We start from the raw sequence: 115,343 nt of genomic DNA, 5'->3' as shown, positions 1-115,343 counted from the left end.
ATCCCCTTGGGGACGCCAATCCGATAATGTGTGAAAGACATTATCACCGGTTCTGCGAAACCGAAAATATCTTAAAGATGACTTTCACAAGTCGTGTTTAAGCTATTGCTCTTTAACAATCTGGAACAAGCTGAAAATTGAAACCATACAGCTGAACATTATCTCACCGTAGAAGTATCGGGATAATCAGTAACCTGTATGAGAGTCTCTCAATAATCACAGCATGAAGGTCTTTATCTTCAGGATAAAACATCTTTGGGTTGTGAGGTTAAGCGACTAAGCGTACACGGTGGATGCCTAGGCAGTCAGAGGCGATGAAGGGCGTGCTAATCTGCGAAAAGCGTCGGTAAGCTGATATGAAGCGTAATAACCGACGATACCCGAATGGGGAAACCCAGTGCAATTCGTTGCACTATCGTTAGATGAATACATAGTCTAACGAGGCGAACCGGGGGAACTGAAACATCTAAGTACCCCGAGGAAAAGAAATCAACCGAGATTCCCCCAGTAGCGGCGAGCGAACGGGGAGGAGCCCAGAGTCTGAATCAAGTGGTGTGTTAGTGGAAGCGTCTGGAAAGTCGCACGGTACAGGGTGATAGTCCCGTACACCAAAACACACTGCTTGTGAACTCGATGAGTAGGGCGGGACACGTGACATCCTGTCTGAATATGGGGGGACCATCCTCCAAGGCTAAATACTCCTGACTGACCGATAGTGAACCAGTACCGTGAGGGAAAGGCGAAAAGAACCCCGGCGAGGGGAGTGAAATAGAACCTGAAACCGTGTACGTACAAGCAGTGGGAGCACCTTCGTGGTGTGACTGCGTACCTTTTGTATAATGGGTCAGCGACTTATATTTTGTAGCAAGGTTAACCGAATAGGGGAGCCGTAGGGAAACCGAGTCTTAACTGGGCGTCTAGTTGCAAGGTATAGACCCGAAACCCGGTGATCTAGCCATGGGCAGGTTGAAGGTTGGGTAACACTAACTGGAGGACCGAACCGACTAATGTTGAAAAATTAGCGGATGACTTGTGGCTGGGGGTGAAAGGCCAATCAAACCGGGAGATAGCTGGTTCTCCCCGAAAGCTATTTAGGTAGCGCCTCGTGAACTCATCTTCGGGGGTAGAGCACTGTTTCGGCTAGGGGGCCATCCCGGCTTACCAAACCGATGCAAACTCCGAATACCGAAGAATGTTATCACGGGAGACACACGGCGGGTGCTAACGTCCGTCGTGAAGAGGGAAACAACCCAGACCGCCAGCTAAGGTCCCAAAGTCATGGTTAAGTGGGAAACGATGTGGGAAGGCATAGACAGCCAGGATGTTGGCTTAGAAGCAGCCATCATTTAAAGAAAGCGTAATAGCTCACTGGTCGAGTCGGCCTGCGCGGAAGATGTAACGGGGCTAAACCATGCACCGAAGCTGCGGCAGCGACGCTTAGGCGTTGTTGGGTAGGGGAGCGTTCTGTAAGCCGTTGAAGGTGGTCTGTGAGGACTGCTGGAGGTATCAGAAGTGCGAATGCTGACATAAGTAACGATAATGCGGGTGAAAAACCCGCACGCCGGAAGACCAAGGGTTCCTGTCCAACGTTAATCGGGGCAGGGTGAGTCGACCCCTAAGGCGAGGCTGAAAAGCGTAGTCGATGGGAAACAGGTTAATATTCCTGTACTTGGTGTTACTGCGAAGGGGGGACGGAGAAGGCTAGGCTAGCCGGGCGACGGTTGTCCCGGTTTAAGCATGTAGGCGGAGTGACTTGGTAAATCCGGTTGCTTATCAACGCTGAGGTGTGATGACGATGCACTACGGTGCAGAAGTAGTTGATGCCATGCTTCCAGGAAAAGCCTCTAAGCATCAGGTAACATGAAATCGTACCCCAAACCGACACAGGTGGTCAGGTAGAGAATACTCAGGCGCTTGAGAGAACTCGGGTGAAGGAACTAGGCAAAATGGTGCCGTAACTTCGGGAGAAGGCACGCTGGCGCTAGGTGAAGAGACTTGCTCTCGGAGCTGAAGCCAGTCGCAGATACCAGCTGGCTGCAACTGTTTAATAAAAACACAGCACTGTGCAAACACGAAAGTGGACGTATACGGTGTGACGCCTGCCCGGTGCTGGAAGGTTAATTGATGGGGTCAGCCGCAAGGCGAAGCTCTTGATCGAAGCCCCAGTAAACGGCGGCCGTAACTATAACGGTCCTAAGGTAGCGAAATTCCTTGTCGGGTAAGTTCCGACCTGCACGAATGGCGTAATGATGGCCAGGCTGTCTCCACCCGAGACTCAGTGAAATTGAACTCGCTGTGAAGATGCAGTGTACCCGCGGCAAGACGGAAAGACCCCGTGAACCTTTACTATAGCTTGACACTGAACATTGAGCCTTGATGTGTAGGATAGGTGGGAGGCATCGAAGTGTGGACGCCAGTCTGCATGGAGCCAACCTTGAAATACCACCCTTTAATGTTTGATGTTCTAACTCGGCCCCATTATCTGGGGTGAGGACAGTGTCTGGTGGGTAGTTTGACTGGGGCGGTCTCCTCCCAAAGAGTAACGGAGGAGCACGAAGGTTAGCTAATCACGGTCGGACATCGTGAGGTTAGTGCAAAGGCATAAGCTAGCTTGACTGCGAGAGTGACGGCTCGAGCAGGTACGAAAGTAGGTCTTAGTGATCCGGTGGTTCTGAATGGAAGGGCCATCGCTCAACGGATAAAAGGTACTCCGGGGATAACAGGCTGATACCGCCCAAGAGTTCATATCGACGGCGGTGTTTGGCACCTCGATGTCGGCTCATCACATCCTGGGGCTGAAGTAGGTCCCAAGGGTATGGCTGTTCGCCATTTAAAGTGGTACGCGAGCTGGGTTTAGAACGTCGTGAGACAGTTCGGTCCCTATCTGCCGTGGGCGTTGGAAGATTGAGAGGGGCTGCTCCTAGTACGAGAGGACCGGAGTGGACGAATCACTGGTGTTCGGGTTGTCATGCCAATGGCATTGCCCGGTAGCTAAATTCGGAAGAGATAACCGCTGAAAGCATCTAAGCGGGAAACTTGCCTCGAGATGAGTCTTCCCTGGGGCTTTAAGCCCCCTGAAGGAACGTTAAAGACGATGACGTTGATAGGCTGGGTGTGTAAGTGCAGCGATGCATTGAGCTAACCAGTACTAATGATCCGTGAGGCTTAACCTTACAACACCAAAGGTGTTTTGGTGGTATTGAGAGATTTTCAGCGAAGTTCCGAGGTTGGGTTGACTGGCTGCGCGGAGAGAGCGTGTAGCGGGTTGATTGAAACAGAATTTGCCTGGCGGCCATAGCGCGGTGGTCCCACCTGATCCCATGCCGAACTCAGAAGTGAAACGCCGTAGCGCCGATGGTAGTGTGGGGTCTCCCCATGCGAGAGTAGGACACTGCCAGGCATCAAACACGAGTTATCAGAGTGACATCTGGTAACTGACAAAATCGTCAGAGACGGTTTTGCACAGCGAGGAGCGCTGGCCCTGTAAAGGGTAAGTATCAGGAAGATACACGTAACAGAATCGGTGGAGCGGTAGTTCAGTTGGTTAGAATACCTGCCTGTCACGCAGGGGGTCGCGGGTTCGAGCCCCGTCCGTTCCGCCACTTATTGCAAAACCCCTGAATCGCAGATTCAGGGGTTTTTTGCATTATAAAAAACTAAAAAATTGATTTATTGTTATGACAATTGAATCGATTAAAATCGAGACTCACCACTCACCACTCACCACTCACCACTCACCATTTACCATTTACCATTTACCATTTACCATTTACCATTTACCATTTACCATTTACCATTTACCATTTACCATTTACCATTTACCATTTACCATTTACCATTTACCATTTACCATTTACCATTTACCATTTACCATTTACCATTTACCTATTGTTAATCTCGTATTTTGGATATCAGAACTGGTGCCTTTAAGTACAGGGCAAAAGTTAGTTGGGACTGATTAGGGGCAATACTCAATAATGACTGGCTGTATATGCTCAGAAGTGAAGCTAGAGGACGTAATGGCGTACGGTTCCCAAAAAAATACCCTGTTAGCTCAAGGCTCACAGGGTATTGGGATCATTTTATCAATTTAGGTATGACCGGTTTTATTTAGGTTTATAGTATGCGGCTAATTAAGCGATCGATACGAATTCTGCGTAAGCGACGGATCAGTTTACGAACCTTGACGGGGTACTGTTGAATATTCTCAAGTTCAAGGTAGTGCGAGACGACTTTGGTATGAGTGCGGATACACTCTAACTCTTTAGCTCGCTGTTCATGCATCTCATGCTTAGGATCATGAATCAAAATGGCATTCTCAAGATCCAAACGCCATGCACGTGGATTCAGATTGTTACCGGTGATCAATTGCCAGTTATTATCTACCCACATCCCTTTCAGATGGTAGGTATTGTCACCATCCTTCCACAAACGAACGATAAGTTGTCCGTTATCCACAAAGCGTTGTAAGCGGCTGAGGAAACGACGCAAGTTGATTTCGTATAAGTAAGGTAATGCGCCAATAATTTTAAACGGCTGATCTTCCGGAATATAAAAATCATTTGCTGTTTTGTCGCCGACAATAATCTCGACTTGTTTACCTTCTCGCAGTAAATAAATAATGTTGCGAACTAATAACGCAGGCAAATTAAAGTAGGGAGTGCAAATCGTCAGGCGCTCATCAGCGGAAGACATGAGGTGATGAATCGTTTTGTTCAGCGGGCTTTTTTTGCCTAAGCCAACTAAGGGTGTGATAGCTAATTCATCATTGCTTGCTTGCGTAGAGAATTGATATCCGATGTCACGCAGCGAGGAGCGAAACTGCCGAGTTTCGTTTTTGATTTCAGGATTCGTGGGTCGATCCGTACGATCAAGGCGCTGAACAGCACCGGCACTCAAGACTCGCTGTTTCACGTAATCAACCATAATACCGGCCAATGATGGATTCGTGATTAACTGGTAACGATCATAACGATACTTATCGTTTTGATGCAGATAGACGTCATTGATGCTGGCACCACTGTAGATCACGGTGTCATCAATGATAAAACCTTTGAGATGCAGGACACCAAGGGCTTCTCGGGTATTAACCGGAACACCATAAACTGGAACGCAAACATCAGGATGTTGTGCTGCCATCTCGCAATACCAATCAGCATTAGTATTGACTGCTGCTGCTCCGATACGGCCACGCTGGGCACGGTGCCAGTCTACTAGCACGCAAATTTCCAGTTCAGGCTGTCGCTGTTTGGCCTGATAGAGGGCGTTCATCACGTCGCGACCTGCATCATCCTGCTCAAGATAAAGCGCCACCAGATAAATACGGTTGGTCGCCTGACCTATTAATTCCAATAGTGTAGAGCGGAAAACCTTGGGGCAATACAGCGTTTGGACATCATCAACTGGCTGGGGGAGTTTGGGCAGTTGTGCAAGGTGTTGTTGATGTTTACTACGTTTAAATTTTGACAACATCACAGTGCGCTTCTTCTCTTGTTATTTAATGGCAAAGCCGCCATATCCAAAAAAACACTAATCCATAGAGTCGGGCGATAATACCACTACTTTTCCGGATTGTGCGCAAGTTTTGCCGGTTAATGACCGAATCGTTTGGGGTTGTGGCGTATATCACGGCGATTTATGCAACTGAAATCACAGCGCCAGTTCCAGGTTAACGATCCCATCCTCAATTTGTACATCAATACTAAAGCCCAGTTTTTTAGCTAAACCAATCATGCCGCGATTGTTCGGCATGGTGATCGCGGTTAACCGCGTTAACCCATGGCTGCGCGTATAGTGAATCATCTTTTCGAGCAGTTCTCGACCTAAGCCTAGCCCTTTTAAGTCTGAACGTACTAATACGGCGAACTCAGCATCAATATTATCGGGATCAGATAACGCCCGCGTCACACCGATGATTTCCGGTCCTGTCGCATTTTGGCGTACCGCGACAAATGCCATTTCCCGATCATAGTCAATCTGCGTCATATTCGCCAAATCATCATGGCTGAATTCATTGATTTCACTGAAGTAGCGATAATAGAGATCTTCTTTAGTGACTTGATCAATAAACAATTTTAGCAGCGGTTCATCTTCCGGCAAGATAGGGCGGAATAGGCACTCGGAGCCATCTTTTAACACCACCTTTTGCTCTAACTCATGTGGGTAGGGGCGTATGGCTAATCGAGCCTGTGGATCGCCACTCACTGGGGCGAGTTGCATGGAAACATCCAGCAGCGTGAACTCATTACCAGAAGCAAGAACGGGGTGGATATCTAACCGACTGATTTCGGGGCAATCGAGAATCAAGTTAGAGACTTGTACCAGCAACCGACTTAATCCTGGGATATCTAAAGGCTGCAGCGATCCACGGCTGCGAATTTTCCCGCCTTTGACCGCTTGAATAATCAGATAGCGGGCCAGCGCCATATTGAGTGGTGGTAGTGCGACGGCGGCCTGTGTTTCATGATGCCATTCGATTCCCCCTTCACCCAACATAATCAGTGGGCCGAAAATCGCATCTTGTTCAACGGCAATGCGTAATTCTTGCGCGCCAGCACGGTTAGCCATACTTTGCACCAACAGGCCATGGATGCGGGCTTGTGGGAAGGTACGCTTGACGCGGTCAAGAATATCGTCAGCGGCGCGTTGTACCTCGATGGCCGTACGCAGGTACAACATGACACCCTGAACTTCAGATTTGTGCGGGATATCGGGGGAACGCAGTTTGATCGCAACGGGATACCCCAAACGCTCGGCGATATGCACCGCTTCTACGCTATCACTGGCAATCCAGGTTGGCAGCATATTCAGGCCATAAGCTTCTAAGATCGGCTGTACTTCATGGGTATCGAGCTGAGTCGTCCCTTCAGCCAATGCTTGGCGGATCAATTGGTGGACATGAGCGGTATTCGCCGTCAGCCCCACAGGCAGTGCTGGCGTCTCTTTCAGTTGTTTTTGGTTACGGCGATATTCCACCATATGCATAAAGGCAGTAATCGCGCCCTCTGGTGTGCGGTAGGTCGGTATTCCTGCTTCGGTGAATAGCCGCCGTGCGTCCTGCGATGAATATTCTCCGCACCAGTTAGTCAGCACAGTAAGGCGTTTTCCACGTGGGTGCTGGCGGATAGCTGAAATTAATAGCTCGGCGGTCTTGCTACCCGGTGCTGCGGCACTGGGGGAATGAATCAGTAGTAACGCGTCATAATCGGTGCTGTCCAATAACGGCTTAACCGCAGCTAAATAGCGCTCAGCACTGGCATCATCCCGTAGGTCTATTGGGTTACGTAAGGAAACAAAAGACGGTAGTGCCTCGCTCAGAGCCGATTGTGTGGTATCTGACAATGTCGCCAGTTTGCCATTACGGCTAATGAGTTCATCCAATGCCATGGCGGCGGGTGCAGCACCGTTACTGACAATGAGTAAGCGCTCACCTCGTAGGGGGTGCATATGACTGAGTGTCTCGACAGCAGAGAACAACTCATGCGTATCTTGCACTCGCAGTAACCCCGCGCGCTGAATCGCGGCATCATAAGCGGCATCCAACCCTTGCTGGCCATTCAGTAATTGTTGTGCCCGCTGGCTGCGACCACTTTTGACCACCAGAATGGGCTTATTACGCGAAGCACTGCGTGAAGCAGATAAAAAGCGCCGAGCATCGCTGATATGTTCGATATACAACATAATGGCGCTGGTTTTACCGTCTCTGGCGAGGAAATCGAGCAGGTCGTCGACATCAATATCGAGACTATCACCCAGCGCGATAAAGTAAGAAAAGCCAACTTCCCGCTGTTGCGCCCAATCCAAAATGGTATTTGCGACTGCAGCCGACTGGGAGATAAACGCCAATCGCCCTTTTTTGATGGGCACGGGCGAGAAACTGGCATTCAACCCTTGCCACGGTGCCAGTAAGCCTAAACTGTTTGGCCCAAGCAAGCGCATATGATGACGATGAGCGCAGGCTTTCAACTCAGGGAATTGCTCTGTCGCAGCAGAGAGAACAATCACCGCTTTACAGCCACGGACACCCAAGTCTTCGAGCAATGTCAGATTGCGGTGGTCATGTGTACAAAGGATAGCCAAGTCGGGCGTGATGGGGAGGCTGGCGATATTGGCATAAGCCAGCACACCGCAAACCGCTTTATGCGTCGGGGTAACCGGCAGAATAGGGCCATTGAAGCCGCCATCCAACAAATTACGCATCATCAGGAAACCGGCACGTTCAGGCTTTTCTGACGCACCAATGACCGCAATCGATTTCGGGCGTAATAGCGCTTCTAATCCGCGTTGACTCATGGTTTATCCCCGTCATTTCTCAAGTTGCACGCATATGGCTGCGCTCATGACTCGACCATCCGTGGACTTCAGCTCAATGAGACTGCTGTTTGCCACCGTTCTGCCCCTGATATCTATCGGGCCTCAGATAAAGGTCGCGTGTTTGATTTTATGCGATTTCTTCGGCGTTTGCTGTGACTCGAGCCACTGGATGATGAGGTTTTCCTGCTAAATATTGCTGGCGAAAATAATGAAAATGGGCCGTCAGTCCTTCTGCGGCCTGAAGATCGCCCGCTTGTTGGAGCAACGCCGCCGCCACCTCGACCGTGCAGTGCTGTTCTGGGCGTTGTGCTTCGCGCAAAAGGTAATCGGAGGTATTCGTGACATTCAGCGACAGCATAGGGAAGCCTGCGAGATAAGGGCTTTTGCGAAACATCTTTTTAGCCTCAGTCCAAGTACCATCCAGCAGAATAAATAATGGTGGTTTATCGCTGATAGGTAATTGATTGAACACCTGTCTTGGCGGCTCGGCATATTTTTCTGGAAAGACCACATACGGCTGGCGTGTTGGGTCTTGAATGGCCGCAATTAGCGCGGGATCCACTTCTGTTCGCGCCCAAAGAAAGGCTTGAGTATCGGGCAGAATATCGGCGATCAGTCGGCCGGTATTACTGGGTTTTAATGGCTCAGTATCAAACATCACGAGGCAAAAGCGGCTGCTCGCCCGTTGTGGTTTGATGGTATCGCATAAGCAAAGCCGCTCAGCCAGTAAGCAACCTTGGCAGCGAATGGCGCGGCAGCCACGAGCACGATAAGCACGAGTAGACGCCGCTAAGCGTATTTGGCGTAAGCGCAATACTGCATTTCCCGTCGTTTCGACCATTGGCGAAATACTTTCTGCCAACAATGCATGGCCTTGGATAGAGGATTCAGTCACGACGGACTCCTAAGAAATAGCGTTATTCTAATCAACCCGCCCCATGAGTTATACAATAAAACCACGCCCCGGCAGAAAACTGTCAGGGCGTGGTTTTTATCGTCGTATCGAACTGATCAGCCTGAGAGCCGATAAATGGGTTAAACTAGCTTAACGGGCGACCGGCTCTGCGGCTAATTGCTCATTTAACCACTGATCAAACGGGGCTTTAGGTACCGCACCGTTCAGCATATCGACCATTTTACCGTTCCGATACAGCATGATAGTAGGAATGCTACGGATGCGGAAACGGGTACTGAGTGCTGGCTCTGCTTCAGTATTGACTTTAACGAAGCGGATTTTTTCGGCGCGCTCTGCGGCAACGGCTTCAAAAACCGGCGCGAAACTACGGCAAGGCCCGCACCAAGGCGCCCAAAAGTCGATAACGACGGGCAGATCGTCTTGCAGCAGTTTATCCAGTGTTTCGGCGGTGGCATTAATCACTTCGCCATCAAATAAAGAGTGGCCACAGCGCCCACATTTAGCGCCGTCATCAATACGTTCTTCCGGCAGGCGATTAGTCGCCATACAAGCTGTACATACCGTATTCATACATTCGCCTTTATTTTGTTTCTGAGTAGGTAAGAGAAACCAAACAGTAAAAGTGCACTGAATTGTTTCGTTGATGTTATCTATTATGGGTATAAATGAGGCCAGTGCCAAAAAGGTTTATTCAATGAATACGATAGTTGGTAGCTTTTAGCGCTTGCTTATGGCTAACCGGGCGGACATCAGGTAATCTTCGCGCCCTGCGCGTTGGTGGAGAAGACAATGAACGATTCATTTAGTGGCAAGAACGGAAAAGTTAAAGTGATGTACGTCCGCGGTGACGAAAGTAGCGACGACCGTAACAACAATAACCGCAATAAAAACCCGCGTCCGGCAGGTAAAGGGCGTCCGGGTGATAATGCCGGTCGAGGCAATTCACCGCGTAATAATGACTCACGCCGTAATGATTCTGGCCGTAATGAACGCGATCGTCCTAGCCGTCCGGCACGTTCTGAAAGCAGCGGTCCTTACGATTCACCGTGGAAAACCGTTTCTCGAGCGCCATCGGAAGAACCTGAATTTGATCATGGTGGCATCAGCGGTAAAAGCCAAGTTGACCCTGCTCAGTTGCGCCGTCAGCGGGCTGAAGAAACACGTGTCTATGGAGAGAACGCCTGTAAGGCGCTGTTTGAAAGCCGCCCTGATGCGATTGTGCGTGCTTGGTTTGTACAATCAGTCACCCCACGTTTTCGTGAAGCGCTGAAATGGATGGCGGCGAACCGCAAGGCTTACCATGTGGTTGAAGAGGATGAGCTGGCGAAAGCATCTGGCACTGAACATCACGGTGGCGTGTGCTTCCTGATCAAGAAACGTCAGGGGTTGGATGCCGAAACTTATCTGCAACAGCAGACGCAAGCAAAAGACTGTGTACTGGCGTTGGAAGATGTGGGTAACCCACATAATCTGGGCGGCATTATGCGGACTTGCGCGCATTTCGGTATTAATGGTGTGTTGTTGCAAGACCCAGCAATGCTGGAGTCGGGTGCCGCGGTGCGTACAGCAGAAGGCGGTGCAGAGCATATCAAAGCAATCAATGCTGATGATTTCCTCTCGGTGCTGGATACCTTCCGCAAGGCGGGTTACACCATCGTGACCACCTCAAGCCATAAAGGTGTCAGTCTGTCGAAAGCTGAATTGCCAGCTAAAATGGTGCTGGTATTAGGCCAAGAGAGTGATGGTCTAACAGACAGTGCATGGCAGCAGGGCGATATGAGTGTCTCTATCGGCGGGACTGGGCGCGTTGAAAGTCTCAATGTGTCGGTTGCGACGGGCATCTTGCTGGCCGAGTGGTGGCGTCAGAATAGCGCGCAGTAAACCTCTTCGCCCTTATCGTTAAGGGCTGTTCGCTAAGACGTTATCAGTCAAAAAGGGCGCTGAAGTTAATCTTCAGCGCCCTTTTTATTGGGTTTGGCCCGTCCTAAATCGCGTTGATGCAACTAGTGCGCGCCACCCCCTCCGCCTCCGGAAGTGAAGGGCGGCTTAGCAAACCAAACCAGTGCGAGCAGGAGCAAGAATACGGTCGCTGAAAGCCAAAAGATCTCATTTGCTGAGATAATCAGCCCCTGATTAGTAATCTCCCGCGCAATATAGGCTGAGGCTTGCTGCTGGCTCATACCCAGCTTTTCCAACTCCTGATAAGTCTGCGTCGCATTCGGGTTGAGCGGGTTAACAAATTCGGTCAGTTGCGAGTGATGCAGCGACTCTCTCTGCGTCCACAACGTCGTCGTGATCGACGTACCAATTGACCCCGCCAATGTTCGTAGGAAGTTAGATAAGCTGGATGCTGCCGCCATACGCTCAGGTGGTAAGCCTGAGAGGGTAATGGCCGTCAGTGGCATAAAGAAGCAGGCAATGGCGAAACCTTGTATAAACTGTGGCCATGCCGATGCACCAAAATCCATCCCCGGTTCGAATGTATATGCTCGCCAGTAGAAACAAACCGCGTACATAATGAAGCTGAATGTGACTAGCTGCCGCATATCAATACGGTGAGAGAAGCGCCCAATAATCGGTGATAGCAATACTGGCAATATCCCGACAGGGGCAGAAGCCAAACCGGCCCAAGTTGCCGTGTAGCCATAGACCTCTTGAAGGAGCTGCGGCAGCAAGACAATGGCACCGAAGTACAACATATAGGCCAGACTGATACACAAACACCCAATGGTAAAGTTTCTCGATTTGAATAACGATAAATCGATGACGGGGTGGTCGTCGGTCAACTCCCAAACAATCAAGAAGGTAATGGCAATCACGGCAATGACCGTCAGGACGATAATCTCGGTCGAGTTAAACCAATCCAGCTCCTTACCTTGGTCGAGCATGATTTGTAAGGCACCAATACCGACCACCAATAACACCAGCCCCACGGTATCGATAGGCTTGATTTCAGTTTTGGTTTCTCGCCCTTTCAGGGTACTGCCAGCCATTAGAATGACCACCAGCCCGATCGGGATGTTGATGAAGAAAATCCAGCCCCAGTGGTAGTTATCGCTGATGTAACCGCCTAGAATCGGCCCGAAGATAGGGGCCACGACAATGGTCATCGACCACAATGCCAAGGCCATACTTCGCTTCGCGGGGGGATAGTTATTCAGTAGTAAGCTTTGAGATAACGGAATCAGTGGCCCAGCCACCAACCCCTGAATCACCCGGAAGAAAATGAGCATCCCTAAGCTGTTTGAAATGCCGCACAACCACGATGCCAGTACAAATAGTCCTGTTGCCCACAGGAACAGCCGCACTTCACCGATGCGCTTTGCTAACCAACCGGTGATGGGGATAGAAATCGCATTCGCCACGCCAAAAGAGGTAATCACCCACGTGCCTTGCGAGTTGGATGAACCCAAGTCGCCCGCTATCGTTGGGATCGCCACGTTAGCAATGGTAGAGTCCAGCACTTGCATGAAGGTCGCTAATGATAGTGCGACCGTCATCCAAGCAAGTTGGGCACCTTCAAGCGGTTTTTGTGCCACGATGGCCTCCGCACTTAATCTGCGTTTGCATGCACATTAACCGGCATTTGCATGAATAATATCGCTAATCACTTGATTCACAGGCGCTAAATCCAGTGACAAGGCATCAGTGATAAAGGCGGGGTCTTTACGCACGTCTTTGGCTAGCACTTGCCCGTCAGCGTTGGCAGTGTCGACTCTGACGGTAGTTGATAAGCCAATACGTAGCGGATGCTCAGCCAGTTGTGTGGCATCCAGCGCAATACGAACCGGCAAACGTTGCACGACTTTTATCCAGTTACCTGTCGCATTCTGTGCTGGCAACAGTGAAAAGGCGCTACCTGTTCCCATATCCAAACCGACAACTTTGCCCTGATAAACCACGTCATCGCCATAAAAATCAGTCACGACAGTGGCAGGTTGGCCAATGCGCATATTCGCTAATTGAGTTTCTTTAAAGTTAGCGTCAATCCATAGCTGCTCAGAGGCCACTACCGCCATCAATGGCGTACCGCTGGTAATTTCAGCACCCACTTGCACACTGCGGCGCGAAACATAGCCGGTGACCGGGCTGACAATTTTCGTGCGCTGCAACGCTAACCAAGCATCGCGCAGCTTAGCGGCGGCTTGTTCAACGGCAGGTTGTTTTTCTAATGGCGTATTTAACACCAGTGCTTGGTTAGCGTTGAACTGCTGTATTGCCACATCAAGGGATGCTTGGGCGGCATCAACCGCATCGCGGGCGTGTTGTAATTCTTCTCGCCCAATCGCAGCCGCTGCACCCAGTACGACTCGACGCTGTAAGTCATTTTGCGCTTGGCTTAATTGTGTCTTTTTCAGCGCAATGTTGGCTTGATACTCTTTGCCATTAATGAGGAGCTGGTGGGTTTGGCGCACACTGCTGGCGAGGGTAGTTTTCGCTTGCTCAAATGCCTGCTCGGCATCAGTGGGATCAAGGGTCACCAAAATATCGCCACTTTTGACAAAATCGGTATTTTCAGAATTGACGCTAATCACGCTGCCTGAAACCTGCGACATAATCAGGACTTGGTTACCAGAAACATACGCATTATCCGTCTCTTGATGATGACGTAACACCAAGAACCAATACACTAGGTAAGCGACACCGATAATAATAAAAATGGCCGTCAGCAACAGCATCACGCGTTTGCGCTGTGTTTTTTTATTATTCTGCGGCTGTTGCGGGGTCTGATTTTCCGCGCTCGTACTCATGGTGTTCTCCACGCCTGTTAGTATTTTATTCTGTGAGCCATCAATGACAGGGGCTGAGGAGCCGCTACCGAATGAACGGATCAAACCAAAAAGGCCAGCAAAAATGGCTGCTGGCGGTAAGTTCTACTGACTGCTATCGATATTGTGACTGGCTGATCAATGGTTCATCGCCAATACCCCTGTCTTCTTACGGGCGTGACTCTCCGACTATGTGCGAGTGTCATAGCTATTTACTGGAGTAAAACATTGCCGGAATAAAACATTACCGGAGTAAAAATGATGGAATGACTACTCTGGTATTTCCATTTCATCCAAACGAGTCAGTAACTTACGCGTTAGCGTTTCAAGCTGTTGCTGTTCGTTAGCGTCGAGTGTCGACCAAAGAAAATGCAGACATTTATGCTGCGGAGGGAGCAACTGGTTTAAAAACTCAAGGCCCGCCTCGGTCAAATGCAAGTACAGACAGCGGCGGTCATTTTGGCTTTCGCGGCGCTCAATCCAACCCTTTTTTTCCAATTCATCAGCAATGCGGGTGGCGTTAGTACGCGAAGACCCCAGTGCAGCACTTAATTCTGATGGCTGAATACTGTGGCTTTCTTGTGCTTCCAGCGTAATGAGTGCCATAAACAGGGTTTCGTTAATCCCTTGTGCTTTTAACATTTTGTTGCGGTTTTCCAGCAACTTGCTGTGCATATGCATACACAAACGTGTCAACAGAATTTCCTGATAGGGGAAATCCTTTTGGCGTTTCGCACGAGAGTTAAGCATCTGTTCTATGGGACTAAACGAACTTTCCATTATAAGGAGCCTCATTAATTTCAAATGGTACAGTAACGATAGTTATTAATAATGTAAACGGTATAATTCGATAAATATTTAGCAATTAGTGTTATTCAGTCACTGTTAGCGAGTAATTGGTATCATTAATTGTAGGGATATTATGTTTCAACTCACAATTCAGGCAAATTGTTATGACAGAACCATAAGTAGCTTGAATGTTAGACCGTAACTGAGTGCGCCGAGTAATGTGGCGAAAATAATACTGTTGGTTTTATAAAAGCAGCCACAAATCACCAAAAAACCAATCAGTGTAGGAATGAGCTTCTGCGGGTTATGGACGATCTCTGGTGTACTGGATACCACCAGTAAGGCGCAGATTGAGGCGATACCAATGCTGTCGAGTAGCAGGGATATTTTCCCCCGCTGCAAACCTGCTTGCTTACGTGCTGGCCCTAAGCGCAAGGGTAAATAGCGGAACAAATAATTGACGGTTCCCACGACTAAACCGATGATCAAAACATCCGTATTCATGGTGCTGACTCCTGTTGACGCGCCTTATCCTGTTCGGTACTCACTTCAGGTGTGGGTTGAAGCAGGGCCGCTAAGCATCCGCCCCCAATACCCGCTAAAATCGCGACGGGGATAGAGAACAAGAGTGCACCCAGTAATGCCCCTGTCAGCGAAGCAATAACCGTCAGACTGTATTGGCGCTTAAATGACGCCAGCAGGAAACTCAGGAACAGTGCCGGTAACATAAAAGAGAGTGAGGCTTCAATGGCGGGGAAGTTCTCCAGTGGGCCATTGCCAAACATCGCCCCGATAGCCGTACCTGCCACCCAAGAAAGCCAAGAGGTAACCGCAATGCCGAGCATCCAATTTTCGCTCCAGCGCCGTTGGTCTTTCATGAGTTTTGTCGTTGCGGCGGCGAAGACTTCATCGGTCAAACCGAAGGCCCACAAAGCTGTTTTTTTACCAGAGAGTTTTGCCAAAATTCGGTGTTTGAGGGCTGGTCCATACAAAATATGGCGTATGTCCATTGCCATCACGGTCAAGGCTGAAACCCACAAAGACATGCCGGCGCTCAATAGCGCAGTGATGACAAATTGGCTGGCACCCGCATAAATGATGCAAGAAAAGAAGATAGCTTCCCACGGACTAAAACCAAGTTTTACCGAACTGAGACCAAAAGCAAAAGCCACCGGCAGGTAGCCAATAACGATGGGTAAGCTGTCGGTAATCCCCTCGATAAAGGTGGCCGTTGGCTGAGCCGCCGGAGGGGCATCGGTAATTTGGCTTTGCATAAAAATGGATTCATAGGGTAATAAAATACATGGTGTAACATTAACAGAGTGCGAATTGTCTTAATACCCTATAACCCAAATTTATATCTGCCTCGATTATTAGCTAGCTAACTAATTGAGTTATTCGACAGGGTGATCGGCTGCGGGATCGAATCTTTTACCCGCTAACCAAGTGGCGATATTCAATACACACAGTACCAAGCCTGCGGTGGCAACCCCATACCAGCCAGCGTGTTGGTAAGCCGCCGCCGAAATTAACGAACCTAATGCCCCACCAATAAAGTAAGTGGTCATATAGCCCGCGGTTAACCGGTTTCTGGCTTCCGGCATCATGCGATATATCACGCTCTGGTTGGTCACATGTACTCCCTGTACCGCCAGATCGAGTACGACAATGCCGATAATCAGCGCGATGATTGAATGTTGCCCTAAAGCGATAGGTATCCATGACAGCAACAGTAATCCCAGCCCAACGCTGGTGGTGATGCGGGCTTTTCCCTTATCAGCCAGTTGACCGGCTTTTGTTGCCATCAATGCCCCCGCCGCGCCGACGAGGCCAAATAGCCCAATAGTTGCCTCGGAATAACCGAATGGTGGTGAGGCCAGTAAGAAGGCCATTGAGGTCCATAGGACACTAAAGTTGGCAAAAGAGAATGCGCCGAGTAGCGCACGGGTACGCAGCACTGGGGTACGGATGAACAAAGCGAAAATGGAGCCAAGCAATTGGCCGTAATTCAGGCCAGAATGCTGTTTATAGCGAGGTAAGTAACGCCACAACACCAATGCCATGATAAACATCAGCGCACTCGCGACCCAATAAATTGTGCGCCAGCCGCCGATGGAGGCTAAAGCGCCCGCGACGGTCCGTGCCAGTAAAATCCCCAGCAGCAAGCCACTCATGATAATACCAACCACTTTGCCGCGTTTTTCTGGTGCTGCTAATGTGGCTGCTAAAGGCACTAATAGCTGGGCCACGACGGAGAACAACCCGGTAAGCGCGGTACCGACAATCATCATGGTGAGGTTTTGTGACATCGCGGTGATCAGCATGCCACCGGCTGCCAATAGCGTCATACCCACGATCAGCCCACGGCGTTCAAACATATCCCCCAGTGGCACCAAAAACATCAACCCGACGGCATAACCGAGCTGGGCGGCCGTCACGATAAATCCGGCCTGATTGACTGAGAGATTAAAGGCTTGCGCGATGGTTTCCAGTAGCGGCTGAGCATAATAGTTACTGGCTACCGCTAGTCCGGTCGCGACCGACATCAAGACGATCAAGGTAGGGCTTAAACCGGCATTTTGGATTTTTTGTTTCATGATGCAGTATTCTGAATGAAGAAGTCGGACAGTATTAGATAATTAATAATGATAAACCAAGTGATAATTTAACTTTGACGAATTCATTTCGAACCGGATGCATTTCTAATTCCCTCCCAGTGGGATAGGGTGATGGATTATTGAGTGGAATGATTTGAGGTCTGTTTTTATGTCAGAAGCAAATGCGCGTTTGGAGATGCAAGGAAAATTGTTCAGCCAAATCAATCCACCGGCACGTTTACTGATGGGGCCGGGGCCCATCAATGCTGACCCTCGCGTGTTACGTGCAATGTCCAGCCAACTCATCGGGCAATACGATCCGGCCATGACCGATTACATGAATCAAGTGATGGCACTGTATCGCGGTGTTTTTCGTACTGAAAACCCGTGGACAATGCTCATTGATGGCACTTCCCGCGCCGGTATCGAGGCGGTGTTGTTATCCATTATCCGCCCCGGCGATAAAGTGCTGGTACCGGTCTTTGGCCGTTTCGGCCATTTATTGTGTGAGATAGCCCGCCGTTGCCGCGCCGAGGTTCATGCCATTGAAGTGCCATGGGGTGAAGTGTTTAGCCCAGACCGTATTGAAGATGCTATCAAGCAAGTGCGCCCGCGCTTGTTGTTGACGGTACAAGGGGATACTTCAACCACTCTGTTGCAGCCATTGGCTGAGCTAGGTGAAATTTGCCGTCGCCATCAGGTGTTGTTCTATACCGATGCGACCGCTTCTTTGGGCGGAAATCCATTGGAAACCGATGCTTGGGGGCTAGATGCGGTGTCGGCTGGATTGCAAAAGTGTCTCGGAGGGCCATCTGGCAGCGCGCCGATCACACTTAGTCCACAATTTACCGAACAAATACGTCGTCGCAAATGTATTGAGCAAGGGATTCGCACGCAAGAACACACTGACGGCGATGAGGAGATGATTTACTCCAATTACTTTGATCTGGGCATGATCATGGATTATTGGGGGCCAGAGCGGCTCAATCATCACACTGAAGCGACCAGTATGCTGTTTGCCGCAAGAGAATGCGCTCGCATCATTTTAGAGGAAGGGCTAGATGTCGGGATTGCTCGCCATGCTTTGCACGGCGCTGCGTTACTGGCTGGCGTCCAAGGGATGGGACTGGCGGTATTTGGTGATCTGCAACACCGCATGAATAATGTGCTTGGGGTCATCATTCCAGATGGGATCCACGGTGAACAAGTACGGCAATTGATGCTAAATGATTTTGGTATCGAAATTGGCACTTCATTCGGGCCGCTGAAAGGCAAAATTTGGCGAATTGGCACGATGGGGTATAACGCTCGTAAAGATTGCGTGATGTTGACACTGGTTGCGCTCGAAGCGGTATTGAACCGCCTCGGCTTTTCCACGGTTCAGGGAGCGGGATTGCAGGCTGCGTGGGGCGTCTATCAGGCCGAGAATGGCGTGACGCCTCCCTAATGCAGTAAAATTTAGATGCCGACAATCATGATCCGTTGTCGGCAATTTTCAGTTTTCGGCGACGATCAATCTCAGCCACTATCAATTTCAACAACTATCCGTTTTTGACCGCCATTACACGATTAAAAACTTGTCGGCATCGCACCAAGCAGGGAAGATCTCACGGTAAGCTTTTAGTGCTTCCAGCGACAATTCTGCTTCCAATACGGCGGCCTGTTCGGGTTCAGCTTGGGCTAGAATCTCACCCTGCATATCCAAAATCAGGCTATCGCCCTGATAGTGATGGCCGTTATCGTCGTGGCCCACTCGATTACACCCTGCAACGTATGCTTGGTTTTCCATTGCACGAGCCGCCAGTAAGGTTTGCCAAACTTTCGCACGCGCACTCGGCCAATTCGCCACATACAACGCTAAATCATAGTCTTGCTGATTGCGAGACCACACCGGAAAACGCAGGTCATAGCAGATTAGCGGCAAAATCCGCCAACCGCGCCATTCAACCAGGGTGCGCACTGTTCCCGCCGCATAAGATTGGTGCTCACCGGCCATGCGGAATAAGTGGCGTTTATCGTAGTGATGAACTTTGCCGCTAGGTTCGACCAGCAGGAAACGGTTGACGGCACCGCTGGGCGTTTTCACCGCCACACTCCCGCCGATCAGCGCATCTGTTTGGCGAGACCAGTAGCGTAACCAAGTGACAATATCCGCTTCAGGCAAGGTATTTTCTGCCGCATTCATGGCAAAACCGGTGGTAAACATCTCGGGCAGGACGATCACATCGTATTGGCGCAATGGCTCTAGCAGCATGTCAAAGTGGCGCAAATTTGCCTGCGCATCTAACCAAACCAACGGCTGTTGCAGCAGAGCCAGCTTTAAAGTTGACATAATCGCTCCGCAGCGGTATCCAGCGTGGCATCCTGTTTGGCGAAGCACAATCGGATCAGTTTATGGGGGAAGGGGCCTTCACAGAATACCGATAACGGAATGGCGGCCACACCCACCTGTTCAGTCAACCATTTGCAGAATTCAACATCATCAAGATCTGAAATCGCGCTGTAATCCGCTAACAAGAAGTAGGTTCCTTCGCTTGGCAAGATTTTCAGGCGGCTGGTGGACAGCGCATGAACGAAGCGATCGCGGCGTGCACGATAAAATTCGGGCAATTGTTGCCAATGTTCAGGCTCGGCATTGAGCATATCGGCCAGTGCCAATTGCACTGGTGTGCAAACTGAGAATGTCAGGTATTGATGAATTTTGCGGACTTCAGCAGTGATAGCCGCGGGTGCGACGCAATAACCCACCTTCCAACCGGTCATATGAAAGGTTTTACCGAACGAGGAAACCGCGATGGCCCGTTGGCGTAATTGCGCATGCGCCAGTACGCTGGCATGGCCTGCGGCGCTAAAGCAGATGTGCTCGTACACTTCATCGCTAAGCACATAAATATTGCGCTCGGCAATCACTTGCCACAGTTGCTCAAAATCTGCCGCACGCCATACGGTCGCTGACGGATTATGGGGGGTATTCACGATAACCAATCGCGTACGCTCTGACACCAGATCGGCAAACTCAGCCCAATCGGTGTTAAACGCTGGGGGCTTAAGTGCAATACGCTTGAGAATACCACCCGCCAATTTAACCACTGGCGCATAGCTGTCGTAGCTTGGGTCAAAGCAAATGACTTCATCGCCGGGGCGCACTAATGCGGTAATCGCCGCAAATAACGCTTCGCTCGCCCCAGTCGTAACCGTAATTTCGTTATCAGCATCCGGTTGCCAGCCGTAGACTTTGGCGGTTTTCTCGGCGATGGCATTTCGCAGCGGTGCGACGCCTGCCATCGGGGCATATTGGTTAGCGCCTTGGCTGACATGATAAGCCAAACGTTGTTTTAAATAGTCAGGACCATCAAAATCTGGGAACCCCTGCGACAAGTTAATTGCTTGGTGTTTCTGCGCCAAGGCACTCATTTGTGTAAAGATTGTTGTGCCTTGTGTGGGCAATTTGCTGTCTGGAATAAATGATAAAGTGCTCATGGCAGGGGGCAACTCCTGATGCTGTATATTGCCGCCAATATAACACGATGTTAATATTTGGCAATCAAGACGCTTAGATGTATAAACGGCTAAATGACGTATTTCTGCTAAGCATAGATAATAATGTGCTAAGCATCGTCGTCAGGCTGATTGTCGTGGCAACCTGTCATGGCACACCAACACCACTACGGGATATGCAATGACAGAAAATGCACAACTTGGCGCGCTGTTAGCCGCCTGCCACTGGATCGGCGAAAAGGGCTGGTGCCCGGCGACTGGCGGTAATATGTCCCTGCGGATAGATTCAGAGCAATGTTGGGTCACCGAGTCAGGCAAAGATAAAGGCAGCCTGACTGCCGATGATTTTTTGTTGGTGGAAACCGCCAATAACCATGTCCCTAGCGGTCGTATCCCCTCGGCAGAGACGGGTCTGCATACCTTGCTTTATCGCCTGGATCCTCAAATCAATGCGGTATTACACACTCATTCGGTGAATGCTACGGTGCTATCACGGGTCGAACGCAGTAATGCACTCGTGCTGCAAGGCTATGAAATGCAAAAATCGCTATCAGGGCAGCGCAGCCACTTAGACAGCGTTGTGATCCCGATTTTTGATAACGATCAGGATATTCCTGCCTTGGCGCAGCGCGTTGTGGCTTTAGCGGATAACCGGCCATTGCAATACGGTTTTTTGGTGCGCGGTCATGGCCTATATTGCTGGGGAGCGAGTGTGGCTGAGGCTCGTCGCCATTTAGAAGGGCTGGAGTTTTTGTTCCAGTGTGAACTGCAACGGCGGTTGCTTGAAGCTACCCCCTCAAATCTGGAGGCTAAATGATTCAGGCCATTGTGACTGATATTGAAGGCACCACCACGGACATCCGTTTCGTTCATCAAGTTTTATTCCCTTATGCACGCGAACGGCTGACTTCCTTCCTGCTTGAGCATCAGCAAGAAGACGAGATTGTTGCATTGCTGGCGGATTTACGCCGTGAACTGGCGCAGCCAGACGCAGATCTTGATACGCTGATCGCGGCCTTACACCAATTTATGGATGAAGATCGTAAATCCACCGCGCTAAAAGCCCTTCAGGGCATCATCTGGCGCACAGGCTATCTGCAAGGGGATTTTCGCGGTCATTTGTACCCCGAGGTTGCTCAACAATTGGCTGATTGGCAACAACAAGGAGTGGGGCTTTATGTTTATTCATCTGGCTCGGTTGCCGCGCAGAAATTACTGTTTGGTTACAGTGATGCAGGGGATTTACGCCCCTTATTCAGCGGCTACTTTGATACCCATGTTGGGGCTAAGCGAGAAGTGAGTGCTTACGAAAATATCGCCAACCAGCTAGGCATTGCGCCTCAATCATTGCTGTTTTTATCTGATATCCGCCAAGAACTGGATGCGGCACAGCTCGCAGGCTGGCATACCTGTCAGCTAATTCGTGATCTCCCCGATAGTGAGAGCCGTCACCGCCAAGTAAACCGTTTCGATCAGATCGATTTAGCCATTTAACGCGCGAAAAAGGACAAAATAACATGAGCGGATTAACGATTTACAGTGACCAGCAGCCCGAAGAGCTGCTGTGGCAGAGCGTCGATGCTGGTGAAATCCAGCAACAACTGACCGAGATTGGGGTGCGTTTTGAGCGTTGGCAAGCCGATCGTGAGTTGGGAGAGAATCCACAACCAGAGACGGTGATCGCGGCTTATCAGCATGAAATTGACCGGCTAGTGGCTGAGAAGGGCTATCAGAGTTGGGATGTGATCAGCATGCGGCCTGACAATGCGCAGCGCGAAGTATTGCGTGAGAAATTTTTGTCTGAGCATACGCACGGTGAGGATGAGGTACGATTCTTCGTCGAGGGCTTTGGGCTATTCTGTTTGCATCTGAACGGAAAAATATACCAAATCTTATGTGAAAAGAATGACCTACTGTCCGTACCCGCCAATACACGCCATTGGTTCGACATGGGGTCAGAGCCGAATTTTACCGCCATTCGGGTGTTTGATAATCCTGAAGGGTGGGTGGCGAATTTTACCGGGGATGGGATAGCGAGTCATTATCCTCGTTTGAAGTAATCCTCTTCGTCCTTGGCGCTGCAGGGTTGTTAGCTTCGCTCACTTACCCGAATCACTGACGAGTGTCAGTTCATCGGGATGCGTTTGCTTGCTGCCTACCTGCAACGCCAATGACTTTGAGGATTTCGGTGGTGTGCTTGGCGCTGCAGGGTTGTTAGCTTCGCTCACTTACCCGAATCACTGACGAGTGTCAGCTCATCGGGATGCGTTTGCTTGCTGCCTACCTGCAACGCCAATGACTTTGAGGATTTGTTTGTCAGTTTGACGTTGAGGATTTATCTGTCAGCTTGATGCGGCTGGAAGTATCCGGCGGCGACTTGCTCTGGAGTGATAACACCGCTATCCAACACCCAGCCGCTGATCAATGCCGCTGGCGTGACATCAAACGCTGGGTTATACACGGCGGCATCCTGCGGTGCCCACTGGCAATGACCAAAACTCCCCGAGACACCCATCACTTCACTGGCTGCACGCTGTTCGATGGGGATTGCCGCGCCGTTAGGGCAGGCGGGGTCATGAGTGGTATGCGGGGCGGCAACGTAGAAAGGAATACGGTGATAATGTGCGAGCACCGCAAGACTGTAAGTGCCAATTTTATTCGCGACATCACCATTGGCGGCAATACGATCCGCCCCGACCCAAACGGCATCCACTTGACCCTGTGCCATCAAGCTGGCCGCCATCGAATCACAAATCAACTGATATGGAATACCCAACTCACCCAATTCCCACGCGGTTAGCCGCCCGCCTTGCAATAAGGGACGAGTTTCATCGACCCAGATCTGACGGACATTGCCTTGTTGATGCGCACGCAGTAACACGCCGATAGCGGTACCGATACCCGCAGTGGCTAAACCTCCGGTATTACAGTGGGTGAGTAGGTTACTGCCCGGTTTCACTAATGCTGCGCCATGCTGAGCAATGCGCTCACACAATTCGCGGTCTTCATCAACGAGACGTAGTGCTTCATGAGCCATCGCCGTCACCCAATCGGTTTGCAGCAGAGCTTGTTGCATCCGTGCCAGATTGTTCATCAAATTAACGGCAGTAGGACGAGATTCTCGCAAGTCAATTAAAGCTTGTTCAAGTTGAGCTTGCGGCAAACCACGAGCGGCTAACAACGCGAGTAAGAGGCTAGCAGATAACCCAATCAACGGCGCTCCACGGACTCGCAAAGTTTGAATATGCTCAATCAGCAATGCCACTGTATCGGCTAGCAGCCATACCTGACGTTGTGGCAGTGCCTGCTGATCAAGTATCCAGAGCTGACCATCAACAATTCTTAAGCTGGTCGTCTGTAAATGGGTGGTCTGTAAATCGATTATCTGTAAATCGCTGGTCTGTGAGTCGTGCCTGTTAAAGTTCTGCATTGTCAGTTAAATCCATGTTGCGTTATTGCATCTGGTTTCTAATTCTGCCAACATGCATTTCAGATGTATAGACGTCCATACGCTTTTACGCCTAAATAAGAAATATTTTTACTTTAACGCATAATGATTTCACGGCTAAGTAAATAGTTGGCGGTGAGTAGAACAGAATCAGAATAGAATAAAGAGGTTGAGAATGTCGCGCTACTATACCTTTACTGCTGCAGATGCCGTTGAATACGCTCGCCAATTTGGTCAAGTGGCTGATCCACAGACCTTGATTGCAGCAGATGAAATTGGGGACGGTAACCTCAATCTCGTGTTTAAAATTCGTGATGCCGCAGGTGTTAGTCAGGTCATTGTTAAACAGGCGCTGCCCTATGTGCGCTGTGTGGGGGAATCTTGGCCATTAACGTTGGATCGCGCCAGAATTGAGGCCGAGACTTTGCTGACACATAGTCAATTCTGCCCAGAGCATACGGTGAATGTCCTGCATCACGATGCGGAACTGGCTGTTATGGTGCAGGAAGATCTATCCGACCATCAAATATGGCGCAGTGAACTGATTCAAGGGAAATATTACCCGCAAGCAGCATCACAACTTGGCGAATATCTGGCGCAAACCCTGTTCCATACATCTGACTTTTATCAGTCAGCACAAGCCAAAAAAGCCGCCGTGAGCCGCTATACCAACCCTGAATTGTGCCAAATCACCGAAGACCTGTTCTTTACTGACCCGTATATCGATCATGAGCGTAATAATTTTGACCCAGTACTCTTACCGGAGGTGTTGGCACTACGGCAGGATAGCGCACTGAAATTGGCGGTGGCTTCACTTAAACATCGCTTCCTCACTAAGGCAGAAGCACTGCTGCACGGGGATATTCACAGTGGGTCAATTTTTGTTGCCGAGGGGCGTCTTAAAGCCATCGATGCTGAATTTGGTTTCTATGGCCCAATCGGATTTGATATTGGCACTGCATTAGGGAATTTACTGCTTAATTATTGTGGATTACCGGGTTTGTCTGGCCCACGAGATGCGGCAGCAGGCCGTGAGCAACGACTTGCGGATATTCACCTTATTTGGGATACATTTGCCCACCGCTTTTTAGCATTAAGTCAGGAAAAAACGCAAGATTCGGTATTGGCGACACCAGGTTATGCGCAGCAATTTCTGCAACAGGTTTGGGTCGATACGATTGGTTATTGCGGAAGTGAATTAATTCGTCGCACCATTGGTCTGGCTCATGTGGCTGATTTAGACAACATTGCTGATGAGGAGATGCGTCGCGCTTGCCAACGCCAAGCACTGAGATTGGGGGCGACACTAATATTAGCTGCACCACATATTGATGGAATTAATGACTTAGTGTCTCGCATTCGCCAAAATGGATAGCTAAGCCGCTGTTATCAACGCGAGAATAAGTGTATTTGCCATCCATGAAACCTGCTAATTAACGCAGGTTTTTATTTTTATATATTATAAATAAGGAGTTGACATGTACTTTGTACCGTATGTTAGTCTTGTTTTTTTATTTTGATATTCTTTTATAACCTTTCGTTATATTAATTTTATTCTGTTTTTTATAATTGAATGTGGTTTTTATTTTTACTCCATAGTATTCATTATCTTATGCTGTTATCCCGCAATTAATATCATGTGATATTTTTTTGAAATTATATTTTATAATAACTTACTATTATTTAATGTTATTGATTTATTTTTTATCTTAAATAACTATTTGTGATAAATATCTCCGCTACATTAGGCTGATACCCCAAAGGGTAAATTAAATTCACGAAAGTGATACCTATTACTGGGTTTTTTATAGCCAATATAATTGCCAATTGGATGCGGTTAATTTATCGGGCCAACAATAAATAATAATAACGGTTATTGTTTTGGTTGGTATTATTCCTAAAATATATGAGCGTATTGGTATGCGACATTTTCTTTGTCCCGAAAATTTATTTCCTCATCAATTATTGAAGATTAGCATAATACTTATTATTGTTTTTTTTTGCTCATCACTCATTTCTGCGCCGCCAACAAGACAGGTGCCTAATGCGGGCGCGATTGGCAATGAAATACGGCAAACGACGATAGAGCCATTACTTGCGCCTCATTCGGCAGAAATTGTACTTCCGCGATCAATTCCCTTTTCGATCGTTGATAGCCCTAATGTGTCAAGTAAAGTCACTTTACGCGAGGTACGAATAGAGGGCGATACATTCTTATTGTCTGCCAAGCAGTCATATTCCGCAGGGCGTGATCAAAAACTACAAGCCGTTATTGCTCCTTGGCTAGGCCGTTCATTAACATTTTCGGATTTACAAAGGATGGTCTTGGCAATAACGCGTTTTTATCGCCAACAAGGATGGATCGCGGCTCAGGCAATATTACCCCCGCAAAGGGTTCGTGATGGTATTGTTGTCGTACATGTGATTGCAGGAAGATTAGATAAACCTGACGTGAATAATCAGAGTCGTCTAAATTCGCTATTTGCCACCACGGTAATCGAAAGTAATAGCTGCATTAAACAAGTAGGTTTTTTCGGTGAGAAAGATTGTTCGGCTTCACCCGCAGAATTATCACATCTCGAGCGTACGGCACTCATACTCAATGAAATGCCCGGTATCGCAGCTTCTTTGGCCTTGAAACCCGGTACAGAACCAGGCACGACACGAATCTATGCCGACATTACGCCAGACAAAATCGCCATGGGTTACCTCGGGCTGGATAATCAAGGGAATGATTATTCTGGGCATAACCGGTTATTAATGGGAGGGGCCGTCAATAACCTGACGGGTTGGAGCGACCAACTGCGTGCAGATCTTATTGTATCCAGTTCCACAGACGTTTTTAATGGGCGATTAGATTATAACTTTCCAATTAATAGTTATGGCACTCGCGCGGTACTTGATTATAGCCATCTCAATTATACCTTGACTGGACCATTCGAACCTTTAAATGCACATGGTCATGCCAATACATGGGGGGCTAATTTACGCCATCCATGGATACGTCATTCCGCAGCGAGGATTGATGCGGGTATCGGGTACTATTACAGCCAAATGCGTGATTCGCTCATTATTATTCCCGAACAAAAGCGAAATCTTAACGCAGGTGAAATAGGGGTGGGTGGTAGCTTTTCTGCATTATATCGTGGAATCAGCCATTTTAATTTACTGGGGACGGTTGGGCATCTTTCATTGGATGACGAATATAGCCAAATCATCAATAGCGTTTCCAATATTAGTGGTGACTTTGCACGTTTGAATTATCGTGTTGCTCATGACCAAGGACTTGGACCTTATTTCTTTTTCTTCAACCAATTGAGTGGGCAAATGGCCAGTAAAAATCTGGATAGCTCACAAAAGTTATTATTGGGCGGGCCATTAGCGGTGCGAGCCTATGGTATTGGTGAAGGCTCCGTGGATAAAGGCGTGTTGTTCACGACAGAGCTACGGGCTCGATGGCAACCTAAGTTGCCCGTATGGGTGGGGGAGGGAAATCACATTACCTTTGCCGCATTCTTTGATCAGGGCTGGGGGGCTTATTATCGCCAACCTATCGCGAACCTGTCCGAAAATAATATTAATTTATCAGGGTTTGGTTCCTATCTTACTTTCGCACGTCCAGCCGATTATTCCTTGAATTTGATTTGGGCGCATCGAACCGGTCAGGCTGTGGCACGCAATCCGGATAACGATCAGTTTTGGCTCAGCGCTTACAAAATGTTTTAGCGCTTACCGGCATATCTGTCGATTTATTGGATGTGAATCATGAACTGTAAATTGTACAAACTTATTTTCTGCCACCGATTGGGATGTTTAGTCGCTGTGGGGGAGTTCATACGCGCCTGTGGCAAATCGTTTTCATCGGCAAGCAGGGCATTGATTAAAGATAAAAATCCTAAGTCAGGAATATTAAGTCGCTTAGCCATGCTAGTGGGATTTGTTTTAGGTACGTTGCCTTGGCGACTATTAGCTCATCCCCCCTTACCCGTTAACGGCAATATTGTTGTTGGGCTAGGTGAAATGAATATTGATAACCGTGCTCTTACGGTGACACAGCAAACCGACAAATTAGCCATTAATTGGGGCAGCTACGACATTGCTAAAGGGCATAGTGTGACTTATCACCAGCCGAGTAGCCAGAGTATTGTCTTGAACCGCGTATTGGGTAACAACGGGTCACAAATACACGGCAAGCTTAATGCGAATGGGCAGGTTTTTCTCCTCAATCCGAATGGTGTTCTCTTCGCGAAAGGCGCGGAAGTGAATGTGAGGGGGCTAGTTGCTAGCACTAAGTCAATGTCAAATCAGGATTTTATTGGTGAAAATTACAAGCTGACAAGTAGCAGACTCGAGGGGCGCGTCGTCAACCAAGCCAATTTAAGTGCTACCACAGGGGGGTATATCGCGCTGGTTGGGTTGCAGGTGGATAACCAACACTCAGGCTTTATTGATACCCCCCAGGGGAAAACGCTCTTTACGGCTGGGCAAAACGTCACTCTTAATCTGGATGAGGGCAATTTAATCGGTGTACAAATTCAGGGTAGGCAAGTGGCGACGTTGCTACAGAATGGAGGGTTAGTGAGGGCCGATGGCGGTGTTATTCAACTGACGGCAAATGGTAAAGAGGCATTAATGGATACCGTGATTGATAACACCGGTATTTTACAGGCACGCGGATTAATCGAAAAAATGGGCGTTATTCATCTCGATGGTGGGGATGACGGGGTCATAAGCCAGCGAGGGGCGATCGATGTGAGTAACCCACAGGGACGTGGGGGGCGGGCGGTTCTTGAGGGGCAACGCATTCGTTTGGTCACCGGCAGCAAAATTGATGCTACTGGATCTGCTGGGGAAGGCACCGTTTTGGTCGGTGGGGATTGGCAGGGCAAAAAAAGTCAGATAGGGAATGCTCATTCTGTCGTCATGGAAAAAGGCGCGCATATTGATGCTTCTGCCTCCCGTCTCGGGTCGGGCGGAACCGTGGTGTTGTGGTCTGAACGGTACACCCATTTTGAGGGGAATATCGCGGCTAGAGGCAGAGGCCAATCAGGGCAGGGTGGGCAGGTGGAAACCTCCAGCGCGCAGATTTTAACCGCTTTGGGTCAGGTTGATGTGGCTTCCCCCAACGGCCGCAAGGGGCGTTGGTTGCTTGATCCGGCTGAAGTGACCATTGTTGGCAATGGTAATGAGAGTGGAACATCTATTCAAACTGGTGAGATTCCAGCAGGGTATGTATCAAATGCACAGGTTTTCACCCCGACGGCAAACGTTTCTCAAATATTAAATAGCAGTATTAATGCTCAGCTTGATGCAGGATCAAATGTCACTATTACAACCAGTAATCGAGATTTGGTTGATAATTGTCGCTGGTGCAATATCACACTCAGTGCAGATATCAATAAAACAGCGGGTACAGAGGCAACGCTAACATTACTGGCTGATGGCAATATTGAGATTGATAATAATATTACTTCTAGTATGGGAAAATTAAATCTTAATTTATTGTCAGGTAATTCGACAGTCGATTCCACCATTACTTTAAATCATAGTCGTGTGATATTGAATGAAGGTGATCTCCTCGCTAAGCATGCCAAAGAAAATAACACGGCCGGTATTATCCTCATGGGCGGGCAATATGCTGTCGGTAACCTGACGCTAGAAGGGAATTCTGGTGTAGCCTCACAAATTGGGGTGAATATCAGTCAGTCAGCGAATATTACTGTGGTGGGTGAAGCAAAAATATTGGGCGAGAGCAGCAATAGTAATGGGCAAGGGTGGCGGGGTATCGAGATATCCGATAATTCCACACTCGCCAGTGCCGGTAATATGACCTTCGTTTTAGCCTCAAATTCTAAAGTGACATGGGTCAGTTCATTTTCAAATGCGACAATTAGCAGCGAGAAAAATATCTCATTTCAGGCCAATGGTAGTGCATGGGGAGGTCTAGCTTTTGATGATTCGACTATTACGGCTAAGTCTGGCGATGTGGATATCCGTTTTAATGGCACTATTCTGACGTCTACTAACCAAGCAGTATTGCTCAATGGTACAACCGTGAGTGGTCAACATGTCAGTCTGGCAAGTAACGTTTCTGGCGCTGATGGTATTTTATTGAATAATAGTCAGGTGACGGCAACGCTAGGGGATATTCATGCGAATGTAACTTCGACGAATAAAGGGATTTGGCTAAATTCAAATACAACATTAGGGGCTACTGGCAATATCTCTTTTGTTGGCATATCAAGTGGAAGCGACACAGGGATCACTATTCAAGGTGCTTCAGATACTTTACTTAATAATATTTCTGCTCAAGGGAATATCACCCTGATAGGTGAAAGCAGCAATAGCAGCCATCAAAGCACTTCTATTGCTATCTCAAATACCAGTTTGACCTCTGTTGGGAATAATATTGAGATTAACGGATCATCTGCGGGCGCTGGCTATGTGCATTTAGTTAATTTTGATTTGAATGCCACAGTGGGGAATGTCTCTGTGAATGCAGAAACATTATCGGCATTACCTGATGCGCAAAGTGCGGCATTAAGCTTGGAGGGAAATAACACCATCAATGCTAAGAACGGGACAGTTATTGGTCAAGCACTGAATACGGCTCAGGGCGCGGGAATAGGATTTAGAACCAACACCACGTTATTTACTCGGGGGAATATCGCCTTCCAAGGGGAGACTGAAGGCGCGGGTAGTAATGGCATCATTCATTCTGATTCGACCCCATTAACCGTGAATAATGATGGTGTATTGATGATGGATGGGCGTTCAGTCAGTGGCACAGGCCTTGATTTTTCAACCAATAATAACACCCTGATATTAAACGGTGAGGGTGACACTTTAATCAAAGGGAGTAGCGATACTGGCTCGGGCATCGCGCTTTCTGGCATCGAGAATAATAGTAACGGCTCGGTGAAAATAGATGGGAAAAGTATCCAAGGAATCGGCGCGTATATTTTCAATTCAGAGCATCAAATTAATCGCATTAATATCACCGGTAATTCAACTGAGGGCGAAGGTCTGAGAGTGAGTGGTAATGCCACGATATTAAATAGCACATTAGCGGGTGTTTCGATGAATGGCAGCGGGGTGAAAATTGATTCAGCGCTTAACACCAACAGTATTACGCTCACCGTCTTAGATAATTCAACACTCGATGGCAGCACGACGAATGGCAAAGGCGTTGAGATAACCAGTGACATCAAAGGGGTACACCAAAGCCGTATCAATGGCACCACCGATGGCACCGGTGTTGGTATTGATATCGCGCAAAATTTACATGTGACTGGCACCAGTCAGGCTGATCTTCTGACGCTGCAGGGTGCGGCGATAGCAGAGGCGGGAACGGGGATAAAACTCCAGGGTAATAATGATTTAAGCAACACTAGCCTCAGTGGTAACACGGTGAATGGTACCGCCTTGGCGATCATCGGCCCAGTGACTAACAAAGGGAAAGGCAAGGTAACCTTTAGTGGTACTTCATCTGAATCCGGTACCGGGGTAGAGGTCAGTGGCATGCTGGCCGACATTGTGGTGAGTGGTGACTCGGCAAACGGCACTGGGGTGAGAGTGAGTGGTGAAACGACACTGGCGAACACCACCCTGACGGGGAACAGTGCTAATGGCGCGGGCGTGAATATTAGTGGCAATCTGACGGGCAGTGAAAACAGCGCGGTGCTTGGCGATACGGTGAATGGCACCGGCGTGAATGTTGGTCATGATGTGGATCTTACTGGTAGAGCTACCACAGATTTGCTTGAGATAACCGGCACCACCAGTGGTGAGAGCGGCACCGGCGTGAAGCTTAACGGTAACAATACGCTGGATAATGTGTCGCTGGCGGGTGATGCCACGAATGGCACCGGCATGAATATCAGTGGGCCAATAGTTAATCATGGTAATACGACTGTTGATGGTAAATCGACGGAGGGCGACGGAGTGCAGCTCAATGGCGCAGTCACTGGCGGGACAGTCAACGGCAGTTCAACCAATGGCAGCGGCGTGAAAGTGGTGGGTGAGACCGTGTTGGATAACGCCACCCTCAACGGCAGCAGCGTAGAGGGCGCTGGGTTGGATATCCTCGCTAATATTACCGGCAGTAATGGCAGTGGCGTTCAGGGTAATACGGCCAACGGCACAGGTGTGGCAGTAGGTAATGAGGTTGAGCTGACGGGGGCAGAGACGACAGATCTGCTGAGCGTGACCGGCAATGCCAGCGGTGATAGCGGCACTGGCGTGAAGCTTAATGGCAACAATACGTTAGATAATGTGTCGCTGGCGGGTGAAGCCACGAATGGCACTGGCATGAATATCAGTGGGCCAATCATCAATAATGGCAATACGGCGGTGAACGGTAAATCGACGGAGGGTGACGGAGTACGACTCAATGGTGCTATCACTGGCGGCACGGTTAATGGCAGTTCAGCCAATGGTAGTGGCGTGAAAGTGGTGGGTGACTCAGTGTTGGATAACGCCACTCTCAACGGCAGCAGCACAGAGGGGGCTGGGTTGGATATCCATGCCAATATTACCGGCAGTAATGGCAGTGGCGTTCAGGGCAACACGGCCAACGGTACCGGTGTGGCGGTGGGTAATGAGGTTGAGCTGACGGGGGCAGAGACGACAGATCTGCTGAGCGTGACCGGCAATGCCAGCGGTGATCGCGGTACCGGCGTGAAGCTTAGCGGCAACAATACGCTGGATAATGTGTCGCTCGCGGGGAAGGCGAGCGATGGGCATGGCGTGGATATTCCTAACGGTGCAGTAACCAATAAAGGCAATACCACAATTGAGGGGAACGCGACTGATCGGGGGCATGGCGTACATGTGAATGCCGTCTTGACGGGGGGAGGGATGAATGGCAGTTCCGCCAATAATGCGGGTATCTTCCTCAATAATAATGCCTTTATCAACGAAATCGCGATTCTCGGCAATACGACTACCCACCCAACTGCTGTTCATATCGCGGCACCCGCATTTATCGGCAACAATGTCGTGATTAATGGTCAGATTATCGAAAGAAGCGATCCTCGCAGCAATATTAATTCTGCCCAAAATTCGGGCCAACCGTCGCCTACCTCGCGAGAAATCACCGCCCAGGCTAATGAGCAAGCGTGGGTGATTCCTTTTTCATTGCTGAGAAAACGCGATCAGATCCTCAGCACTCTTGACGGCCATCACTCTCCTCTTTCTTCTCAACTGACGGCGTATCAACTTTCATCTGGGCAAGAAAGTGTTGGCAATATCAGCTTCAACATTTGTGTCCCAGAAGGGACAACCACTGAAACAACAGGTTGCGATGAGCATGTGCTCGGGAAATGGATACCACTGTCATCAACATGTCGCCAAGAATAGGGCGCCGTCAGGGGGAAAGGGTGGAAGAACCAATGGAAGTTGCGCCCGTCATTGAGCGCCCAGCAGAATTTTCATTATCTTATTTTGAGTTCTTAGTCTGTACTCGCCGCTATGAAGCGGCGGGGAGAATGCTGATCTTTTTGCTAGAAGAGTTGGATGCTCATTATGGGCGTTGGGATGTATTTTCCCTCAATCAACAGCCACAACAGCAGCAGGAACACTATTGTAATCGCTTGGCCGCGGCCATTGGAAACTTGTTCTCTGATCCGGGATTCATTATTTCAGATACGGGCTTTTTACAATTGATCAATTTCCATCGTTGGATCGCCTTAATATTCGCTGCTTCCCCGTTTGGACATGCCGATCATGTGATTACTAATCTCAATCAGGAGGGGGAAGGGTCTGCGCATCCTCTTCGATTTGAGCGCAATAATTTCCTGAAGTTTTGCTTGATGTATCTGCCAGAATCGAGCGTGCCACTTCAGCCGGATATATTGTGGCAATTTAATCCGCAGGCGGCCGCTGCACTGTGTTTGGCACTCTTATCGCCAAGAATGTTACCCAGTGCGGCAGGGCATGCAAAGCGTGAGTTTTTACTCGGTTGGTTACCGGAAAAACTGTTAACATTAGTGGGCCTCGGGCAGCTACCAGAACGTATCTTGCATGATGTTTATATGCATTGTAGCTATGCTGATAGGGCAGAAAAGCACCGGATAAAACGTAGTATCAATCTTCATTTGCGTCAGACGCTACTTCAAAATGGGCTATCTGATAGCCACATCCCCCCGCCATCTCGCAGTAAACCATTAATGCTCGTGATCTTAGAGTGGTTTAACAGTGGTCATTCTATCTATCGAACACATTCCAGTACCCTACGAGCCGCTCGCGCGCAGTTTTCTACTCATGGTGTCACCCTCGCTGAGGCCACTGATGATATCACTCAGACGGTTTTTGATGAGTTCACGGAAGTGAATCGAGTGGGTGCGGTCGAGGCGATTGTGGCATTAGCGAAAAAATTACAGCCAGATGTGATCTATTTCCCCAGTGTTGGGATGTTTCCGTTGACGGTTGCCTTAACCAATCTTCGACTCGCGCCGTTACAGGTGATGGCTCTTGGTCACCCTGCAACGACACACTCTGACTATATAGATGCGGTGTTAGTGGAAGAGGATTATCTTGGGGATATCGAGTGTTTCTCCGAAAAAGTGGTTCCGTTGCCTAAAGACTGCCTACCCTATGTGCCGCCAGCGAATATCAACCAGCCTAACCCCATTGAGCATTTTGCTGAGCGCCCCGCAGTGCATATTGCTGTTTGTGCCTCTGCCATGAAGATAAATCCACGTTTTTTGGCCACTTGCGCTGCCATCGCCCAACGAACGGCTATACCTGTTGTGTTTCATTTTCTGGTGGGATTTTGCTGGGGTATTAGCCATCGCGTGATGGAAAAAGCGGTCACTAACATTGTTCCACAGGCCATCGTCTATGAGCATCTGGAATATTTGGATTACTTACAGGTGATCAATCAGTGCGACCTTTTTATTAACCCGTTCCCCTTCGGTAACACTAATGGCATCGTGGATACTGTGCGTCAGGGGCTTCCCGGTGTTTGTCTTAGCGGAGCTGAAGTGCATGAGCATATTGATGAAGGGCTTTTTCGCCGTTTGGGTTTGGCTGAAACCCTGATTACTCATAGCTTGGCAGACTATATTGCCGTTGCGGTGCGCCTGATAACGGATATCGAGTGGCGTCATGGTTTGCGCCGCCAACTGTTACAGATTCAGCCTGATAATGTGTTGTTTACCGGTAGGCCTGAGCAGTTTGGGGGGATCGTCCGTGGTTTGCTGGATGAGTTGCAGGGGGAATGAAACAATAAAAAAGCTCGAGATAGCTGAAAAAGTGCCGATTGCGGAGAGGACAAGCAGATCATAAAGACGCCGTAAAATCATCCCTGATGGCGCGGACGCTTTACTTTTCTGCCTGTCCTCACCGTTTCAGATCGAGTTAGTGTTTATCAGTAGTCTGAAACCCCCAGTGATTGGGGGCTTGAATAGACACAAATATAAATGATTAGGCGGCTTCAGTTTGCCGTGGTTTCGCTGACTGCTTTACCTTTGGTTTAACGGCCAATTCATCTGCTTCAAATTCATCGACATTAATTGAACGCAGACGGCTATCTTCGGCTTTAGTCAGGACTGCCGCTTCTTCTGCGCTGATTTTCCCTTCAGCCAGCGCGCGTTTTGCCAGCATATCAAGGCGAGTAAATGGCAGGCTCTTACCGGCTTCTTTACTCAGGCGCTTATGAATCGGTTCTGCTGCAATGACATCCTGCAATGCGGCTTCCAGTAAACCGACAGGGTTAAACTCGCTCGGTGTCAGGTATTGACCACGACCAATACGGCTGCGGGTTGCTGATGGCACTTGCAACAATTGCGCTATCTGATGATCCAACTTATCTGATGGTGCCTGATGTGAGCGGCCAAATGGGAAGACGACGAAGCGCATCAATCCGGCGATCAAACCATTCGGGAAGTTACGCAGTAAGTCATCTAGCGCTTGCTCCGCTTGGTACAGCGCATCTTGAACGCCCCAGTGGACCAGCGGTAAATCTTCTTTCTGGCGGCCTTCATCTTCATAGCGTTTCAGTGTCGCTGATGCCAAATACAATTGGCTGAGAATATCGCCAAGACGAGCGGAAATACGTTCACGACGCTTCAGGCTACCGCCGAGTACACCCATTGAGACATCTGACAACAAGGCCAGATTGGCGCTCAAGCGGTTCATCTGCTGGTAATAGCGGCGAGTGCTGTCTTTCACCGGTGTAGCGCTAGTACGGCCATCAGTCAGACCCAACCAGAAGCTGCGGATCTTGGCACTGCCAACATGGCCCAGATGCCCAAACAAGGCTTTATCAAACGCCGCGACATCGTTAGATTGTGCCGCTGCCATTTCATCAAGGACAAATGGATGGCAACGAATAGCACCTTGACCGAAGATAATCATGCTACGAGTCAGGATATTCGCACCTTCAACGGTGATACCAATTGGCGCACCCTGATAGCTACGGGCAATAAAGTTAGTTGGGCCCAGACAGATACCTTTACCCCCCGCAATATCCATCGCGTCCATCACGGCGCGCTGGCCTCGGTGGGTACAGTGATATTTAACAATGGCCGATAATACCGCCGGTTTCTCACCCAACATAATGCCGCTGGTGACCAAGGTGGCAGCAGCATCCATCACATAGGCGTTACCCGCGATACGTGCCAATGGTTCTTCAATCCCCTCCATTTTACCGATGGAGATTTTGAACTGGCGGCGGATATAGGCATAAGCACCGATCCCCATCGCCACACTTTTCAGGCTACCTGTGGCATTCGAAGGCAGCGTGATACCGCGGCCCACCGACAGGCATTCCACCAGCATACGCCAGCCCTGACCGGCCATTTTTGGCCCACCGATAATGTAATCAATGGGGACAAAGATATCGTTGCCGCGTGTCGGACCATTTTGGAAAGGCACGTTCAGCGGGAAGTGACGGTGACCGATTTCTACCCCTGGGGTGTTAGTCGGGATCAATGCACAAGTAATCCCTAAATCAACGGTTTCACCCAACAGATGCTCAGGATCCGATAATTTGAAGGCTAAGCCGAGTACAGTGGCGATAGGTGCAAGGGTGATATAGCGTTTGTTCCATGTCAGGCGCATGCCCAGCACTTGTTTACCTTGCCATTCCCCCATGCAAACGGTGCCAGTGTCGGGAATTGCGCCAGCATCAGAACCGGCCTCTGGGCTGGTCAGGGCGAAGCATGGAATCTCATCGCCACGGGCCAAGCCTGGCAGATAATGATTCTTTTGTTCTTCAGTCCCGTAATGCTGTAGAAGTTCGCCGGGGCCAAGGGAGTTAGGTACGCCCACGGTGATAGCTAAGATACCTGATACGCCCGACAGTTTTTGCAGTACCCGAGCCTGCGCATAGGCCGAGAACTCAAGACCGCCGTACTCTTTCTTAATGATCATCGCAAAGAAGCGTTTTTCTTTCAGATACGCCCACAGTTCTGGCGGCAAGTCGGCCAATTCATGGGTAATCTGGAAGTCATTTGCCAGACGGCAGGCTTCTTCAACAGGCCCATCGATAAACGCTTGCTCTTCTGCGGTTAACTGTGGTTTTGGGTAGTTGTGCAATTTCTTCCAGTCAGGTTGACCTTGGAACAAATCGCCTTCCCACCAAGTAGTGCCGGCATCAATGGCTTCTTTTTCAGTCCGTGACATCGCAGGCATAACTTTACGGAACATGCGCAATGCCGGCGCAGAAAACAGTGATTGGCGCACCGGTGTGAGCAACAAAGGCAGTAAAACAATCATCAGTGGCAATAGTACCCAGTATGACCATAACTGCGACGCACCTAGTGCTACGGTGTAGACCACAAGAATCAAACTACTGAGATAGAGGTTCACCCGGTGATAGAACAACACACCAATAAGAACCAGCAAGGCAACAATGCTAAGAACCATCATAATAATGCTCCTGAGATGTAGGAGGTCTGACCTGTTGAGTGATACATTTGTTTTAGTCCATCTCATTATTTTTATCAATACCATTACATGCTATTTACAACTCATCTCACAATTTGTTCTCAATCCTCGTGAAAACTCTTTCCTGTAACGCATCACAGCGCTTCTCGCTTTTTATGCTATCCGGTACACTGACACAGGAAAATATTGATGCCATAGGACTATAAAAGAGGCTCCCATGTACCACGATTTAATCCGCAGTGAATTGAACGAAGCAGCAGACACGCTGGCAAACTTTCTGAAAGATGATGCAAACATCGATGCTATTCAACGCGCAGCCGTCCTGTTGGCTGATTCTTTTAAAGCGGGTGGCAAAGTCTTGTCATGCGGGAATGGCGGTTCCCATTGTGACGCCATGCATTTTGCTGAAGAATTGACTGGCCGTTATCGTGAGAATCGCCCTGGTTATCCAGCGATTGCGATCTCAGATGTTAGCCATCTCTCTTGTGTCAGTAATGACTTTGGTTATGACTATGTTTTCTCGCGTTATGTTGAAGCTGTTGGCCGTGAGGGGGATGTCCTGCTGGGCATTTCTACATCAGGGAATTCAGGCAACATCATTAAAGCGATTGAAGCTGCTCGCGCTAAGGGCATGAAAGTCATCACCCTGACAGGTAAAGATGGCGGTAAAATGGCGGGCTCAGCGGATATCGAAATCCGAGTGCCGCATTTCGGTTATGCCGATCGCATTCAGGAAATTCATATCAAGGCGATTCATATCTTGATTCAGTTGATTGAAAAAGAGATGGTAAAAGCCTGATGTGCTGAGGTGATCAACGCTGAAACGAGTGGTGTTGATCACCTTGAATCACCCTCAACGAAACCGTGTCTGGTAAAAACAGTGTCTGGTAAGTGAAAAACGCAGCTAACACCGCTGCAACAACAAGAATTAAAGGTCTAAGCGGGAGGTTAGTTATGTGCGAATTGCTCGGGATGAGCGCAAATGTTCCCACGGATATTTGCTTTAGTTTTACCGGTCTAGTGCAACGAGGTGGGGGAACAGGCCCGCATAAAGATGGCTGGGGCATTACTTTCTATGAAGGTAATGGTTGCCGCACGTTTAAAGATCCCAAACCAAGTTTTAACTCGCCAATTGCCCGCTTGGTACAAGATTATCCGATAAAATCCTGTGCGGTGGTTTCGCATATCCGTCAGGCCAACCGAGGGGAAGTGGCGTTAGAAAATACTCACCCGTTTACCCGCGAAATGTGGGGCAGAAACTGGACTTACGCTCACAACGGGCAGCTAAAGGGCTATCGTCAATTAGATACTGGGACTTTCCGGCCTATTGGCCAGACTGATAGCGAATATGCTTTCTGCTGGCTGCTAAATCAATTAGCCAAGCGTTACCCGCGAACCCCCAGTAATTGGCCAGCCGTATTTCGCTATATCGCAACGCTATGCGAGCAGCTGCGCAAAAAAGGCGTGTTTAATATGTTGCTCTCGGACGGGCGTTTTGTGATGGCGTTCTGTTCGACCAATTTATATTGGATAACCCGCCGTGCGCCTTTCGGCAAAGCGACGTTGCTGGATCAAGATGTTGAAATCGATTTTCAGCGCCAAACCACACCCAATGATGTGGTCACGGTGATCGCCACGCAGCCTCTGACAGTCAATGAAACCTGGCACAAAATTGCACCAGGTGAATTTTCATTATTCTGTTTTGGTGAGCAAATTTGATTTGGTCAAAGCGTACTGGGATGCCGGTTCGCTGGAAAGCGGCGGGCGGCTCAGTACATACTGCCCGTTAACGACTGAAACCGCTGGTGGCATCCGGTTTTTGGCAAAATAGGTATATCCCGGCTGTAATTGACGCCAGAAATTGTAATCTGAAGAGTTTCGGTGGCGCTGCATGTTTTGCTCTGTCATTCGGAAAGGATAAATACTGATATCGACTTTTTCCTGACCGAAGATAAATGCCGTTTGCACGTAGTTAAATATCTCGTCCATATAGGCATCTGTCATTGCATAACAGCCAATTGATTTGCAAGCGCCATGGATCATCAGATATTTCCCTGAATAACCCTGAGACTTATCATATTCATTTGGGAAGCCAATATTGATTGCCCGATAAAACTTACTATCGGGTTTTAAATGGCGCATATCAATAGTGTAAAAACCTTCCGGACTTTTGAAATCACCTTCACGGCGTTTCGGGCCAAGGCCACCTGAGAATTCACAGATGCGATAGCTTTGTACCAGGCGATACTCACCCTGTAATCTGGCATATAATTCCAGAGTACGTTCTTCTTTGAAGATCTGAATATAGACCGATGACCCTAGTAATTGCTGTTTAAGCTCTTTGGACACCGCCACTGGCTCACTGGCTGAGCTGGTGAAGGATACCGCAGGCAAACAAATTATCATCGCAAACAACAACGCGACTTTGCCCATTTATTATTCCTACTTATATTTATTAGATGCCACTAACTTTTCTGATTTATAGGCGCAGATTATCAGTCAGAAAATTTTTAGCAATATATGTTTTGTATAAAATAAATACCAACTCGGTAAAGGTGACTTAATAATGCGCTTTTACCGAATATATACAGAAGTTAGTGGGAAATGATTTGCATTTGCTTGACTCAAATCACGGCATTTTTCAGACACTGTAAGGTCTAGATGCTAGAATCGTGCGCTGTTGTTGGCTCGTTCATTGAATGGCTTTGGTGGTCATTTTACGTAAGAGACGATTAACACCTAATTTCTACGATTCTTTCAGTCAGTATTCATGGTTGCCCTATAGAATCGGCACTTTGCTGCCGCTTATATGAAGCGTGAAAGTATCTTCTTTTGTGTGGCTGTACGCGTTGGGTTTCAGTACAGCATTTGATATCACTGATAAAGTTGTCCAACCTTATGATTAAGATAAAGAAAGGACTCGACCTTCCCATCGCTGGGTCACCCTCGCAGGTGATAGAAAATGGTCCAACTATTCGTCATGTCGCGCTGCTGGGTGAAGAATATGTGGGCATGCGTCCCTCCATGTTGGTACAAGAAGGTGACTGGGTTAAGAAAGGTCAGGCTCTGTTTGAAGATAAAAAAAATCCGGGAGTGATGTATACCGCACCGGCTAGCGGCAAAGTCTGTGCCATTCATCGTGGTGAGCGTCGAGTGCTGCAATCGGTGGTGATTGAAATTGAAGGCGATGAGCAAATTGCTTTCGAACGTCATGATGAGTTGTCCCTCAATCAACTGAGTGATGAACAAGTACAAAACCAATTGCTGGCCTCAGGTTTATGGACTGCATTGCGAACTCGCCCTTTCAGTAAAACTCCTGTACCGGGTAGCCGCCCTCGGGCTATTTTTGTCAGTGCAATGGATACCCAACCACTAGCTGCTGATCCGCTGGTGATCATTTCCACTGAATCCGATGCCTTTAAGCATGGTTTAACCCTCCTGACTCGCTTAACGGAAGGGAAAGTACATGTTTGCCATGCATCAGGGCAGGCGGTCAGTAGCCATCCGAACGCGCAAGTAACCTACAATGAGTTCTCTGGCCCTCATCCGGCGGGGTTGGTGGGCACACACATTCATTTCCTTGAACCGGTGAGTGCACGCAAGACCGTTTGGCATCTGGGGTATCAGGATGTGATTGCGATTGGCAAACTTTTCACCCTTGGTGAATTGTGGACTGACCGCATTGTCGCGGTGGCAGGCCCGCAAGTGAATGAACCGATATTACTGCGCACTCGCCTTGGCGCGAGTTTGTCTGAATTGACGACGGGTAGATTGAAAGACGGTGAAAACCGGATTATTTCTGGCTCCGTTCTCAGTGGTACGGCTTTCTCGGCCACTCATGGCTATCTTGGGCGTTTCCATCAGCAAGTGTCTGTTATTCGTGAGGGGCGAGAGAAGGAACTCTTTGGCTGGGTAATGCCTGGTCGCGATAAATACTCCATTACTCGCACCACACTCGGCCATTTCTTCAAACGTAAATTGTTTGCTTTTTCGACCAATATGAACGGTGGTGAGCGTGCAATGGTGCCTATTGGTAACTATGAACGTGTCATGCCGTTGGATATTTTGGCGACACATTTACTGCGTGACTTGCTTTCGGGGGATACCGAAAGTGCGCAGGCACTGGGTTGTCTAGAGTTGGATGAAGAAGATCTGGCATTGTGCACATTTGTCTGCCCCGGTAAGTACGAATACGGCCCGGTACTGCGCGACATACTGACCAAGATTGAGCAGGAAGGATAACTCATGGGCCTGAAACATTTTCTCGAGAAAATAGAGCACCACTTTGAAGCGGGTGGGAAATTAGAAAAGTACTATCCGCTGTATGAGGCTGCGGCCACCATTTTCTATACCCAAGGTAAAGTGACGCCGGGTGCGTCTCATGTGCGAGATGCCATCGACCTAAAACGGATGATGATTCTGGTCTGGTTGGCGGTCTTTCCAGCTATGTTCTGGGGGATGTACAACGTCGGCGCTCAGGCGATCCCAGCATTAAACCAACTCTACAGTGGTGCCGAGCTGCAACAGATTATTGCCAGTGATTGGCATTATCAACTGGCCAAAATGTTGGGTGTCTCCTTTGCTCCAGACGCGGGCTGGATCAGCAAGATGGTACTGGGGGCGGCCTATTTCCTGCCCATTTATGCCGTGGTGTTTTTGGTTGGCGGTTTTTGGGAAGTGGTTTTTTCTATCATCCGCAAACATGAAATCAACGAAGGTTTCTTCGTCACGTCCATTTTATTTTCGTTGATTGTACCGCCCACATTGCCTTTGTGGCAGGCGGCACTGGGGATCTCTTTCGGCGTCGTTATCGGTAAAGAGGTCTTTGGTGGTACGGGGCGTAATTTCCTTAACCCAGCTCTGGCAGGACGTGCTTTCCTGTTCTTTGCTTACCCCGCGCAGATATCCGGTGATTTGGTGTGGACCGCAGCAGATGGTTTTTCTGGCGCCACTCCATTGTCACAATGGACGGTTAACGGTAGCCACAGTCTAGTGAACACCGTGACCCAGCAACCTATCACTTGGATGGACGCTTTTCTGGGTAACATCCCAGGATCGATTGGTGAAGTCTCTACGCTGATGATCTTGATCGGGGGGGCCATTATTCTGTTTGCCCGCGTGGCTTCTTGGCAGATTGTGGCGGGTGTGATGATCGGCATGATTGCCACCGCGTACTTGTTTAATTGGATAGGCTCTGACACCAATCCGCTATTCGCGATGCCTTGGTATTGGCATTTGGTCCTCGGGGGTTTTGCGTTTGGCATGGTCTTTATGGCAACCGATCCGGTGTCGGCCTCATTTACCAATGCCGGTAAATGGTGGTATGGCGGTTTGATTGGCGCGATGTGCGTATTAATCCGAGTGGCTAATCCGGCTTATCCAGAGGGCATGATGCTCGCTATCCTGTTCGCTAACCTGTTTGCACCATTGTTCGACTACGTGGTTGTTCAGGCCAATATCAAGCGGAGGAAAGCCCGTGGCGAGTGATAAACCAAGAAATAATGACAGCATCAGCAAAACATTGCTGGTGGTGATCGTGTTGTGCTTAGTGTGTTCTGTCGTGGTGTCAGGTGCGGCTGTCGGGCTAAAAGCGAAGCAACAAGAGCAACGCTTGTTAGATAAACAGCGGAATATTTTGGCGGTCACCGGTTTACTGCAACCGAGAATGCCTGCTGAAGAAGTGCAACGCGAATTTGCTGAACGCATTGAACCTCGCCTACTGGATTTACAAAGTGGTCAGTTTATCAAACAAGACCCCGCGACTTTTGACCGAGCTCAGGCGCTACGCGATAACCAAATGAGCATCGCGCTGACCTCAGCGCAAGATATCGCTGGGATTCGGCGTCGGGCCAACATCGTTGAAATCTATTTGGTGCGTGGTGAAGACGGGCAGATCAATCAAATTGTTTTACCCGTCTATGGCTCGGGTCTGTGGTCGATGATGTATGCCTTCGTGGCTATCGACAGCGACGGTAAAACTGTGCGCGGTATTACCTACTACGATCATGGTGAGACTCCGGGGCTGGGCGGGGAGATAGAGAACCCCAATTGGCGTAACCAATGGGTGGGTAAACGGTTATTTGACGATCAGGGGCAACCGGCTATCCGTATTGTTAAAGGGCGTGCACCTGCTAACGATCCTCATGCGATAGACGGATTATCTGGAGCAACATTGACCTCAAACGGGGTGCAAAACAGCTTCGATTTTTGGCTCGGTGAAAACGGCTTTGGCCCGTTCCTGCAACGAGTGCGCGAAGGAGCGTTAAAAAATGGCTGATACCAAAGAGATTAAGCGGGTCTTATTTGGGCCTTTATTTGATAACAACCCCATTGCATTACAGATCTTGGGTGTTTGTTCTGCGCTAGCGGTTACCACCAAACTGGAAACTGCCTTAGTCATGACGCTGGCCGTAACCTTGGTTACCGCCTTCTCCAGTTTTTTCATCTCATTGATCAGAAACCATATTCCAAATAGTGTGCGCATCATTGTTCAGATGGTCATCATTGCTTCGCTGGTGATTGTCGTGGATCAGATACTGCGTGCTTATGCCTTTGAGATCTCCAAGCAACTGTCAGTGTTTGTCGGCTTGATTATCACTAACTGTATAGTGATGGGGCGCGCCGAAGCCTACGCGATGAAATCTCCACCGATTGAAAGTTTTATGGATGGTATCGGTAACGGCCTAGGCTACGGTGTCATTCTAGTGCTGGTGGGTTTTGTTCGCGAGCTGATTGGCTCAGGCAAATTATTTGGTGTGACGGTACTTGAGTCCGTGCAAAACGGCGGGTGGTATCAGCCAAATGGATTGTTCCTGTTAGCGCCTAGTGCATTCTTTATCATTGGTATGCTGATTTGGGGCCTACGGACCCTGAAGCCTGCGCAGATTGAGAAGGAGTAATTGACGATGGAACATTACGTCAGTCTGTTTGTTCGCGCAGTGTTTGTGGAAAATATGGCTCTCGCGTTCTTCTTGGGAATGTGTACTTTTCTGGCTGTTTCCAAGAAAGTGGCGACGGCCTTTGGCCTGGGTATTGCGGTCACGGTCGTTTTGGGCATTTCAGTACCGGCCAATAATCTGGTTTATAACCTAGTGCTGCGTGATGGTGCCTTGGTCGAAGGGGTGGATCTCAGCTTCCTGAATTTCATTACCTTTATTGGCGTTATCGCGGCTATTGTGCAGGTATTGGAGATGATCCTCGATCGTTATTTCCCCGCCTTGTACAACGCATTGGGTATTTTCTTGCCTTTGATTACCGTGAACTGCGCCATCTTCGGCGGCGTGTCCTTTATGGCGCAACGTGATTACAACTTCCCTGAATCGATTGTGTATGGCTTTGGTTCCGGCATCGGGTGGATGTTGGCCATTGTGGCACTTGCCGGTATTCGCGAAAAAATGAAATATGCCAATGTGCCTGCGGGTTTACAGGGGTTAGGGATCACCTTCATCACGACCGGATTGATGGCATTAGGATTTATGTCTTTCGCCGGTGTGAGCCTATAAGAGCAGGAATAATTCATGGAAATAATTCTGGGCGTAGTGATGTTCACCCTCATCGTGCTGGCGTTGACACTGATGATCTTATTTGCCAAGTCGAAGTTGGTGAATACGGGGGATATTAGTGTTGATATCAACGATGATGCGGAAAAATCTTTTGTTGCTCCAGCAGGGGATAAGTTGCTTAACCTGCTTTCTAGCCATGGCATTTTCGTTTCCTCAGCGTGTGGCGGCGGTGGTTCGTGCGGCCAGTGCCGAGTCAAGATTAAAGAAGGTGGCGGGGACATTCTGCCCACCGAGCTTTCTCATATCTCAAAGCGTGAAGCCAAAGAAGGTTGTCGCTTGGCGTGTCAGGTCAGCGTGAAGCAAAATCTGAAAATTGAATTACCCGAAGAAATCTTTGGTGTAAAAAAGTGGACGTGCGAAGTTATCTCTAATGATAATAAAGCCACATTTATCAAAGAATTAAAGCTGAAAATACCGGACGGTGAGGTGGTGCCGTTCCGCGCTGGGGGCTTTATTCAAATTGAAGCTGAACCGCATACCGTCAAATACGCTGATTTTGATGTGCCAGTGGAATATCGTGGCGACTGGGATAAATTTAATTTATTCCGATATGAGTCGGTTGTCTCGGAGCAAACTGTGCGTGCTTACTCGATGGCAAACTACCCAGAAGAACGTGGCATCATCATGCTGAATGTGCGTATTGCGACGCCGCCACCTTCACAGCCTGATGCGCCGCCGGGAATAATGTCATCCTATATTTGGTCCCTGAAACCGAGCGATAAAGTAGTTATTTCTGGGCCATTTGGTGAGTTCTTCGCTAAAGATACCGATGCTGAAATGATCTTTATTGGTGGTGGTGCAGGTATGGCACCGATGCGTTCGCACATCTTTGATCAACTCAAGCGGCTGCATTCGAAACGTAAAATCAGTTTTTGGTATGGCGCTCGTTCACTGCGTGAAATGTTTTACGAAGAAGATTTTAACCAGCTACAAGCTGAGAATGATAATTTCCAATGGCATGTGGCGTTGTCTGATCCCCAGCCAGAAGATAATTGGACGGGATATACCGGATTCATTCATAACGTCTTATTCGAAAATTATCTTAAAAATCACCCAGCACCTGAAGATTGTGAATTCTATATGTGTGGCCCGCCGATGATGAATGCGGCCGTGATCAAAATGCTGAAAGATCTCGGCGTGGAAGACGACAATATTATGCTTGATGATTTCGGCGGTTAAATTTCTATTCACTGGCTTCAATTTTCACCGGCTTCAAATGTGTAGGGAATACAACGATTGGGGATATCGTGCAAAAGCAAAAACAGGTAATACATTGGTTAATGGCTGTGGTCGGGGTTGTCATGCTGGCGGGCTGTGGCCCTGAGCAGATCAATCTGGAAGGGAAAACCATGGGCACTTCATACTCCATTAAGTATGTGGGGGGATCATCCGTGCCCAGTCCTGAGAGACTACAGCAGGAGATCGATCGTGAGTTAGAAGTCGTGAATGATCAGATGTCGACTTATCGCCCCAATTCAGAATTGAGTCGCTTTAACAAAAGCCGAGAAGTAAACAAGCCGTTTGCGGTTTCAGTGGCGACGGCAAAGGTGGTACGTGAGGCAATCCGTATCAACCGGCTGACTGATGGTGCACTGGATGTTACGGTTGGGCCATTGGTCAATTTGTGGGGATTTGGCCCTGAAGGGCGGCCAGATGTGGTACCGACCGAAGCTGAAATTTCCAAACGCCGCGCTTGGGTCGGTATTGAGAATTTAGCTGTAGAAAATGGGGCGCTGATAAAGCGTATTCCCGAGTTGTATGTTGATCTCTCTTCTATTGCTAAAGGCTATGGTGTTGATGTAGTCGCTGAATATTTGGAAGCCAACAACATCACCAACTATATGGTCGATATCGGCGGTGAAGTCCGAACCCGTGGTAATAATGGGGAAAATAAACCTTGGCGCATTGCGATTGAAAAACCGGTTTCTGGCATGTCACAAAGTGCTCAAGAGATTATCGAACCAGGGCGCATGGCAATCGCAACTTCCGGGGATTATCGCAACTATTTTGAAAAAGATGGTGTCCGTTATTCTCACACAATTGATCCCGAAACAGGGCGGCCCATTAATCACCGGCTGGTGTCTATCACTGTTTTAGACCCAAGCTGTATGACTGCGGATGGATTATCGACTGGGTTAGATGTGCTGGGGCCAGAGCGGGGAATGGCATTGGCGAATTTACTCGGTATTCCGGTACTGATGATAGTCAAAACTGATGAGGGCTTTGAAGAGCGCTATTCTGATGCCTTCCAGCCTTATCGGCAGAAACGGCCTTAATCGGAGGGGATATGTTGACTGTTTTTATCGCGTCCTTTGTCTTTTTCCTGTTAGCTATCGCCGGGATGTCATTAGGCTATATTGTCAAGCGTAAAACCTTACAGGGCAGTTGTGGCGGCATCGGAGCATTGGGGATGGAGAAAGTCTGTGATTGTCCTGAGCCTTGTGATTCGCGAAAGAAACGTTTGGCGAAAGAGGCCGCACGTCGAAAGGCGCTGGATCAGTACCGTATTTTATAGTGGATGAGCAGATCGCGATAAAATAAAGTTAATATGATATATCTCCCCGCCAACAACCTCTTGTTGGCGAGGAGAATATTTAGATAGAGATAGCCGATTCTCTAACGAATAGTGGGTAATAAAAGTATATATCCTGAATATCATCGTTTAGATGATCACGTTATTTTTGCTACTTACTATTCTTCGCCACTCACAATTTTTCGAAATAGCGCGGGTGAATCGACCATAACACCATCTGCACCTAATTCTTTTGCTTTCTTATAGTCTTCGGGCGTATTTATCCCAAAGAAAATAATGTGCGCGTTAGTGTTTTTGCGAAAACAATCAACAGCTTCTTTATCCCAACTCAGTACCGCATTGGAGCGGCCCTCTCCCAATGTATATTTCTCCACCACTTCAACTTTGCGATGCAATTCTAAGCCATACCAACGCTCGAGGTTCTCCGTAGGTAAATCACATTTATGAGCCATAGTAATGTTGGCGAGCTGAGTGCGCGTAAGGTCGCGGCTTTCAAAACGCTTTATCTGATGTGATGGGTCAGCTACCTTATTTACGGTATCCAATGCATTCAAATATGCATCGTCGGTTGAGTAGACTCGAGCGCGGGATAGGCGGTTTTTCTCGCCTTTATGGCTAACATCGAGTGTTTTTTGCAGCGCCTTGGCGAAGGTCAACGGATTGGCATCGGGTGATTTGATGTCAAGATAGAATGTGGTGGTCGGGAATTGTTTCAATACTTCATCAAGAGTAGGTATGCCGCTGTTAGCACCTGATTTAAGCGTAATATTGTGTTTTTTATCATAAGCAACACTCGCGTCCATTTGTGCGAGTTGTTTAGCGGTATAAGCAGAAACTTTACCGGATTTATTCGTTAATTCCTTAAGATCAGAAGGGCGATACAATACGGGAATATTATCCTTGGACAGTTGTAGCGTGATCCAAATTGCATCGGCGCCATTATCGAGCGCCTTTTTGATGGCGGGCAATGTGTTTTCTGGTGCATCACCTGTCCCTCCTCGATGGGCAATAATTTGTGGTATTTCAGGGGAGGTAACTGATTGGGGATTTGCGGCAAAACCAGAAGAAACAAAGCAGGAGGATAATAGTAGGGTAGCCATAATATAATTTCGCATAATATTGAGTCCTATTCATTAATTAACAATGAATTATCGTTGAGGTTGATGTTAATCATATAAGTAATATTTTTAGGCCTTTTCGAATTTAATGGTTTTTTATAAAAAATAAATAGCAAAATACTTAAAGAACTTAATAACAGAATTCAATTCTGTTATAGGCGTTATTGATTACTGTTTTGATTAGGATAATTATGAAATGTGACAGTTAATCGATAGGCTTAGAGGGACGAGAGTTAGGATAATCTTGAATTAAGATTACTTTACTGTATACTTATACAGTAAATGTGTGGTGGGTGGATAAGATGCGAAAAATTATTCATGTGGATATGGATTGCTTCTTTGCGGCAGTTGAAATGCGTGATGATCCTAGCCTACGCGATATCCCTATCGCGATTGGCGGTAGTCGCGACAGGCGTGGTGTCATCAGTACCGCCAATTATCCTGCTAGGCATTATGGTGTCCGCAGTGCGATGCCAACGGCCATGGCCCTGAAACTATGCCCACAACTGAAAGTTATCCCCGGCCGTATGGCAGCCTATAAAGAAGCGTCACTGCATATTCGTGAAATTTTCGCTCGTTACACGCCATTGATTGAGCCGCTCTCCTTAGATGAGGCCTATTTAGATGTGTCTGATTGCCTGGCGTGCAGCGGTTCAGCCACATTAATTGCCCAAGAGATTCGCCAATCAATCGCTGATGAACTGAACCTGACAGCTTCGGCTGGCATCGCTCCTATCAAGTTTTTGGCAAAAATAGCGTCCGATTTGAACAAGCCCAATGGGCAATATGTGATAACGCCCGATCAGGTTTTACCCTTCTTACATGATTTGCCCTTGAGCAAAATTCCAGGCGTTGGGAAAGTGACCGCTAAACGTTTACAGGATGTCGGGTTAGCCACCTGTAGTGACGTACAAAACTACTCGCAGGCTGAATTATTGAAACGCTTTGGTAAATTTGGTCATGTGTTGTGGGAGCGCAGCCACGGTATTGATGAACGTGAGGTCTCCCCCGAACGTTTGCGTAAATCGGTGGGTGTTGAAAGGACTTTGGCAGAGGATATCCATGACTGGGATAGCTGTGAATCATTGATTGAGCAGCTATATATTGAGCTGGAAACGCGGTTAAGTAAGGTCAGGCCAGACCTACATATTGCTCGGCAAGGGGTGAAGCTGAAATTTCATGATTTTCAGCAAACGACGCAAGAACATGTTTGGCCGCAGCTGAATAAAACAGACTTACTGCAAGTAGCGAAAACGGCGTGGAATGAGCGCCGCGCTGGGCGGGGAGTGCGCTTGGTGGGCCTGCATGTCACATTGCTGGATCCACAACTTGAGCGGCAATTACTGCTGAGCTGGGAATAGGGCGGCATAAAAAACGGCGGACCCATTTGAGCCGCCGTTTCGTGTCAGAATGTTAACTCAATCTTTTTATGCGCGTTCTGGAATTGCTTTGAGCAATGCGGTCAGCAACTGCCAATATTGGCCTACGCTCTCGATGTGAACTTGTTCATCCGGCGAATGCGGCCCCGTCATGGTTGGCCCAATCGAAACCATATCCATATCTGGGTAAGGTTTTTTGAACAAACCACATTCAAGGCCCGCATGAATAACCATGATGTTTGGCGTTTTGTTGAATAACTTTTGGTACGTTTCTCGCACAAGGGCCATTACCGGTGAGCTAGGATCTGGCTGCCAGCCAGGATAGCCACCTTTTGGTGAGGTCTTCGCACCCGCTAACTGACCAATTGCTGTCAGCATGCTTACCACGTAATCTTTTCCGCTGTCGATCAGGGAACGAATCAGGCAAATGATTTCGGCTTCGTCTTCATTCATGGTCACCACACCCACGTTCAGTGAGGTTTCTACCACGCCTTTAACTGCATCGCTCATGCGAATGACACCATTAGGTGTCGCGTTTAATAATGCCACCAAACGTTGCTGAGTCTCTTTCGTCAGGGCTTTCGCCTCGGAGCTAACAGGCTCAAGTAGTATCGTCAGATTTTTTTCTACTGCAGCCAATTCGTTTTTCAGTGTGGCCAGATAATCTTGGCTCAAACTTTTCAGTTGCTCGACTTTATCTGCGGCAATGGCCAACGTCACAGAGCCTTCACGCGGGATAGCGTTACGTAACGTACCGCCATTCAAATCCAATACACGCAGGTCTAACTCTTTAGCCTGTTCAAACAGGAAACGCGCAAGCAGCTTATTAGCATTGCCTAGACCGAGGTGAATGTCTGCGCCTGAGTGACCACCTTTCAGACCTTTTAGGGTCAGCTTCAGCGTTTGGTAACCCGCTGGCACAGCTTCACGCTGAAGCGCAAACGTGGTGATGAAATCAATACCACCGGCGCAGCCCATATAGATTTCACCTTCCTGCTCGGAATCGGTGTTAATCAGAATATCGGCTTTCAACCAGTTAGGTTGCAGGCCGAATGCACCATCCATGCCGGCTTCTTCGGTCATGGTCAGTAACACTTCCAGTGGGCCGTGCTCAACGCTGTCATCAGATAACACAGCCAGTGCGGAAGCCATACCAATCCCATTATCGGCCCCTAATGTCGTGCCGCGGGCTTTGACCCATTCGCCATCGATGTAAGGTTGGATGGGATCTTTGGTGAAGTCATGTACCGTGTCATTATTCTTCTGCGGAACCATATCCAAATGGGCTTGCAGTGCCACGGGCTTACGGTTCTCCATCCCTTTGGTCGCAGGCTTGCGCAGCAGGATATTACCGACTTGATCACGCTCCGCGTGCAGGCCTTTTTCTTTGGCCCACGCCATAATATGCTGTGCCAGCGCTTCTTCATGGTAAGACGGGTGAGGGATAGAGCAAATTTTTGCGAAAATATCCCACAACGGCTGTGGCGAAAGTTGAGACAGTTCAGACACTGTAAGTCTCCTGTAATAGCATTCCCATTCGGCAGTCTCACAACGGAGATTTCAGAGATGCTATTGGGTTGATGACTAAAGATTTTAGGGGTTGCGATAAACCGCCATCGTAATGGCGAGATAGTTTGAGAATATCACTTTCATTGGCATTACGCGCGTATCGCACCACAATTACTGTCTCAGATTCGATTAATTAGCCAGATAATCGCTGGTTTTTATTCGGTTGGCTCACTATAATCTCGCGCAACCTTTTTTCCCCTTCTGATACATGGCACGCCACTTCTATACTGGCTGGGATTACATTTTATGAGCGAAAAATACGTCGTTACCTGGGATATGTTGCAAATTCACGCCCGCAAATTGGCACAGCGTTTACTGCCAGCGGATCAATGGAAAGGTATCATCGCGGTCAGCCGTGGTGGGTTAGTACCTGCTGGCATTCTGGCGCGTGAGCTGGGTATTCGTTATGTAGACACCGTTTGCATTTCTAGCTACGACCATGACAATCAACGTGATCTTAAGGTCTTAAAGCGCGCTGAAGGCGATGGTGAAGGCTTTATCGTGATTGATGATTTGGTCGATACTGGCGGCACGGCAAAAGCCATTCGCGATATGTACCCGAAAGCTCATTTTGTGACCGTGTTCGCTAAACCTGCGGGTCGCCCATTAGTTGATGACTATGTGGTTGATATTCCTCAGGACACATGGATTGAACAGCCTTGGGATATGGCGGTAACCTTTGTTGCCCCTCTAAATAGCAAGTAATTTACCCAACTTTAAACGCTCGGTGTTGACCGGGCGTTTCATTTTTCCCGCAGTATGAGTAAACTTGGCTCCATCTGAGCAGCCCTTATCGGGCCTGCATCACGGCTTATGGAGGCTATTGTTACTATGGCACAAGCCAACCTTTCTGAAATTTTGTTCAAACCTAAATTTAAGCACCCTGAAACGTCGACCTTAGTGCGGCATGCCCATTGCAACCATCCAATGAGCGTTCATTCTGCTTTGGATGGGGATACCACTTGCCATTGGTATCGAATGATCAACCGCCTCATCTGGACTTGGCGTGGTGTCGATCCCCTTGAGATAGAAGAAGTCTTGTCGCGTATTGCCTGTTCAAAAGCTGAGCACAGCGATAACGAGCTGCTGGACACCGTCGTCGGTTATCGTAACGGTAACTGGATTTATGAATGGGCACAGCAGGCGATGAAGTGGCAGCAAAAAGCGATGGAAGAGACCGATCCTGAGAGCGCGGGCCAATATTGGTTAAACGCATCCAACCTCTACAGCATCGCCAGTTATCCACATCTGAAAGGTGATGAACTCGCTGAACAAGTCGAGGTTTTATCTAACCGCGCTTATGAAGCTGCCGCTGAACATTTACCTTATACCCTGAAAGAATTAGAGTTTTCTATTGCTGATGGGGGCACACTTTGCGGATTCTTGCATATGCCGACCGTGGGCAGTGCGCCATTCCCAACGGTGCTGATCTGTGGTGGGTTGGACACCTTGCAAGGTGACTATCATCGCTTATTCCGTGACTATCTTGCGCCGAAAGGGATAGCCATGTTGACCATCGACATGCCTTCAGTAGGGGCCTCATCTCGTTGGAAGTTAACGCAAGATACCAGTTATCTGCATCAACAGGTATTGCATGCCTTGCCCAATATCCCTTGGGTTGACCATCAGCGCGTCAGTGTTTTCGGTTTCCGTTTTGGTGCCAATGTCGCGGTTCGTTTAGGTTATCTGGAACCTCAACGAGTGCGTGCCGTGGCATGCTTTGGGCCGATTGTTCATCACCTTTTGTGCAACAGCGATAGCCAGCGCAAAGTACCGGATATGTACATGGATGTGATGGCCAGTCGTTTAGGTATGGCTGATGCTTCAGATGAAACACTGAAAACAGAAATGAACAGTTATTCATTGAAAATACAAGGTTTACTGGGGCGACGTTGCCAAACGCCAATGCTGGCAGGATTCTGGGAAAACGATCCTTTCAGCCCGAAAGAAGAATCTAAGCTCATATGCTCTTCTTCCGCTGACGGCAAATTATTGGCTATATCATCTACGCCGCTCTATGACAATTTCCATCGTGCATTATTGCAAACCAGCCAATGGTTAGAAGATAAAATGCGTTAATGAGTTGCTAATTTTTAACAGTTTGCTAAAAAGGTGCGTCTACATAAGGAGATTTAAGAATGACGTCAACCAGTGCTCATCCTAAAAGTAAGCTTATGAAACGTTTCGCCGCTTTGGGGCCATACCTACGTGAAGGGCAGTGCCAGAATGACCGTTTTTTCTTTGACTGTTTAGCTGTTTGCGTCAATGTAAAGCTTGCTCCCGAAAAGCGTGAGTTCTGGGGTTGGTGGATAGAATTGGAGCCTGCGCAAGACCATTTTACTTATGTTTACCAGTTTGGCCTGTTCAATAAAGAAGGCACTTGGAAAGCGGAAAACATTAAAGATCCTGAAGTACAAGAGAAGCTGGAGACCACTCTGCGGAGTTTCCATCAGCGTTTAGCTGAAATGCTCACCTCTATTGAAATGAAATTGGTCCCTGCACAAGATTTTAGCGAGCAACCCGTTAAGTTGTCCGCGTAAGACGTTAAGTTGTTCGCGTAAGAATAGTGCCGTTCTACCCAAAAACTTGTTATACCCAAAAGTCGTTCTACCCAAATCAATAAATTCCCCTTTTAGCACAATAAAAAGGGGAATTTATTATCATGCCTGTTGGCATAATGCGTTGCGCCTGCTACAAAGACCTACACCTTTCGTATTTGAAGTCACAAGGCTGTTAATCAACGATGTTCGCTCTTAGGTTCATCCATGAGGTCCGCTTCAGTGAGACAGACGTCTAGCTGCAACGCCAGTGACTTTAGGTATATATTGTTTCTTTTATTTATCCCAACGGCAGAAAAATTATGAGTGGCAGCCAGACATTGGTTGTGAAATTGGGGACGAGTGTGCTGACAGGCGGTTCCCGCCGTCTTAACCGTGCCCATATTGTTGAATTGGTGCGTCAATGTGCCCAGCAACACGCAAAAGGTCATCGTATCGTTATTGTCACCTCAGGGGCGATTGCTGCTGGGCGTGAACACTTGGGTTACCCAGAGTTGCCCGCCACCATCGCGTCAAAGCAACTATTAGCCGCCGTCGGGCAGAGCCGGTTGATTCAGCTCTGGGAACAACTATTTTCCATCTATGGCATCCATGTGGGCCAGATGCTGCTGACCCGTGCTGATTTAGAAGATCGTGAGCGTTTTTTGAACGCACGCGACACCATGAATGCTTTATTGGATAACCGCATCGTACCGGTAATCAATGAGAACGATGCGGTCGCGACCGCTGAAATAAAAGTGGGCGATAACGATAATCTCTCTGCGCTGGCGGCGATCCTCGCGGGTGCAGATAAGCTGTTGTTACTGACGGACCAAGCCGGTTTATACACTGCAGACCCCCGTAATAATCCAGAAGCTGAACTCATTCGCGAAATACATGGGATTGATGATGCACTGCGTGAAATTGCGGGCGACAGTGTCTCGGGTCTTGGCACTGGCGGTATGGCGACCAAACTGCAAGCCGCTGATGTCGCATGCCGTGCGGGCATCGATGTGGTGATTGCAGCGGGTAGCCAAGCTGGTGTCATTGCTGATGTGATAGATGGCACCCCCGTCGGGACACGTTTTCATGCGTTGGAAACACCGCTGGAAAATCGTAAGCGCTGGATTTTTGGTGCGCCACCTGCGGGTGAAATCACCGTTGATGATGGTGCTGTCGCGGCGATTATGGAGCGGGGGAGTTCACTGCTGCCAAAAGGGATCCGTAGCGTCAAAGGGGATTTCTCTCGCGGCGAAGTCATTCGTATCCTCAATCTTAGTGGGCGAGATTTAGCTCACGGTGTCTCGCGTTATAACAGTGACGCCTTGCGCATGTTAGCGGGCCACCACTCACAACAAATTAGCGATATTCTCGGATATGAATACGGCCCAGTGGCTGTTCACCGTGACGATATGATTGTCAGTTAAGGAGCAAGCATGAGCATGCTGGAACAGATGGGGAAAGCCGCCAAACAGGCTTCTTGGCAATTAGCGATGCTGAGCACAGCAGAGAAGAATCAGGCGCTTGCGGTGATGGCTAACCTGCTAGAATCTGAAAGCCAAACCATTTTGCAGGCCAATGAACAAGACATGATCGCCGCCCGCAACAGTGGTATGAGTGAGGCATTGTTAGACCGGCTGTTATTATCCCCCGCCCGTTTAGTGGCTATTGCAAATGATGTGCGTCAGGTATGCCGCCTCAATGACCCCGTGGGCCGAGTGATTGACGGGAGTTTGCTCGACAGCGGTTTGAAATTAGAACGCCGCCGTGTCCCGCTAGGTGTGATTGGCGTGATTTATGAAGCCCGCCCTAATGTCACCATTGATGTGGCGAGTTTATGCCTGAAGACGGGTAATGCGGTCATTCTGCGTGGTGGCAAAGAGACACATCACACCAATCAGGCAACGGTAAAAGTGATTCAACAAGCCTTGGAACAATGCGGTCTACCTGCCGCCGCTGTACAGGCGATTGAAAGTCCAGATCGTGAATTGGTCAATGAATTGCTGCGGATGGATCGCTATGTCGATATGTTGATTCCACGCGGGGGGGCTGGGTTACATAAGCTGTGCCGTGAACAATCCACCATTCCAGTGATTACTGGCGGTATTGGTGTCTGTCATACTTTTGTCGATGAAAGTGCCGATTTTGAGAAAGCATTATTAGTCATTGAAAACGCAAAAGTTCAGCGTCCAAGCGCCTGTAACTCGTTGGAGACACTGCTGGTTCATCAGGCTATCGCCAAAGAATTTCTGCCCGTATTGAGTGACAGAATGCATGCTTTTGGTGTCACACTCCATGCCAGCCCACAAGCCATGCCCTATCTCGCAGAAGGTAAGGCTAATCTTGTCGCTGTAGAGGCCGTTGATTACGATGATGAATGGCTATCACTGGATCTGAATGTGGATATCGTGACTGATATTGATAGCGCTATTGCACACATTCGTGAGCATGGCACCAGTCACTCAGATGCGATTTTAACTCGCTCACTCAGTAGCGCCGAACATTTTGTCCGTGCAGTGGATTCATCTGCCGTGTACGTCAACGCTAGCACACGATTCACCGATGGGGGGCAGTTTGGTTTAGGCGCTGAGGTGGCGGTCAGCACCCAAAAACTCCATGCACGTGGCCCGATGGGGCTAGATGCATTAACCACCTACAAGTGGATTGGTTACGGTGATGATTTAGTCCGTAGCTGATTACCGCAAATTGCGGTATGTCGAACATAAAAGCGATATTCGGCCTGCGCCAATGTCGCTTTATTTTTACCTCATCCTCCTCCCCGCAAAGAAATCAACAAATCATCATTAAAGTTAATCTATTTTCTGCCGATAACCCTTCTGATACTTGTAGGCTTCAAATTATCTGGTGAGCCAGAGCGAAACATTAAAGATGGGGAATGGCAGGTGAGCGAAACGTCTAAAGAAAACTTTGTCAAAACGAATAAATTAGCGATCTGTGCAATTCTTCGAGATCTACAGAAGAATGATACCGCCGTCATGGTGACGCATGCTCGCGGGCAGTTTATTAGCCGCATTTTAGATGTTATGCCCGAGACGAATCAGTTTATTTTTGATTTTGGCAGCGTAGAACATGAGAACACTCTCGCGCTTGCCGCGAACCAAATCACTATCATCGCGGAACCTACGGGTGCCAAAATTGAATTCGCCTGTCATAAATTGCAAGAAATACACTATTTGTCATTGCCTGCTTATAGCTCGCCCCTACCTGAACAACTTTACTTTATCCAACGACGTGAATATTTTCGCATTAATATCCCTCAATGGCCTGCCTACTATTGCACTGGGAAATTCTCTGATGGCAGTAAATTCTCCTATACACTCGCGGATATTTCTTTGGGAGGAATGGGATTATACGCTCTGAAAGGCAGTGAATTCCCCCTGCAAGGATGTGGTGTTTTGCGGGATGTTTCGGTTGATTTATGTGGTTTTGGCCTTTTTAAATTGGACCTGCAATTTATTCGCTCCATTGATAAGCAAGTCGTCAATAACAAAGGTGAAACGCTGACCATGCAGCGCCTCAGTTTTAAATTCCCTCGCTTAAGCCCTATTCAAGAAAAAGGGCTGCAACGCGCTATTTTTGAGTTAGAAAAACAGCAAACCGCCAAGGCGCGAAAATTTCAGGAGGGGATTTAGTTTTTGAGTTTACGGCGAAATGGCCTGCGGTCTACGTATAGGCTGCAGGTAGTTAATTTCCCTTCGCTTGGTTTGTTAACGAATTGATTTTTTTACACCTTTCATTCTCTACTCCAATATTTCCTGATTGAACTACAGTTAATACTGTTCGGTTTTTTTGCTGTAGTACGCTTATCGCGTGTTTTCAGCCTTTACTTGCCTCTTTTTGTGACTGAGCGCTTCGGCGTATCAGACTTTTGCTTGCCACCTTCACTCAGCATCTTTGACAGCATTCTGCCTGTCACGGCGTTTCCTGCTCAATGTCTCGCGTCTAGTACAGCTCAAGGCGCTTACCTGATCAGAAAGGTATCTATGAAACAATTCTTAAAGGCTATTTTTGCACGACGTACCGCCATCACACCTTGGCGTGACACGGCACCGGTAAGAGAAGAATTATTCAGTGTAGAGCGACTGGAGCAACATGCTGAAAGCCTTGCCAAAGCTCAATCGATAACCTCTCAGCCCCCCAAGGTATCCACGCTGCGTGCTCGCCTAAACGATAATGCTAACACCTTGTTGGAAGCATATCGTGCCAACGCGGCAGAACTGGAAAAGGGCCGCACTGTTGTACCCGCCGCTGAGTGGTTGCTAGACAATTATCACTTGGTTGAAGAGCAAATCCGTGAAATCCGTGATGACTTACCGCCGGGCTATTATCGTCAGTTGCCCAAACTGGCTGAGGGGCCATTTGCGGGCTATCCACGGGTTTTTGGCATAACTTGGGCATTTGTTGCGCACACTGATAGCCATCTTGACCCAGAGGTTTTGTGCCGCTTTATCATGGCATATCAGCGTGTGCAGCCATTAACTATCGGTGAACTCTGGGCGGTTGCGATTACATTGCGTATCGTGCTGATAGAAAACTTACGCCGTTTGGCCGATCAAATAACACAAGGGCGTCAAGCCCGTGCAGAGGCTGAAGCATTTGCGAATCGATTATTGGCTGAAGGGGGAAGTCGATTCGCGCTGGAATCCGATATTGCCGCACGCTCCAGCGAGCCGCTGTCCGAACAGTTCGCCTCTCAGCTAGCGAAACGATTACGGGATCAAGATCCGCGTACCACGCCAGCGTTGGGATGGCTAGAAGAACGATTGAAATTACAAGGGTTATCGGTAAGTGAAGTCGTACAGCATACGCAATTACGGCAGGGGACATCTAACGTCTCAGTGCGTAATGTGATCACCAGTATGCGGTTGATCTCGGATATCGATTGGGCGGATCTGTTTGAACGCGTTAGCTTGGTGGATGCGTGCTTGCGGCAAGGGAGTCACTTTGCCAGCATGGATTTTCAAACCCGTAATCTGTACCGCAGTGCCATCGAGCAGTTATGCAGAGGGTCTAGTTTCACCGAACTGGAGATTGCGAATCTCGCCTTGCAAGCCGCACAGGATGCCGCTGAAGCCACAGATCGAGAGGATGATATCGAGCGCCGCAGTGATCCTGGTTACCATTTAATCGGTGCCGGACGGCATGCATTGGAGAATCACCTCAGATTTAGTCCCTCAATGCGTCTATGGTTCAGCCGCTTAAGTATCCGCCTCGGTGTCGACGGTTACGTAGGGGCCATCTTACTGACTACAACCGTATTATTGACATTGGCACTTTGGGCGCTTTCCTTCCCCAGTCTGGCAACGGGCGGATTGGTGCTTTTTGCTTTAATCGCTTTTATTCCTTTGACGGAAGTGGCGACAGCGCTCGTCAATCGGGTCATCACATGGACCTTTGGGGCCACGATTTTACCGGGACTCTCACTGAGCAAAGGCGTCCCTGATGCGCTGAGTACTTTGGTGGTGGTGCCGACGTTACTCACTGGCCAAGAAGATCTTCTAGCGCAAATAGAGCAACTCGAAGTCCATTATCTCTCTGGTACAAACGGTTCACTGACCTTTGCTCTATTGTTGGATGGTGTCGATGCTGATCAACAAGTTTTGCCCAGTGATGGCCCGCTACTGGCCTTAGCGAATGAGGCGATTACGCGGCTGAATCAGCAATATGGCCCAGCCCCTTCTGGTCCTCGCTTCCTACTGTTGTATCGCCAACGACTGTTTAATGACAGTGAAGGCTGTTGGATGGGGTGGGAACGTAAACGAGGCAAATTGCATGAACTCAATCGTCTGTTACGGGGGGCAACGGATACTTCATTCATCGCGACTGCAGCCGGTGAGCCGCAGGTGCCAGCGAATGTTCGCTATGTGATTACATTGGATGCCGATACCCGTCTCCCACGAGATGCAGTGCTACGGTTGATCGGCAAAATGGCACATCCCTTAAATCAGCCCCGCTTCAGTGCCGATCAGCAGCGCGTCATTGATGGTTACGGTATTCTTCAGCCGCGAGTGACATTGGCATTGCCGACGGGAAAAGGGGGCTCTTTGTATCAGCGGATATTTTCTGGGCCGGGGGGGATCGACCCCTATGCCGCGGCGGTATCCGATGTTTATCAAGATATATTTGGGGAGGGCTCTTATACCGGAAAAGGTATTTATGATGTGGATGCATTTGAGGCGGCAATGGCGGGCAGAGTGCCTGAAAATACCTTACTCAGCCATGATTTGTTTGAAGGTATTTTTGCCCGTGCGGGATTAGCCTCAGACATTGAAGTGGTAGAGGACTCACCGGCACGTTACGACGTGGCGACCAAGAGACAACATCGTTGGACGCGAGGCGACTGGCAATTACTGCCTTGGTTACTCAAGAGTCGTCAAGACAGTAAAGGCCTACCACTCTTGGGCCGTTGGAAAATGCTCGATAATTTGCGGCGCTCATTGGTCGCGCCTTTTGCGTTGCTACTGTTGGGCGTCAGTTGGATACTGCCCATGCCAGCATCATGGATCGGTTTACTGCTGGTTATCCTGCTCACCGCATTACCTATTTTCTTACCGATTTTATTCTCTTTATGGCCTGCGCAGAATGTTCGGCTCAGTAACCATTTCCGCTCGTTATTCAATGACATTAAGCGGGCCAGTAGCCAGACGTTACTAGTACTGGTCTTTTTAGCCAATAGCGCGTGGCAGATGGTCGATGCCATTGGCCGTACATTGATTCGGTTACTTCGTACTCGTCGCCATTTATTGGAATGGACCACCGCAGCCCAATCGGCAGGCAAACCCAGCCCCGATCTACTGGGTTTTTATCGCCATATGATGGAGGGAACGCTATTGGGTTTGCTGATGGCGATCACTGCTCTGACTGTGTCCCCGTCTGCTTGGCCGCTAATCTATCCTTTTGCGCTTATCTGGCTATTTGCCCCTGCCATTGCTCTGTGGGTGAGCCGGTCTCATCAGGTCGCGCTGTATCATCCAATGACAGCTGAGGATATTCCCGCATTGCGCCTGACGGCGCGACGCACTTGGCGATTCTTCGAAACTTTTGTCACGTCAGACGAGAATATGTTGCCGCCTGACAATTTTCAGGAAGACCCTAAGCCCGTCGTCGCTCATCGAACTTCACCGACCAATTTAGGCCTCTATCTACTCTCGACCGCTGTTGCCCGTGATTTTGGCTGGGCCGGAACTTATCGCACATTAGTCCGGCTGGAAACCACCTTTGAGAGCATGAATAAGTTGGCGCGTTTCAAAGGGCACTTCTTCAACTGGTATGGGACGCAGGATCTACGAACGCTGGAGCCGGCCTATGTCTCTTCGGTTGATAGCGGCAATTTGGCGGGGCACTTGATTGCGCTCGCCAATACCTGTGAAGAGTGGGCGAAAGAGCCGTTGGCAACCAATGGGGCTAAAGGGTTAATGGATAGCTTGTTGTTGGCTGAGGCCGCTTTTAGGCAGCTACCACCAGGGGATAAGGACTTTAAGCGCCAACTCTGGGCCGTGTTGGGCCAAATCAGGATGGATCTTAAAAGTGTGGGCGAAACGGAGATGCTACCATCAACGTTGAAGCCGCTTCTTACGAAAGCCTCGGCGATGGTGCACGGCGTTGCACGTCCAATTGATGATAACGCTTTTATTGATTTGAGTTATTGGATTGAAGCTCTCATTTTGGCAGCTGCGGAACATGAGTACGACCAGCAATTGACGCAAGAACGGCAGGATGAAGTCTATGCTCGATTGCTGAAATTGGCCGATGAGGCCCGCAGCATGGCGTTGGCAATGGACTTTGCCTTCTTACTCGACCCCGAACGTAAATTACTCTCAATCGGTTATTCGCTGGTGGATAACAGCTTGGATCCGAGTTGCTATGATTTGTTAGCATCAGAAGCCCGCCTGACCAGTTTGTTCGCAATCGCCAAAGGTGATATCCCGACCCGCCATTGGTTCCGTCTTGGGCGAGCAGCTACCCCTATTGGCAAAGGAGCGGCGCTGATTTCTTGGTCCGGTTCAATGTTTGAATACCTGATGCCCTCTCTGGTTATGCGTGCGCCTGCGGGGAGTTTACTGGAACAAACCAATCAACTCGTGGTTGAGCGCCAACAAGCTTATGGGCGTAGTTTGGGTATTCCATGGGGAATATCGGAGTCGGCATACAGTGCACGAGACATCGAGTTTACCTATCAATACTCTAATTTCGGCGTGCCAGGATTAGGGTTAAAACGAGGCTTATCAGAAAATACCGTTATCGCGCCTTATGCGACGGGTTTAGCCACCATGGTCGATCCCCATGGCGCGATGCAAAATTATGAACGCTTAGCGGATATGGGGGCGTTGGGGCGTTATGGCTTTTATGAGGCGCTAGACTTCACTCGCTCTCGGTTACCTGAAAACCAACAAGTGGTGATTGTTCGAAACTACATGGCGCACCATCAGGGCATGAGCATTGTGGCTATCGCCAATACCCTACAGCAGGGGGTGATGCGTAACCGCTTCCATCATGAACCGATGATCCAAGCCTGCGAATTGCTGCTACAGGAACGGATGCCTCGCAATGTGGCCATTGCGTATCCGCGTACCGAAGAAGTGCGGCTTTCTGCGACCGCAGATTATGCTTTGCCACCGACACGTCGCTTCACGTCACCGGTGATTGGTTCAGCCATCACCCACCTATTATCCAATGGCCGCTATGCGGTTATGCTAACGACCGCGGGTGCGGGTTACAGCCGTTGGCTAGATGTAGCCGTCACCCGCTGGCGGGAAGATGCCACTTGTGATAGTGACGGCGCATTTATTTTCCTACGCGATTTACGCAGTGGTCGCACTTGGTCGGCTGGATCGCAATTAGCCGCCAGCGATAAAGCCCAGCGTGAAGTGATTTTCGCCGAGGACCATGCGGAGTTTATCTGCCGTGACGGCACGTTGACCAGCACGATGAATGTGCTGATTTCCAGTGAAGACGATGGCGAGGTGCGGCGAGTCTCATTGCTCAATACTGGCCGCCGTTCACGAGAGATTGAGCTGACATCCTATGCCGAAGTGGTACTCACTGGCGCCGCCGCAGATAATGCTCATCCCGCCTTCGCCAAGATGTTTGTGGTGACTGAATTTCTCCCCGCATTGGGGGCATTAATTGCCACACGTCGGCCTCGAACGGCGCAAGAACCTCAAGTCTGGGCCGCGCATTTCTCGGTCGCGGATGGTTTGCCGGTACGTGAACTGCAATATGAGTCTGATCGCGCCAAATTTATTGGTCGTGGTCATCGTGTTGCCACTTCTGCGGCATTGCAAATGGATGTGCCGTTATCAAATACCGTCGGAACCGTGCTTGACCCGATATTTTCATTACGCCATAGCCTACTGGTTCCTGCGGGTAAAACCGTGACGGTTTCATTTTGGACGTTGATTGCCTCCTCAAGAGAAGATCTGCTGGATATGGTGGATAAGCATCGCGACCGCAGTGCTTATGACCGCGCTAAAACACTGGCTTGGACACAGGCGCAGGTACAGTTACGCCATCTCGATATTAAAGCGGAAGAGGCGACTGATTTTCAGCAACTTGCGGCACCTATTTTGTATGCAGACGCCCGCTTCCGTTCACCTTCAGCCACGATTATGCAAGGTGCAGGGATGCAGTCAGCGTTATGGGCGCAGTCGATATCGGGCGATCTGCCCATCGTTTTATTGCGCATTGATGATAGTGAAGACATTGCACAGGTACGGCAATTACTGCGCGCCCATGAATACTGGCGCATAAAACGTCTGGCAGTTGATCTGGTTATCATCAACGAGCGGGCGTCTTCTTATGTGCAAGATTTGCAAATTGCTATCGAAACAGCGGTGCGCAGCAGCCAGTCGCGGCCTCGCTTAGGTGATGAACTTCGGCAAGGCTCGGTATATGCCTTACGCGCCGATCTCATGAGCGCTGAAACCCGTGCGTTACTGCGTTCGATTGCCCGAGTAGTGCTCTCTGCTCGAGCCGGAACGCTGGGTAATCAGCTTAATCATCTGTTATTTGCATCAGATAAAATTGGCGCGCCAGCGGGTAAAAAACGATTAAAACTGGAGATGAAAACCGAGTTTTCTCATGCTAAAACGACAGACTTAGTGACGGCAACGCGATTACCACCACCGGCTAATCTAGAGTTTTTCAATGGGCTAGGCGGGTTTGGCCAACAGGGGCGGGAATATATTACCTGCCTAAATGACGGGGAAAATACGCCCGCGCCTTGGATAAATGTGATTGCCAATCAGACTTTTGGATTTCAGGTTTCGGCCACCGGCAGCGGCTATACGTGGGCTGAAAATAGCCGAGAAAACCAAATAACACCGTGGCTGAACGACCCGGTCATTGATCCTTCGGGCGAATGTTTTTATCTGCGTGATGAGGATTCGGGACAACTCTTCAGTCCGACAGCGCAGCCAATTCGTGACGGCGGCACTTATATTGCCCGCCACGGCCATGGTTACAGTCGGTTTGAACATCAGGTTAACGCCATTGGCATGACGTTGCTGCAATATGTCCCACTGGCTGATCCCATCAAAATATCTCGACTGACGTTGCACAATAAGTCAGATAAACCACGCCGTATTTCGGTGACCGCCTATGCGGAATGGGTGCTAGCTACCTCCCGCGGCGCTACTGGGCCATTTATTATCACTGAAATGGATGAGTTAACCGGTGCTATGCTGGCTCGCAATCCGTGGAGTATGGCATTTCCTGGCAGAATCTCTTTTGCTGACCTCAATGGCCGACAACAGTGTTGGACTGCCAATCGTAGCGAGTTTCTTGGCTATTATGGCAACTCATCCGAGCCAACCGCACTGGTGGCGGGTATTCCGCTGTCAGGCTCGACCGGTGCGGGCGTGGATCCCTGTAGTGCGCTACAGCAGACGATTGAGCTAGCCGCTGGCGAGCAGATTGAAGTGGTTTGGTTTATCGGCCAATGTGCGAGCGTCAGTAAAGCTCAGGCGCTAATCACACGTTACCGCGCGGCAGATTTGGATGCTGTACTCAGTGAAGTCATTGATTACTGGCGAACCTTGCTTGAGACCGTTCAGGTGAAAACGCCAGATAGACAAATGGACATCATGCTCAACGGTTGGCTGCTTTATCAGACGCTGGCATGTCGCGTATGGGCGCGTTCGGCTTTCTATCAAGCCAGTGGCGCTTATGGTTTCCGTGATCAATTGCAAGATGGCATGGCGCTCACCTTTGCCATGCCCGATACCACCCGTCACCACCTATTACGCGCAGCCGGACGACAATTTATTGAAGGCGACGTGCAGCACTGGTGGTTGCCTCACTCAGGGCAGGGGGTACGTACTCGCATCTCTGATGATCGGGTTTGGCTCTCATTCGCGACTGCGACCTATATCCTCACCAGTGGTGATGCCAGTGTGCTGGATGAAATCGTGCCTTTCCTCGAAGGGCCAACCTTGCACCCTGGCGAGCACGATGCATTCTTCCAGCCAATAGTTGCGCAGGAAACGGCCTCACTCTTTGAACACTGCGCCAAAGGATTGGATCAGTGCATCGAATTGACCGGTGAGCTGGGCTTGCCGCTAATGGGAACTGGCGACTGGAATGATGGGATGAACCGAGTGGGGGAAGGGGGGAAAGGAGAGAGTGTTTGGCTGGGATGGCTGCTGGCGGCGACGCTGAAAATGTTTATTCCGTTGGCGAAAGTCCGTGATCCCAAACGGGCCGAACGGTGGCAGAGTCACCTCACGGGGTTAATTGCTGCAATAGAGCAGGAAGCATGGGATGGCGATTGGTATCGGCGGGCAACCTTTGACAACGGCAGTTGGCTGGGGTCTAAAACGAGCCAAGAGTGCCGCATTGACTCTATTGCGCAGTCATGGGCTGTGCTGTCAAAAGCCGCTGATCCGAGTCGAGCAAAACAGGCCATGGTTTCATTGGAGCAACATCTCATTCGCCGCGATGATGGCATGGCATTACTGTTCACTCCACCCTTTGACCATACCGCCGATGATCCCGGCTACATTAAAGGTTATCCACCGGGCTTACGAGAAAATGGCGGACAATATAGTCACGCCGCGATGTGGGTGATTTTGGCCTTTGCTGAATTAGGTGAGGGTGATAAAGCCCATGATCTGTTTGCCTTACTGAATCCCATTAATCATGGTAATAGTCCTAAGGCGATTGCGCGTTACAAAGTTGAACCTTATGTGGTGGCTGCCGATGTTTATTCAGTCGAACCCCATGTAGGGCGTGGCGGCTGGACTTGGTATACCGGTTCGGCGGGGTGGATGTATCGCGCGGGTATTGAAGGCCTTCTCGGCATTCGGCGTCAAGGGGAGGAATTAGTCATTAATCCTTGTATTCCAGCCAGCTGGCAGGGATTTGAAGCGACGATTAATTTAGCGGATACGCGTTATATCATCCGTGTCGAAAGTCCAAGCCAGCGTTGTCAGGGAATTCACTCTGCGACACTGAATGGTGTCGTGGTATCCAGCTATTCTGATGGATTACATGTGGCATTAGATGGTGGCGAATATGAACTAATTATTATTTTGTCATGATTATTAACTCAGTCGAGATAGTCAATCGGCGCTATCTCGACTTTATCAAATAAAATCTCAGAAATGTGTTGAATTATCATGCTACTGGCCCAATATTATAAGCTGGTCAACAAGGAGGAATAAGCATGGGGATTAGCGAAGAAGAGAGTATCCGCCGTTTGACTGATGAGAAAAGTTCGATTGGTCATTCGGCTAAATGGGTCGCCATCATTTCAGCGGTCTATTTTGTTATTATGCTGTTTTATCAGCACGAATTGGGTGTGTTAACGCTGGCTGGCGGTATTTTTATTGTGTCATTCTCAACTTGGATGAAGAAACGCCAAAAAGTAAAATCGTATAGAAATCAGTTACAACAGTTGGGTGAAGATAAAACAGTATAGAGAAAACCGACCTTTTACTGATTGATCAGAAGAACAGCAGGTATTTATGCCTGATGCACTGTTCATCCGATTATCAGTGTGAGCTTTTCGTTTGCAGCCCTGCAAGCGCGCCTAAGTTATTGCCTCCATTTTTGTTATTGTCTCCAATGTTGTTATAGCCTATCTTTTTATTTCAGCGATTTAGACATATTAAACCCAGTGACGACAAACGCCATTTGCTCATACAATCTTTTTGCGTGCGGATTATCAGCGGCGACCCGCAGTTTTATCTCGAATACCCCCTGGTCGATCAACCGTTTTTCGAGCGCCTCCAAACTGGCAGAGCCATAACCCTTACGCTGGTATTGTGGCAGCACATAAAAATCCTTAATAAAGGCAGCGCTATCCTCTTTCCCCAATCCATACCATAAATAACCGACCAACTGATTTTCATCGCCAAGATTGCCGTTATTTTCGATACAAAAAAGGTGATCGTTTGGACTATTAACGCCGTTCGGTAAGTAGCTATCAAAGCTATGTGTCGCATAAGCTAATGCTTGCTCAGCGCTATAATCGCTATTAGATGATAAATCTTGCGCATACTCGGTAATAAATAAATTCCTATAGCCGCAAAGTTCCTCATTACGCATTGCTCTTAGCGTGACCATAATATTTCCCCATCCTATTGTGACGTTTCAATCCTGCCACTATAGTGGATTTGGTGTGAAAAAAGCAGATTAGCGCGTGGCAGGAAAGAAGATAGATAAAATAAATCAGCAGGTTAAATCATGAGTGGGGATGTAATGACAAAACAAAATAGCCATACAGATACCGTTGAACGGCAGTTTGGTGATCAGGCTAATGCCTATCTGACGAGTGCGGTTCATGCTCAGGGTAAAGATTTACAGCGCTTGGCTATGTTACTGCAACCCCATGGTGATGCTCACTTGCTCGATCTTGGCTGTGGGGCGGGACATGCCAGTTTTGCCGCTGCTGCTGTCGTTAAATCAGTTGTTTCCTATGACCTCTCTGCGCAGATGTTACAGGTGGTCAGTCAGGCGGCAGCAGATAAAAATTTAACGAATATTGTCGTACAACAAGGGCTAGCGGAATCATTACCCTTTGATGACCACAGTTTCGATATCGTCATCAGCCGTTACTCTGCCCATCACTGGCACGATGTCGGCCAAGCGTTGCGTGAAGTTAAGCGGGTACTGCGCCCCGGTGGTCGGGTGATCTTTATGGATGTGGTTTCACCGGGTCATCCAGTACTGGATATTTATCTGCAAACCGTGGAAGTGCTACGTGATACCTCACATGTCCGAAATTACTCACCAGGCGAATGGTTGGCACTGTTTACCGATGCTGGGTTACTGATTAGTGAAGTGACATCCGATCGATTGTATTTGGAATTCAGTAGCTGGATAGCCAGAATGCGCACGCCTGAACATTTCGCAACAGCCATCCGTGAGCTACAAAAATCAGCATCCGATAGCGTTATTAATCATTATCAGATTCAATCTGATGGTTCGTTTTGTAGTGATATTATGATGGTTGTTGCCCAATCCTAATACCCGTCATCTTTCAAGCTGCAGGTGTGTTGGCTGCGCGCGGTAACCCGAATCACTGACGAGTGTCAGCTCATCGGGATTTCCTTACTTGCCGCCTTCCTGCCGCTTGAAATCTATAGGGTATTTGTGAGGGATCTTTCAAGTTGCAGGTGTGTTGGCTGCGCGCGGTAACCCGAGTCACTGACGAGTGTCAGCTCATCGGGATTCCCTTACTTGCCGCCTTCCTGCCGCTTGAAATCTATTGGGTATAAATATGAGGAAGATTTAAAGATTAAATTCTTTTCACTTATATTGACGTTCATTTCCGCCAGAGACACAAATAAAGTTATTTCCTCCTTATTCCCCTCACAATGATTGATGTTCTTTACACTCTATTACGTCTCCTTGCAGTGGAGCGCTCATAATTAATCTTACAAAGACGTTATCCATTACCTGCTTGTTGGAGAAGTTTATGAAACTATTACCTGTTATCGTCGCTGCATTCATCGCCACCACTTCATTTGCTACAATGGCAGCACAAGAAGTCAGTCAGGAACAAGCGACAAAATTACAAAGTATCGGGGTGATTTCACTTTCAAACGTCAGTGGATCGCCAATGGATGTTGAGTCAGCCTTAAATGCAAAAGCAACCGCTGATGGTGCTAGCCACTATCGCATCATCGGTATGAGCAATCCGGGGGATTCAAGCAATTACAGTGCTACAGCAGAGATTTACCGCTAATACATCGCAATAAATCCTAATGAAGGAACGAGTAATAGATTCTGTCAGTACGGTAATAATATTTTCGTTTGCCGGTCAGCCCAAGGTAACAATGAATGACTATTGTTACCTTGGGCTGACTTATTTTTATTCATCATATTCTCTCTGATGGTCTTTATAGTCACAGACTCAAAATAATTAATTATTAGAGTAATCTTAATGATAGCGTAAGAAATATAAGGTGTTATTGTGGTATATCTTGGGCTCTGAGGAGAGGCTATGTTAAACACTGTTCGGCGTAATTTTAAAAGCCAATTTTCCTATTTACAGCGTTTTATTGCCTCACCACGCACCATTGGCACGTTAGCCCCTTCGTCGCCTTGGTTATGTCAGGCGATGTTGAATCAGGTGGATTGGCAACAACATCTGAATATTGCAGAGTTAGGTGCGGCAGATGGCGTGCTAACAAAGCGAATTTTGTCACATATGTCTGTCAACTCTCGCTTACAAGCTTACGAAATCCAACCCCATTTTGTGCATGCCTTGCACCAGATAAATGACCCACGTCTGCAAGTTGCCGATCGTTCGGCTGAACTGTTGGATCAGAACTACGATGTGGTATTTTGTTGCTTGCCCTTGCTCTCGATACCCACAAAAATAAGTATCAAAATCTTGCAGCAAACTCAACAACGTTTACGGGCAAATAATGGGGTACTCGTTCTGTTTCAATACAGCCACCTGTCTGAACCCTTGTTATCCCGCTACTTTATGTGGAAAAAAATACGCGTCGTCCGTAATTTCCCCCCTGCATTAGTTTATATCTGTCAGCCTCGTTAGCGTTCTATCATTAACTTTCCCCATTCATTGCGACGTTGTCTCTATTCTCTAGTGAGACTATCAAGTGAATGGGGTCATTCACTGAGCAAATTTAGCGTGAAAATGATAGCTGTTTAGGTGTGATACATTGGAATTGTTGCACAATATCAAATTATCACATTGGATTATCTGTATCATTAAATTTACGATACTGTAAAGTTTGCACTACTCTCAATTATCGGTATGATTTGCATCTACAGCAAATGGCTGAGTGTTAATCAAATTAAGCTGATTAACACTGAGTCAGTTAAGAGTAATGGCCCGTTTTTGATACCGAGAATTTATTCTCAGAAGTTGATACGAAAGGACTTTCAAGTAATGACACAAACTATCTTCATGGTTGGTGCGCGTGGCGCAGGTAAAACCACGGTGGGGAAGGCGTTGGCAGAGGCGTTAGGGTATCGATTTGTTGATACAGATCTGTTTATGCAGCAGACTTTACAGCTGACTGTTGCCGATGTCGTGGCCCGTGAAGGGTGGGATGGTTTTCGTTTGCGTGAAAGCATGGCATTAGAGACTGTCACTGCGCCAAAAACGGTCGTTGCTACTGGTGGCGGGGCGGTTTTAACTCCGAGCAATCGTACATTTATGCGTCATCACGGTGTGGTGATTTACTTGCGCGCATCGGCCAATGTACTGGCAGAAAGGCTAACTGAAGACCCAGAAGATGCTCAGCGGCCAAGTCTAACCGGTAAACCTATCGTTGAGGAAATGCTGGACGTTCTCGCTAGCCGTGAAGCACTCTATCAATCGGTCGCTCATCATGTGCTTGACGCCACTCAATCACCAGACGAGGTAGTTGAACGTATTTTGCAGATTTTGGCTGATGAAACAGTAAAATAGCGGCGAAATTGAGCCTGATCGGTGAGATGAAAAGATTTGTACTATAAAGGTATTTGTAAGGCGTATGTTTTTATTACGTCGATAGCAAGCCATCTGATTGCCTGATAATTATACGAAGAGTACAATCATCACCTACGTAATCATTTCAACGTAAACCATTTGCGTTGCTTAATGCCACCTAGGTAAGGCCAATCAAGGCGGGCCGATGAAAACCCTCAAACTGTATATCCATCAACATACCAATTTTATGCCTGCATTTTGGTCAATATTGATTGTGATCTTCGAAACCTCATTGGCGTTGTACATTCTACGAAACCTCTGATATGACACTCTCTTTCTGATAAGCGCTATTCACTTTTGCTGCAAAACCCAATGCAGTGGTTTTGTTATTCGCTAAATAGCCGCGATTCTTTGAGCATACTGAAGAAATTCAGCGCCAATTCGTGTGTTTTATCCGCAACCAGATGAGTGAAACCGGTAATGATCCCATTTCGCCATAATATTCAGTGACAGAGCGTTTAGAGAGACTCTAATATGAAAGCTCAATTCTGATTAAGATGCGGGTGCAAAACTATGCTGAAATTTAATGAGTATTTTACCGGGAAAGTGAAATCTATTGGTTTTGACAGTGACAGTATTGGGCCAGCGAGTGTTGGGGTGATGGAAAAGGGTGAATACACCTTCAGTACGGCTAAACCTGAAGAAATGACCGTGATTACGGGCAGCTTAAAAGTGCTGATCCCTGGGTCGTCAGGTTGGGAAGTGTTCAAACCAGGTGAGACATTCTACATCCCTGGGGAAAGTGAATTTAACCTGCAAGTTGCTGAAGCATCATCGTATTTGTGTAAATACTTGAGTTAGTTTTTTAGATTAACTTTCATTTCTGCCCTCTCCATGCCAGAAAGGGCAGTAGTCTTTCATTGCTAGGTAGCCGCAGTATTAACGCTCAGCTTCACCACCCAATGCTTCAATCATATTTTTAATCAAAGCGGCCAGCTCACTGGTCATCAGAATAAAATCGGCATCGAAGCGCTGCGCAAAATCTTCTCGATCAATATCATCGTTCTGTTCACGCAAAGTGTCAGAGAATTTCAGGCGCTTTAGTGAACCGTCATCAGATAGCACTAACTGAACGCGCTCCTGCCAATCCAGTGCCAGTTTGGTCACTAACTTGCCAGCTTCGATATGCACCGCGATTTCATCGCTAAACAGATCCTGTTTTTTACAGCGGATCACGCCGCCATCTTCCAGAATAGCTTTTAGTTCAGCTTCATCCATCAGCGTAAAGCCAGCAGGTAACTCTTTGCTACGTACCCACTCTGTTAGCGTTAACTCAATCGGGTTTTCTAATGTCAGAGGGACAACGGGCAGGGAGCCTAAGCTTTTTCGCAGTAATGCCAAGGTATCTTCTGCTCGCTTAGCACTGGCTGCATCGACCATAATCAGGTCATTGACGGTATCTATCCACAAGAAGGTTTGGTTAAACCGACTGAATGCACGTGGCAGTAAACTGTGCAAAACCTCATCTTTTAGCGAGTCTTTTTCAGTTTTTTTCAGTTTGCGGTGTTGTTCACCTTCCAGTCGTTCGATTTTGGCTTGCAGCTCTTGCTTAATCACCGGTGATGGCAGGATTTTCTCTTCTTTGCGCGCACAAATCACGATCTGACCATTAACCGTATGTGTTAATGCATCGCTGTGTGAACCCATCGGTGATACCCAACCGGTTTTGACCATATCTTGGCTACCGCAGGGGGTGAAACTGAGGGCGCTTAACTGTTTCTCCATTTCATCCGCAGACAGCGAAACTTCCCGGCTTAAACGGTAAACCATTAAATTCTTAAACCACAGCATAGTGTTTTCCCTGGCTCGGGCGCGCCTTGAGCGCGCGAGTTAATCAAACGCAGGGCGGCATGATAACGAATTGGCGCCTTGACCCCTAGTAAAGAATCAGAAAAAAGAGTGCTAGCCAATAATTTGTTCCATACCTTTTTAACCTAATGAGATTTAAGTACCCAGAATGTAAAATTAAGGGCAACAAAGATTGTGTCACCGCCGCGCATTGTCCACACTGAAATGATAAGATTTTTATTATTTCTAAACTCGCAGTCTATTGAAGCCTGTTAATCGCTCGCAACACAATGAACAACCCTATCAACGAGGTGGAGCGTTATGCGTATTGGTATCGATCTGGGTGGCACCAAAATAGAAGTCATTGCACTGAGTAATGACGGACAGGAACTTTTTCGTAAGCGGGTTGATACCCCACGACATGATTATCAAAAAACATTGCAGGCGATTGCTGATTTAGTGGCTGACGCTGAGCTGGCGACGGGGGAACGAGGCAGTGTCGGTGTCGGGATACCTGGAACACTCTCTCCTTTTACGGGCAAAGTAAAAAATGCCAATTCAGTCTGGCTGAATGGGCAATTTGTCGATAAAGACCTGTCTGATCTACTTTCTCGCCCAGTACGCTTGGCGAATGATGCTAATTGTCTGGCTGTTTCTGAAGCAACCGATGGGGCGGGGGCGGGCAAACATTTGGTTTTTGCTGCTATTATCGGTACCGGTTGTGGCTCAGGAATTGCGATTGATGGGCGAGTGCATGCGGGGGGCAATGGTATTGCCGGTGAGTGGGGCCATAATCCTTTGCCGTGGCAAGATGACGAAGAGCGGCAATATCAGCAGGAGGTCGCTTGCTATTGTGGCAAAAAAGGCTGTATCGAGACTTTTGTCTCTGGCACCGGTTTTGCCACCGACTATTTTCGTCTGAGCGGACAGCCCCTTAAAGGCCATGAAATCATTACATTGGCCGAACAAGGTGATGCGATAGCAGAACAGGCTATGCATAATTATGAGCAACGTTTTGCTAAATCCTTGGCTCAGGTGATTAACCTGTTCGACCCCGACGTAATCGTTCTGGGCGGTGGAATGAGTAACGTCAACCGCCTCTATAAAACACTACCCGCATTAATCCGCCCATGGGTGTTTGGCGGTGAATGTGAGACGCCAATTCGTCGGGCTGTGCATGGTGATTCGAGTGGGGTTCGTGGCGCTGCGTGGCTGTGGCCAAATGCCCTTCGTCCTTGACGTGGCAGCGTTGTTAGCGGCACTCACTTACCCGAATCACTGACCTGAGTCAGCTCATCGGGATGCGTTCGTTTGCTGCCTAGCTGTCACGCCAATGACGTTGGGCATGCCCTGCCATTTTTGACGTGGCAGCGTTGTTAGCGGCACTTACTTACCCGAATCACTGACCTGAGTCAGCTCATCGGGATGCGTTTGCTTGCTGCCTAGCTGTCACGCCAATGACTTTGGGCATGCCCTTCCATTTTTGACGTGGCAGCGTTGTTAGCGGCACTTACTTACCCGAATCACTGACTTGAGTCAGCTCATCGGGATGCGTTCGCTTGCTGCCTAGCTGTCACGCCAATGACTTTGGGCATGGCCTTCGTCGGTAGGGCAGCCATCACTTACTCGAATCATGGATTCGGGTGGGTTCAGTCTTGATCAACGCGGAAGATATTATCTAAACGGCTAACCCCGAGTCCGTTGACTTTCTTCACTTTGATTTGCACTGGAATCCTTTCCTTCATTGCCTCAACGTGGCTGATCACCCCGATCGTCTTACCCGACGCATTCAGGCTATCGAGAGCATCCAAGGCGGTATCCAGCGTTTCGGCATCTAGCGTACCGAAACCTTCGTCAAGGAACAGCGAATCAATGCTGGTTTTGTGGCTTACCAAATCCGACAGCGCCAACGCCAACGCTAAGCTGACCAGAAAACTTTCACCGCCAGATAACGTTCGCGTATCGCGTATTGCATCCGCTTGCCACGTATCCACCACTTGCAGCTCCAATGCATCACTGGTTTTACGCTGTAACAAATAGCGACCATGCAAACGACTAAGCTGAATATTGGCTAAATAGACCAAATGGTCGAGTGTCAGCCCTTGGGCAAATTTACGGAATTTATCACCCTCTTTAGAGCCAATTAAGTGATTGAGATAGCTCCAATCATCATATTGCTGTTGGCTTTGCTCAATTTGTTCAAACAAGGCATGTTGATTGTGACGACGAGCGGTGTCACTTTCTAGCTGATTACGTAGTTCACCCTGACGTAGAGTATTAGCTTTGAGCTGTGCAAATATCTGTTCGAGTTGTTGTTCTAATACCGCCAACTCAGATGTTTGAAAGACGCCTGCGGGGCACTGTAGGAGGTGTTGCTCCAGTGCTTCTTGGGTTTGTTGTTGGCGAATTTGTATTTGCTGTCGCCGTTCGCTCAATTGTTGTTGTAATTGCTGTAAACGTTGCCTCTCTTCTTCGCTAAGCAAGGCCGCCGTTAATGCCGCTTCATCGTCGAATTCACTGTTTTCCAGTGCTTGTTGTAACTCTGTTTGAGCTGTTGCCGCATTTTGTTGATTATGCTGATATTGCTGCTCTAGTCCCGCCAGTTCTCCCAAAAGTCGGTTGAGCTGGGATTGAGCCAACTGCAAAGATTCTGCAGCCTTCTGTTGCATTAACTCAACTTGCTGCTGCTCTTGGCGCAGTGACTGGCGCGCCTCGATGACACGTTTATCACCAAACAACCCTTGGCGCTGCTGACGGTATTGCTGCAACAGGGCTTCAGCCTGTTGATGCTTTTCGGTAAGTTCAGCTAATTGCTCAACACAGGCTTGCAAGTGGCGACGCTCATCTTCAATTCGCGTCTCTAGTGCTTGTTTCCCCAAGGCCAACTGCTGTTGCTCTTGCTGATACAGCTGCCAGCGTTGGTTCTCTTCTTCTCGTTGCGCCAGCCAACTCTGCTGTTGGTCTGTTTCCGGTAATGATAGCGATAATTCAGCTAACGTATGATGGAAGTTCTGGCGCATCAGGGCCAGTTCATCCTGTTGCCGCTGATGCTGCGCTAACAACGCTTGATGGGGTTTCTGGGCATCTTGTTGGCGTTGCGTGATGAGAGCCACTTGTTGCTGATGTTTTTGCTGCTGTTGTTCGGCTTGAGACAACGCATCTTTGGCCTGCTGATGTAGCTGATTTAAGCGTTCATATTCAGCCAATTTTTGCTGGCAGTTTTGCTCTAACTGTTCTTGTTGATCCAGCCAAATGGCCAATGCTTCCGAATCATCCAAGCTTATTGTCAATGCCAGAGGTTTAACGAGTGCTTGCCAGCGTTGTTGGTAATCAGCCAATTGCTGGTGATGGTGCTGTAATTCTTGCTCCAATCGCTGTTGCTGTAGCTGCATGTTTTCGACTTGCGTGCGTAGCTCCGTTCCAGCAGTGGAGAGCTGTTCAACTTGTTGACGTAACGCATCAAGACGCTTAGCCGTTTCTGAGGGTTTTACCGCTTGATATTCGGTAATCGCCGGATGATCCAGAGCACCACATAATGGACAGGCTTTTCCCGATTCGAGTTTCGCCCGCTCTGCCTCTAACCCTGCTATCTGTTTTTCTCGTTCCCACAAACTTTCCAAATCAGTTTGATGTTGCTTTTGTTGCTTATATAACTGACGTTTTTCGGCTAATTGCGGCTCAAGCAGCTTTAACTGTTGCTGCTGGCTAACGAATTGCTGCTGCTGTTTATCAATCAATAATTGCACTTGTTGCGCCAACGGCGAAAGTGCTGCCAATTGCTGCCGTACGGACCGTTGTTCTTGGAGGCGGATCCATTGCAGGCGTAACTGTGCCGAGGGCTGTTGCTGCTCAAACTCGGCTAATTGCCGCTGGATGTTATCCGTATGCGAACTGGCCTGTGTCAGGGCAATTTGCTGCTGTTTATTCTGCTCATTCAATGTGGTGATTTGCTGCTGCAGTGTATTGAGTAATGTAACTTGTTGCTGCTGCTGTTGTTCGTTTTCAACCGATTGTTGTTGCTGTAATTGCAGTTGACGGAACTGCTCACGCCATAATGGCAGGTTCTTTTCCCAGTGCTGATGGTGGGAATGAAGTTGCGTGTATTCTGCCAGTTGCTGTAGGCGTTGTTGAGTTTTTAGCAGTTGCTGCTCATTAAGCTCAAGCAGTTGGCGTTCTTGCTGTTCTTTGCCCTGTAACTGCTGGAGTTGTAGCGCTAGTTGCTCCAATACGAGTTGCTGTTGTGCGAGGGTGTTATCCAGCGGGATGACTTTTTGCTCAATCAGCGTTTCTTGTTCATGCTGCTTAAGCACTTGTTGTTGGCGCGCCAAAATGGCGTGCTCCAATGCTTCGGTCAAGGGTATCAACTGAGTTTGAAGTTGTTGCTGTTGTTCGGTCAGTGTGGTGATACGAAGTTGAATTTTTTGTAACTCTTCTTGGGTGCGTGAACGCTCTCGCAATAAGGGACGCAACTTTTCAGCCGGTTCACTACGGGCAAGCCGTAACAATTCAGGCTGAGCCTGTTCAAAGTCCTGTTCAATAGAGACTTGCTGTTGTTGATATTCCAGCGCTTCTTTTTGTTGCTGCTGCCAACGAGTCAACCAGCTTATTTGTTGTTGATTAACGGATTGCTCTGATGTGAGCTGCTGTTCTTGTTGGCGAAGTGCTTCTATTTGTTGTGCCAAAACTGAACGCTGCTCTTCGTTTAGCAGCTCAATACCGGCAGCCCGCTGATGCAAGGCGTCCAGAGCGACTTTGGCCTCTTTGTGTTGCTCGAACACCCGCTCGGATATCCGCCCATAAATGTCGGTGCCTGTTAGCTCTTCCAGTAACTCCGCACGATCATTGGCGTCAGCATTTAAGAACGCGGCAAATTGCCCCTGTGACAGCATCATGGATTTGGTGAATCGACCAAAATCCAGCCCAGTGATCTCGGCAATCATATCGAGCTTATCGCGTACTTTATCAGCCAGGATTTTCCCACTTTCGCATATGGCCAATTCCACTTTCGGCGCTTGTAGATTGCCTTCAGGGCTATTTTTGGCGCGACGTTGGCTCCAAAATGCACGATATCGCGTGCCTTTTACTTCAAACTCAACTTCGGCCAATGATTCAGCAGTATGGCGTGTCATCAGCTCATTTTGGCTGGGGGTGACATTCAGCCGAGGCGTTTGGTGATACAGCGCAAGACAAATTGCATCTAATAATGTCGTTTTCCCCGCACCGGTGGGGCCGGTTATCGCGAATAATCCATTGCTGGCAAAGGGTTCGACGGTGAAGTCAATCTTCCATTCCCCTTGCAGCGAATTAATATTTTTCAGGCGCAGACTTAAAATTTTCATAATGGCTGCTCCTCTGCGGCATCTTTTCCTTGCGTGATATCTTCAACCGCTTGGCCAAATAGCTGGCGCATTCGTTGCTGGCGCGGCTCAGCTAAATCGCTCTCTAGAGCAAGCCTGCGCTCGAAGACCTCAGTGACACTCAATTCATTAAGTGTTTCTTTCTCTTGGCGCTCAATCAGATTGTTGCGTTGCTCTTTGCTACGGCGTAATAACACGACTTCAACAGGGAGGTCAGCGGCCAGTGCCTGAATACGCCTTTGGATATCAGTAAGATAGTCTTGAGTGGCAACTTCGATATCAAGCCATACGGGTAAGCCTTGATGGTCAGCAAATTGAGTTAATTGCTGTTCTATTTGCTGCAAATCCCCTTTGATAAGCCGCATGGGTTGAAACTGCGGGATGATGAGTGGGGTGACTGATGTCAATGTTTGTTGGGTAAATTCAACCAGATAGACACTCTTCTCTTTACCCAGCTCATCAAAACTTAGCGCGATGGGGGATCCGCTATAGCGAATATACTCGGTTTTTGCGACCTGTTGAGCACGATGAATATGGCCTAATGCAATGTAATCTGCCGGTGGAAACGCCTGCGCAGGAAAGGCATCCAGTGTACCAATATAGATTTCACGAACAGAGTCCGAGGTTGTCACTCCCACAGTGGTGAGATGCCCAGTGGCAATAATCGGTATCGCTAGGTTCAATTTGCTACGCAGCTCAACGGCTTGCTGATATAACGCCAAATAGTGGCCTGCAATGGCTTCTTGCAAGGCCAGCTGTTTTTGCCCACTAGATTCGCCTGCTTGGCTGGTGACTAAGTCACGCGGGCGTAAGAAGGGGACAGCACACAGTAGGGCGGCAGGCTCTTGCTGGCGGTTTTTCAATGTAATAACTTGCTGTTCGAGGTTGCTATTAGCAGAAGAGATCACTGTTGTATTGAGATAGGAAAGTAAACCCCGAGACTCATTGAGGGTCGATACTGAATCATGATTGCCCCCGAGCACAACCAACTGACAGCCAGTGACTTGGATATCCACCACAAAACGGTTATAGAGCTCTCGTGCATAGCTTGGTGGTGAGCCAGTATCGAAAATATCACCCGCAACAATCAGCGCATCTACCTGATTTTCTTCGATCTGCTTAATGAGCCAGTGCAGGAACGCCTGATGTTCAGCAGCTCGGCTTTTGGTGAAGAAATGCTGGCCTAAATGCCAATCAGAGGTATGGATAATGCGCATAAATCTCCCGCACGGCAGGTTATCAGTCACAGAGAATGGCGCTGATTATAAACGCTGGCAGCGCGTTGTCGCGGCTAAAACCGTACCATACGACAAATCTCCGAGACGTCTCGCAAAGTTGGCTGCTGCATTTTGCAATTACGATGAAATTTATCACTATGCTTATTGCTTGCAGAAGCGTGATGTTTTTCATAAAAATGTCACAAAACTGACGCATAATGGCTCCCGAAATCAAATAGTGACCACTAACTTACTGGCAGGGTTGATGATGGCAAGACGCATACTGGTGGTGGAAGATGAAGCGCCAATCCGTGAGATGGTGTGCTTTGTGTTGGAGCAGAATGGTTACCAACCGTTAGAAGCCGAAGATTATGACAGCGCAGTCACTCGTCTGTCGGAGCCTTTCCCTGATTTAGTGTTGTTGGACTGGATGTTACCTGGCGGTTCGGGTATTCAGTTTATCAAGCATATGAAACGTGAAGCACTCACCAGAGACATTCCGGTGATGATGCTCACTGCCCGTGGTGAAGAAGAAGATAGGGTACGTGGTTTAGAAGTCGGGGCTGATGATTACATTACTAAGCCTTTCTCGCCAAAAGAGCTGGTGGCACGTATCAAAGCTGTTATGCGCCGAATATCCCCCATGGCAGTTGAAGAAGTCATTGAAATGCAAGGTTTGAGTCTTGATCCTTCATCGCATCGCGTCATGGCCAATGAGCAAGCGCTCGATATGGGGCCTACTGAGTTCAAACTGTTACACTTCTTTATGACCCACCCTGAGCGTGTTTACAGCCGTGAACAGTTGCTTAATTATGTCTGGGGCACTAACGTTTATGTAGAAGATCGTACGGTTGACGTGCATATTCGTCGGCTACGCAAGGCGCTTGAAGTTGATGGTCATGACCGCATGGTACAAACTGTCCGGGGAACTGGATACCGTTTCTCAACGCGCTACTGAGTTTTCAGTGCCGGAGAATTCGTTGTGTTAGAACGCTTATCATGGAAAAGGCTGGCTTTAGAGCTGGCGCTTTTTTGTTTGCCAGCTTTATTGCTGGGTGCTTTTATCGGCTATCTTCCTTGGCTATTGCTGGTGTCAGTACTGGCGGCGCTGGTCTGGAATTTCTATAACCAACTCAAGTTATCTCATTGGCTGTGGTTAGACCGCAGTATGACTCCGCCTGCTGGCCGTTGGAGCTGGGAGCCGTTGTTTTACGGCTTGTACCAGATGCAACTGAGAAATCGTCGTCGGCGGCGTGAATTGGCATTACTCATTAAACGTTTTCGCAGTGGTGCCGAATCGTTACCCGATGCCGTGGTGATCACGACGGTCGATGGCAATATCTTCTGGTGTAACGGTTTGGCCCAGCAATTATTGGGGTTCCGCTGGCCCGAGGATAATGGTCAGCATATTCTCAATTTATTGCGTTACCCCGAATTCAGTCTATATCTGCAACAACAAACATTTACTCGCCCATTAACCCTGCAATTAAATAATGGCTACTACGTGGAGTTCCGCGTGATGCCTTATTCCGAAGGGCAACTCTTGATGGTCGCCCGCGATGTAACGCAAATGCGGCAGTTAGAAGGGGCGAGGCGTAATTTCTTTGCTAACGTCAGCCATGAGTTGCGCACACCTCTGACGGTATTGCAGGGCTATTTGGAAATGATGCATGACCAAGAGTTAGCGGGGCCATTACGGGATAAAGCTCTCGGGACGATGCAGGAACAGACGAAGCGCATGGATGGGCTAGTAAAACAGCTGCTAACGTTATCACGTATTGAAGCGGCCCCGAATGTGGATATGAATGAGCGTGTGGATATTCCGTTGATGCTCAGAGTATTGCAGCAAGAAGTGCAGGCGTTGAGTAACGGACGTCATGAAATTACTTTCCGAGTAAACGATCAATTAAAAGTCTTTGGTAACGAAGATCAACTGCGCAGTGCGGTGTCGAACTTGGTGTATAACGCGGTGAATCACACACCTGAAGGGACCAAAATAGAGGTGTGTTGGCAGCAAACGCCGCAAGGCGCACAATTCCAGGTTAGCGATAATGGGCCGGGGATAGGTCCGGAGCATGTGCCACGGCTGACAGAGCGTTTTTATCGGGTAGATAAGGCTCGATCACGGCAAACAGGGGGGAGTGGATTGGGACTGGCCATTGTGAAGCATGCGCTGAGTCATCACGATGCACGTTTAGATGTCATGAGTGAAATTGGGCTCGGCACACGATTTATTTTTACCTTGCCGAACCGGTTGATTGTTCCTGCCGTTTTAGCTGAGAATGCAGTCAAATCCTAATACTGCCTGGATACCAAGCTGATGAGATGGGGAAAACTGGCGCTGTTCACCGCTCTGCTATGGTTAAGTCAGGGTGGTTTCGCGCAGCAAGTAGTGATATCGCCAATGGCGACACAGCCGTCATTATCACCCATTTCAGACTCTAATACTCTGTCTGGCAATCTTTCCAGTGTTGGCTCCGATACGTTAGCTAACTTGATTTCTCTGTGGGCTGATGATTTCACTCATCACTATCCTGGCGTTAATTTGCAGATACAGGCCGCTGGTTCTTCGACAGCGCCTGCTGCTTTGGCCGCTGGCGCCGCGCAACTTGGCCCCATGAGTCGGCCAATGAAAAACGCAGAGATTGCCGCTTTTACTCAACGCTATGGTTATGCGCCACTCGCAGTTCCTGTCGCTGTCGATGCATTGGTGGTGTTTGTCCAGCAAGATAACCCACTGAACAAATTGACCTTATCGCAACTTGATGCGATTTTTTCGCAGAATCGTCGGTGTGGTGAGCCTCGGCAGATTCAGCGTTTTGGTGAGTTGGGATTAGAGGGGGAATGGGCGGCTCGTGCCTTGCAGCGCTATAGCCGAAATTCAGCTTCTGGCACCTACGGTTACTTTAAGCATCGGGTCCTCTGCGATGGTGATTTTATAGATACTATCAATGAACTACCGGGGTCTGCATCGGTGGTGCAGGCGGTAGCTGGATCATTAAACGGCATTGGTTACGCCAGTATTGGTTTTCGTAATAGTGGGGTCAAACCCTTGGCGTTATCGGCAACGGGGCAGGATTTTGTCCTGCCAACACCTGAAAATGTCGAAGAAGGCCGCTATCCTTTGTCGCGCTACCTGTATATCTATATCAATAAGGTGCCGGGTCAGCCATTAGAGCCACTTACAGCTGCCTTCCTTGAACGGGTTTTATCACCAGATGGGCAAAAGCGGGTCACCCATGATGGTTATCTGCCTTTACCGCCAGAAGTATTGATGCGCACACGAAAAGCGTTGGGGTTTGCTGATTAGCGGGTGTTAATCGTTATTTTTGACGTCCTCAGTTAGGGCAATTTCGTGTTACATCATTCCCCCAATGAGTTGATGATATTTTCATCCATTTGGTGGGGGAGGTTGGGTGATATTGGCAGTAAATTGTTAACGATTGGATATAAATGATACAAATCTTGTGATGCGTATTTATCAAAATCTGGCACGATTAACTGGCTTTAAGAAATTATCTGGTTGATGACTCTGCATTTGTGATCCCTACTTGCCTTTCGCCGCTATAAACGGTCTACTTACCGCCGTTGTTGGCCTATTCCACCTGCAAATAACTTCAAAAACACTGCATACTGACGAAATAGATTGCTTATTAACCGCCGAAGTTTGCGTTTACTAGAGCTTTGTATCGTTTCGATCACGTCGGAAAGACCACGACTTAGGACTTTTTCTTTTGTCATTTAACTAGGCAACGCACATCACTATGAGTCATCGTTTATCGTCTAAAGATATTATGGCATTAGGTTTTATGACCTTTGCCTTATTCGTTGGGGCCGGCAATATCATTTTCCCGCCGATGGTAGGTTTGCAATCGGGTGAACATGTTTGGATGGCTGCACTAGGCTTCCTGATCACGGCAGTCGGATTACCGGTTATTACGGTGATTGCGCTGGCAAGAGTCGGCGGGGGCATTGATTCGCTCAGTACTCCAATTGGTCGCAGTGCCGGTCTGGTACTGGCGACGGTTTGCTATCTGGCGGTTGGCCCACTGTTCGCGACCCCGCGTACCGCAACAGTCTCCTTCGAAGTCGGTATTGCCCCTCTGACCGGTGATGGTCCATTACCTTTGTTTATCTATAGCGTAGTTTATTTCGCTTTAGTGATTGGTATTTCGCTGTACCCAGGCCGTTTGCTAGACACGGTCGGCCATATTTTGGCACCGCTTAAGATTTTAGCACTGGCAGTTCTGGGGATTGCTGCGCTGCTTTGGCCTGCAGGTCCGCTGATTCCTGCTACGGATGCCTATTTGCAAGTACCGTTCTCTTCAGGGTTTGTTAATGGCTATTTGACCATGGACACCTTGGGCGCTTTGGTCTTCGGTATTGTTATCGTCAATGCGGCCCGTTCGCGTGGCGTGGTTTCTGCCCAGTTGCTGACGCGTTATACCATTTGGGCAGGTTTGATTGCCGGTATCGGTTTGACACTGGTCTATCTAAGCTTGTTTAAACTGGGTTCTAGCAGCGGTAGCTTGGTACCAGAGGCACAAAATGGTGCTGTAGTGTTGCATGCTTACGTTCAGCACACCTTCGGCGGGTTAGGAAGCGTATTCTTGGCAGCATTGATATTTATTGCCTGTATGGTGACAGCTGTCGGCCTGACCTGTGCCTGTGCCGAATTCTTCGCGCAATACTTGCCATTGTCGTATCGCACGCTGGTATTTATTCTCGGCATCTTCTCGATGATGGTGTCGAATTTGGGGCTGAGTCATTTGATTCAGATCTCGATTCCAGTACTGACAGCCATTTATCCGCCTTGTATCGTGCTGGTGCTGATGAGCTTCACTCTGCGCTGGTGGAACCACGCTTCCCGTATTGTGGCACCGGTGATGTTAGTGAGCTTGCTGTTCGGTATTCTTGATGCGGTCAAAGCTTCTGCGTTTGCGCATTTCCTGCCTGAGTGGACACAACATTTGCCGCTGGCTGAGCAAGGTCTGGCATGGTTATCACCTTCGCTGCTGGTATTCGTCGTCGTAGGGTTGTACGATCGCGTCTGCTGTCGCCAGGAAGTTGCTGCTAAGCAATAACTGGGTAGTGATAGATTTTCTTTAGCCACGGCTCATCCCCGTGGCTTTTTGCTGAAAAAAGACGGGGTTTTATGCATGGAATTACCAGTCAAAAATAAGCTTAAGCGCGGCCTAACAACGCGCCATATCCGTTTTATGGCATTGGGGTCAGCGATAGGTACGGGCTTATTCTATGGATCGGCTGATGCAATAAGGATGGCGGGACCCAGCGTATTACTGGCCTACCTCATTGGTGGCGTGGTGGCATTTATCATCATGCGCGCTTTGGGTGAGATGTCAGTGAATAACCCGCAGGCCAGCTCTTTCTCTCGCTATGCACAAGATTATCTTGGGCCAATGGCGGGCTATATCACCGGTTGGACATATTGTTTTGAAATCTTGATTGTTGCGATTGCAGATGTCACCGCCTTTGGTATCTACATGGGCGTTTGGTTCCCTGATGTCCCTCATTGGGTATGGGTGCTGAGTGTTGTTCTGATTATTGGCGCAGTCAATATGATGAGTGTGAAGGTCTTCGGTGAGATGGAGTTCTGGTTCTCCTTCTTCAAAGTGGCCACGATTATCATCATGATTCTGGCCGGTATCGGTATCATTGTTTGGGGGATCGGTAACGGCGGGCAGCCGACGGGTATCCAAAACCTCTGGACGCATGGCGGCTTCTTCAGTAACGGTTTCGTCGGGATGATCCTGTCGTTGCAACTGGTGATGTTTGCTTACGGTGGTATTGAGATCATTGGTATTACTGCCGGTGAAGCTGAGAACCCAAAAAAATCCATTCCCAAAGCAATCAATTCAGTTCCGTGGCGTATTCTGGTGTTCTACGTCGGGACACTGTTTGTCATCATGTCTATCTACCCATGGAACCAAGTTGGCACGAATGGTAGCCCATTTGTTCTGACTTTCCAGCATATGGGGATCACTGTCGCGGCGGGTATTCTGAACTTTGTCGTTATCACCGCGTCGTTATCCGCGATTAACAGTGATGTGTTTGGTGTGGGTCGTATGCTGAACGGGATGGCAGAACAGGGGCATGCACCTAAGGTTTTTGCTGCGATTTCTAAGCGCGGCGTACCCTGGGTGACGGTGTTAGTGATGATGTTTGCCATGCTGACGGCGGTTTATCTTAACTACATCATGCCGGAAAATGTGTTCTTGGTGATTGCCTCACTCGCGACCTTCGCGACAGTTTGGGTGTGGATTATGATCCTGTTCTCCCAGATTGCTTTCCGCCGCTCGCTAAGCAAAGAACAAGTTAAGGCGCTAGATTTCCCACTGCGTGGCGGCACCTTCACATCAGTTATCGCTATCATTTTCTTGGTGTTTATCATCGGTCTGATTGGCTGGTTCCCAACGACGCGCATCTCACTGTATGTCGGGCTAGTGTGGATTGCCTTGTTGCTGGTGGGCTATTACGTCAAGATTAACCATCAGAAAAAACAGGCGGCGATGACAAAACTAGCAGAGTGATGCCGAGTTTACTGTCATATCAAACCGGGAGATGATATTTCCCGGTTTTTTTTTGCCTGATGCTCTTGAGTTAACCTGCCGTAGATTCATTCTGATACGCCAATCAGTCTCTCCGCCCCCGACCTCATCCCCGATATTTATACGGATAGATGAGGGGAAACCCCGTATAACGTGGCATTGTTTATCGCGTTTACCTTTATGCAAATGAGCGTGTCTATATAGGTGAATGTTTTTATACAGGTGAATGTGTCGCGGCGTTGATGCCTGCACCAGATAGCCTTAACAGCAATCGTTTTGGTTAAAGCAGGAGATTATTATGCTTAGTGGTTGGCATCTACCGGTCCCGCCGTTCGTCCATCAACGAGGCGACACAATACAGATAATTTTTTGGTTAAAAGGTGAATGGTTGCAAGGTGATAAGAGGCCTGCTCAAGTCTTCTTACGTTGTGAACCCGATAACGAAGAGTGGCTGCTCACCATGAAGGGGCAGCAACGCGATGGTTTTTGGTGTTATCGCGCAACGTTACCCCTTAATGAAGGGCAACCTACGCGGCGCTATTGTTTCAAGTTGCTATGGAATGACGATCAATTATGGTTTGGGCCACGAGGGTTCTCCGTCATTCCTCCGGCACAGTTGGCACAATTTGCCCTGGATATACCAGACAACAGTCCAGACTGGGTCGCTGACCAAATTTTTTATCAAATATTCCCTGATCGTTTTGCCAGTAGCCAAGGTGCTCATGGCGTACAGAATGACAGCTATATCCATCATGCTGCAGGTTATCCAGTTTCTCGTCGTGACTGGCAACAACCGCTGGATGATGTGAATGCCGCCTCGACATTTTATGGCGGCGATCTGGCAGGGATTACCCAAAAACTCCCTTATTTGCAGCAGCTTGGTGTGACTGCGTTATATCTCAATCCCATCTTCACTGCGCCTAGCGTGCATAAATACGATACCCAAGATTATTATCAGATTGATCCTTATCTTGGTGGCGAACGTGACTTTTTAGCGCTACGAACAGCCACCCGTGATGCGGGCATCAAATTGATACTTGATGGGGTGTTTAACCACACTGGAGACTCCCATCACTGGTTTGATCGCCATCAGCAAGGTGTCAACGGTGCTTGTTACGATCATGATTCACCTTACCGTAGTTGGTTTAATTTCTTTCCTGACGGGCGAGCGCTGGATTGGAAAGGTAATGCTAGTTTACCAAAGTTAAACTTCGCCAATGAAGGGGTAGTGAATCAGATTTATCATGGTGATGATAGCGTGGTGCGGTATTGGTTACGGCCCCCTTACAGTATCGATGGCTGGCGATTGGATGTGGTGCATATGCTGGGGGAAGAGGGCGGTGCTCGCGGGAATTTACGCCATCTGGCGGGTATCTATCAGGCCGCGAAAGAAGAGAACCCACAAGCTTATATTCTGGGCGAGCATTTTGGTGATGCGCGGCAGTGGCTACATGCAGGCGTAGAAGATTCGGCCATGAATTATATGGGGTTTGCTTTACCCGTGCGTGGCTTCTTAGCGGGTATTGACGTGGCCTATCATCCGATAAAACTTAAAGCAGAGGATTGTGCTGACTGGATGGATGAATATCGCGCTGGATTACCTCATGGTCATCAACTTCGCCTGTTTAATCAGTTGGATAGTCATGATACTGCTCGTTTTATCACGATGCTGAATGGCAATAAAACGCGTATGCAAATGGCACTGGTGTGGTTGTTCAGTTGGATTGGCGTACCTTGCTTATTTTATGGCGATGAGATTGGTTTAGATGGCGGCAATGATCCCTTCTGCCGTAAGCCTTTCCCATGGGATGAGTCACAGTGGGATCGAGACTTACTGACGCTAAGCCAACGTATGGCAGCTTTGCGCCATAAAAGCATGGCACTGCGCCGCGGTGGTTGTCAGGTAATTCACGCCAATGATGATTCTTTGATCTTTATCCGCAGCTACCAAGGTGAGCGCGTTATGGTCGCCCTACAGCGTAATCACGATGCCAATATCTTATTGCCGACATCACCTTTGCTGAATGTGACGCAGTGGCAGCGCCTAGAGGGCAGCTCGGAACTGGATATCGTTGAGGTTGGTATCAACCTTCAGCTCTCTGGTGAGAGTGTCACACTGTGGCGTGGCGTTGGTGAGTGCTAACTTGTGTGGTTAGCAAAAAAGCGTGCTATTGATTATTAGAGCGGCATAACGCCGCTTTTTCTTTGGGTGAGATACTCTATATGGGTGAGATGCTATATATAGGATGGTATTTTATGAAGCTAGCTTATAACGGGCATCAATAATGGGCCGGTAAACTCACCAAAGGGAAAGTGATATGAGCACAATGAAAAGACAGGCATTGATTATCGGAGCATCTCGGGGTCTAGGGCTGGGATTGGTCGATGAACTGAGTCGTCGTGGCTGGTCAGTCACTGCGACGACGCGTGGTGCAGCGAAAGATACCGGCGCACATGCGGCTCATTGGCTCACGTTAGATATCAACAAACCTGAAAGTATTAAGCAGTTCCTCCCTCAAGTTCAGGGGCAGAAATTTGATCTTATCTTCGTGAATGCAGGGATTTCAGGGCCAGAACATCAATCAGCCATTGATGCGACTCCGGAAGAAATTCTCGAACTGTTCCAAACCAATACGGTTTCACCTATCCGCATTGCTCAGTATTTACTGGCACAACGTAACCCAACAGGCAGTGTGTTGGTCTTCATGTCGTCCCAGTTAGGGAGCTTAGGCCACAATGCTTCTGGCCATAAACCTTTGTATTCAGCCAGTAAAGCGGCCCTGAATATGATGACGCGAAATTTGGTCGCTGAAGTTGCTGACCCAACACTGACCGTGCTGTCTATTCATCCGGGCTGGGTAAAAACGGACATGGGTGGTGATGCAGCACCACTGACGATAGCGACTAGCGTTAAAGGGGTTGTCGACCAAATTGAGCACGCTTCAGGTAAAGGTGGTCACGGTTACATTGATTACCAAGGGCATTCATTGCCGTGGTGATGGATGTCGGAATGATGTTGATAGACTGAATACTATCCCCCATCAATGTTTTGATGGGGGATAGTATATCGATCACCTTTTAGCGAGCGAAAGCGACTGTTATCAGTGATTAATAACCTATCGCCGCCCCAGCAGGACGACGTACATCATTCGCGCCATACAGATAGCCTTCACGCACTTTTCCAGAAACGGCAGAGTCATTCCCTGAATTGGCAGGTACGACTCCCTCAACGCCAGCTAAGCCAACTAAAATCAGCTCAGTCGCGCCCCATGGATTTTGCTCAACCATTTTATAGCCCATCGTTTTCAGCAGATTAAGGCTGTCAGCAGATACGCCACGTTGCTCGTAATAAACTTCGTCCGGCAACCATTGATGATGAATCCGTGGTGCATCAACGGCTTCTTGAGGTGCCATGCCGTGATCAATGACGTTTAATGCGGTTTGCAACGTAATCGTGATGATTCGTGAACCCCCTGGAGAGCCTAAAACCATAAATGTTTTACCGTCTTTAGTTACCAATGTCGGGCTCATGGACGATAGTGGGCGCTTACCGGGGGCGATAGCATTGGTGGCTCCCTGCACTAATCCGTACATGTTTTGTTCACCGACTTTAACCGTAAAATCATCCATTTCGTCATTGAGGAAGAAGCCTGTCCCAGGGGCAATAACGACTGCGCCAAAGCGACCATTCACGGTATAAGTTGTCGACACGGCGTTGCCTTCGTGATCGACAATAGAATAATGGGTTGTTTCAGGTTTTTCGTGTGGTTGCATACCCGGCTGCACTTTTGCCGAAGGTGTCGCTTGGTTGGCTACAATTTGCTTACGGATATCGGCTGCGTAGCTTTTGCTCAACAAGCGATCAATGGGGTTCTTAACAAATTCAGGGTCACCGAGGAAAGTATTGCGGTCCATATAGGCGTGACGCATCGCTTCGGTCAGTGTATGAATGTAAGCCGCAGAGTTAAAGCCCATGCCTTTCAGGTCATAGCCTTCCAGCACATTTAATGTTTCGCATAAGGTCACGCCACCCGAACTGGGCGGAGGAGACGAAACAAATTTATAACCGCGATAGCTACAGGTGATAGGGGCCGTTTCAGTGATTTTATAGTTAGCAAAATCAGCCGCTGTTAGAATCCCTCCTCCTTTTTTAGCTGCCGCTTCTACCGCTTGCGGTATCTTACCTTGATAGAATGCATCCGGTCCTTTCTCTGAAATGGCCGCCAATGTCTCAGCTAAATCAGCTTGAACCAGTCGATCTCCGGGTTGCAAGGCTTCACCATCTTTGCGTAGGAAGATACGAGCAGCTTCAGGGTCCTGACGGAAGCGTTTGACAGTGGTATCTAAAATATCAGTATCCGCGCGGGTTAAGATGAAACCTTCACGAGCCAGTTTGATTGCAGGTGCCATCACTTGTTGGCGGGTCAGTTTGCCATATTTTTTTTGCGCGCTGTCCATCCCTAACACGGTACCGGGCACACCAGCCGCCAGATAACCATATAAACTCGCATCTTTGGTCACTTTGCCGTCTTTATCCAGATACATATCAGCACTGGCGGCGGCTGGTGCGGTTTCACGGAAATTGATGAAGGTATCGGTTCCATCAGCAAGGTGTATCGTCATAAAACCACCACCACCAATATTCCCGCAGCACGGGTTCACCACGGCTTGCGCATACCCCACAGCAACGGCAGCATCAACCGCGTTTCCCCCCATTTTTAAAATATCGGTCCCGACCTGTGAAGCCAGATATTGGGAAGTTACAACCATGCCATTTTTCGCTTCGACTGCGGGTGTTGAAGCCGCATGTAGCGTGCCACTGATCAGTAAAGCCAATACCGCCAAGGGCTTATTCCATTTTTTCAAAAGCATTCTGTCTCCTGTTTTTCCTGCCCGCCAGGGGTTACCCGGTCATTTTTGTTTAGCCGCCTAAAATCGCTGCTAATGAGATGCGTAAAAAACACACCAACAATAATTAATAGCAGAATTAATAGTTATTGCGGCTAATTAATGGCAGCAGGGTGGAGAATGAATGAACCAAGGTTAAGCTGATAGGTCGTTTTTTTGTTGGATTAGATTAATTAAAATGAAAACAACTGATTGAAAATAAAGAGATAGGACTATGGTCGAGACGCTGGGAATAAGAATGATTATTATATAGACTCTGCGGCGGGTGCTTGAAGCTGTCTGCTTTTAGCGCTTGTGTTCGGCTGAGAGTAGGCAGAGAAAAGCCCCGTATCAATGTTAATGAATACGAGGCTCTCTGTAATGCCCAACAACATTACGGTGCCTCTTACCCGCTGAAAGGCAAGACATGGAGGCCAAATATGCCACAAAATACGCTTGTTCTATGCCTGTTAATTGTTTGTATAACAGCACTGGCATTCACATAAAAAAAGCCAGTCAGCATGAACTGACTGGCTTGATACCCTGAGCAAATCAGGGCCGCTTAAACTGTATTACAGCTTAGAGGCGTTTTCTGACAGATATTTAGCGACGCCATCTGGTGATGCGCCCATACCTGCTTTGCCTTTTTCCCACTGTGCAGGGCAAACGTCGCCGTGCTCTTCGTGGAATTGCAGCGCGTCAACCATACGCAGCATTTCGTCGATGTTACGGCCTAATGGCAGGTCGTTAACCACTTGGTGACGAACAACACCGTTTTTGTCGATCAGGAAAGAACCACGCAGTGCAACACCAGCATCTGGGTGCTCAATGCCATAGGCTTTTTGAATTTCACGTTTGATATCAGCAACCATTGGGTACTTAACTTCACCAATACCGCCGTTATCTACTGGGGTTTTACGCCATGCGTTATGAACAAACTCGGAGTCGAATGAAACACCAACAATTTCAACGCCGCGTTTCTGGAATTCTTCGTAACGGTGGTCGAAAGCGATCAACTCTGAAGGACAAACAAAAGTGAAGTCCATTGGCCAGAAGAACAGGACGGCAGGGCGGCCGTTCAGGTGTTTTTTCAGGTTGAAGTTTTCAACGATTTCGCCGCTACCAAGAACAGCAGCTGCTGTAAAATCAGGGGCTTGACGAGTTACCAGAACCATAAATTACTCCTGTTAATAGGGATGGATTAACCAGTTGTCTTAAAAGTATCGGCACAGCATAGGTATTTAAGCTCAATGAATAAAGGGATAAATACCAATCGCTGTGATAGCTTTTACCTATTGTTACAACGATTTTAGTTTCGTAGTCTTGCTAAGATACCCATTTTGATTGAAAGCGCAAGTGACATCACGCCAATAACCTTATCAAAAGAGGTGCCTTTAATTAAATCTGCTGATGCTTCGCTTGTAACATCATGGCCGGATAAAAATCCCAAAACAGTTGTTCTAACGGCTCATAGTGTTGCTCTATGTCATAAAAAGAACCCGCGAGAGCGGCCAGTTTTGGCCGGCGATTAGCCATACCTTGTAACACATCAGCTATAAAGGGTAGTTCAGCATAACGCTCCAGCCAACGCTCCGGCCACAAATAGGTATTGAGGGTCTGGAAGCGCGTCGGCGTCAGTGGCAAATGCGGTAAAATCTGGCTTTGCGCATGTTGGATAAAATCGGGCAACTGGCAATTGGGTTCCAGTTTATCCCAATTTCGGGCAAGAAAATGGTCCCACAGCACATCCAGAGTAATAGGAGCGACACGTCGGTAATCGGCACTGAAATAGGTCCGTGCTTCTTTGACCAACGGCAAGGTATCCGTCATGACATCAACACGGCGATGCATCATGATACCTGCCACAATATCAGGCGTATATTCACCGTGCGGATTGCCGCGGACAAAATCTGCCAACAGATTACCCAGTAAGGAGCTGTTAGCCAGCGTAGCGAGATGAAGATGAGCGAGGAAGTTCATGCATCAAGTATATACTTTTCTGACTTGAAGTTGCAGCAGCACATTTTCATTCGAATCACTGAGGTGAATTAGCCCACCACGATGTGTTCTTCTACTGTCAGTCTAAAATACCCATGAATTGTGTAGCGCAAATGACGACCAATTCTCCTTATTTCTTGCAGCTAGCCCCTGAGGGCTCTAGACTAGCGGCCTGTTTTTGTGTACCTGCCCATCATTTTTGTTGGTTCAGGTCAGTACTAATACGAAGTGGAAAGCTATGCGCGTTGCCGATTTTTCTTTTGAGCTGCCGGAATCTCTAATTGCCCATTATCCTCAACCTCAGCGGAGCGGTTGTCGCTTACTGTCGCTCGACGGCCCTACAGGGGCGTTAACGCACGGTATTTTCACTGATCTGTTGGATAAGTTGGAGGCAGGTGATCTGCTGGTATTCAATAATACCCGCGTGATTCCAGCCCGCCTGTTTGGCCGCAAAGCCAGTGGCGGTAAGCTTGAAGTGTTAGTCGAACGTGTTTTGGATGATCATCGCGTTTTGGCTCATGTTAAAGCCTCAAAATCCCCTAAACCGGGTACAGAACTGTTACTTGGCGATGATGAGAGTATCCGGGCCACCATGCTGGCACGACATGACACCTTGTTTGAGCTGCGTTTTGATGATGAGCGGGATGTTTTTACTATCTTGAATGCTGTCGGCCATATGCCGTTGCCTCCTTATATTGATCGTCCTGACGAAGATGCTGACCGCGAGCTTTACCAAACTGTCTACAGTGAGCGCCCTGGTGCAGTTGCTGCACCTACCGCGGGGTTACATTTTGATGAGCCAATGCTGGCGGCATTGCGCGATAAGGGCATTGAAATGGCCTTCGTGACCTTGCATGTCGGGGCGGGGACGTTTCAACCTGTGCGGGTCGATACCATTGAAGACCACATCATGCATTCTGAATATGCTGAAGTGCCTCAAGAGGTGGTTGATGCAGTTCTGGCCTGTAAAGCGCGAGGCAAACGTGTCGTCGCTGTCGGAACGACATCAGTACGCTCATTAGAAAGCGCGGCTAACGCCGCGGAGAATGGCCTGATCGCCCCTTTCTTTGGTGATACCTGTATCTTTATTTATCCGGGCTATCAATATCAGGTGGTGGATGCATTGGTGACCAACTTCCATTTACCTGAATCAACATTGATAATGTTGGTTTCTGCATTCGCGGGTTATAAAAATACCATGAATGCATATCAACAGGCTGTTGCAGAACAATACCGCTTTTTCAGTTATGGCGATGCCATGTTCATCAGCCGTAACCCACGGGCACCGCAAGAGACGGTTAACCCGTAAATTTTAGGTCACACACCTGGTGTGATCAGGCTAAAACAACATCGGACTGTATCTCTGATGCTGGAGGTTATGTGAAGTACGAATTACAACAAACTGACGGGCGCGCACGTCGTGGTCGTTTGATCTTTGATCGCGGTGTCGTAGAGACACCGGCATTTATGCCTGTTGGCACCTACGGCACTGTAAAAGGAATGACGCCGGAAGAAGTCAAAGAAACCGGTGCGCAAATTTTACTCGGTAACACTTTCCACCTTTGGCTGCGCCCTGGTCAGGAAATCATGAAGTTGCACGGCGATTTACATGATTTCATGCAATGGTCAGGCCCGATTTTGACAGACTCAGGTGGATTTCAAGTGTTCAGCCTAGGGGCGATGCGTAAGATCAAAGAAGAAGGGGTGACATTCCAAAACCCAATCAATGGCGATAAAGTATTCCTTAGTCCGGAAAAATCCATGGAAATCCAATACGATCTCGGTTCTGATATCGTGATGATTTTCGATGAATGTACTCCCTATCCAGCGGATTGGGATTATGCTAAACGCTCAATGGAAATGTCTTTGCGCTGGGCAGCGCGAAGCCGCCAACGCTTTGATGAGCTGAACAATAAAAATGCATTGTTCGGTATTATACAAGGTGGCGTTTACGAAGATTTACGTGATGTGTCCGTAAAAGGACTGGTAGATATTGGTTTTGATGGTTACGCTGTGGGCGGCTTGGCGGTCGGTGAGCCAAAAGAAGATATGCACCGTATTTTGGAGCATGTTTGCCCGCAGATCCCTGCGGATAAACCACGTTACCTGATGGGCGTGGGGAAACCCGAGGATCTGGTCGAAGGCGTTCGTCGTGGTATCGACATGTTTGACTGTGTAATGCCTACTCGTAATGCGCGTAACGGCCATCTGTTCGTGACTGACGGTGTCGTGAAAATTCGTAACGCCAAGCATAAAAGTGATACTGCAACGCTAGACGAACACTGTGATTGCTATACTTGTCGCAATTATAGTCGTGCCTACTTGCATCATCTTGACCGTTGCAACGAAATACTGGGTGCGCGCCTGAATACGATCCATAACCTACGTTACTACCAGCGCTTAATGGCCGGTTTACGTCAGGCTATAGAAGAAGGTAAATTAGAGAGCTTCGTTGAAGATTTCTATGGTCGGATAGGGAAACCTGTTCCACCATTAAACGTTTGATTTTAAAATTATTGCTTTTGTATTTGTCGATCTAACGGTTACGATTCACCGCGGCTGTTATATCGCACCGATTTTACACTACTGATATTGATAACAATGAGGGAATTTTAATGAGTCTTTTCATTTCTGATGCTGTCGCATCCGCTGGGGCTCCAGCTCAGAGCAGCCCGTACTCCCTAGTGATTATGCTGGTGGTATTTGGTCTGATTTTCTATTTCATGATCCTGCGTCCACAGCAAAAACGTGCTAAAGAACACAAAAAACTGATGGACTCTATCGGTAAAGGTGATGAAGTATTGACCACTGGTGGCTTACTTGGTCGTGTTACTAAAGTTGCAGAAACGGGTTATATCGTTATTGCACTGAACGACACCACTGAAGTGATGATCAAACGTGACTTCGTTGCTGCCGTTTTACCGAAAGGTACAATGAAGGCTCTGTAATTTTCGATTTTCCCGAAGGGAATTGCCGTGTTAAACCGTTATCCTTTGTGGAAGTATCTGATGCTGATCGTTGTGATCTTCATCGGTCTGCTTTATGCACTTCCCAACCTTTATGGTGAGGATCCGGCTGTTCAAATCACTGGTGCGCGAGGAATCGCCGCCAGTGAAACAACGCTGGTCCAAGTCCGTGATGTTTTAGAAAAAGACAATATAGCGAGCAAATCTATTGCGCTAGAGAATGGTGCGATTCTGGCTCGCTTTAAAGATACTGACGTCCAGCTACGCGCCCGTGAGGCACTTGTAGCTGCGATGGGTGATAAATATGTTATCGCGTTAAACCTAGCACCGGCTACACCTTCTTGGCTTGCCAAGTTGGGCGCAGACCCGATGAAGCTGGGCCTTGACCTGCGTGGTGGTGTGCACTTCCTTATGGAAGTGGACATGGATACGGCGCTGGGCAAACTACAAGAGCAAACAATGGATACCTTACGCACTGATTTGCGTGAGAAAAATATCCCGTATGCGACGGTACGTAAGCTCGATAACTATGGTGTTGAAGTGCGTTTCCGCGACGATAAAACGCGTGATGACGCTATCAGCTACCTGTCTTCTCGCCACAGAGATTTGGTGATCGGCTCCAATGGCAGCAATACCTTAAAAGCTGTCATGAGTGATGACCGTCTGCGGGAAGCTCGTGAATATGCTGTTCAGCAAAACATTACGATCTTGCGTAACCGGGTTAACCAACTAGGTGTAGCCGAACCGTTGGTTCAGCGCCAAGGTGCAGATCGTATTGTAGTTGAGTTACCGGGTATCCAAGATACAGCGCGTGCCAAAGAGATTCTTGGTGCGACGGCAACGTTGGAATTCCGTCTGGTTAACAGCAATGTTGATGCTTCTGTTGCCGCCACTGGTCGTGTGCCGGGTGACTCAGAAGTCAAAAATACCCGTGAAGGTCGCCCTGTTGTCTTGTACAAGCGCGTTATCCTGACCGGTGACCATATTACCGATTCAACGTCTAGTACTGATGAATATAACCAAGCTCAGGTTAATATTTCACTCGATAGTGCTGGCGGCTCTTTGATGTCTAATTTTACCAAAGACAATATCGGTAAACCGATGGCGACTTTGTTCGTAGAATATAAAGACAGCGGTAAAAAAGATGCGAATGGCCGTGCGATTCTGGTTAAGCAAGAAGAAGTTATCAACGTTGCGACTATTCAGTCGCGCCTCGGTAACAGCTTCCGTATTACCGGCATTGATAATCCGGCTGAAGCTCGTCAGCTTTCACTGTTGCTGCGTGCGGGTGCTTTGATTGCCCCAATCCAGATTGTAGAAGAGCGGACTATTGGGCCAACTTTGGGTTCGCAAAATATTGCCCAAGGTCTGGAAGCTTGCTTGTGGGGCTTGGCGGTTTCAATCCTATTTATGGTGATTTACTACCGTAAGTTTGGCGTGATTGCCAGTACTGCACTGTTGGCTAACCTCGTGTTGATCGTGGGCGTCATGTCCTTGTTACCGGGGGCGACATTGACCATGCCGGGTATCGCCGGGATCGTGTTGACGCTGGCGGTAGCAGTAGATGCTAACGTACTGATTAACGAGCGAATAAAAGAAGAGTACAGAAACGGGCGGACGATCCAACAAGCGATTCATGAAGGGTACAAAGGTGCTTTCTCAAGTATCGTCGATGCGAACGTAACAACGCTTATCACAGCCATTATTCTTTATGCTGTGGGTACTGGTTCGATTAAAGGCTTTGCCATTACAACTGCCATCGGTGTTGTGACGTCAATGTTCACCGCAATAGTCGGTACTCGTGCCATCGTCAACCTGCTTTACGGCGGCAAGCGCATTAACAAGCTGTCTATTTGAGGAGTACGTTGTGGCACAGGATTATACTGTTGAACAACTGAACTATGGCCGTAGAGTCTATGACTTTATGCGCTGGGATAACGTCGCTTTTAGCGTCTCGTTGCTGCTGTTAGTGGCATCGATTGTCGTGATGTCCACCAAAGGGTTTAACTGGGGTCTTGATTTCACCGGTGGTACGGTGATTGAAATTTCCTTGGAAAAACCTGCTGATTTGGATCAACTGCGTGACACGCTAGAAAAAGCGGGCTTTGAATCCCCCATTCTGCAAAATTTTGGTAGCACTCGTGACGTGATGGTCCGTATGCCACCAGCAACTGGCACTGCCGGGCAGGAATTGGGTAACAAAGTCATATCAGTTATCAATGAGTCAGTTGATAAGAATGCATCGGTAAAACGTATCGAATTCGTTGGGCCAAGTGTGGGCAGTGACTTAGCTCAAGCTGGTGGCATGGCGCTGTTGGTCGCGTTGCTGTGTATTCTGGTTTATGTCGGTTTCCGTTTTGAATGGCGTTTGGCATTGGGGGCGGTTATCGCTCTGGCCCATGACGTGGTCATTACCATGGGGATCTTGTCGTTGTTTCATATTGAGATTGACCTAACTATCATCGCTTCTTTGATGTCGGTTATCGGTTACTCACTTAACGACAGTATCGTGGTATCAGACCGTATTCGTGAGAACTTCCGCAAAATCCGTCGCGGTACACCTTATGAAATCATGAACGTATCGCTGACCCAGACCTTGAGTCGTACTATCATGACATCAGCCACAACGCTGATGGTGGTATTGATGCTGTTTATCTTCGGTGGTGCGATGCTGCAAGGCTTCTCATTGACGATGCTAATCGGTGTTTCTATCGGTACAGTTTCATCCATCTACGTTGCGTCCGCGCTGGCGCTGAAGTTGGGTATGAAACGCGAGCATATGTTGCAGCAGAAAGTTGAGAAAGAAGGCGCAGATCAGCCTTCAATCCTGCCGTAATAGCGTGTAAGCCATAGTTTGGAAAATCAGCCCTGATATTCGTTGTACCTTAGAATGATTAAGGATACAGCGGGTGTCGGGGCTTTTTTTTGAGAGTGGTGAGTTGAAGATATTTAAGCTAATTCAATATGAAAATTGAATCATAACAATATTTACTAGATTTAATCTATTAAGTGAAAAATGTTAAGTTAGCTTATTTTATAGGTTGTTGGTTTTATTTGATAGATTAGATAGGGAGTGTCCACTATTGTTTCTTTAGATATGAGTATTCAATAGGTACTTTGCCAGTAAGGAGACTTTCGTGAAACAAGTAATCATTCACCCTATCAGTTGTAGCCAAGTAAGTAGACTTAATATCACCTCAGATGAAAATGAGAGCAATGAGTCGCACAAAATAGTAAAAGATAGAATAATTAATTTATTACATGAGGTAAGTTATAAGAAAACTGATAGTAACTACACCAACTTAATTAATTTGATGGAAGACGCCCACTCAGTACCTGAGATTATAGAAGGGCTAAATAACTATTTTAGAGATAATAATAATCGAAATAAATGTAAGGTATTAATAGAATCAATTAAAAATGAACAAGATTTTTTGAAAGACGAAAATTATAGACTTGAAGTGCGTAATGACCATTTTTATTTAGATACACAAGAAGTTAAAGTGTCTTCAGATAACCCATTTAACACGCAATCAGACGAAGTATCACGGCTAGTGGGGTTATATAATGATGTTATGTTACGTGAATATAAAGGGGGTAAAGATATCAAGCTAAAGGATGATATCACGACTCTATCAGAATTTTGCGGTGAAATTAATCGTATATATAGCTATATAAATTCAATAAAACGCAGTAGCCTTAAAAAGGCTTTTGATAAATTAGTGGGCAATAATGACTTTTCACATATTATCCATAGCCGCGATAATAGTAATGATTTTTATCAATTAGTTAAGCTGGAAGTTGATGATGAAAATGAGCAGGTGTGTCATACAACAGAAAGTAACATTAGCTATCTTTCTTCTGAAATAAGAGTTCGCTTATTGAACGATGAGTTAATCTCGCCAAAATTCTCATCCCCAGAGCCTGTTAAGCTTGTTAAAACTAATTTGTCGACAGCTATCACAGCAATATCAACTAATCCATTTTCCAATCAGACATCCGATGTGGAAGAAATGATTGCTATATATAATGAGATGGTCGTAAAGAAATTTAATGGTAAAAAGGTTGTTGGCTTAAAAGAGAATATTGGCAGTTTGGATGAGTTATGTCATGAGCTTAATAAGATAAAAAATGATACTAGTGAAACTCACTTGAGCTCTCGCTATAATCTCTTAGTTGAGTTTTCGAAAAATGAATGTGTAGCAAGGTTATTAGGTAAAATGGAAGGTGCTCCAGGAGACTTTTATACAAAGCAAACCGAGTTGATTAATCATGACGGCATATTGTTGAAGCAGCTATTAAATGAGTACGTGAACGGGACCAGCGAGGGGGGGAAGTTTCAAGCTGAGCGTCGTAAAAAAATCCACCGAGACTTACAAAATACAATGCTCAGGGAAAATATATCAATTGAGTTAGAAGATAATGGTCATGTGGTTGTTAGACGCTTTCCCGATGATAATGAAAAAATTGCAATTGTTCTTACGGCATTGCTAGAACAACATAAAGCTAGCGGAACATTAAGTCATAAAATCACTGAATATTTGAAAACATCAAAGCTAGGCGCTTATATGCAATTGCAATCTCTGCTAGGTATGGAGAAAGTAGTTGTTGTCGTTAATCCAGATACGATTGAGTCAGTAAATGATAAAATAATTAAGCTAAGTGAATTAATAGAGTTCATTAGTCCACATATAAAACATATTAGTACCGCTTTAGATTCTTTCCCAAAGAAGCCTGAAGAAGGCGCGTCACTAGCCCAATTGCAAGAGTATCATTTTGAGCAACTATTAGCTTTCGATATTCATTCCTCAAATTATACCGAACCGAGAGGTTGCTTTATTTCAGCTAAGCGTTGGATGCAAGTTAAATGGGGGGATGTCTTTGGGGGTGTAACAAAAGAAACTTATTTTGGCGGTAAGAATGACAAGCCTATCGATACGATAAGAAATCTTCGTGAGATTTTAAATAAAAACCTAAATAATCAGAATTATGAGAAGACTGTTCTGAATGGCTTTAAGTATCAAATTGTTAACGAAGGGCTTAATCGGATAGAACAGCAGGCTAAAACACTAAACTACCTCATTACCAACTCCCTTATCCCTGCAGATTTGGCAAAGAAATTAACCTTCGCCCTCTGTTATTCAATTGCATCTGAGTGTGTTGACCTCAAGCAGCAATCTAAATCACTAAATTTTAAAAGATTTAGAAGCAAGGCTAAGGTTGTTGTGCCCATAGTAGCGGGGCTCTCAATTGGCGTGCTAATTGCCGGTAGTCTAAGCCCCTTAATAGCACCACTCGCGCCAATCTTTGCTATTGGGATATGTTGTATAGGAATCTACTATCTCATCACTAAGTGCAAACCTAAATTAGAAAAAAGTGCGATGAGTGAACAATTGACCAAGGCGATGAATAACTTGGTTTATCAACAAGACTTCTATTTGGATACCCATGATGTAGGTTGGATGGAAGCGTGGAAATATCGCAAAGGAGCCATAAACCGCGGTCTGAAAGAATGGTGGTCCAAGCCTCAAGCACAAGTGAGCACACCTACTAACGTAAAAACAGCACCAATGATGCACAACACCGACTGATACACCCTTTGTTGTCACAGCAGTTCGCGGTAAACTGTCGCAATGTTTAAGTTCACTCATCAGGAAGCGCTATGCATTGCCCGTTTTGTGCCGCTGTGGATACTAAAGTCATTGACTCTCGTTTGGTGAGCGATGGTTCGCAAGTGCGCCGTCGCCGCCAGTGTTTAGATTGTAATGAACGCTTTACCACTTTCGAAGTCGCCGAGCTGGTTTTGCCGCGCGTCATTAAAAGTGATGATGTCCGTGAGCCATTTAATGAAGATAAATTACGGCGTGGCATGCTAAAAGCGTTAGAAAAACGGCCTGTCAGTGCAGATGACGTTGAAACCGCGATAAGCCATATCAAGTCTCAGTTACGTGCGACCGGCGAACGTGAAGTCCCCACTAAGATGGTCGGTAATCTGGTGATGGAAGCGCTGAAACGATTGGATAAAGTGGCTTATATTCGCTTTGCTTCGGTGTATCGTAGTTTTGAAGATATACGTGAGTTCGGCGAAGAAATTGCCCGTTTGCAAGATTAACCAATACGTTATCTGAGTTTTTTATTACAACGCACGAGTCTTTCATTACAACGAAATATCGCCCTTGCGGCAATAATAAGGAAAGTCATGCAGTCTGATGAGTTCTATATGGCTCGCGCCTTCGAATTGGCGCGAAAGGGGCGATTTACGACGCATCCTAACCCTAATGTCGGCTGTGTGCTGGTTCGTGATGGTGAGATTGTCGGTGAAGGTTATCACTTACGGGCCGGAGAACCTCATGCTGAGGTACATGCGCTACGTATGGCGGGTGACAAAGCGCGAGGTGCTACCGCCTATGTCACGCTCGAACCCTGCAGCCACCAAGGCCGCACGCCGCCTTGTGCCGATGCATTGATTAACGCTGGTGTTGTACATGTGGTTGCCGCCATGCAGGATCCCAATCCGCAGGTTGCTGGGCGTGGGTTGTATAAATTGAAGCAAGCGGGTATTGCTGTCGATCATGGCCTCATGTTGGCACAGGCTGAGGCCGTTAATCTTGGCTTTCTCAAACGGATGCGTACTGGCTTCCCCTATTTGCAATTGAAAATGGCTGCCTCCTTGGATGGTCGAACGGCGATGGCATCAGGCGAAAGTCAGTGGATTACCTCGCCACAGGCCCGTCAGGATGTTCAGCGGTTTCGGGCTGAGAGCGCGGCGATTCTGAGTACGAGCGCCACTGTCTTGGCGGATGACCCCTCGCTCACCGTACGCTGGGATGAGTTGGATATCGAAACCCAAGCTTTGTATCCTCAAGATACGGTACGCCAACCAGTACGTATCATACTCGATAGCAATAACCGCGTGACGCCGCAGCATAAAGTGATACAGCAAGAAGGCCCATGCTGGCTGGCTCGTGTTGAGGCTGATGAGCAGCTATGGCCTGCTAATGTCGAGCAAATATTGCTTCCCCGCCATGGTAATGGTGTTGATTTAGTTTTGTTGATGATGCAATTGGGCAAGCGACAAATTAATTCAGTTTGGGTCGAGGCCGGACCGCAACTGGCCGGAGCGCTGCTACAAGCTGGTGTGGTTGATGAATTGATTGTGTATATCGCGCCTAAACTGCTCGGCAGTGATGCCCGAGGCTTATGCGAACTCGCAGGGTTAACGAGCCTAGCGCAAGCACCTGAGTTTGTATTTAGCGATGTGAGGCAGGTGGGGCCAGACCTGCGTTTGCGCTTGAAAGCGAAGTATTAATTAAATTTTCTGGCAGAGCATCCCTCTGCTAATCACTCTCTTGCCCGCGTTTTACAAATGCGCAGGGGCAGGACGTGAAAGAATATGATAGAATCCGCCCCCCTGCGGGGTACGAACCCATATTGAGGAAAGCTATGAACGTTATCGAAGGTGTTGTTGCTACTCCTACTGCCCGCGTGGCGATTGCGATTGCGCGTTTTAACAACTTTATCAACGACAGCCTGCTGGACGGTGCAATTGATGCCCTGAAACGCATTGGTCAAGTCTCTGATGACAACATCACTGTTGTTTGGGTACCGGGTGCTTATGAGTTGCCGCTGGTTGCCAATGTGTTAGCGAAAACAAATCGTTACGATGCTGTTATTGGCTTGGGTACCGTTATCCGTGGGGGCACAGCGCACTTTGAGTATGTTGCAGGTGGCGCAAGTTCAGGTTTGTCTACCGTGGCCTTGAACACCGACATTCCAATCGCATTTGGTGTGCTGACCACTGAAAGTATTGAGCAGGCAATTGAGCGTGCTGGTACTAAAGCGGGTAATAAAGGTGCAGAAGCTGCCCTGACCGCGCTTGAAATGATTAATGTAATCAAAGCTATTAAAGGCTGAATTTAGTTAAGTTTAAGGGGAATTCCGTGAAACCTGCTGCTCGTCGCCGCGCTCGTGAGTGCGCTGTTCAAGCGCTTTACTCTTGGCAGTTGTCTAAAAACGACATCGCTGATGTTGAATTACAGTTCCTGTCGGAGCAGGATGTCAAAGATGTAGACATCGCCTATTTTCGCGAATTGCTGTCTGGGGTTGCAGTTAACGCCGCCTCTCTGGATGCGCTGATGGCACCTGTCCTTTCCCGCCAACTCGAAGAATTAGGCCAGGTTGAAAGAGCTGTCCTGCGTATTGCGCTGTTTGAACTGAGCAAACGTCATGATGTCCCTTATAAAGTGGCAATCAATGAAGCGATCGAATTAGCGAAAACTTTCGGTGCGGAAGATAGCCACAAATTCGTCAATGGCGTGCTAGATAAGGTTGCTCCGTCAGTACGCAAGAAAAAGTAATCTCATTATCATGACCTACCCACAGTCATTGGAGCCTTAGCTAGGCAGCCATTGAGTTAACCCCGATAAGCTGATATCGACCGGTGTTTCGGGGATCGGTGTCGCCACCGCTCCAATGATGAAAGGTATGATTAAGGCCGGGTTCCGGCCTTAATCATATATCGGTTAACATTTTTGGAATTGTATTATGGCATGTGGTGAATTTGATCTCATTGCCCGCTACTTTGACCGGTTTAGAAGTAATCGCCGGGATGTAGAATTGGGTATTGGAGACGACTGCGCACTTCTTACAGTGTCAGAAAAACAGCTGTTAGCCATCAGTACGGATACACTGGTGTCTGGCGTTCACTTCCTTGCGGATATTGATCCCGCCGATTTGGGTTATAAATCTCTAGCGGTAAACCTGAGCGATTTAGCTGCGATGGGTGCCGATCCTGCCTGGTTGTCCCTTGCTCTAACGCTTCCTAATGTCAATGAAGACTGGCTACAGGCATTCAGTGATAGCCTATTTGATCAGCTTAATTATTACGGTATGCAATTGATTGGTGGCGATACGACTCGAGGGCCATTGAGCCTAACGCTGACCATTCAAGGTTTAGTACCGGAAGGTCGGGCATTGACCCGCGCAGGTGCGAGAATTGGTGATTGGATTTACGTGACGGGTACTTTGGGTGATAGTGCGGCAGGTCTGGCTATCTTGCAAAATACATTACGTGTCGACGATGAAAGCGATCGGGCGGCGTTAATTCACCGCCATTTACGCCCACAACCTCGCGTATTACAAGGGCAAGCGTTGAGGTCACTGGCCAGCTCCGCGATCGATATTTCTGATGGTTTAATTTCCGACTTACAACATGTCTTGAAGGCGAGTCATTGTGGTGCTCGCATTGAACTTGATGCTTTGCCTTATTCGGAAGCGCTAAAAAACCAAGTCGATGCTGAACAAGCGTTACGCTGGGCACTGAGCGGGGGTGAGGATTATGAACTGTGCTTCACTGTACCCGAAATAAACCGTGGTGCATTAGATGTTGCACTCAGCAATACGGGGGCAAGCTATACTTGCATTGGTCAGATCGGGCCGCAGGCGGAAGGGGTAAAGTTCTTCCGTGAAGAGAAAGTGGTTGATCTGGATTTTCGCGGTTTTGATCATTTCTCAACGGGTAAATCCCATGGATGAAGCCAAAGGCTGCTTGCGGCTATCTAACCCTTGGCACTTGTTGGCAACTGGCTTTGGCAGTGGTTTGTCGCCGTGGGCACCGGGCACTATGGGGTCTATTGCGGCCATCCCATTCTGGTTGTTACTGATTCAGCTACCTTGGCAGCTTTACTCCTTGTTGGTGATGTTCAGTATCTGTATTGGCGTTTATATCTGTCATCGCACCGCCAAAGATATGAAGGTTCATGACCACGGCAGTATTGTCTGGGATGAATTTGTCGGCATGTGGATTACCTTGATGGCACTGCCAGTGAATGATTGGCAATGGGTTGCCGCCGGTTTTGTCGCATTCCGCATCTTTGATATTTGGAAGCCTTGGCCGATTCGCTGGTTTGATCGTAATGTTCATGGCGGTATGGGGATAATGATTGATGACATTATTGCTGGGGTAATTGCTGCCGCGATTATTTTTGTCATCGGACACTACTGGCCAATAAACTTATTTTGAACGACCGGTAATTGAATAGCTGGGAGTTGAACGGCTAAGATTCAGATAAATAGCCATTAAAGGCATAACCTACTGGTTATGCCTTTAATATTAGTCAGGCGAGCCAAAGGTCAATTTGGCGCTGTATGCCTGCGGCATCTAGACCAAATTCGGCACGCATTTCATCTTGTTCGCCTTGCGGAATGAAGTGATCGGGTAAACCGATATTCAGAACCGGCACTAACTGCCGCTTCGCCATCAACAGCTCGTTTACGCCACTGCCCGCACCGCCCATAATGGCGTTCTCTTCTATCGTAACCAAAAATTCATGGCTGGCAGCCATCTCTAGCACTAACTCTTCATCCAGCGGTTTGACAAAACGCATATCCACTAAAGTAGCATTCAAGTTATCGGCCACACGTTGCGCTTGATCCAGCAGAGTACCGAAGCACAGAAGCGCAATTTTCTCTCCTTCACGGCGAACGATGCCTTTACCAATTGGCAGGATGGTTAATGGTTCGAGTGTCGCTCCTGTCCCGTTACCCCGTGGGTAGCGTACTGCGGCGGGGCCATTGTGGTGATACCCCGTGTGCAACATTTGGCGGCATTCGTTTTCATCACTTGGCGCCATGATAACCATGTTAGGTATGCAGCGCATAAAGGAGAGATCAAATGCGCCTTGATGGGTTTGACCATCAGCGCCCACTAAACCGCCACGATCAATGGCGAACAGGACAGGAAGATTCTGGATGGCAACATCATGAATCAACTGATCATATGCCCGCTGAAGGAATGTCGAATAGATAGCGACAATGGGCTTGTAGCCGCCAATTGCTAAACCAGCAGCGAAGGTGACGGCATGCTGTTCGGCTATGGCCACATCAAAATATTGCTGCGGATATTCACGAGAAAAGCGCACCATGCCAGAGCCTTCGCGCATGGCGGGGGTCACTGCCATTAACTGACTATCTTTGGCGGCAGTTTCGCATAGCCATTCACCAAATATTTTGGAATAAGTCGGTAGAACGCCCTGACTTTTGGGTAATGTCCCCGAGGCGGGATCAAATTTTGGTACTGCATGCCAGCCGATCGGATCTTTTTCTGCCGGTGCGTAGCCTTTACCTTTCTTGGTCATGATATGAAGAAGCTGTGGGCCTTTCAGGTCACGCATGTTTTTTAGCGTCTGTGTCAGCGCCTGTACATCATGGCCATCGACTGGGCCAATATAATTAAAGCCCAATTCTTCGAATAATGTACTTGGGACGACCATGCCTTTTAGGTGTTCTTCGGTACGTTTTAGGAGATCTTTAATGGGCGGCAAGCCAGAAAATGCTTTTTTACCCCCTTCGCGCAGGCTGGCGTAAAGTTTCCCAGACAATAGCTGGGCTAAATGGTTGTTCAGGCCCCCCACGTTCTCTGAGATAGACATTTCGTTATCGTTGAGAATAACCAGCATATCTGAGTGAATATCACCCGCATGATTCATGGCTTCAAAAGCCATTCCGGCAGTAATCGCACCATCGCCAATAACACACACGGTACGACGCCCTTTACCTTCTCGTTCTGCGGCAACGGCCATACCTAAGCCAGCGCTGATTGAGGTTGAAGAATGGCCGACAGAAAGCACGTCATATTCACTCTCACCGCGCCAAGGGAATGGATGCAACCCATCTTTCTGGCGAATTGTCCCTATCTGTTCACGGCGACCCGTCAATATTTTATGGGGATAAGCCTGATGGCCGACGTCCCACACCAAATGATCGAATGGTGTGTTGTAGACGTAATGTAACGCGACAGTAAGCTCCACCACACCCAGCCCAGAAGCAAAATGCCCACTGGAACGGCTGACAGACGCGAGCAAATATTGCCGTAGTTCATCACATAACTTCGGCAGACTATCTTTTGGCAACATGCGCAGTTCTTCTGGGGTCTGCGTAAGTGCCAATGTCGGGTATTTGGCTATATCAAGGCTCATTCGATGCTCATATCAAAAGTTAAGTTGGCATTCACGCACTGCCGGTTTATTTCTAGTTATCGCGCTGAATAATGAAGCAGGCTAATGCTTGCAAAGGCGCTATGTTATAGGATTGCGCTGAAAGGGCATCAAGGGCGCTGACCGCTTCCTGATAAAGATCCATGGCTTTGGTTTTGGCGCATTCTAGCCCCAAAAGTGCGGGATAAGTACTTTTCCCAAGTTGCTGATCTGACCCTTGACGTTTACCAATTGTAGCGGTATCACCGATAACGTCTAAAATATCGTCTTGAACTTGGAAGGCTAAGCCAATCGCTTCGGCGTAACGATCAAGTAGCGGCAGCGCAGCGCGCCCAGGAGCACCTGCAGCATGCGCGCCAAGACGAACGGCTGCTCGGATCAATGCCCCTGTTTTATGACGATGAATTTGCTCAAGATCTTCCAATGAAATCTGGCGAGCTTCTGCTTCCAAATCCAGCGCCTGACCACCACACATCCCAGCAACACCACTGGCTCGGGCGAGTTCAGCAATCATCGCGAGGCGATCTTTATCTGTTACATCGGGCATTGGCGCTTCAGCCAAAATTGAGAAGGCCAGTGTTTGCAATGCATCACCCGCCAAAATAGCGTTAGCCTCACCAAATTTTACGTGGCAAGTCGGTTGCCCACGACGTAAGTCATCGTCATCCATCGCGGGCAAATCATCATGAATTAATGAGTAGGCGTGTATGCATTCAATTGCCGCCGCAGGGGCATCAAGATTCGTGTGCGATAGACCAAACATTTGGCCCGTGGCATAGACTAAATAAGGGCGTAGACGTTTGCCACCAAGCACGGCACCGTAACGCATCGCCTCGACCAAATCACTGTCGCTAAAAGGGAGGGGCGCAATAAAATGGAGTAACGCCTGATTGACTCGCTGCTGATGAACGGCAAGCTGTTGGCTAAAATCAACGGTAGACATATGGCTTACTCAGCATCGGGTGTGAAGGGCGTTAATGGTGCATCAACATCATCGCTGAGCAGCACCTGTACGCGCTGTTCGGCTTGCAAAAGAGTCTGTTGCCCAAGACGGGCTAGCTGTACACCCCGCTCAAATTCATTCAGTGCTTCTTCCAGCGGGAGTTCGCCTGATTCCAGACGAGTCACAATTTGTTCCAGTTCGCTGAGTGAGGTTTCAAAACTGGCTGCTTTGGTTTCTGGTGCGACGGCTTTTTTCGGCATAGTTTTTATTCAACTCAATATTTTTGTGAAACGTAGCCTTGAAGGCACGTAACGTTTTCCTGCTGGCTGAGGAGCACTATCAGGCAAAAAACGGATTACCGGCTATTCTAGCGGATAATGCGGGGGAAATCGTGGCGTTTAAGTCTGGTTTTTAATACGCAGTGACCCATCATATAGTGATATACTCCACGGCTTGCATGTTTTTGCTAACGTCTATCGACTGTTGCTACCAATAGCAGCGCCATCACTCCATAACCAGACAACTAAAACCGCCATGAAGTTTATCATTAAATTGTTCCCAGAAATTACCATCAAGAGTCAATCAGTACGATTGCGCTTCATTAAAATTCTCACCACAAATATCCGCAACGTACTGAAAAATCTTGAGGATGATAGCCTAGCGGTTGTTCGTCATTGGGATCATATTGAAATTCGCACTAAAGATGATCAACTGGGTCCGCAAATCTGTGATGCACTGACTCGCGTACCGGGGATTCACCATATCCTCGAAGTTGAAGATCGTAGCTATACCGATATGCACGATATTTTTGAGCAAACGCTGGAAGCCTATCGTGAGACTCTGATCGGGAAAACCTTCTGCGTGCGAGTGAAACGCCGTGGTAAACATGAATTTACGTCTGGTGATGCAGAGCGATATGTTGGTGGTGGTTTAAATCAACATATTGAAAGCGCAAAAGTAAAACTGACTCATCCTCAAGTCACGGTGCATTTGGAAATCGACCAAGACAAACTGACGCTGATCAAAGCGCGTCATGAAGGTTTGGGCGGTTTCCCTATCGGTACGCAGGAAGATGTTTTATCTTTAATTTCAGGTGGTTTCGACTCAGGTGTGTCTAGCTATATGCTGATGCGCCGTGGCTGCCGAGTACACTATTGCTTCTTTAATCTCGGTGGTTCGGCCCATGAGATTGGGGTGAAGCAAGTTGCACATTACCTGTGGAATCGCTTTGGTAGCTCCCATCGAGTGCGTTTTGTGGCGATCGATTTCGAGCCGGTAGTGGGCGAAATTCTGGAGAAAGTCGAAGACGGGCAGATGGGTGTCGTTTTGAAACGTATGATGGTGCGAGCAGCATCTCAGGTTGCCGAACGTTACGGTGTTCAGGCACTGGTCACTGGTGAAGCGCTGGGGCAGGTATCCAGTCAGACACTAACCAATTTACGCTTAATTGATAATGCCTCAGATACGCTGATTCTACGTCCGCTGATTTCTCATGATAAAGAACACATTATCAATGTAGCTCGAAAAATTGGTACTGAAGATTTCGCGAAAACGATGCCGGAATTTTGTGGTGTGATTTCAAAGAGCCCAACCGTGAAAGCGGTTAAGGCGAAGATCGAAGAGGAAGAATCTCACTTCGATTTCGCTATTTTAGATCGCGTCGTCAGCGAAGCTAAAAACGTCGATATTCGTGAAATTGCGGAGCAAAGCCGCGAGCAAGTGGTGGAAGTCGAAACCGTTGCTGAGTTGGCGGAAAGCGATGTATTGCTGGATATCCGTGCGCCAGATGAGCAGGAAGAGAAACCGTTGAAACTCGAAAAAGTGACGGTAAAAGCGCTACCGTTCTATAAGTTAGGCTCGCAATTCGCCGATCTGGATCAAAGTAAAACATACTTGTTGTATTGCGATCGTGGCGTGATGAGCCGTTTGCAGGCGCTTTATCTGCGTGAGCAAGGGTATACCAATGTGAAAGTGTACCGCCCTTAGATTATGATATTTGCGGTTACTGCGCTTCACCATTCAGGGTTTGCGCAGTGTCCGCTGCTAGTTTCGATCAATCCTTCACTCGCTTGTCTAGTATTATTCCCGATAGTTATAGATCCCCGGTGGTAACACTAGCTGCCAAGCGATCTCTTCAGCTTTTTCTCTTCCGAGTAGCAAGAAAACAATTTTCAAAGCGAAATCGATAGAGGTTCCTGGTCCTTGGCTGGTGACTAAATTGACACGCCTATCATAAACCACGCGTTGGTCCATCCATTTAGTGGCATCAATTTTATCTTTGAGTGCTGGATAACCTGTCATGTTACCGACGGGAAACAAATTGTGATGTTCAAGCACTAATGCAGGGGCCGCGCAAATTGCCGCGACTAAGCGGCCTTCATTATGGGTTTGGCGCACCGTTGCAACCAACAATGGGCTATCACGAAAACACTCCGCGCCTTTGATCCCACCAGGAAGAACGACAACATCAAACTTCTGATCGGCGACGTCCACCAAACGCGTATCGGCTAATAATCGTACGCCGCGTGAGCAGACAATTTCTAATGCGCCATCGCTAGCAACACTCGCTGTTGTGACTTCTATACCAGCGCGCACCAGAACATCAATGGTGGTGACTGCTTCAGTTTCTTCACTACCAGGAGCCAGGCAAACCAGCGCCGATACGCTCATACTCATTTTCCTTACGTTTAATTAAGTCATACAGCCGAGTATTTTCTGGCAGTGACATGCCGTGGCTGCGCGCGCGGCGCAGTAAATAGCCGGTAATATAGTCTATCTCAGTGTGCCTTTGGCAGCGCAAATCCTGTAATAGTGAAGAGATGTTATCTGCAGTGTTTTGGATGACATCATTGACATAACTTAGCAGGCTCTCTGTTGACGTATGGTAGCCCTCCATTTCCATCACGCTGGCGACTTCAGCGCACAAACGCTCGATTAGCTCAGGATAGCGCTGTAAATCGCCATTGCGACAGTTATAGAGGCCGGTTAAGGGGTTGATGACACAATTAACCGCCAATTTTTGCCAACAAGCGGCTGAAATATCATTATGCCAAGCAACGTCAGGTAGCGCCTGATGTAGAACATCGGCCAGATGGCTGATATCCATCGTAATGGGTGACATCGGTCCAATATGGGTAATGCCACTGGCGACATGGACAATCGTGTTGCCATCTCGACGCGCAGCATGAGTGGTCACGCCATGCAGAAAAATATGCTCATCATGGGGGAGCTCTTGCTGTGTTCCCATCCCGTTATGTAGCAGTAAAATCTGACATTCAGGGTTGAGTTTGGGCAGCAATGCTGTGACCGCACTAGACACCTGCCACGCTTTTAAGCACACCAGCAGTAATTCACTTTTCGATAAATGCTCAGGGTCGTTTGTCGGTAGATTCTGATTGAATGCTTCACCGCTTAACGTGATGACATTGACTGAACAATATGGCTGTGGGACGCGAAGCCAGCCTTGTACATCATGGCCTTGCTGATAAAGCGCAGAAAGCCATAATTGCCCTAACGCTCCGCAACCAAGCACAGTAATTTTCATGAGGCCTCCTTGGTATAAGCGGAAAATACCGTTTTTCTTTTTATCACTTATGCTGTGATTATAGACTTTTTAGCCACTAAACGCAGGAGCTGCCGCTATAGAGAGTCTGTAGAACAATTGTCAGCGGCTTGGCTTTGTTTGTGGGAGATAAAGCGGTTATCATGCTCGCCATTCATCTTATCAGGAGGAGCGAATATGCCATCTTTCGACATTGTATCTGAAATTGATATGCAGGAAGTGCGTAACGCTGTTGAAAACGCCACCCGTGATCTGGCGAACCGCTGGGATTTCCGGAATGTACCAGCAAGTTTTGAGTTAAATGAGAAAAACGAAAGCATCAAAGTAGCCAGCGAATCTGATTTTCAGGTGGAACAGCTATTAGATATTTTGCGTGCCCAATTGAGTAAACGTGGTATTGAAGGTGCAGCCCTTGAGATCCCAGAAGAGATGGATCGCAGTGGCAAAACCTACAGCGTGGAAGCAAAACTGAAGCAAGGGATTGAGAGTGCGCAGGCCAAGAAACTCGTGAAGCTGATTAAAGACAGCAAACTTAAAGTTCAGGCTCAGATTCAAGGTGAACAGGTGCGGGTCACCGGTAAAGCACGTGATGATTTACAGGGTGTGATGGCTCTGATTCGCGGCGCTGATCTTGGTCAACCCTTCCAGTTCAATAATTTCCGCGACTAATTTTAGCGGGGATTAATGATCAGCTAAATCAGGTACAAAAGCTATGTACCTGATTTAGGCTTATATCGCGTTAACTAACTGTTCGAGCTGGCTGCGATTGGTTTTTTTGGTATCCACTTTCACGTAGGCACTGCGTTCTGCAGTCACAACAACGGCTTCTGTCACACCTGGCTGAGCTTTAATCCTCTCTTCCAACGCTGAGTCTTTTACCGCTAATTCTGAAAGTGTAATTCGCAGGCTACTGACGTAAGGTGGTTCCTGCATCGTGGTGCTGATAGCAAACCAGACCAAGGCGATGACAGCACCGGCGGCAAATACCATACTTGCCCCCCCTATACCGAAGATCAAGCCACCTAAGCTGCCACCGATAGCGACACCAATAAACTGGCTGGTGGAGTAAATACCCATAGCAGTCCCTTTGTAGCCAGCAGGGGACTCTTTGCTAATCAGTGATGGCAATATTGCTTCCATCACATTGAATGCAATAAAGAATAGCTGTACACCCGCGATGATCACCCACAACTGCTGTCCCGCTGACCACAGCACTATTTCTGCAACAAAAAGCACGGCCACACAGCCCATAAAGACCTGCTTCATTCGGCGTTTGACTTCAGCATAGATAATGAATGGTACTACGGCGGCGAATGAAACTAACATAGTAACCAGATAGACAATCCAGTGCTGGGCTGGTGCTAATCCTGCGCTGGCCATAATCTGGGGTAGAGCCACAAAACTCGACATCAATAAGATGTGTAGGCACATGATGCCAAAGTTAAGTTTAAGTAGCCGACTGTTATTAAGAACTTTGGTGAAGCTACCTTTAACGATGCTAGATTCGCGATTAAGCACATGTCTATCGGCATTTGGCACAACAGCTAGCGTTATCACAATGCCTAATAGCGCCAACAATGCAATAGCCCAGAATAGTGCCTGTAGGCCAAAGGCATGGGTGACAATAGGTCCGAGCACCATGGCGATGGCAAAAGTGACGCCAAAACTGACACCAATAAATGCCATGGCTTTTGTACGGTTTTGCTCACGGGTCAGATCTGACAACAGAGCCATCACTGCTGCTGCAATTGCACCGGAACCTTGTAATGCCCGGCCAAGAATAATGCCCCAAATGGAATCACTCAACGCGGCAATGACACTACCGAGGGCAAATATGAGCAAGCCACCAACGATGAGAGGCTTGCGACCAATACGATCAGAGACTAAGCCGAATGGAATCTGGAAAATTGCTTGAGCCAAGCCATAAATACCAATAGCGAGACCAATCAGCGCCTCGCTGGCTCCGGAAAGCGCCATACCATAGGTGGTGAGAACCGGTAAAACCATAAACATGCCGAGCATGCGCAGTGAAAATACCGTACCTAGTCCCCAAGTCGCCCGAAGCTCTAACGGGGTCATTTTGTTATCGTTCATTACCACCTCAAAAAAACAATCTGCGCCATTGTAATGATGTTATGGGCAACGGGTAAATCTATTGATCTATAGAATGTAT

General features: G+C 48.2%; 87 protein-coding genes, 2 tRNA genes and 2 rRNA genes (1 of these 91 running past the window's edge). 60 read left to right on the top strand and 31 right to left on the bottom strand.

The features are described from left to right. From DA391_RS17440 to DA391_RS17425, 4 genes are all read left to right on the top strand, one after another. Nucleotides 1-18: transfer RNA gene (locus DA391_RS17440), tRNA-Glu, on the top strand (it extends 58 nt beyond the left edge of the window). Nucleotides 19-266: 248 nt separating this feature from the next. Continuing rightward, nucleotides 267-3,173: ribosomal RNA gene (locus DA391_RS17435) — 23S ribosomal RNA — on the top strand. Between the two features lie 111 nt (nt 3,174-3,284). Beyond that, nucleotides 3,285-3,400: ribosomal RNA gene (gene rrf / locus DA391_RS17430) — 5S ribosomal RNA — on the top strand. A 125-nt stretch (nt 3,401-3,525) separates the two neighbouring features. Next, nucleotides 3,526-3,602: transfer RNA gene (locus DA391_RS17425), tRNA-Asp, on the top strand. A 514-nt stretch (nt 3,603-4,116) separates the two neighbouring features. Here DA391_RS17425 and pssA read toward each other — a convergent pair. The 4 genes from pssA to trxC all read right to left on the bottom strand — a co-directional run bounded on the left by pssA (nt 4,117) and on the right by trxC (nt 9,799). Next, entirely contained in the window at nt 4,117-5,472 is a 1,356-nt protein-coding gene (gene pssA, locus DA391_RS17415; protein WP_050287056.1) for a CDP-diacylglycerol--serine O-phosphatidyltransferase, read from the bottom strand. A gap of 177 nt (nt 5,473-5,649) precedes the next feature. Continuing rightward, a complete protein-coding gene (locus tag DA391_RS17410) occupies nt 5,650-8,292 on the bottom strand; it encodes a bifunctional acetate--CoA ligase family protein/GNAT family N-acetyltransferase (RefSeq protein ID WP_098904233.1) in 2,643 nt (880 codons plus the stop codon). A gap of 148 nt (nt 8,293-8,440) precedes the next feature. Then, a complete protein-coding gene (locus tag DA391_RS17405) occupies nt 8,441-9,154 on the bottom strand; it encodes a tRNA-uridine aminocarboxypropyltransferase (protein WP_098905210.1) in 714 nt (237 codons plus the stop codon). A 204-nt stretch (nt 9,155-9,358) separates the two neighbouring features. After that, nucleotides 9,359-9,799: a thioredoxin TrxC gene (gene trxC / locus DA391_RS17400; RefSeq protein WP_050083487.1), complete on the bottom strand. Its 441-nt coding sequence runs from the start codon at nt 9,797-9,799 to the stop codon at nt 9,359-9,361. A gap of 219 nt (nt 9,800-10,018) precedes the next feature. Here trxC and DA391_RS17395 point away from each other — a divergent pair, with 219 nt between their 5' ends. After that, on the top strand, nt 10,019-11,110 hold the full coding sequence (locus DA391_RS17395) for a tRNA/rRNA methyltransferase (protein ID WP_050083488.1): 1,092 nt from the start codon (nt 10,019-10,021) through the stop codon (nt 11,108-11,110). Nucleotides 11,111-11,232: 122 nt separating this feature from the next. On the opposite strand, the gene emrB is transcribed toward DA391_RS17395, so the two are convergent. Both emrB and emrA read right to left on the bottom strand, forming a co-directional pair. Continuing rightward, complete coding sequence (emrB, locus tag DA391_RS17390; RefSeq protein WP_167398236.1) at nt 11,233-12,771, bottom strand: multidrug efflux MFS transporter permease subunit EmrB; 1,539 nt, start codon at nt 12,769-12,771, stop codon at nt 11,233-11,235. Nucleotides 12,772-12,804: 33 nt separating this feature from the next. After that, entirely contained in the window at nt 12,805-13,980 is a 1,176-nt protein-coding gene (gene emrA, locus DA391_RS17385; protein ID WP_050083490.1) for a multidrug efflux MFS transporter periplasmic adaptor subunit EmrA, read from the bottom strand. A 71-nt stretch (nt 13,981-14,051) separates the two neighbouring features. Between emrA and DA391_RS24250 the strand changes: the two genes are divergently transcribed. Further along, entirely contained in the window at nt 14,052-14,222 is a 171-nt protein-coding gene (locus tag DA391_RS24250) for a hypothetical protein (RefSeq protein ID WP_155411038.1), read from the top strand. Between the two features lie 46 nt (nt 14,223-14,268). Here the strand turns inward: DA391_RS24250 and mprA are convergent, their stop codons facing one another. The 4 genes from mprA to DA391_RS17365 form a co-directional block, all read right to left on the bottom strand. Continuing rightward, nucleotides 14,269-14,778: a transcriptional repressor MprA gene (gene mprA, locus DA391_RS17380; protein WP_050083491.1), complete on the bottom strand. Its 510-nt coding sequence runs from the start codon at nt 14,776-14,778 to the stop codon at nt 14,269-14,271. Between the two features lie 171 nt (nt 14,779-14,949). Next, nucleotides 14,950-15,291 carry an L-valine transporter subunit YgaH gene (gene ygaH / locus DA391_RS17375; RefSeq protein ID WP_108088028.1) on the bottom strand — a complete coding sequence of 114 codons (342 nt, stop codon included), beginning with the start codon at nt 15,289-15,291 and terminating at the stop codon, nt 14,950-14,952. Next, a complete protein-coding gene (locus tag DA391_RS17370) occupies nt 15,288-16,061 on the bottom strand; it encodes an AzlC family ABC transporter permease (protein WP_050083492.1) in 774 nt (257 codons plus the stop codon). The genes ygaH and DA391_RS17370 overlap by 4 nt, the downstream gene beginning before the upstream one ends. 120 nt (nt 16,062-16,181) lie before the next feature. Then, entirely contained in the window at nt 16,182-17,384 is a 1,203-nt protein-coding gene (locus DA391_RS17365) for an MFS transporter (RefSeq protein ID WP_050287046.1), read from the bottom strand. Between the two features lie 169 nt (nt 17,385-17,553). Here DA391_RS17365 and DA391_RS17360 point away from each other — a divergent pair, with 169 nt between their 5' ends. Beyond that, the gene (locus DA391_RS17360; protein WP_240624747.1) at nt 17,554-18,831 is read left to right on the top strand and encodes a pyridoxal-phosphate-dependent aminotransferase family protein; all 1,278 of its coding nucleotides are present in this window, start codon (nt 17,554-17,556) and stop codon (nt 18,829-18,831) included. Between the two features lie 114 nt (nt 18,832-18,945). Here the strand turns inward: DA391_RS17360 and DA391_RS17355 are convergent, their stop codons facing one another. Both DA391_RS17355 and DA391_RS17350 read right to left on the bottom strand, forming a co-directional pair. After that, the gene (locus DA391_RS17355; RefSeq protein ID WP_108088027.1) at nt 18,946-19,716 is read right to left on the bottom strand and encodes an amidohydrolase; all 771 of its coding nucleotides are present in this window, start codon (nt 19,714-19,716) and stop codon (nt 18,946-18,948) included. Further along, nucleotides 19,704-20,864, bottom strand: a complete 1,161-nt coding sequence (locus DA391_RS17350; protein ID WP_108088026.1) for a pyridoxal phosphate-dependent aminotransferase — start codon at nt 20,862-20,864, stop codon at nt 19,704-19,706. Before DA391_RS17350 ends, DA391_RS17355 begins: the two co-directional genes overlap by 13 nt. Nucleotides 20,865-21,063: 199 nt before the next feature. On the opposite strand from DA391_RS17350, the gene DA391_RS17345 reads away from it, so the two are divergent. Genes DA391_RS17345 through DA391_RS17335 form a run of 3 tightly spaced genes read left to right on the top strand, consistent with a single transcriptional unit; the run spans nt 21,064 to nt 22,942 of the window. Beyond that, nucleotides 21,064-21,699: a methylthioribulose 1-phosphate dehydratase gene (locus DA391_RS17345; protein WP_108088025.1), complete on the top strand. Its 636-nt coding sequence runs from the start codon at nt 21,064-21,066 to the stop codon at nt 21,697-21,699. After that, on the top strand, nt 21,696-22,376 hold the full coding sequence (gene mtnC / locus DA391_RS17340) for an acireductone synthase (RefSeq protein WP_050083498.1): 681 nt from the start codon (nt 21,696-21,698) through the stop codon (nt 22,374-22,376). The genes DA391_RS17345 and mtnC overlap by 4 nt, the downstream gene beginning before the upstream one ends. A gap of 23 nt (nt 22,377-22,399) precedes the next feature. Beyond that, nucleotides 22,400-22,942 (top strand): 1,2-dihydroxy-3-keto-5-methylthiopentene dioxygenase, encoded by a 543-nt coding sequence (locus DA391_RS17335; protein WP_050287038.1) that lies wholly within the window; start codon nt 22,400-22,402, stop codon nt 22,940-22,942. Nucleotides 22,943-22,981: 39 nt separating this feature from the next. On the opposite strand, the gene DA391_RS24615 is transcribed toward DA391_RS17335, so the two are convergent. Then, the gene (locus DA391_RS24615; RefSeq protein ID WP_261373793.1) at nt 22,982-23,110 is read right to left on the bottom strand and encodes a hypothetical protein; all 129 of its coding nucleotides are present in this window, start codon (nt 23,108-23,110) and stop codon (nt 22,982-22,984) included. 107 nt (nt 23,111-23,217) lie between these two features. Continuing rightward, nucleotides 23,218-24,312: an S-methyl-5-thioribose-1-phosphate isomerase gene (gene mtnA, locus DA391_RS17330; protein ID WP_050083500.1), complete on the bottom strand. Its 1,095-nt coding sequence runs from the start codon at nt 24,310-24,312 to the stop codon at nt 23,218-23,220. 193 nt (nt 24,313-24,505) lie between these two features. On the opposite strand from mtnA, the gene mtnK reads away from it, so the two are divergent. From mtnK to DA391_RS17310, 4 genes are all read left to right on the top strand, one after another. Then, nucleotides 24,506-25,705 carry an S-methyl-5-thioribose kinase gene (mtnK, locus tag DA391_RS17325; RefSeq protein ID WP_057645803.1) on the top strand — a complete coding sequence of 400 codons (1,200 nt, stop codon included), beginning with the start codon at nt 24,506-24,508 and terminating at the stop codon, nt 25,703-25,705. Nucleotides 25,706-26,250: 545 nt separating this feature from the next. Continuing rightward, nucleotides 26,251-28,056 (top strand): ShlB/FhaC/HecB family hemolysin secretion/activation protein, encoded by a 1,806-nt coding sequence (locus DA391_RS17320; RefSeq protein ID WP_108088024.1) that lies wholly within the window; start codon nt 26,251-26,253, stop codon nt 28,054-28,056. Between the two features lie 39 nt (nt 28,057-28,095). Next, nucleotides 28,096-33,690 (top strand): filamentous hemagglutinin N-terminal domain-containing protein, encoded by a 5,595-nt coding sequence (locus tag DA391_RS17315; protein ID WP_108088023.1) that lies wholly within the window; start codon nt 28,096-28,098, stop codon nt 33,688-33,690. Nucleotides 33,691-33,722: 32 nt separating this feature from the next. Then, nucleotides 33,723-35,555, top strand: a complete 1,833-nt coding sequence (locus DA391_RS17310) for a glycosyltransferase (RefSeq protein ID WP_240624836.1) — start codon at nt 33,723-33,725, stop codon at nt 35,553-35,555. A 202-nt stretch (nt 35,556-35,757) separates the two neighbouring features. Here the strand turns inward: DA391_RS17310 and fadE are convergent, their stop codons facing one another. Continuing rightward, complete coding sequence (gene fadE, locus DA391_RS17305; RefSeq protein ID WP_108088022.1) at nt 35,758-38,205, bottom strand: acyl-CoA dehydrogenase FadE; 2,448 nt, start codon at nt 38,203-38,205, stop codon at nt 35,758-35,760. A gap of 235 nt (nt 38,206-38,440) precedes the next feature. Between fadE and lpcA the strand changes: the two genes are divergently transcribed. Further along, nucleotides 38,441-39,022, top strand: coding sequence for a D-sedoheptulose 7-phosphate isomerase (lpcA, locus tag DA391_RS17300; RefSeq protein ID WP_004707432.1), 582 nt, complete (start codon nt 38,441-38,443; stop codon nt 39,020-39,022). Between the two features lie 155 nt (nt 39,023-39,177). Beyond that, complete coding sequence (locus DA391_RS17295) at nt 39,178-39,942, top strand: class II glutamine amidotransferase (protein ID WP_019212971.1); 765 nt, start codon at nt 39,178-39,180, stop codon at nt 39,940-39,942. Here DA391_RS17295 and dpaA read toward each other — a convergent pair. Continuing rightward, nucleotides 39,916-40,656, bottom strand: coding sequence for a peptidoglycan meso-diaminopimelic acid protein amidase (gene dpaA, locus DA391_RS17290; RefSeq protein ID WP_050083505.1), 741 nt, complete (start codon nt 40,654-40,656; stop codon nt 39,916-39,918). The two genes, DA391_RS17295 and dpaA, sit on opposite strands and share 27 nt — an antisense overlap. Nucleotides 40,657-41,121: 465 nt before the next feature. Between dpaA and DA391_RS17285 the strand changes: the two genes are divergently transcribed. The 8 genes from DA391_RS17285 (at nt 41,122) to nqrM (ending at nt 48,300) form a co-directional block, all read left to right on the top strand. Next, the gene (locus tag DA391_RS17285; protein ID WP_108088021.1) at nt 41,122-42,465 is read left to right on the top strand and encodes a Na(+)-translocating NADH-quinone reductase subunit A; all 1,344 of its coding nucleotides are present in this window, start codon (nt 41,122-41,124) and stop codon (nt 42,463-42,465) included. Between the two features lie 3 nt (nt 42,466-42,468). Further along, nucleotides 42,469-43,710, top strand: coding sequence for an NADH:ubiquinone reductase (Na(+)-transporting) subunit B (locus DA391_RS17280; protein ID WP_050083507.1), 1,242 nt, complete (start codon nt 42,469-42,471; stop codon nt 43,708-43,710). Beyond that, complete coding sequence (locus tag DA391_RS17275; protein ID WP_050083508.1) at nt 43,700-44,500, top strand: Na(+)-translocating NADH-quinone reductase subunit C; 801 nt, start codon at nt 43,700-43,702, stop codon at nt 44,498-44,500. The genes DA391_RS17280 and DA391_RS17275 overlap by 11 nt, the downstream gene beginning before the upstream one ends. Further along, on the top strand, nt 44,493-45,122 hold the full coding sequence (locus DA391_RS17270; protein WP_050083509.1) for an NADH:ubiquinone reductase (Na(+)-transporting) subunit D: 630 nt from the start codon (nt 44,493-44,495) through the stop codon (nt 45,120-45,122). The genes DA391_RS17275 and DA391_RS17270 overlap by 8 nt, the downstream gene beginning before the upstream one ends. Before the next feature lie 6 nt (nt 45,123-45,128). Next, the gene (gene nqrE, locus DA391_RS17265) at nt 45,129-45,725 is read left to right on the top strand and encodes an NADH:ubiquinone reductase (Na(+)-transporting) subunit E (RefSeq protein WP_019212965.1); all 597 of its coding nucleotides are present in this window, start codon (nt 45,129-45,131) and stop codon (nt 45,723-45,725) included. Between the two features lie 15 nt (nt 45,726-45,740). Next, the gene (gene nqrF / locus DA391_RS17260) at nt 45,741-46,964 is read left to right on the top strand and encodes an NADH:ubiquinone reductase (Na(+)-transporting) subunit F (protein ID WP_108088020.1); all 1,224 of its coding nucleotides are present in this window, start codon (nt 45,741-45,743) and stop codon (nt 46,962-46,964) included. Between the two features lie 101 nt (nt 46,965-47,065). Beyond that, nucleotides 47,066-48,061, top strand: a complete 996-nt coding sequence (locus DA391_RS17255; protein WP_072096298.1) for an FAD:protein FMN transferase — start codon at nt 47,066-47,068, stop codon at nt 48,059-48,061. 11 nt (nt 48,062-48,072) lie between these two features. Then, the gene (nqrM, locus tag DA391_RS17250) at nt 48,073-48,300 is read left to right on the top strand and encodes a (Na+)-NQR maturation NqrM (RefSeq protein WP_050083511.1); all 228 of its coding nucleotides are present in this window, start codon (nt 48,073-48,075) and stop codon (nt 48,298-48,300) included. A gap of 176 nt (nt 48,301-48,476) precedes the next feature. Here nqrM and DA391_RS17245 read toward each other — a convergent pair whose 3' ends face one another. Further along, nucleotides 48,477-49,433 (bottom strand): glycerophosphodiester phosphodiesterase family protein, encoded by a 957-nt coding sequence (locus tag DA391_RS17245; RefSeq protein ID WP_108088019.1) that lies wholly within the window; start codon nt 49,431-49,433, stop codon nt 48,477-48,479. Between the two features lie 305 nt (nt 49,434-49,738). Between DA391_RS17245 and dinB the strand changes: the two genes are divergently transcribed. Continuing rightward, nucleotides 49,739-50,797, top strand: coding sequence for a DNA polymerase IV (dinB, locus tag DA391_RS17240; RefSeq protein ID WP_050083513.1), 1,059 nt, complete (start codon nt 49,739-49,741; stop codon nt 50,795-50,797). Between the two features lie 66 nt (nt 50,798-50,863). On the opposite strand, the gene pepD is transcribed toward dinB, so the two are convergent. Next, entirely contained in the window at nt 50,864-52,324 is a 1,461-nt protein-coding gene (gene pepD, locus DA391_RS17235; RefSeq protein ID WP_049605928.1) for a beta-Ala-His dipeptidase, read from the bottom strand. Nucleotides 52,325-52,630: 306 nt separating this feature from the next. Between pepD and gpt the strand changes: the two genes are divergently transcribed. The 8 genes from gpt (at nt 52,631) to DA391_RS17195 (ending at nt 67,861) form a co-directional block, all read left to right on the top strand. After that, nucleotides 52,631-53,089, top strand: a complete 459-nt coding sequence (gene gpt, locus DA391_RS17230) for a xanthine phosphoribosyltransferase (RefSeq protein WP_050287016.1) — start codon at nt 52,631-52,633, stop codon at nt 53,087-53,089. 126 nt (nt 53,090-53,215) lie between these two features. After that, complete coding sequence (gene frsA, locus DA391_RS17225; RefSeq protein ID WP_050287014.1) at nt 53,216-54,463, top strand: esterase FrsA; 1,248 nt, start codon at nt 53,216-53,218, stop codon at nt 54,461-54,463. Between the two features lie 59 nt (nt 54,464-54,522). Next, a complete protein-coding gene (gene crl, locus DA391_RS17220; protein ID WP_019212956.1) occupies nt 54,523-54,924 on the top strand; it encodes a sigma factor-binding protein Crl in 402 nt (133 codons plus the stop codon). Nucleotides 54,925-55,244: 320 nt separating this feature from the next. Then, on the top strand, nt 55,245-56,348 hold the full coding sequence (gene proB / locus DA391_RS17215; protein ID WP_019212955.1) for a glutamate 5-kinase: 1,104 nt from the start codon (nt 55,245-55,247) through the stop codon (nt 56,346-56,348). 15 nt (nt 56,349-56,363) lie between these two features. After that, nucleotides 56,364-57,617, top strand: coding sequence for a glutamate-5-semialdehyde dehydrogenase (gene proA / locus DA391_RS17210; protein ID WP_057651115.1), 1,254 nt, complete (start codon nt 56,364-56,366; stop codon nt 57,615-57,617). A gap of 207 nt (nt 57,618-57,824) precedes the next feature. Next, nucleotides 57,825-58,574, top strand: a complete 750-nt coding sequence (locus DA391_RS17205) for a flagellar brake protein (protein ID WP_050083516.1) — start codon at nt 57,825-57,827, stop codon at nt 58,572-58,574. Between the two features lie 351 nt (nt 58,575-58,925). Further along, nucleotides 58,926-67,481: a GH36-type glycosyl hydrolase domain-containing protein gene (locus tag DA391_RS17200; protein ID WP_108088018.1), complete on the top strand. Its 8,556-nt coding sequence runs from the start codon at nt 58,926-58,928 to the stop codon at nt 67,479-67,481. Between the two features lie 125 nt (nt 67,482-67,606). Then, nucleotides 67,607-67,861: a hypothetical protein gene (locus DA391_RS17195; RefSeq protein ID WP_050083518.1), complete on the top strand. Its 255-nt coding sequence runs from the start codon at nt 67,607-67,609 to the stop codon at nt 67,859-67,861. Nucleotides 67,862-68,028: 167 nt separating this feature from the next. Here DA391_RS17195 and DA391_RS17190 read toward each other — a convergent pair whose 3' ends face one another. Further along, nucleotides 68,029-68,508, bottom strand: coding sequence for a GNAT family N-acetyltransferase (locus DA391_RS17190; RefSeq protein WP_057645207.1), 480 nt, complete (start codon nt 68,506-68,508; stop codon nt 68,029-68,031). A 135-nt stretch (nt 68,509-68,643) separates the two neighbouring features. Here DA391_RS17190 and DA391_RS17185 point away from each other — a divergent pair, with 135 nt between their 5' ends. The 5 genes from DA391_RS17185 to ppnP all read left to right on the top strand — a co-directional run bounded on the left by DA391_RS17185 (nt 68,644) and on the right by ppnP (nt 72,691). Beyond that, nucleotides 68,644-69,411 carry a class I SAM-dependent methyltransferase gene (locus tag DA391_RS17185; protein ID WP_108088298.1) on the top strand — a complete coding sequence of 256 codons (768 nt, stop codon included), beginning with the start codon at nt 68,644-68,646 and terminating at the stop codon, nt 69,409-69,411. 451 nt (nt 69,412-69,862) lie between these two features. After that, nucleotides 69,863-70,132, top strand: coding sequence for a YdgH/BhsA/McbA-like domain containing protein (locus DA391_RS17180; RefSeq protein WP_019212948.1), 270 nt, complete (start codon nt 69,863-69,865; stop codon nt 70,130-70,132). 258 nt (nt 70,133-70,390) lie between these two features. Continuing rightward, a complete protein-coding gene (locus DA391_RS17175) occupies nt 70,391-70,948 on the top strand; it encodes a class I SAM-dependent methyltransferase (protein WP_050083520.1) in 558 nt (185 codons plus the stop codon). Nucleotides 70,949-71,305: 357 nt separating this feature from the next. Then, a complete protein-coding gene (gene aroL, locus DA391_RS17170; protein ID WP_050083521.1) occupies nt 71,306-71,830 on the top strand; it encodes a shikimate kinase AroL in 525 nt (174 codons plus the stop codon). A gap of 573 nt (nt 71,831-72,403) precedes the next feature. Further along, nucleotides 72,404-72,691 carry a pyrimidine/purine nucleoside phosphorylase gene (gene ppnP, locus DA391_RS17165; protein WP_004873495.1) on the top strand — a complete coding sequence of 96 codons (288 nt, stop codon included), beginning with the start codon at nt 72,404-72,406 and terminating at the stop codon, nt 72,689-72,691. Between the two features lie 78 nt (nt 72,692-72,769). On the opposite strand, the gene rdgC is transcribed toward ppnP, so the two are convergent. Further along, nucleotides 72,770-73,681 carry a recombination-associated protein RdgC gene (gene rdgC, locus DA391_RS17160; RefSeq protein WP_050874464.1) on the bottom strand — a complete coding sequence of 304 codons (912 nt, stop codon included), beginning with the start codon at nt 73,679-73,681 and terminating at the stop codon, nt 72,770-72,772. A 318-nt stretch (nt 73,682-73,999) separates the two neighbouring features. Here rdgC and mak point away from each other — a divergent pair, with 318 nt between their 5' ends. Continuing rightward, nucleotides 74,000-74,917 carry a fructokinase gene (mak, locus tag DA391_RS17155; RefSeq protein WP_108088017.1) on the top strand — a complete coding sequence of 306 codons (918 nt, stop codon included), beginning with the start codon at nt 74,000-74,002 and terminating at the stop codon, nt 74,915-74,917. A 410-nt stretch (nt 74,918-75,327) separates the two neighbouring features. Here mak and DA391_RS17150 read toward each other — a convergent pair whose 3' ends face one another. Beyond that, entirely contained in the window at nt 75,328-79,017 is a 3,690-nt protein-coding gene (locus tag DA391_RS17150; RefSeq protein ID WP_108088016.1) for an AAA family ATPase, read from the bottom strand. After that, nucleotides 79,014-80,252: an exonuclease subunit SbcD gene (gene sbcD, locus DA391_RS17145; RefSeq protein ID WP_050286541.1), complete on the bottom strand. Its 1,239-nt coding sequence runs from the start codon at nt 80,250-80,252 to the stop codon at nt 79,014-79,016. The genes DA391_RS17150 and sbcD overlap by 4 nt, the downstream gene beginning before the upstream one ends. Before the next feature lie 268 nt (nt 80,253-80,520). On the opposite strand from sbcD, the gene phoB reads away from it, so the two are divergent. From phoB to DA391_RS17110, 7 genes are all read left to right on the top strand, one after another. Then, a complete protein-coding gene (phoB, locus tag DA391_RS17140; protein WP_032899207.1) occupies nt 80,521-81,210 on the top strand; it encodes a phosphate response regulator transcription factor PhoB in 690 nt (229 codons plus the stop codon). 24 nt (nt 81,211-81,234) lie between these two features. Next, a complete protein-coding gene (phoR, locus tag DA391_RS17135; RefSeq protein WP_019212939.1) occupies nt 81,235-82,551 on the top strand; it encodes a phosphate regulon sensor histidine kinase PhoR in 1,317 nt (438 codons plus the stop codon). A gap of 6 nt (nt 82,552-82,557) precedes the next feature. Continuing rightward, nucleotides 82,558-83,562: a PstS family phosphate ABC transporter substrate-binding protein gene (locus DA391_RS17130; RefSeq protein WP_409994394.1), complete on the top strand. Its 1,005-nt coding sequence runs from the start codon at nt 82,558-82,560 to the stop codon at nt 83,560-83,562. 454 nt (nt 83,563-84,016) lie between these two features. Beyond that, nucleotides 84,017-85,336 carry a branched-chain amino acid transport system II carrier protein gene (gene brnQ / locus DA391_RS17125; RefSeq protein WP_050082562.1) on the top strand — a complete coding sequence of 440 codons (1,320 nt, stop codon included), beginning with the start codon at nt 84,017-84,019 and terminating at the stop codon, nt 85,334-85,336. A gap of 75 nt (nt 85,337-85,411) precedes the next feature. Next, nucleotides 85,412-86,803, top strand: coding sequence for a proline-specific permease ProY (proY, locus tag DA391_RS17120; protein ID WP_050082563.1), 1,392 nt, complete (start codon nt 85,412-85,414; stop codon nt 86,801-86,803). 316 nt (nt 86,804-87,119) lie between these two features. Continuing rightward, nucleotides 87,120-88,964: a maltodextrin glucosidase gene (gene malZ, locus DA391_RS17115; RefSeq protein ID WP_108088014.1), complete on the top strand. Its 1,845-nt coding sequence runs from the start codon at nt 87,120-87,122 to the stop codon at nt 88,962-88,964. Nucleotides 88,965-89,139: 175 nt separating this feature from the next. Beyond that, the gene (locus DA391_RS17110) at nt 89,140-89,820 is read left to right on the top strand and encodes an SDR family oxidoreductase (protein WP_108088013.1); all 681 of its coding nucleotides are present in this window, start codon (nt 89,140-89,142) and stop codon (nt 89,818-89,820) included. 109 nt (nt 89,821-89,929) lie between these two features. Here the strand turns inward: DA391_RS17110 and ggt are convergent, their stop codons facing one another. The 3 genes from ggt to DA391_RS17095 all read right to left on the bottom strand — a co-directional run bounded on the left by ggt (nt 89,930) and on the right by DA391_RS17095 (nt 93,688). Continuing rightward, entirely contained in the window at nt 89,930-91,693 is a 1,764-nt protein-coding gene (gene ggt, locus DA391_RS17105) for a gamma-glutamyltransferase (RefSeq protein WP_050286538.1), read from the bottom strand. Nucleotides 91,694-92,280: 587 nt separating this feature from the next. After that, on the bottom strand, nt 92,281-92,883 hold the full coding sequence (locus DA391_RS17100) for a peroxiredoxin C (RefSeq protein ID WP_019212931.1): 603 nt from the start codon (nt 92,881-92,883) through the stop codon (nt 92,281-92,283). A gap of 223 nt (nt 92,884-93,106) precedes the next feature. After that, entirely contained in the window at nt 93,107-93,688 is a 582-nt protein-coding gene (locus DA391_RS17095) for an ACP phosphodiesterase (RefSeq protein WP_050082569.1), read from the bottom strand. Between the two features lie 256 nt (nt 93,689-93,944). On the opposite strand from DA391_RS17095, the gene queA reads away from it, so the two are divergent. The 12 genes from queA (at nt 93,945) to pgpA (ending at nt 106,693) form a co-directional block, all read left to right on the top strand. Continuing rightward, nucleotides 93,945-95,015, top strand: coding sequence for a tRNA preQ1(34) S-adenosylmethionine ribosyltransferase-isomerase QueA (queA, locus tag DA391_RS17085; RefSeq protein ID WP_050082570.1), 1,071 nt, complete (start codon nt 93,945-93,947; stop codon nt 95,013-95,015). Nucleotides 95,016-95,086: 71 nt separating this feature from the next. After that, on the top strand, nt 95,087-96,211 hold the full coding sequence (tgt, locus tag DA391_RS17080) for a tRNA guanosine(34) transglycosylase Tgt (protein WP_050286536.1): 1,125 nt from the start codon (nt 95,087-95,089) through the stop codon (nt 96,209-96,211). 110 nt (nt 96,212-96,321) lie between these two features. Further along, entirely contained in the window at nt 96,322-96,654 is a 333-nt protein-coding gene (gene yajC, locus DA391_RS17075; protein ID WP_005166605.1) for a preprotein translocase subunit YajC, read from the top strand. A gap of 27 nt (nt 96,655-96,681) precedes the next feature. Next, nucleotides 96,682-98,529, top strand: coding sequence for a protein translocase subunit SecD (secD, locus tag DA391_RS17070; protein WP_072084785.1), 1,848 nt, complete (start codon nt 96,682-96,684; stop codon nt 98,527-98,529). Nucleotides 98,530-98,539: 10 nt separating this feature from the next. After that, a complete protein-coding gene (gene secF, locus DA391_RS17065) occupies nt 98,540-99,508 on the top strand; it encodes a protein translocase subunit SecF (protein ID WP_050082574.1) in 969 nt (322 codons plus the stop codon). A gap of 301 nt (nt 99,509-99,809) precedes the next feature. Beyond that, nucleotides 99,810-102,263, top strand: coding sequence for an MFS transporter permease (locus tag DA391_RS17060; protein WP_172986859.1), 2,454 nt, complete (start codon nt 99,810-99,812; stop codon nt 102,261-102,263). 71 nt (nt 102,264-102,334) lie between these two features. Next, the gene (gene nrdR / locus DA391_RS17055; protein WP_019212924.1) at nt 102,335-102,784 is read left to right on the top strand and encodes a transcriptional regulator NrdR; all 450 of its coding nucleotides are present in this window, start codon (nt 102,335-102,337) and stop codon (nt 102,782-102,784) included. 87 nt (nt 102,785-102,871) lie between these two features. Further along, nucleotides 102,872-103,981, top strand: coding sequence for a bifunctional diaminohydroxyphosphoribosylaminopyrimidine deaminase/5-amino-6-(5-phosphoribosylamino)uracil reductase RibD (ribD, locus tag DA391_RS17050; RefSeq protein ID WP_050082575.1), 1,110 nt, complete (start codon nt 102,872-102,874; stop codon nt 103,979-103,981). 134 nt (nt 103,982-104,115) lie between these two features. Further along, nucleotides 104,116-104,586 carry a 6,7-dimethyl-8-ribityllumazine synthase gene (ribH, locus tag DA391_RS17045; protein ID WP_019212922.1) on the top strand — a complete coding sequence of 157 codons (471 nt, stop codon included), beginning with the start codon at nt 104,116-104,118 and terminating at the stop codon, nt 104,584-104,586. A 26-nt stretch (nt 104,587-104,612) separates the two neighbouring features. Next, nucleotides 104,613-105,029: a transcription antitermination factor NusB gene (gene nusB / locus DA391_RS17040; RefSeq protein ID WP_050082576.1), complete on the top strand. Its 417-nt coding sequence runs from the start codon at nt 104,613-104,615 to the stop codon at nt 105,027-105,029. A 187-nt stretch (nt 105,030-105,216) separates the two neighbouring features. After that, complete coding sequence (thiL, locus tag DA391_RS17035; RefSeq protein ID WP_050286535.1) at nt 105,217-106,206, top strand: thiamine-phosphate kinase; 990 nt, start codon at nt 105,217-105,219, stop codon at nt 106,204-106,206. Continuing rightward, nucleotides 106,199-106,693, top strand: a complete 495-nt coding sequence (gene pgpA / locus DA391_RS17030) for a phosphatidylglycerophosphatase A (protein ID WP_108088012.1) — start codon at nt 106,199-106,201, stop codon at nt 106,691-106,693. The genes thiL and pgpA overlap by 8 nt, the downstream gene beginning before the upstream one ends. A gap of 94 nt (nt 106,694-106,787) precedes the next feature. On the opposite strand, the gene dxs is transcribed toward pgpA, so the two are convergent. Genes dxs through xseB form a run of 3 tightly spaced genes read right to left on the bottom strand, consistent with a single transcriptional unit; the run spans nt 106,788 to nt 109,868 of the window. Further along, nucleotides 106,788-108,647, bottom strand: coding sequence for a 1-deoxy-D-xylulose-5-phosphate synthase (dxs, locus tag DA391_RS17025; protein ID WP_108088011.1), 1,860 nt, complete (start codon nt 108,645-108,647; stop codon nt 106,788-106,790). 52 nt (nt 108,648-108,699) lie between these two features. Continuing rightward, the gene (gene ispA, locus DA391_RS17020; protein WP_050082581.1) at nt 108,700-109,608 is read right to left on the bottom strand and encodes a (2E,6E)-farnesyl diphosphate synthase; all 909 of its coding nucleotides are present in this window, start codon (nt 109,606-109,608) and stop codon (nt 108,700-108,702) included. A 5-nt stretch (nt 109,609-109,613) separates the two neighbouring features. Next, nucleotides 109,614-109,868, bottom strand: coding sequence for an exodeoxyribonuclease VII small subunit (gene xseB, locus DA391_RS17015; RefSeq protein ID WP_049605880.1), 255 nt, complete (start codon nt 109,866-109,868; stop codon nt 109,614-109,616). 274 nt (nt 109,869-110,142) lie between these two features. On the opposite strand from xseB, the gene thiI reads away from it, so the two are divergent. Then, nucleotides 110,143-111,594 (top strand): tRNA uracil 4-sulfurtransferase ThiI, encoded by a 1,452-nt coding sequence (gene thiI / locus DA391_RS17010; protein ID WP_050082582.1) that lies wholly within the window; start codon nt 110,143-110,145, stop codon nt 111,592-111,594. Between the two features lie 93 nt (nt 111,595-111,687). On the opposite strand, the gene yajL is transcribed toward thiI, so the two are convergent. Then, nucleotides 111,688-112,278, bottom strand: coding sequence for a protein deglycase YajL (yajL, locus tag DA391_RS17005; RefSeq protein WP_019212913.1), 591 nt, complete (start codon nt 112,276-112,278; stop codon nt 111,688-111,690). Continuing rightward, entirely contained in the window at nt 112,241-113,152 is a 912-nt protein-coding gene (panE, locus tag DA391_RS17000; RefSeq protein ID WP_019212912.1) for a 2-dehydropantoate 2-reductase, read from the bottom strand. Before panE ends, yajL begins: the two co-directional genes overlap by 38 nt. 195 nt (nt 113,153-113,347) lie before the next feature. Between panE and DA391_RS16995 the strand changes: the two genes are divergently transcribed. Next, complete coding sequence (locus DA391_RS16995) at nt 113,348-113,839, top strand: YajQ family cyclic di-GMP-binding protein (RefSeq protein WP_019212911.1); 492 nt, start codon at nt 113,348-113,350, stop codon at nt 113,837-113,839. Nucleotides 113,840-113,899: 60 nt separating this feature from the next. Here DA391_RS16995 and DA391_RS16990 read toward each other — a convergent pair whose 3' ends face one another. Continuing rightward, nucleotides 113,900-115,264 carry an MFS transporter gene (locus tag DA391_RS16990; RefSeq protein WP_167398180.1) on the bottom strand — a complete coding sequence of 455 codons (1,365 nt, stop codon included), beginning with the start codon at nt 115,262-115,264 and terminating at the stop codon, nt 113,900-113,902. Nucleotides 115,265-115,343: the final 79 nt, after the last annotated feature.

Origin of the sequence: Yersinia massiliensis (assembly GCF_003048255.1) — a bacterium.
Classification (GTDB): domain Bacteria; phylum Pseudomonadota; class Gammaproteobacteria; order Enterobacterales; family Enterobacteriaceae; genus Yersinia; species Yersinia massiliensis_A.
Note: the sequence above shows the minus strand (reverse complement) of the source record. Positions and strands in the feature narration are given on the sequence as shown.

Coding starts and splice junctions, on each gene's coding strand:
- nrdR (WP_019212924.1), top strand. CDS start 102,335: ATGCATTGCCCGTTTTGTGCCGCTGTGGATACTAAAGTCATTGACTCT.
- DA391_RS17320 (WP_108088024.1), top strand. CDS start 26,251: ATGCGACATTTTCTTTGTCCCGAAAATTTATTTCCTCATCAATTATTG.
- DA391_RS16990 (WP_167398180.1), bottom strand. CDS start 115,264: ATGAACGATAACAAAATGACCCCGTTAGAGCTTCGGGCGACTTGGGGA.
- DA391_RS17200 (WP_108088018.1), top strand. CDS start 58,926: ATGAAACAATTCTTAAAGGCTATTTTTGCACGACGTACCGCCATCACA.
- DA391_RS17410 (WP_098904233.1), bottom strand. CDS start 8,292: ATGAGTCAACGCGGATTAGAAGCGCTATTACGCCCGAAATCGATTGCG.
- dxs (WP_108088011.1), bottom strand. CDS start 108,647: ATGAGCCTTGATATAGCCAAATACCCGACATTGGCACTTACGCAGACC.
- mprA (WP_050083491.1), bottom strand. CDS start 14,778: ATGGAAAGTTCGTTTAGTCCCATAGAACAGATGCTTAACTCTCGTGCG.
- nqrE (WP_019212965.1), top strand. CDS start 45,129: ATGGAACATTACGTCAGTCTGTTTGTTCGCGCAGTGTTTGTGGAAAAT.
- DA391_RS17360 (WP_240624747.1), top strand. CDS start 17,554: ATGTCAGAAGCAAATGCGCGTTTGGAGATGCAAGGAAAATTGTTCAGC.
- nqrF (WP_108088020.1), top strand. CDS start 45,741: ATGGAAATAATTCTGGGCGTAGTGATGTTCACCCTCATCGTGCTGGCG.
- DA391_RS17395 (WP_050083488.1), top strand. CDS start 10,019: ATGAACGATTCATTTAGTGGCAAGAACGGAAAAGTTAAAGTGATGTAC.
- dpaA (WP_050083505.1), bottom strand. CDS start 40,656: ATGGGCAAAGTCGCGTTGTTGTTTGCGATGATAATTTGTTTGCCTGCG.
- gpt (WP_050287016.1), top strand. CDS start 52,631: ATGAGCGAAAAATACGTCGTTACCTGGGATATGTTGCAAATTCACGCC.
- DA391_RS17370 (WP_050083492.1), bottom strand. CDS start 16,061: ATGCAAAGCCAAATTACCGATGCCCCTCCGGCGGCTCAGCCAACGGCC.
- trxC (WP_050083487.1), bottom strand. CDS start 9,799: ATGAATACGGTATGTACAGCTTGTATGGCGACTAATCGCCTGCCGGAA.
- DA391_RS17110 (WP_108088013.1), top strand. CDS start 89,140: ATGAGCACAATGAAAAGACAGGCATTGATTATCGGAGCATCTCGGGGT.
- DA391_RS17185 (WP_108088298.1), top strand. CDS start 68,644: ATGACAAAACAAAATAGCCATACAGATACCGTTGAACGGCAGTTTGGT.
- DA391_RS17095 (WP_050082569.1), bottom strand. CDS start 93,688: ATGAACTTCCTCGCTCATCTTCATCTCGCTACGCTGGCTAACAGCTCC.
- DA391_RS17100 (WP_019212931.1), bottom strand. CDS start 92,883: ATGGTTCTGGTAACTCGTCAAGCCCCTGATTTTACAGCAGCTGCTGTT.
- malZ (WP_108088014.1), top strand. CDS start 87,120: ATGCTTAGTGGTTGGCATCTACCGGTCCCGCCGTTCGTCCATCAACGA.
- DA391_RS17280 (WP_050083507.1), top strand. CDS start 42,469: ATGGGCCTGAAACATTTTCTCGAGAAAATAGAGCACCACTTTGAAGCG.
- thiL (WP_050286535.1), top strand. CDS start 105,217: ATGGCATGTGGTGAATTTGATCTCATTGCCCGCTACTTTGACCGGTTT.
- mtnA (WP_050083500.1), bottom strand. CDS start 24,312: ATGCAGAACTTTAACAGGCACGACTCACAGACCAGCGATTTACAGATA.
- ispA (WP_050082581.1), bottom strand. CDS start 109,608: ATGTCTACCGTTGATTTTAGCCAACAGCTTGCCGTTCATCAGCAGCGA.
- DA391_RS17335 (WP_050287038.1), top strand. CDS start 22,400: ATGAGCGGATTAACGATTTACAGTGACCAGCAGCCCGAAGAGCTGCTG.
- proA (WP_057651115.1), top strand. CDS start 56,364: ATGCTGGAACAGATGGGGAAAGCCGCCAAACAGGCTTCTTGGCAATTA.
- mak (WP_108088017.1), top strand. CDS start 74,000: ATGCGTATTGGTATCGATCTGGGTGGCACCAAAATAGAAGTCATTGCA.
- rdgC (WP_050874464.1), bottom strand. CDS start 73,681: ATGCTGTGGTTTAAGAATTTAATGGTTTACCGTTTAAGCCGGGAAGTT.
- DA391_RS17405 (WP_098905210.1), bottom strand. CDS start 9,154: ATGGTCGAAACGACGGGAAATGCAGTATTGCGCTTACGCCAAATACGC.
- xseB (WP_049605880.1), bottom strand. CDS start 109,868: ATGCCGAAAAAAGCCGTCGCACCAGAAACCAAAGCAGCCAGTTTTGAA.
- pssA (WP_050287056.1), bottom strand. CDS start 5,472: ATGTTGTCAAAATTTAAACGTAGTAAACATCAACAACACCTTGCACAA.
- aroL (WP_050083521.1), top strand. CDS start 71,306: ATGACACAAACTATCTTCATGGTTGGTGCGCGTGGCGCAGGTAAAACC.
- emrA (WP_050083490.1), bottom strand. CDS start 13,980: ATGAGTACGAGCGCGGAAAATCAGACCCCGCAACAGCCGCAGAATAAT.
- DA391_RS17270 (WP_050083509.1), top strand. CDS start 44,493: ATGGCTGATACCAAAGAGATTAAGCGGGTCTTATTTGGGCCTTTATTT.
- crl (WP_019212956.1), top strand. CDS start 54,523: ATGACGTCAACCAGTGCTCATCCTAAAAGTAAGCTTATGAAACGTTTC.
- mtnC (WP_050083498.1), top strand. CDS start 21,696: ATGATTCAGGCCATTGTGACTGATATTGAAGGCACCACCACGGACATC.
- DA391_RS17295 (WP_019212971.1), top strand. CDS start 39,178: ATGTGCGAATTGCTCGGGATGAGCGCAAATGTTCCCACGGATATTTGC.
- dinB (WP_050083513.1), top strand. CDS start 49,739: ATGCGAAAAATTATTCATGTGGATATGGATTGCTTCTTTGCGGCAGTT.
- ygaH (WP_108088028.1), bottom strand. CDS start 15,291: ATGAATACGGATGTTTTGATCATCGGTTTAGTCGTGGGAACCGTCAAT.
- DA391_RS17345 (WP_108088025.1), top strand. CDS start 21,064: ATGACAGAAAATGCACAACTTGGCGCGCTGTTAGCCGCCTGCCACTGG.
- sbcD (WP_050286541.1), bottom strand. CDS start 80,252: ATGCGCATTATCCATACCTCTGATTGGCATTTAGGCCAGCATTTCTTC.
- DA391_RS17365 (WP_050287046.1), bottom strand. CDS start 17,384: ATGAAACAAAAAATCCAAAATGCCGGTTTAAGCCCTACCTTGATCGTC.
- ribD (WP_050082575.1), top strand. CDS start 102,872: ATGCAGTCTGATGAGTTCTATATGGCTCGCGCCTTCGAATTGGCGCGA.
- DA391_RS16995 (WP_019212911.1), top strand. CDS start 113,348: ATGCCATCTTTCGACATTGTATCTGAAATTGATATGCAGGAAGTGCGT.
- DA391_RS17245 (WP_108088019.1), bottom strand. CDS start 49,433: ATGCGAAATTATATTATGGCTACCCTACTATTATCCTCCTGCTTTGTT.
- ggt (WP_050286538.1), bottom strand. CDS start 91,693: ATGCTTTTGAAAAAATGGAATAAGCCCTTGGCGGTATTGGCTTTACTG.
- yajL (WP_019212913.1), bottom strand. CDS start 112,278: ATGAGCGTATCGGCGCTGGTTTGCCTGGCTCCTGGTAGTGAAGAAACT.
- DA391_RS24250 (WP_155411038.1), top strand. CDS start 14,052: ATGAACGGATCAAACCAAAAAGGCCAGCAAAAATGGCTGCTGGCGGTA.
- DA391_RS17310 (WP_240624836.1), top strand. CDS start 33,723: ATGGAAGTTGCGCCCGTCATTGAGCGCCCAGCAGAATTTTCATTATCT.
- proB (WP_019212955.1), top strand. CDS start 55,245: ATGAGTGGCAGCCAGACATTGGTTGTGAAATTGGGGACGAGTGTGCTG.
- frsA (WP_050287014.1), top strand. CDS start 53,216: ATGGCACAAGCCAACCTTTCTGAAATTTTGTTCAAACCTAAATTTAAG.
- brnQ (WP_050082562.1), top strand. CDS start 84,017: ATGAGTCATCGTTTATCGTCTAAAGATATTATGGCATTAGGTTTTATG.
- DA391_RS17190 (WP_057645207.1), bottom strand. CDS start 68,508: ATGGTCACGCTAAGAGCAATGCGTAATGAGGAACTTTGCGGCTATAGG.
- DA391_RS17180 (WP_019212948.1), top strand. CDS start 69,863: ATGAAACTATTACCTGTTATCGTCGCTGCATTCATCGCCACCACTTCA.
- ribH (WP_019212922.1), top strand. CDS start 104,116: ATGAACGTTATCGAAGGTGTTGTTGCTACTCCTACTGCCCGCGTGGCG.
- DA391_RS17195 (WP_050083518.1), top strand. CDS start 67,607: ATGGGGATTAGCGAAGAAGAGAGTATCCGCCGTTTGACTGATGAGAAA.
- DA391_RS17150 (WP_108088016.1), bottom strand. CDS start 79,017: ATGAAAATTTTAAGTCTGCGCCTGAAAAATATTAATTCGCTGCAAGGG.
- DA391_RS17350 (WP_108088026.1), bottom strand. CDS start 20,864: ATGAGCACTTTATCATTTATTCCAGACAGCAAATTGCCCACACAAGGC.
- lpcA (WP_004707432.1), top strand. CDS start 38,441: ATGTACCACGATTTAATCCGCAGTGAATTGAACGAAGCAGCAGACACG.
- phoB (WP_032899207.1), top strand. CDS start 80,521: ATGGCAAGACGCATACTGGTGGTGGAAGATGAAGCGCCAATCCGTGAG.
- ppnP (WP_004873495.1), top strand. CDS start 72,404: ATGCTGAAATTTAATGAGTATTTTACCGGGAAAGTGAAATCTATTGGT.
- DA391_RS17175 (WP_050083520.1), top strand. CDS start 70,391: ATGTTAAACACTGTTCGGCGTAATTTTAAAAGCCAATTTTCCTATTTA.
- pgpA (WP_108088012.1), top strand. CDS start 106,199: ATGGATGAAGCCAAAGGCTGCTTGCGGCTATCTAACCCTTGGCACTTG.
- panE (WP_019212912.1), bottom strand. CDS start 113,152: ATGAAAATTACTGTGCTTGGTTGCGGAGCGTTAGGGCAATTATGGCTT.
- mtnK (WP_057645803.1), top strand. CDS start 24,506: ATGTCGCGCTACTATACCTTTACTGCTGCAGATGCCGTTGAATACGCT.
- fadE (WP_108088022.1), bottom strand. CDS start 38,205: ATGATGGTTCTTAGCATTGTTGCCTTGCTGGTTCTTATTGGTGTGTTG.
- DA391_RS17355 (WP_108088027.1), bottom strand. CDS start 19,716: ATGTCAACTTTAAAGCTGGCTCTGCTGCAACAGCCGTTGGTTTGGTTA.
- DA391_RS17285 (WP_108088021.1), top strand. CDS start 41,122: ATGATTAAGATAAAGAAAGGACTCGACCTTCCCATCGCTGGGTCACCC.
- DA391_RS17315 (WP_108088023.1), top strand. CDS start 28,096: ATGAACTGTAAATTGTACAAACTTATTTTCTGCCACCGATTGGGATGT.
- queA (WP_050082570.1), top strand. CDS start 93,945: ATGCGCGTTGCCGATTTTTCTTTTGAGCTGCCGGAATCTCTAATTGCC.
- proY (WP_050082563.1), top strand. CDS start 85,412: ATGGAATTACCAGTCAAAAATAAGCTTAAGCGCGGCCTAACAACGCGC.
- DA391_RS17255 (WP_072096298.1), top strand. CDS start 47,066: ATGGCTGTGGTCGGGGTTGTCATGCTGGCGGGCTGTGGCCCTGAGCAG.
- thiI (WP_050082582.1), top strand. CDS start 110,143: ATGAAGTTTATCATTAAATTGTTCCCAGAAATTACCATCAAGAGTCAA.
- yajC (WP_005166605.1), top strand. CDS start 96,322: ATGAGTCTTTTCATTTCTGATGCTGTCGCATCCGCTGGGGCTCCAGCT.
- nqrM (WP_050083511.1), top strand. CDS start 48,073: ATGTTGACTGTTTTTATCGCGTCCTTTGTCTTTTTCCTGTTAGCTATC.